This window comes from Nocardia sp. NPDC127579, from assembly GCF_042672005.1.
Lineage (GTDB): Bacteria > Actinomycetota > Actinomycetes > Mycobacteriales > Mycobacteriaceae > Nocardia.
Genome location: NZ_JBHXVZ010000008.1, coordinates 42,815 through 158,157, shown reverse-complemented (window position 1 = coordinate 158,157; position 115,343 = coordinate 42,815). Strand labels below are relative to the sequence as shown.

At 68.6% G+C, this 115,343-nt stretch carries 97 protein-coding genes and 1 pseudogene (1 of these 98 cut by a window edge); 39 read left to right on the top strand and 59 right to left on the bottom strand.

Features of this window, described 5'->3' with window-relative positions; translation table 11 throughout:
• On the bottom strand, positions 1-551 hold the 5' portion of the coding sequence (locus ACFVMC_RS25825) for an SAM-dependent methyltransferase (protein ID WP_379214342.1). The gene continues 289 nt to the left of window position 1, outside the view; the window shows 551 of its 840 coding nt (coding positions 1-551); it begins with the start codon at positions 549-551; its stop codon lies off the left edge, out of view.
• Between the two features lie 245 nt (positions 552-796).
• On the opposite strand from ACFVMC_RS25825, the gene ACFVMC_RS25820 reads away from it, so the two are divergent.
• The 4 genes from ACFVMC_RS25820 to ACFVMC_RS25805 all read left to right on the top strand — a co-directional run bounded on the left by ACFVMC_RS25820 (position 797) and on the right by ACFVMC_RS25805 (position 4,028).
• Positions 797-1,081, top strand: coding sequence for a hypothetical protein (locus ACFVMC_RS25820; protein ID WP_379214340.1), 285 nt, complete (start codon positions 797-799; stop codon positions 1,079-1,081).
• 353 nt (positions 1,082-1,434) lie between these two features.
• A complete protein-coding gene (locus ACFVMC_RS25815; RefSeq protein WP_379214338.1) occupies positions 1,435-1,836 on the top strand; it encodes a hypothetical protein in 402 nt (133 codons plus the stop codon).
• Entirely contained in the window at positions 1,836-2,990 is a 1,155-nt protein-coding gene (locus tag ACFVMC_RS25810; RefSeq protein ID WP_379214336.1) for a thiolase family protein, read from the top strand. Before ACFVMC_RS25815 ends, ACFVMC_RS25810 begins: the two co-directional genes overlap by 1 nt.
• Before the next feature lie 21 nt (positions 2,991-3,011).
• A complete protein-coding gene (locus ACFVMC_RS25805; protein ID WP_379214334.1) occupies positions 3,012-4,028 on the top strand; it encodes a zinc-binding dehydrogenase in 1,017 nt (338 codons plus the stop codon).
• Positions 4,029-4,117: 89 nt separating this feature from the next.
• Here ACFVMC_RS25805 and ACFVMC_RS25800 read toward each other — a convergent pair whose 3' ends face one another.
• Genes ACFVMC_RS25800 through ACFVMC_RS25790 form a run of 3 tightly spaced genes read right to left on the bottom strand, consistent with a single transcriptional unit; the run spans position 4,118 to position 7,359 of the window.
• Positions 4,118-5,035: an SDR family NAD(P)-dependent oxidoreductase gene (locus tag ACFVMC_RS25800; protein ID WP_379214332.1), complete on the bottom strand. Its 918-nt coding sequence runs from the start codon at positions 5,033-5,035 to the stop codon at positions 4,118-4,120.
• Position 5,036: 1 nt separating this feature from the next.
• A complete protein-coding gene (locus ACFVMC_RS25795; RefSeq protein WP_379214330.1) occupies positions 5,037-5,828 on the bottom strand; it encodes a crotonase/enoyl-CoA hydratase family protein in 792 nt (263 codons plus the stop codon).
• A complete protein-coding gene (locus tag ACFVMC_RS25790) occupies positions 5,821-7,359 on the bottom strand; it encodes a class I adenylate-forming enzyme family protein (RefSeq protein WP_379214328.1) in 1,539 nt (512 codons plus the stop codon). Before ACFVMC_RS25790 ends, ACFVMC_RS25795 begins: the two co-directional genes overlap by 8 nt.
• 196 nt (positions 7,360-7,555) lie before the next feature.
• On the opposite strand from ACFVMC_RS25790, the gene ACFVMC_RS25785 reads away from it, so the two are divergent.
• The 4 genes from ACFVMC_RS25785 (at position 7,556) to ACFVMC_RS25770 (ending at position 13,096) form a co-directional block, all read left to right on the top strand.
• The gene (locus ACFVMC_RS25785) at positions 7,556-8,875 is read left to right on the top strand and encodes a DUF2236 domain-containing protein (RefSeq protein ID WP_379214326.1); all 1,320 of its coding nucleotides are present in this window, start codon (positions 7,556-7,558) and stop codon (positions 8,873-8,875) included.
• A 105-nt stretch (positions 8,876-8,980) separates the two neighbouring features.
• Positions 8,981-9,793, top strand: coding sequence for an SDR family NAD(P)-dependent oxidoreductase (locus ACFVMC_RS25780; RefSeq protein ID WP_379214324.1), 813 nt, complete (start codon positions 8,981-8,983; stop codon positions 9,791-9,793).
• A 40-nt stretch (positions 9,794-9,833) separates the two neighbouring features.
• Positions 9,834-10,808 (top strand): DUF3068 domain-containing protein, encoded by a 975-nt coding sequence (locus ACFVMC_RS25775; RefSeq protein WP_379214322.1) that lies wholly within the window; start codon positions 9,834-9,836, stop codon positions 10,806-10,808.
• Positions 10,809-11,029: 221 nt separating this feature from the next.
• On the top strand, positions 11,030-13,096 hold the full coding sequence (locus ACFVMC_RS25770; RefSeq protein ID WP_379214320.1) for a neutral/alkaline ceramidase: 2,067 nt from the start codon (positions 11,030-11,032) through the stop codon (positions 13,094-13,096).
• A gap of 36 nt (positions 13,097-13,132) precedes the next feature.
• On the opposite strand, the gene ACFVMC_RS25765 is transcribed toward ACFVMC_RS25770, so the two are convergent.
• Positions 13,133-14,902 carry an FAD-binding dehydrogenase gene (locus ACFVMC_RS25765; RefSeq protein ID WP_379214318.1) on the bottom strand — a complete coding sequence of 590 codons (1,770 nt, stop codon included), beginning with the start codon at positions 14,900-14,902 and terminating at the stop codon, positions 13,133-13,135.
• 179 nt (positions 14,903-15,081) lie between these two features.
• On the opposite strand from ACFVMC_RS25765, the gene ACFVMC_RS25760 reads away from it, so the two are divergent.
• Entirely contained in the window at positions 15,082-16,422 is a 1,341-nt protein-coding gene (locus ACFVMC_RS25760; protein ID WP_379214316.1) for a flavin-containing monooxygenase, read from the top strand.
• Positions 16,419-17,402, top strand: a complete 984-nt coding sequence (locus ACFVMC_RS25755; protein ID WP_379214314.1) for an NAD-dependent epimerase/dehydratase family protein — start codon at positions 16,419-16,421, stop codon at positions 17,400-17,402. Before ACFVMC_RS25760 ends, ACFVMC_RS25755 begins: the two co-directional genes overlap by 4 nt.
• 3 nt (positions 17,403-17,405) lie before the next feature.
• Here the strand turns inward: ACFVMC_RS25755 and ACFVMC_RS25750 are convergent, their stop codons facing one another.
• The 3 genes from ACFVMC_RS25750 to ACFVMC_RS25740 form a co-directional block, all read right to left on the bottom strand.
• Positions 17,406-18,422 carry an AraC family transcriptional regulator gene (locus ACFVMC_RS25750; RefSeq protein ID WP_379214312.1) on the bottom strand — a complete coding sequence of 339 codons (1,017 nt, stop codon included), beginning with the start codon at positions 18,420-18,422 and terminating at the stop codon, positions 17,406-17,408.
• A complete protein-coding gene (locus tag ACFVMC_RS25745) occupies positions 18,419-18,988 on the bottom strand; it encodes a TetR/AcrR family transcriptional regulator (protein WP_379214726.1) in 570 nt (189 codons plus the stop codon). The genes ACFVMC_RS25750 and ACFVMC_RS25745 overlap by 4 nt, the downstream gene beginning before the upstream one ends.
• A 128-nt stretch (positions 18,989-19,116) precedes the next feature.
• Positions 19,117-20,532: an amidase gene (locus ACFVMC_RS25740; protein WP_379214310.1), complete on the bottom strand. Its 1,416-nt coding sequence runs from the start codon at positions 20,530-20,532 to the stop codon at positions 19,117-19,119.
• A 101-nt stretch (positions 20,533-20,633) separates the two neighbouring features.
• Between ACFVMC_RS25740 and ACFVMC_RS25735 the strand changes: the two genes are divergently transcribed.
• The 4 genes from ACFVMC_RS25735 (at position 20,634) to ACFVMC_RS25720 (ending at position 25,327) form a co-directional block, all read left to right on the top strand.
• Entirely contained in the window at positions 20,634-21,281 is a 648-nt protein-coding gene (locus tag ACFVMC_RS25735; protein ID WP_379214308.1) for a TetR/AcrR family transcriptional regulator, read from the top strand.
• A gap of 211 nt (positions 21,282-21,492) precedes the next feature.
• Positions 21,493-23,469: a YhgE/Pip family protein gene (locus ACFVMC_RS25730; RefSeq protein WP_379214306.1), complete on the top strand. Its 1,977-nt coding sequence runs from the start codon at positions 21,493-21,495 to the stop codon at positions 23,467-23,469.
• Positions 23,466-24,632 (top strand): MFS transporter, encoded by a 1,167-nt coding sequence (locus ACFVMC_RS25725; protein WP_379214304.1) that lies wholly within the window; start codon positions 23,466-23,468, stop codon positions 24,630-24,632. The genes ACFVMC_RS25730 and ACFVMC_RS25725 overlap by 4 nt, the downstream gene beginning before the upstream one ends.
• 32 nt (positions 24,633-24,664) lie before the next feature.
• Entirely contained in the window at positions 24,665-25,327 is a 663-nt protein-coding gene (locus ACFVMC_RS25720) for a TetR/AcrR family transcriptional regulator (protein ID WP_379214303.1), read from the top strand.
• A gap of 78 nt (positions 25,328-25,405) precedes the next feature.
• On the opposite strand, the gene ACFVMC_RS25715 is transcribed toward ACFVMC_RS25720, so the two are convergent.
• Complete coding sequence (locus ACFVMC_RS25715; RefSeq protein WP_379214301.1) at positions 25,406-25,837, bottom strand: hypothetical protein; 432 nt, start codon at positions 25,835-25,837, stop codon at positions 25,406-25,408.
• A 196-nt stretch (positions 25,838-26,033) separates the two neighbouring features.
• Between ACFVMC_RS25715 and ACFVMC_RS25710 the strand changes: the two genes are divergently transcribed.
• Complete coding sequence (locus ACFVMC_RS25710) at positions 26,034-26,828, top strand: hypothetical protein (RefSeq protein ID WP_379214299.1); 795 nt, start codon at positions 26,034-26,036, stop codon at positions 26,826-26,828.
• A 10-nt stretch (positions 26,829-26,838) separates the two neighbouring features.
• Here the strand turns inward: ACFVMC_RS25710 and ACFVMC_RS25705 are convergent, their stop codons facing one another.
• On the bottom strand, positions 26,839-28,527 hold the full coding sequence (locus ACFVMC_RS25705; protein ID WP_379214297.1) for a serine/threonine-protein kinase: 1,689 nt from the start codon (positions 28,525-28,527) through the stop codon (positions 26,839-26,841).
• Between ACFVMC_RS25705 and ACFVMC_RS25700 the strand changes: the two genes are divergently transcribed.
• The 10 genes from ACFVMC_RS25700 (at position 28,521) to ACFVMC_RS25655 (ending at position 42,467) form a co-directional block, all read left to right on the top strand.
• On the top strand, positions 28,521-30,443 hold the full coding sequence (locus ACFVMC_RS25700) for an ABC transporter ATP-binding protein (protein ID WP_379214295.1): 1,923 nt from the start codon (positions 28,521-28,523) through the stop codon (positions 30,441-30,443). The two genes, ACFVMC_RS25705 and ACFVMC_RS25700, sit on opposite strands and share 7 nt — an antisense overlap.
• Positions 30,440-32,179: an ABC transporter ATP-binding protein gene (locus ACFVMC_RS25695; RefSeq protein WP_379214293.1), complete on the top strand. Its 1,740-nt coding sequence runs from the start codon at positions 30,440-30,442 to the stop codon at positions 32,177-32,179. The genes ACFVMC_RS25700 and ACFVMC_RS25695 overlap by 4 nt, the downstream gene beginning before the upstream one ends.
• Positions 32,180-32,469: 290 nt before the next feature.
• A complete protein-coding gene (locus ACFVMC_RS25690; RefSeq protein WP_379214292.1) occupies positions 32,470-33,903 on the top strand; it encodes a condensation domain-containing protein in 1,434 nt (477 codons plus the stop codon).
• Positions 33,904-33,908: 5 nt separating this feature from the next.
• Positions 33,909-35,351, top strand: a complete 1,443-nt coding sequence (locus ACFVMC_RS25685; protein ID WP_379214290.1) for a condensation domain-containing protein — start codon at positions 33,909-33,911, stop codon at positions 35,349-35,351.
• On the top strand, positions 35,348-36,766 hold the full coding sequence (locus ACFVMC_RS25680; RefSeq protein WP_379214289.1) for a condensation domain-containing protein: 1,419 nt from the start codon (positions 35,348-35,350) through the stop codon (positions 36,764-36,766). Before ACFVMC_RS25685 ends, ACFVMC_RS25680 begins: the two co-directional genes overlap by 4 nt.
• Positions 36,766-38,403: an MDR family MFS transporter gene (locus ACFVMC_RS25675; RefSeq protein ID WP_379214287.1), complete on the top strand. Its 1,638-nt coding sequence runs from the start codon at positions 36,766-36,768 to the stop codon at positions 38,401-38,403. Before ACFVMC_RS25680 ends, ACFVMC_RS25675 begins: the two co-directional genes overlap by 1 nt.
• Positions 38,404-38,942: 539 nt before the next feature.
• Positions 38,943-40,328, top strand: a complete 1,386-nt coding sequence (locus ACFVMC_RS25670; protein WP_379214724.1) for an ABC1 kinase family protein — start codon at positions 38,943-38,945, stop codon at positions 40,326-40,328.
• Between the two features lie 148 nt (positions 40,329-40,476).
• The gene (locus tag ACFVMC_RS25665; protein ID WP_379214285.1) at positions 40,477-42,027 is read left to right on the top strand and encodes an LVIVD repeat-containing protein; all 1,551 of its coding nucleotides are present in this window, start codon (positions 40,477-40,479) and stop codon (positions 42,025-42,027) included.
• The gene (locus tag ACFVMC_RS25660) at positions 42,024-42,284 is read left to right on the top strand and encodes a hypothetical protein (protein ID WP_379214283.1); all 261 of its coding nucleotides are present in this window, start codon (positions 42,024-42,026) and stop codon (positions 42,282-42,284) included. The genes ACFVMC_RS25665 and ACFVMC_RS25660 overlap by 4 nt, the downstream gene beginning before the upstream one ends.
• A gap of 45 nt (positions 42,285-42,329) precedes the next feature.
• The gene (locus tag ACFVMC_RS25655; protein WP_379214281.1) at positions 42,330-42,467 is read left to right on the top strand and encodes a hypothetical protein; all 138 of its coding nucleotides are present in this window, start codon (positions 42,330-42,332) and stop codon (positions 42,465-42,467) included.
• Positions 42,468-42,649: 182 nt separating this feature from the next.
• Here the strand turns inward: ACFVMC_RS25655 and ACFVMC_RS25650 are convergent, their stop codons facing one another.
• From ACFVMC_RS25650 to ACFVMC_RS25635, 4 genes are all read right to left on the bottom strand, one after another.
• A complete protein-coding gene (locus tag ACFVMC_RS25650; protein ID WP_379214280.1) occupies positions 42,650-43,435 on the bottom strand; it encodes a DUF899 domain-containing protein in 786 nt (261 codons plus the stop codon).
• Between the two features lie 29 nt (positions 43,436-43,464).
• Positions 43,465-43,797, bottom strand: a complete 333-nt coding sequence (locus ACFVMC_RS25645) for an ArsR/SmtB family transcription factor (RefSeq protein WP_379214278.1) — start codon at positions 43,795-43,797, stop codon at positions 43,465-43,467.
• Entirely contained in the window at positions 43,787-44,221 is a 435-nt protein-coding gene (locus tag ACFVMC_RS25640; protein ID WP_379214276.1) for an SRPBCC domain-containing protein, read from the bottom strand. Before ACFVMC_RS25640 ends, ACFVMC_RS25645 begins: the two co-directional genes overlap by 11 nt.
• 70 nt (positions 44,222-44,291) lie before the next feature.
• A complete protein-coding gene (locus tag ACFVMC_RS25635) occupies positions 44,292-45,065 on the bottom strand; it encodes a carbonic anhydrase (RefSeq protein WP_379214274.1) in 774 nt (257 codons plus the stop codon).
• A gap of 299 nt (positions 45,066-45,364) precedes the next feature.
• Between ACFVMC_RS25635 and ACFVMC_RS25630 the strand changes: the two genes are divergently transcribed.
• Complete coding sequence (locus ACFVMC_RS25630; protein ID WP_379214272.1) at positions 45,365-46,354, top strand: LLM class F420-dependent oxidoreductase; 990 nt, start codon at positions 45,365-45,367, stop codon at positions 46,352-46,354.
• 2 nt (positions 46,355-46,356) lie between these two features.
• On the opposite strand, the gene ACFVMC_RS25625 is transcribed toward ACFVMC_RS25630, so the two are convergent.
• From ACFVMC_RS25625 to secY, 15 genes are all read right to left on the bottom strand, one after another.
• Positions 46,357-47,004 (bottom strand): hypothetical protein, encoded by a 648-nt coding sequence (locus ACFVMC_RS25625; protein ID WP_379214270.1) that lies wholly within the window; start codon positions 47,002-47,004, stop codon positions 46,357-46,359.
• A gap of 8 nt (positions 47,005-47,012) precedes the next feature.
• The gene (locus ACFVMC_RS25620) at positions 47,013-48,188 is read right to left on the bottom strand and encodes an MCE family protein (RefSeq protein ID WP_379214268.1); all 1,176 of its coding nucleotides are present in this window, start codon (positions 48,186-48,188) and stop codon (positions 47,013-47,015) included.
• Complete coding sequence (locus tag ACFVMC_RS25615) at positions 48,185-49,312, bottom strand: MCE family protein (protein ID WP_379214266.1); 1,128 nt, start codon at positions 49,310-49,312, stop codon at positions 48,185-48,187. The genes ACFVMC_RS25620 and ACFVMC_RS25615 overlap by 4 nt, the downstream gene beginning before the upstream one ends.
• Entirely contained in the window at positions 49,309-50,403 is a 1,095-nt protein-coding gene (locus tag ACFVMC_RS25610) for an MCE family protein (protein ID WP_379214264.1), read from the bottom strand. The genes ACFVMC_RS25615 and ACFVMC_RS25610 overlap by 4 nt, the downstream gene beginning before the upstream one ends.
• Positions 50,403-51,422: an MlaD family protein gene (locus ACFVMC_RS25605; RefSeq protein ID WP_379214262.1), complete on the bottom strand. Its 1,020-nt coding sequence runs from the start codon at positions 51,420-51,422 to the stop codon at positions 50,403-50,405. The genes ACFVMC_RS25610 and ACFVMC_RS25605 overlap by 1 nt, the downstream gene beginning before the upstream one ends.
• Positions 51,419-52,441 (bottom strand): MlaD family protein, encoded by a 1,023-nt coding sequence (locus ACFVMC_RS25600; RefSeq protein WP_379214260.1) that lies wholly within the window; start codon positions 52,439-52,441, stop codon positions 51,419-51,421. Before ACFVMC_RS25600 ends, ACFVMC_RS25605 begins: the two co-directional genes overlap by 4 nt.
• Positions 52,442-52,444: 3 nt before the next feature.
• Complete coding sequence (locus ACFVMC_RS25595; protein WP_379214258.1) at positions 52,445-53,869, bottom strand: MCE family protein; 1,425 nt, start codon at positions 53,867-53,869, stop codon at positions 52,445-52,447.
• An 8-nt stretch (positions 53,870-53,877) separates the two neighbouring features.
• On the bottom strand, positions 53,878-54,741 hold the full coding sequence (locus ACFVMC_RS25590; RefSeq protein ID WP_379214256.1) for an ABC transporter permease: 864 nt from the start codon (positions 54,739-54,741) through the stop codon (positions 53,878-53,880).
• A gap of 1 nt (position 54,742) precedes the next feature.
• Entirely contained in the window at positions 54,743-55,594 is an 852-nt protein-coding gene (locus ACFVMC_RS25585; RefSeq protein WP_379214254.1) for an MlaE family ABC transporter permease, read from the bottom strand.
• Positions 55,591-55,779 (bottom strand): hypothetical protein, encoded by a 189-nt coding sequence (locus tag ACFVMC_RS25580; RefSeq protein ID WP_379214252.1) that lies wholly within the window; start codon positions 55,777-55,779, stop codon positions 55,591-55,593. The genes ACFVMC_RS25585 and ACFVMC_RS25580 overlap by 4 nt, the downstream gene beginning before the upstream one ends.
• The gene (locus ACFVMC_RS25575) at positions 55,779-56,003 is read right to left on the bottom strand and encodes a hypothetical protein (RefSeq protein WP_379214250.1); all 225 of its coding nucleotides are present in this window, start codon (positions 56,001-56,003) and stop codon (positions 55,779-55,781) included. The genes ACFVMC_RS25580 and ACFVMC_RS25575 overlap by 1 nt, the downstream gene beginning before the upstream one ends.
• A gap of 116 nt (positions 56,004-56,119) precedes the next feature.
• Positions 56,120-57,010, bottom strand: coding sequence for an oxygenase MpaB family protein (locus ACFVMC_RS25570; RefSeq protein WP_379214248.1), 891 nt, complete (start codon positions 57,008-57,010; stop codon positions 56,120-56,122).
• A 142-nt stretch (positions 57,011-57,152) separates the two neighbouring features.
• Positions 57,153-58,040, bottom strand: a complete 888-nt coding sequence (locus tag ACFVMC_RS25565; RefSeq protein ID WP_379214246.1) for an LLM class flavin-dependent oxidoreductase — start codon at positions 58,038-58,040, stop codon at positions 57,153-57,155.
• 27 nt (positions 58,041-58,067) lie between these two features.
• A complete protein-coding gene (locus ACFVMC_RS25560) occupies positions 58,068-58,838 on the bottom strand; it encodes a LuxR C-terminal-related transcriptional regulator (protein ID WP_379214244.1) in 771 nt (256 codons plus the stop codon).
• A gap of 47 nt (positions 58,839-58,885) precedes the next feature.
• Complete coding sequence (gene secY / locus ACFVMC_RS25555) at positions 58,886-60,193, bottom strand: preprotein translocase subunit SecY (protein WP_379214243.1); 1,308 nt, start codon at positions 60,191-60,193, stop codon at positions 58,886-58,888.
• A gap of 209 nt (positions 60,194-60,402) precedes the next feature.
• On the opposite strand from secY, the gene ACFVMC_RS25550 reads away from it, so the two are divergent.
• Positions 60,403-61,521 (top strand): metallophosphoesterase, encoded by a 1,119-nt coding sequence (locus ACFVMC_RS25550; protein WP_379214241.1) that lies wholly within the window; start codon positions 60,403-60,405, stop codon positions 61,519-61,521.
• Positions 61,522-61,533: 12 nt separating this feature from the next.
• Here ACFVMC_RS25550 and ACFVMC_RS25545 read toward each other — a convergent pair whose 3' ends face one another.
• The 7 genes from ACFVMC_RS25545 to ACFVMC_RS25515 form a co-directional block, all read right to left on the bottom strand.
• A complete protein-coding gene (locus ACFVMC_RS25545; protein ID WP_379214239.1) occupies positions 61,534-67,515 on the bottom strand; it encodes a type I polyketide synthase in 5,982 nt (1,993 codons plus the stop codon).
• Complete coding sequence (locus ACFVMC_RS25540; protein WP_379214237.1) at positions 67,508-68,548, bottom strand: serine hydrolase domain-containing protein; 1,041 nt, start codon at positions 68,546-68,548, stop codon at positions 67,508-67,510. Before ACFVMC_RS25540 ends, ACFVMC_RS25545 begins: the two co-directional genes overlap by 8 nt.
• A gap of 29 nt (positions 68,549-68,577) precedes the next feature.
• Positions 68,578-69,366 carry an ESX secretion-associated protein EspG gene (locus ACFVMC_RS25535; RefSeq protein WP_379214235.1) on the bottom strand — a complete coding sequence of 263 codons (789 nt, stop codon included), beginning with the start codon at positions 69,364-69,366 and terminating at the stop codon, positions 68,578-68,580.
• Between the two features lie 23 nt (positions 69,367-69,389).
• Complete coding sequence (locus ACFVMC_RS25530; RefSeq protein ID WP_379214233.1) at positions 69,390-70,799, bottom strand: cell envelope integrity protein TolA; 1,410 nt, start codon at positions 70,797-70,799, stop codon at positions 69,390-69,392.
• Between the two features lie 31 nt (positions 70,800-70,830).
• Positions 70,831-71,226 (bottom strand): hypothetical protein, encoded by a 396-nt coding sequence (locus ACFVMC_RS25525; RefSeq protein ID WP_379214232.1) that lies wholly within the window; start codon positions 71,224-71,226, stop codon positions 70,831-70,833.
• 128 nt (positions 71,227-71,354) lie between these two features.
• Complete coding sequence (locus ACFVMC_RS25520; RefSeq protein ID WP_379214231.1) at positions 71,355-72,506, bottom strand: DUF5925 domain-containing protein; 1,152 nt, start codon at positions 72,504-72,506, stop codon at positions 71,355-71,357.
• Between the two features lie 76 nt (positions 72,507-72,582).
• A complete protein-coding gene (locus ACFVMC_RS25515; protein ID WP_379214230.1) occupies positions 72,583-74,058 on the bottom strand; it encodes a DUF4419 domain-containing protein in 1,476 nt (491 codons plus the stop codon).
• A 141-nt stretch (positions 74,059-74,199) separates the two neighbouring features.
• On the opposite strand from ACFVMC_RS25515, the gene ACFVMC_RS25510 reads away from it, so the two are divergent.
• On the top strand, positions 74,200-74,670 hold the full coding sequence (locus ACFVMC_RS25510; protein ID WP_379214228.1) for a MarR family winged helix-turn-helix transcriptional regulator: 471 nt from the start codon (positions 74,200-74,202) through the stop codon (positions 74,668-74,670).
• A 131-nt stretch (positions 74,671-74,801) separates the two neighbouring features.
• Positions 74,802-75,251, top strand: a complete 450-nt coding sequence (locus tag ACFVMC_RS25505) for a hypothetical protein (RefSeq protein WP_379214226.1) — start codon at positions 74,802-74,804, stop codon at positions 75,249-75,251.
• Here ACFVMC_RS25505 and ACFVMC_RS25500 read toward each other — a convergent pair.
• The 10 genes from ACFVMC_RS25500 to ACFVMC_RS25455 all read right to left on the bottom strand — a co-directional run bounded on the left by ACFVMC_RS25500 (position 75,210) and on the right by ACFVMC_RS25455 (position 88,700).
• Entirely contained in the window at positions 75,210-77,957 is a 2,748-nt protein-coding gene (locus ACFVMC_RS25500; RefSeq protein WP_379214224.1) for a fumarate reductase/succinate dehydrogenase flavoprotein subunit, read from the bottom strand. The genes ACFVMC_RS25505 and ACFVMC_RS25500 overlap by 42 nt on opposite strands.
• A 19-nt stretch (positions 77,958-77,976) precedes the next feature.
• Positions 77,977-78,765 (bottom strand): ABC transporter ATP-binding protein, encoded by a 789-nt coding sequence (locus ACFVMC_RS25495; protein ID WP_379214223.1) that lies wholly within the window; start codon positions 78,763-78,765, stop codon positions 77,977-77,979.
• Positions 78,762-79,625 (bottom strand): ABC transporter permease, encoded by an 864-nt coding sequence (locus ACFVMC_RS25490; protein WP_379214221.1) that lies wholly within the window; start codon positions 79,623-79,625, stop codon positions 78,762-78,764. Before ACFVMC_RS25490 ends, ACFVMC_RS25495 begins: the two co-directional genes overlap by 4 nt.
• A gap of 61 nt (positions 79,626-79,686) precedes the next feature.
• The gene (locus tag ACFVMC_RS25485; RefSeq protein WP_379214219.1) at positions 79,687-81,102 is read right to left on the bottom strand and encodes an ABC transporter substrate-binding protein; all 1,416 of its coding nucleotides are present in this window, start codon (positions 81,100-81,102) and stop codon (positions 79,687-79,689) included.
• 16 nt (positions 81,103-81,118) lie between these two features.
• Complete coding sequence (locus tag ACFVMC_RS25480; RefSeq protein WP_379214218.1) at positions 81,119-81,346, bottom strand: ferredoxin family protein; 228 nt, start codon at positions 81,344-81,346, stop codon at positions 81,119-81,121.
• On the bottom strand, positions 81,346-82,125 hold the full coding sequence (locus ACFVMC_RS25475; RefSeq protein ID WP_379214216.1) for a GntR family transcriptional regulator: 780 nt from the start codon (positions 82,123-82,125) through the stop codon (positions 81,346-81,348). The genes ACFVMC_RS25480 and ACFVMC_RS25475 overlap by 1 nt, the downstream gene beginning before the upstream one ends.
• Before the next feature lie 201 nt (positions 82,126-82,326).
• Complete coding sequence (locus ACFVMC_RS25470; protein WP_379214214.1) at positions 82,327-84,111, bottom strand: acyl-CoA dehydrogenase; 1,785 nt, start codon at positions 84,109-84,111, stop codon at positions 82,327-82,329.
• Between the two features lie 79 nt (positions 84,112-84,190).
• Entirely contained in the window at positions 84,191-85,180 is a 990-nt protein-coding gene (locus ACFVMC_RS25465; protein WP_379214212.1) for a 1-aminocyclopropane-1-carboxylate deaminase/D-cysteine desulfhydrase, read from the bottom strand.
• A 235-nt stretch (positions 85,181-85,415) separates the two neighbouring features.
• A complete protein-coding gene (locus ACFVMC_RS25460; protein ID WP_379214210.1) occupies positions 85,416-85,751 on the bottom strand; it encodes a hypothetical protein in 336 nt (111 codons plus the stop codon).
• Between the two features lie 57 nt (positions 85,752-85,808).
• Complete coding sequence (locus ACFVMC_RS25455; protein WP_379214208.1) at positions 85,809-88,700, bottom strand: AAA family ATPase; 2,892 nt, start codon at positions 88,698-88,700, stop codon at positions 85,809-85,811.
• A 56-nt stretch (positions 88,701-88,756) separates the two neighbouring features.
• Here ACFVMC_RS25455 and ACFVMC_RS25450 point away from each other — a divergent pair, with 56 nt between their 5' ends.
• Entirely contained in the window at positions 88,757-89,899 is a 1,143-nt protein-coding gene (locus tag ACFVMC_RS25450; RefSeq protein WP_379214206.1) for an epoxide hydrolase family protein, read from the top strand.
• A 42-nt stretch (positions 89,900-89,941) separates the two neighbouring features.
• On the opposite strand, the gene cysC is transcribed toward ACFVMC_RS25450, so the two are convergent.
• From cysC to ACFVMC_RS25435, 3 genes are read right to left on the bottom strand one after another with little or no spacing between them, the layout of a single operon-like run.
• Positions 89,942-91,774, bottom strand: coding sequence for an adenylyl-sulfate kinase (gene cysC, locus ACFVMC_RS25445; protein ID WP_379214204.1), 1,833 nt, complete (start codon positions 91,772-91,774; stop codon positions 89,942-89,944).
• Positions 91,774-92,706: a sulfate adenylyltransferase subunit CysD gene (gene cysD / locus ACFVMC_RS25440; RefSeq protein ID WP_379214202.1), complete on the bottom strand. Its 933-nt coding sequence runs from the start codon at positions 92,704-92,706 to the stop codon at positions 91,774-91,776. Before cysD ends, cysC begins: the two co-directional genes overlap by 1 nt.
• 32 nt (positions 92,707-92,738) lie before the next feature.
• A complete protein-coding gene (locus ACFVMC_RS25435) occupies positions 92,739-93,620 on the bottom strand; it encodes a helix-turn-helix domain-containing protein (protein ID WP_379214200.1) in 882 nt (293 codons plus the stop codon).
• An 82-nt stretch (positions 93,621-93,702) separates the two neighbouring features.
• Here ACFVMC_RS25435 and ACFVMC_RS25430 point away from each other — a divergent pair, with 82 nt between their 5' ends.
• Genes ACFVMC_RS25430 through ACFVMC_RS25420 form a run of 3 tightly spaced genes read left to right on the top strand, consistent with a single transcriptional unit; the run spans position 93,703 to position 96,841 of the window.
• Positions 93,703-94,881, top strand: a complete 1,179-nt coding sequence (locus ACFVMC_RS25430; RefSeq protein WP_379214198.1) for a hypothetical protein — start codon at positions 93,703-93,705, stop codon at positions 94,879-94,881.
• The gene (locus tag ACFVMC_RS25425) at positions 94,881-95,657 is read left to right on the top strand and encodes an SDR family oxidoreductase (protein ID WP_379214196.1); all 777 of its coding nucleotides are present in this window, start codon (positions 94,881-94,883) and stop codon (positions 95,655-95,657) included. The genes ACFVMC_RS25430 and ACFVMC_RS25425 overlap by 1 nt, the downstream gene beginning before the upstream one ends.
• A 20-nt stretch (positions 95,658-95,677) precedes the next feature.
• The gene (locus tag ACFVMC_RS25420) at positions 95,678-96,841 is read left to right on the top strand and encodes a sulfotransferase family protein (RefSeq protein ID WP_379214194.1); all 1,164 of its coding nucleotides are present in this window, start codon (positions 95,678-95,680) and stop codon (positions 96,839-96,841) included.
• Positions 96,842-96,870: 29 nt separating this feature from the next.
• Here the strand turns inward: ACFVMC_RS25420 and ACFVMC_RS25415 are convergent, their stop codons facing one another.
• Positions 96,871-97,563 (bottom strand): PaaI family thioesterase, encoded by a 693-nt coding sequence (locus tag ACFVMC_RS25415; RefSeq protein ID WP_379214193.1) that lies wholly within the window; start codon positions 97,561-97,563, stop codon positions 96,871-96,873.
• 196 nt (positions 97,564-97,759) lie between these two features.
• Between ACFVMC_RS25415 and ACFVMC_RS25410 the strand changes: the two genes are divergently transcribed.
• Complete coding sequence (locus ACFVMC_RS25410) at positions 97,760-98,416, top strand: HAD family hydrolase (protein ID WP_379214191.1); 657 nt, start codon at positions 97,760-97,762, stop codon at positions 98,414-98,416.
• 7 nt (positions 98,417-98,423) lie between these two features.
• Here ACFVMC_RS25410 and ACFVMC_RS25405 read toward each other — a convergent pair whose 3' ends face one another.
• Entirely contained in the window at positions 98,424-99,017 is a 594-nt protein-coding gene (locus tag ACFVMC_RS25405; protein WP_379214189.1) for a TetR/AcrR family transcriptional regulator, read from the bottom strand.
• A gap of 64 nt (positions 99,018-99,081) precedes the next feature.
• Here ACFVMC_RS25405 and ACFVMC_RS25400 point away from each other — a divergent pair, with 64 nt between their 5' ends.
• Positions 99,082-99,576, top strand: a complete 495-nt coding sequence (locus tag ACFVMC_RS25400) for a hypothetical protein (protein WP_379214187.1) — start codon at positions 99,082-99,084, stop codon at positions 99,574-99,576.
• 4 nt (positions 99,577-99,580) lie between these two features.
• Here the strand turns inward: ACFVMC_RS25400 and ACFVMC_RS25395 are convergent, their stop codons facing one another.
• Both ACFVMC_RS25395 and ACFVMC_RS25390 read right to left on the bottom strand, forming a co-directional pair.
• Positions 99,581-100,378 (bottom strand): ABC transporter ATP-binding protein, encoded by a 798-nt coding sequence (locus ACFVMC_RS25395; RefSeq protein ID WP_379214186.1) that lies wholly within the window; start codon positions 100,376-100,378, stop codon positions 99,581-99,583.
• Positions 100,375-101,043: a FadR/GntR family transcriptional regulator gene (locus ACFVMC_RS25390; RefSeq protein WP_379214184.1), complete on the bottom strand. Its 669-nt coding sequence runs from the start codon at positions 101,041-101,043 to the stop codon at positions 100,375-100,377. Before ACFVMC_RS25390 ends, ACFVMC_RS25395 begins: the two co-directional genes overlap by 4 nt.
• A 190-nt stretch (positions 101,044-101,233) precedes the next feature.
• Here ACFVMC_RS25390 and ACFVMC_RS25385 point away from each other — a divergent pair.
• Positions 101,234-102,562, top strand: a pseudogene (locus ACFVMC_RS25385) (2-isopropylmalate synthase); the annotation flags it as partial.
• A 67-nt stretch (positions 102,563-102,629) separates the two neighbouring features.
• On the top strand, positions 102,630-104,960 hold the full coding sequence (locus tag ACFVMC_RS25380; protein WP_379214183.1) for an ATP-binding protein: 2,331 nt from the start codon (positions 102,630-102,632) through the stop codon (positions 104,958-104,960).
• Between the two features lies 1 nt (position 104,961).
• On the opposite strand, the gene ACFVMC_RS25375 is transcribed toward ACFVMC_RS25380, so the two are convergent.
• From ACFVMC_RS25375 to ACFVMC_RS25360, 4 genes are all read right to left on the bottom strand, one after another.
• Positions 104,962-105,489: a DinB family protein gene (locus ACFVMC_RS25375; RefSeq protein WP_379214181.1), complete on the bottom strand. Its 528-nt coding sequence runs from the start codon at positions 105,487-105,489 to the stop codon at positions 104,962-104,964.
• A gap of 27 nt (positions 105,490-105,516) precedes the next feature.
• Positions 105,517-106,371 (bottom strand): alpha/beta fold hydrolase, encoded by an 855-nt coding sequence (locus tag ACFVMC_RS25370; protein ID WP_379214180.1) that lies wholly within the window; start codon positions 106,369-106,371, stop codon positions 105,517-105,519.
• Positions 106,371-107,537 (bottom strand): 3-hydroxy-9,10-secoandrosta-1,3,5(10)-triene-9,17-dione monooxygenase oxygenase subunit, encoded by a 1,167-nt coding sequence (gene hsaA / locus ACFVMC_RS25365; RefSeq protein ID WP_379214178.1) that lies wholly within the window; start codon positions 107,535-107,537, stop codon positions 106,371-106,373. The genes ACFVMC_RS25370 and hsaA overlap by 1 nt, the downstream gene beginning before the upstream one ends.
• A 92-nt stretch (positions 107,538-107,629) precedes the next feature.
• Positions 107,630-109,129, bottom strand: a complete 1,500-nt coding sequence (locus tag ACFVMC_RS25360; RefSeq protein WP_379214176.1) for an FAD-dependent oxidoreductase — start codon at positions 109,127-109,129, stop codon at positions 107,630-107,632.
• Between the two features lie 165 nt (positions 109,130-109,294).
• On the opposite strand from ACFVMC_RS25360, the gene ACFVMC_RS25355 reads away from it, so the two are divergent.
• Together ACFVMC_RS25355 and ACFVMC_RS25350 are read left to right on the top strand one after the other, a co-directional pair.
• The gene (locus ACFVMC_RS25355) at positions 109,295-111,733 is read left to right on the top strand and encodes a PEP-utilizing enzyme (RefSeq protein WP_379214174.1); all 2,439 of its coding nucleotides are present in this window, start codon (positions 109,295-109,297) and stop codon (positions 111,731-111,733) included.
• A gap of 45 nt (positions 111,734-111,778) precedes the next feature.
• A complete protein-coding gene (locus ACFVMC_RS25350; RefSeq protein ID WP_379214172.1) occupies positions 111,779-112,699 on the top strand; it encodes a tyrosine-protein phosphatase in 921 nt (306 codons plus the stop codon).
• A 33-nt stretch (positions 112,700-112,732) separates the two neighbouring features.
• On the opposite strand, the gene ACFVMC_RS25345 is transcribed toward ACFVMC_RS25350, so the two are convergent.
• Together ACFVMC_RS25345 and xylB are read right to left on the bottom strand one after the other, a co-directional pair.
• The gene (locus ACFVMC_RS25345) at positions 112,733-113,356 is read right to left on the bottom strand and encodes a maleylpyruvate isomerase family mycothiol-dependent enzyme (protein ID WP_379214170.1); all 624 of its coding nucleotides are present in this window, start codon (positions 113,354-113,356) and stop codon (positions 112,733-112,735) included.
• A 361-nt stretch (positions 113,357-113,717) separates the two neighbouring features.
• Entirely contained in the window at positions 113,718-115,124 is a 1,407-nt protein-coding gene (gene xylB / locus ACFVMC_RS25340; RefSeq protein WP_379214722.1) for a xylulokinase, read from the bottom strand.
• Positions 115,125-115,343 lie beyond the last annotated feature (219 nt).

Here is a 115,343-nt window from a genome sequence, read left to right as displayed (position 1 = left end):
GTCCGGACGATGCCGTGCGGGTCGTTCTCATCGTCGAAGTACATCAGCACCGCGACCAGCATGATGGCGACCGGGCGCTCCAGGTCCAGGGTGGCAGCGATCGACGGGTCGTCCAGGATGCTGCGCGGATCGTGTAAGTCGGCGTGGATGAACGTCGTTCTGCCCTGCGGCGAACTCGACATCAATGCCCGGGCGTGGGCCAACACGATCGGGTCGTTGTCGACGTAGACGACCCGCGCGCTGGGTTCGGCCCGCTGTGCCACCTCGTGGGTGTTGCCCGCGGTCGGAATGCCGGTGCCGATATCGAGGAACTGGGTGATTCCGGCCTCGCGGGCCAGATAACGCACCGAGCGCCCGAGGAAGGCCCGGTTCGCCTGGGCCATGGTCCGGATAGCGGGGATGTGCCCCGCGATCGCGTCGCCGAGCGCGCGATCGGCCGGGTAATTGTCCTTTCCGCCGAGCCAGTAGTCGTAGACGCGGGCTTCGTGCGCGACGGACGTATCGATTCTGGCCGACAATCCGGGGGTGGGGTCAACCTGGGGCTGCGCCATCGAGATTCCTTCCTTGGGCGTGCGCTCAGGATAGGTTCAGCGAACCCTCAGCGGGGCAGGAATTCCCAAGCATGAGCACCGGATCTACGGCAGACTGGAGGCGATGCGCAAACTCGGTGACAAGGGGGCAGGACAGGTGCGGTGTGTCGGCCCTGTCCGCCCTTTTTCGTGTTGTTGAATGGGCCTGAACAAGACCGCACGGTCGGCGAATTCTTCACCTCGGCATCCGATAAAGGAGCATGACAGTGAGCCTGATCCTCTGCGCGTTACAAGACACCGTCGTCGCCCAGGTTGTCGGCAACCCCGCCCCGGAGGCGCCGCCCCTGGCCGACAAGCTGATGCAGATGGGCCGCTACTTCACCTGGCTGGTCCAGCTGTCCGGCATCACCGCCATCACCTACGGCGGCGGCCGCTTCGCCTGGGAGAAATGGAACGGCGGCGGCCTGCAATCGCCCAAGATGATCGCCAGCGCCATGGCCGGCGGCGCCGTCGCCACCAGCGCGGGCACCATTATGAACTCCGTGATCTGATAAATCGGTAAAAGTACCTGGTCGGAGGCGGGATCGCGCGTCAGCCCACCGCCTCCGTCCCGTATGTGTCCGTCGTGGTCTGGAACGAGAGTGTTCAGAAATCTCACGACGTCGGAAGTCGATAGCGCGCACCCGCATCCCGGCTACTTCGCTGGGCGGCGGGCCGTTCTGCGCCGATACCGGCACATGGGGCAGCCTTCGGCCGTCGACCGCACCGCCACTTGACACCATAACTAACACTGCGTGAGTATTGCTGACGCAGTGTTAGTTATGGTGCCCAGCGCGGCATCGACTGCATAACCGTCCGCCGATCACGCGTGGACAACTCACTCGGAGAATTCGAAAAGGCTTCCATGACACCGACTTCCGCCGAACCGGAGCTGTACGAGGTACTTCCCGACGGTACCCCGCTATTGCGCGGAGTGCGTGACAGCAGCGGCTTCGTATCCTTTCCCTACCAGGACGCCGGATCCCTGCTGACCGGCGAACACGGCGCGGACCTGACGCCGGTGGCCCTGAGTGGACTCGGGCGCGTTCAGGCGCTGGTGACCGTGGGGCACCATCCCGATGGTGACGGGGAGGCGCCGTGCACCATCGCTTCCATCGCCCTCGCCGAAGGTCCGATGGTGCGCGGTGTCTTGATTCACGCCGACCAAGCTCGACCTGGGTGCCTGGTGCGGGCGACGACAGTTGCCGCGCCCGGCGGTGCCGGCACACGTGACCTGCGGTTCGCCCCGATCCCCGAGGAGCTGTGATGGGTAAGCATCTGGGGCAGCTGCGCCCGGTCTACGTCGCCGGGATCGGCCTGCACCCCTTCGGGTCACCGAGTGCGCTGCCCTATATCCGGCTCGGGCTGGCCGCGGTTCGCGCCGCACTCGGCGACGCCGGCGTCGAATGGCCCTCGGTCGAGGCGACCTATACCGGCACCGCCATGCTGGGCATGGCCGCGTCCCGCCCGATGCTGCGGCATCTGGGGCGCAGTGGCGCGGCCGTGACCCAGGTGGAAAACGCTTCGGCGTCAGGCTCTTCGGCGTTCCGGTTGGCGTGTCTGGAGGTTGCGAGCGGAATCAGTGATGTTGCACTGGCTCTGGGCGTCGACAAACCGGCGCCCAGGCCGGTTGCCCAGCGTCACACCGGGATTGCGGAGCTCGCGGCCGCGCAGGTCACGCCCGCCGCCCACTTCGCGCTGCTCGCCGACGAGTTCATGCGTACTTACGGCATCGGCCCCGAACAACTCGCCGCCGTCGCGGTGAAGAACTACGGCAACGCCGCCCTCAATCCGAATGCGCAGCGGCGCAAGGCATACAGCCTCGAGGAAGTGCTCGCTGGACCACCCGTCGCCGGTGCGCTCACACGTTTGCAGTGCTGTCCGATCGGCGAGGGCGCCGCCGCCGCGATCGTCGTCTCCGAGGACGCGATCGACCGCCTCGGGATCGAGCCCCGGCGCTGCGTGCGCGTGCTGTCGTCGGTGCAGCGCAGTGAGCAGCTGTACGGCGCGAAGAGTTTCGACGCCGAACTCACCCGTGAGACCTCGGATCTGGCCCTGGAACAGGCTGGAATCGGCCCTGGCGAGATCGATCTCGTCGAACTGCACGACGCGTTCACCGTCGAGGAATTGCAGTATCTCGAGGCGATGGGCTTCAGCGCGGAAGGCCACGCCGCGGCCGACCTGGCGGCGGGGGAGTTCGACCGGGGCGGTCGGGTCGCGGTCAGCACTTCCGGCGGACTGCTCGGCGCCGGACATCCGCTCGGGCCCACAGGCTTGGCGCAGATCGCGGAGATCACCACCCAGATCCGTGGTGAGGCAGGGGTGCGACAGCATCCCGGGGCGCGAACCGGTTTGGCGCACATGGTGGGGCTCGGTGCGGTCTGCGCGGTCCATGTGCTCGCCGCCGCCACGGCCGCCTGAGCATCCGAGACGGGAGACACAGTGCGCGCCACAATTATTCACGCACCTGGTGATATCCGGGTCGAAGAAGTTCCTGACCCCGAAATCCGGCATCCCACCGACGCGATCATCCGGACCGAGGCGACCTGTGTATGCGGTACGGATCTGTGGTCGTATCGGGGCATCCATCCCGTTGCCGCACCGCAGCCGATCGGCCACGAGTACATCGGTGTGGTCGAGGAAGTCGGTAGCGAGGTCGCTACGCTGCGGCCTGGTCAGTTCGTCATCGGATCGTTCGTCGCCTCCGACAACGAATGCGAGCATTGCCGCGGCGGCTACCATTCCGCTTGCCGCAGAAGGGAACTCGTGACCGGTTGCCAGGCGGAGCTGGTTCGGATCCCGTTGGCCGACGGCACCCTCGTGGCGCTGCCGGAACAGCCCGGCCGCGAGCTCTATCCCGGCCTGCTCGCCGTGTCGGATGTCATGGGTACCGGCTGGTACGCGGCGGTCGCCGCGGAGGTGCGTCCTGGTGCGGTCGTCGCCGTGGTCGGTGACGGTGCGGTCGGCCTGTGTGGGGTCATCGCGGCGAAAGAGCTGGGCGCGCAGCGGATCATCGTGATGAGCCGGAATCCGGAACGCCAGCGCCTCGCGCTGGGGTTCGGGGCCACCGATCTGGTCGCCGAGCGGGGTGCGGCGGGCATCGCCGCGGTCAGGGAGCTGACGGCCGGTTCGGGCGCCGGCTCGGTGCTCGAATGCGTGGGTACCGGCGAATCCCTCCAGCAGGCTCTGGGGATCGTCCGCCCGGGCGGCAACATCGGGTTCGTCGGACTTCCCGCCGGCGTGGACATTTCGGGTCGGCAGCTTTTCCACTCGCACGCGGGGGTGCGCGGCGGCATGGCGCCGGTACGCCGGTTCCTCCCCGATCTGATCGATCGAGTGCTCGGCGGCATCATCGATCCCGGCCTGGTCTTCGACCTGGTCACCCCGTTGGACAACGTGGCCGAGGCCTATCGCGCGATGGACGCGCGGCAGGCCACCAAGGTCTATCTACAGCCCTGAGAGGAGGTTCCCCGCAGATCGGAGGTGGGTGGAATCGACATCCGAGATCGCGGGGAAACCTCAGTTCGGGGCGGGGGCGCGGTGGTCGATCACATTGAGCGTGTTCCCCCGTTTACCGGGATTACCTGGCCGGTCACATAGTTCGACAGCGGTGAGCACAGCCAGAAGATCGCGTCGGCGGCTTCAGTGATCGTGCCTGTCCGGCCCAGCGACACCAACGGCATCGGTCGCGACGCGTAGACCTCGTCGTCGGTGGGCGGAATGTCGGTGGCGTCGGCTATGCCCAGTCGCTGTGCCTGCTTGGCCGACATGCCGACCCGGATCTCGCGACCACCCGTGTGCAGGACTTCGCGATCGGATTGGGGCTGCCCGAAGCGGGTTTGGATGATTCCGAAAGCGACCGCGTTCACCGTGACATTCATCGAGCCCCATTCCTGGGCGAGACTACGCATCAATCCGAGCACGCCGGCCTTGGCCGAAGCGTAGTTGGCTGCACCGTCGAGTCCGATGAGCCCCGCCATCGACGACACCATCACTGTCTTACGATGGCGCACGACTCCTTTCGCGGCATCAGCCTGTGCCGCCGCGCGGAATACGGGGGCACACGCGCGGGCGAGCCGGAACGGGACGATGAGGTGGATATCGAGCATGGCTTGGAACTGGTCGTCGGTCATGGCGTGCACTCGGCCGTCCCAGGCGTATCCGGCATTGTTCACCACGATGTCCAGGCCGCCGAAGTGCGTGCACGCATAGGCGACGAGTTCGTCGCAGACACCGGGGGCGACGAGGTCGGCGACGAATGCCGCGGCCGTGTCGGGTCCGTAGACGTCGTTGATCGCGCTGACCATTTCGTCGGCCTTGTCTTTGTCGACGTCGGCGACGACAACCTTGGCGCCGTTGGCGGCCAGCACCGTGGCGGTGGCACCGCCGATCCCGCGTGAGCCGCCGGTCACGACCGCGACCTGTCCGGCGAGCAGGCTGCTTTCGACACTGGGCTTTCGCGCCATCTCAGCGTCCTTTCCATATCGGTGCCCGCTTCTCGGCGAAGGCCCGTAAGCCCTCACGCAGATCCTCCGACTGCTGGACCGGGGCGACATACTTCATTTGGTTGGTCCAGGACTCGGCGTCGGTCCAAGCCTGGGAGTTGACCACGATCTGCTTGCTCGCCCGCACGGCCAGCGGCCCGGCGGCGCAGATATCACGGGCCAGCTCGAGCGCCCCGTCGACGGCACCGCCCGGCTCGGTGAGCCGGTTGATCAATCCGAATTCAGCGAACTGCGTTGCCGACACCGGCTTTCCGGTCAGGATGAGTTCCATGGCCAGGTGATAGGGAATGCGTTTGGGCAGCCGGAAGCACCCACCGCCGATGGCCACCAGCGACCGCGCGGTCTCGGGCAACCCCATGCCGGCCGTGCGCGAGGACACGATGAGGTCGCAGGCAAGGCACAACTCCAGGCCGCCCGCCAGCGCATGCCCCTCGACGGCGGCGATGAGGGGTTTGATCGGAGGCCGGGCCATCACGCCGAACGCGCCGCGGCGTTCGGTGACTCCCATGTCACCGGTCGCGGCGGCGATGAGGTCCTGCCCTGCGGAGAACACCGTGTCCGAGCCGGTCAGGATCGCGCAGCGCAGCGTGTCGTCGGCCTCGTAGTGGTCGATCGCCGCTTCCAGTGCGCGAGCTGTCGCTCCGTCGAAGGCGTTGCGACGGTCGGGGCGGTCGATTCGGATGAGCAGGATCTGCTCGTCGATCACCGTCGTCGTGACAGCGGGCCTGTCGGCGCTGTCCAACCGGTCAGACATTGCGTTGCCGTCCTTCCCAATATGGTTGGCGTAGTTCGGTTTTGACGACTTTCCCGGTCGGGTTGCGCGGCAGGTCGTCGACGAAGGCGAATCGGCGTGGCCGTTTGTAGCCGGCGAGGCGGGGTTCGAGGTGGGCCAGTAGATCCGCTTCGGTGAGTTCGGCGCCGGTGGCCGCAACGACGAAAGCCATGGGCTTCTCACCGAATTCGTCGTCGGGGATGCCGATGACTGCGGCATCGACCACCCGTGGGTGAGTCACCAGCGCCTTCTCGACCTCGGCCGGATAGATGTTCACCCCGCCCGCCACGATCATGTCCTTGATCCGGTCGGTGATGAACAGGAATCCGTCGTCGTCGAGATGGCCGACGTCGCCCGTGCGGTAGAAACCGTCCTTGATCACGTCTTCGCCGAGCATCGCGCCACCAAGGTAGTTGCGCAGCAGGGTCGGGGTGCTGACCGCGATCTCACCCAGCAGCCCGGGCGGCAGCCGGTTCCAGTCCTGATCGACGATCGCGATTTCCACCCCGTCGTAGGGACGGCCGCTGGTGCCCGGTTTGCTCAGTTGGTATCGGGGTTCGGTGTAGCTGATCATGCCGGCCTCGCTGGCGCCGTACTGCTCCCACAAGACGCCCTCGCCAAAGGTATCGATCACCCACTCTTTGAGGTCGTGCGGTACGGCGGCCGCGCCCAAGCCGAGACTTCGCAGTGACGAGGTGTCGAAACGCCCACGAACATCGTCGGACAGCCTGCGAATACGCAGCATCATCGTGGGCACGGCGCCCCAGGACTGGATCTTGTGCTCCTCGATCAGCCGCAGCGCCTCCTCGGGTACGAAGGGATCGAGAGCGACAACAGTCCCGCCGCGCGCGTGGGCCTGCGCCGCGAGCATCGGCCCGGCGCCGTGATGAACCGGCATCGTGAGCAGGATCCGGACGCCGTCGGGCTGCGGCGGGATCGACTCCACCGACTTCGCGTAGCGGGCGAGGCGATCTTGATCCGCGCCGAGCCCGCGCTCCGGCGGCACGCCTCTCGGTCGGCCGGTCGTGCCCGAGGTGTAGAGCACCATCGCGGGGCGGGCAGCGCCGAAGCGTGGGAGAGCGTCGTAGGTTTCGGCGAGGTCCTCGTAGGCGACCCCTGGGCCGGGGTCGTCCTGGCCCACGGTCACCAGCAGGCCCACGTTCTCCGCTTCCCAGTCACCGACGTCGATATCGTTGCACGCCAGCCCTTTCGCGGCGCTGTCGCGCAGGATGTAGACGGCCTCGCGCGGTGTCAGTCGCCAGTTCACTGCGACCTGTACGACTCCGAGTTTCTGCAGGGCGCGCTGGAGCACGAACCATTCCGGAGACAGCCGAAACCGCATTCCGAGTCGATCGCCGCTGCGGAGCCCACATCGGGCGAGGCCCTCGGCGACACGGTCGGCGGTGTCGTTCCACTGCCTGTAGGTCATGACGGTGTTTCCGCAAACGATCGCAGGCCGATCAGGGCGATGTCTGGCCCAGAACTCCGGAGATCCCTCTTCGGGCTCGGTCATCGTTGTCCTACCTTTCGCGCGTCGGTGTTCGACGAGCGCCGGGCGGGGCTGTCCCTGTGCCGGCGTACCGAAATGACCGTAAGTTATTTGCTGGACGAACAGCAAGTAAATCTCACATCTCGGCGGACCGTGCTTGACAACATAACTAACACCGCGTGAGTATTACTCACGCAGCGTTAGTTATCTGGAGGGTGCTATGACGAGGTACTACCCGGGCCTGGCGGAGATCGTCCGCGGCCAGCGGGACCTACAACCGGATCTCTACGGTGATATCGACTTCGACCGGCAACCGGAACGGCTGGCGACACTGCCGGGGGAACCGGCGGCGCTGCCTACCTGGGTCGCCGACCGGGAACCTCTGCTGCGCGACGACCGAATGGTCGAACTCATCCGCACGGCGACCATGCTGGGTGACACGGTGGGTGATCCACTGGCCGCACTGTCCGCGAGATACAGCCTGACCAGCTTGATCGGCATGGTGCATCGAGCCTGTCGGGAGGGCGTCGATGCCGTGCCCGACGCGCCGCCGGAACTGGTGGCGTTCATCGCGTCGATGGAAGCCGTCCCCGATTGGATCGACATGAGCCTGGTCGGCGAAGGAGCCAGGCAGGCCCGCTTCTCGGCCGGATTGCTGTCGCCCTTCCTGACGCGGGGCGCGTTCATCGCCACCTTCACCAACACTTACGCGGCGCTGCCCATGGCCTTGACCGGCGCACTGTCCGGCCGCCGCGCCGCGCGCCGGGTCAACGAAACGGCCAACTTCTTCGCGGTCACCACGCTGCCCGGCGCGCTCGACCGGCACGGGCCGGGTTTCGAGGCGGCGGCGATGGTGCGGCTCATGCACTCGATGGTTCGCTACAACGCGCTCGCTCGGTCCGATCGCTGGGATCCCGCTGTCTACGGCGTGCCGGTGCCACAGGTCGATCAGATGCCCGCCGGGATGATCAACCTGTATATCGTCGCCCAGCGTGCGTTGCGCAAGGGGCGCACCGAATTCACCCCCGAGGAACGTGCCCTGGCCGAGTTCGGCCGGTACCGCGGCTTCTTGCTCGGGCTGCCCGAGGAGTTGCTGCCGAGTTCACCCGAGGCGATTGTGCGCGCTTTCCATACGCGTGCCGCGCTGTTGCGGGCGGGATTCGACGACGCCACCTGCGGCGAATTGGTCAGATCGACCATGGCGGCCTATCTGCGCGCCGGCAACACTCGATTCGACCGGATCGCCGACGCGGTCGAAAAGAGTTACAGCAAGGCGGGTTTCGTCGCCGCCTTCTGCCGTGGTGATCGCCATGCCGCCCGCGCCATGGGCGTCGACCTCGGCCAGGCTGATCTTGCCCGGATCGCCGTGACGGCTCCCTTCATAGTCGGGCGGTTCCTGCTGGCGCGGTTCGCCGCGCGCTTCGCCCGGCTGGCGCCCGCCGTCGACCGCTATGTCGTCCGCACGGTCGAGCGCCGCCTGGTGGCCTACGGCAATCCCGAATTCGTCACCGACGCACGAAAATACACACCGACCATCTGAAACCCACCGTTCGAGAGCCGCGTGACGCCGGGTCGCGCGGCTGATTCGGCATGCCCACCAGGAGTTCGATGTGACCGAAGCATTCGTGAAATCTGTTCTGCTCCAGTGGATCGGCAAGGGATGGTGAGCGCCGCGAAACTTCTGGATCTGACCGGCGGTGTCGCGGTCGTCACCGGCGCCGGACAGGGGGTCGGGCAGCGAATCGCCTTGCGGCTGGCGGAATTCGGTGCCGCGGTCGCGGTCAACGATATCGACGGCGAGCGCGCCGAGCGGGTGGCCGCGCAGATCATCGATCTCGGCGGCCGGGCGCGCGGATTCCCGGCCGACGTAGGCGATTTCGATGAGGTCGGGGCGATGTTCGCCGCTGTGGCCGAATCGTTCGGGCCGGTAGGCATTCTGGTCAACAACGCCGGCAATCACGGTGCCGGACCCGTGCCCGACGCGGGCGTGCCGTTCTGGATGCAGCAGCCCAGCGACTGGTTCGGGTACCTGCACGTCAACCTGGATGGTGTCCTGAATGCGACCCGGCACGCCATGGCCCATATGACGGCCGCTGGCCGCGGCCGCGTCATCACGATGATCTCGGACGCGGCTCGAGTCGGTGAAACCCATGGGCTGGAGGTGTACTCCGCGGCCAAGGCCGGCGCCGCCGGGTTCACGCGGGCGATGGCGCGGTTGGGCGGAAAGTACGGCATCACCGCCAACGCGATCGCGCTGGGCGCGACCCGCACGCCGGCAATCGAGCATCTGATCGCCGACGAGCGCTTCGCCCGTCAGGTGCTGTCCAACTATGTGCTGCGGCGTTTCGGCGAGCCCGAGGACGCGGCCGATCTGACGTTGTTCCTGGCTTCGGGAGCCGCGAGTTGGATCACGGGCCAGACCATTCCGGTCAATGGCGGATACGCGATGGCGTTGTGAACCCTCTGGACCAAACCAACTACAGCGAAGTAGGCAGAACATGTCCACATCACGATCACACCCTCGTGCCGCGCTCGCGGCGATCGGCCTCGGCGTAGCTCTGGGAGTCATCGCGATAGCGTTTCCGGTTTATGTGGAGCCCCACGCATTGAAGGTGCCGTTGACTATTCAGGCGTCCTCTACAGCGACCGGAACCGCCACCATTGTCGATGCGGCGGCGGTGATTCGGGAAAAGAAGGTGGTCTCGCGTCGAGTCCCGGTGCGTGCCACGCAGCGAGTGAGCGTAATCGAGCCCAGCGACGACGACATCATGACGATTCAGACCGCACATCGAATCAGCCGAGACGACATCGGCGATCCGCAGGGCGCGACGCTGACTGCCGCCGTCACGCAGATCACGGTGGATCGCCGGACCGGCTATCCGAAACCAGGTACGGCCGCAAAGATCTTTACGAAGGCCGACGCCGAGGCCGAAAGCCTCGTGGTCGACGGCTTGCATTTCAAGTTCCCGTTCGAGACCAAGGCCGGCCCCTACCGGTTCTTCGACCATACCGCTCACAACAGCTACACCATGGAATTTCAGTCGGCCGAGGAGGTCGACGGGTTGGAGGTCTATCACTTCAAATCCGAAACGCCAGTTGTGACAATCGGCGGCGGTGTGTCGTTGCCCGCAGAGCATTTCGGCGGGAACGTCGGAGACCGGCTGACCGCGAATCGGTATTACCACGCGGTGCGCGATCTGTGGGTGGAGCCGAGAACAGGACTGATCGTCGATGCCCGCCAATCCGCGCGCCAGTACGTCGCTCCGGACCCGAACAGCCGGCACCGGGTGACCTTGATCGAGGTCGACGCGGGTTGGGACGAGGCAACGCGCACAGAGCAGTTCGCCAGCGCTACCGAGGCCAAGGCGCTGATCCAATGGGGATTGCGACGGGCGCCCTGGTTGGCGGGCCTCGCGGCGGCGGCGAGCCTTGCGCTGGGCGTGATCGGTCTGCGGCGCCGCCGCGCATCATGAGGGTGGCCGAGCGCGCAGGAGCTCGAAATCGCGTGAGGTCACCCAGCCGGCGTGGGGAGTCCGGCATACGGCACGGTCCATTCGTACCAGAACCGGTCATGTGCGGCGAAGCGGAGCAAGCCGGGTGTCCGGTTATGCCCTGTCGGCGGCCGGAAGCGCCCTCCCGCTGAGGTTCCTGGAGGGCTTGAATACCCGAAATCGGTTGAGCGGAGGAGATTTTGATGTGCGTCACACCTGGGGGCCGGGAATTCTCGCGGCGGTCGTTGCTGGCGGGGACAGTGGCTGCGGGGGCCGCGGTGGGTTTGCGGGGTGCCGGGGTGGCGCGGGCGGACGGGGAGGACTATCTGATCGGGTGTGGGATCGCGGACGCGACCGGCGCGGTCGCAGGGCAGGGCACGATGGGGTATTCGGATGTCGAGATCGTCGCCGAGGGCCTGCTGATGCGGACCTGGGCGCGCGCGTTCGTGATCGAGGACCGAGCGACCAACGAACGGGTCGCCTACGTAACGGTAGACATCGCCTGTGTGTTCCAGTCGGTGCATCTGGAGGTGATGCGGCGCCTGGCTCAGCGCTTCGGTGACCGTTACACCGAACGCAACGTGAATATCAACGCCACGCACAACCACAGCTCGTGCGGCGGCACGGCGCGCGAGTACGCGTATTCGCTCGCGGCCTACGGGTTCCAGCAGAATTCGCACGAGGCCGAAGTCGAGGGCATCGTCGCCGCGATCGCCGCGGCGGACGCGCGGATGGCGCCGGGTTCGGTGTGGCTGGGGCGCGGCGAACTGCACGACGCCAGCGCCAATCGCGCCCGCGTCGCCTTCGAACTCAATCCCCCTGAGGACAAGGCGGTCTTCCCGAATGCCATCGATCCGGCGGTCACCGTGCTGCGCCTGCGCCAGGGCGGCGTCGATGTGGGTGCGATCGCGTGGTTCGCCACCCACGGCACGTCGCTGTCGGACCGCTACCGGTTGATCGCGGGCGAGAACAAGGGCTACGCCAGCTACCGCTGGGAACACGACGAACGCGGTGTGCGCTACCACGACGACCGGCCCCGCTTCGTGGCCGCGTTCCCGCAGACCAACGCTGGTGACATGTCGCCGAATCTCAATCTGACGCCGTGGCGCCCGTCCGGGCCGACCGATGACAATCACCTCAATTGCGCCCTGATCGGTGAGCGCCAATATCAGGCCGCGCGTGCGGCTTTCGACAGCGCGCGCCCCATGCGCCGGGTCGGCGTGGATGCGATGACCCGCTACGTCGACATGGGAAACATCGAGATCGACGGCGCCTACACGCCGGACGGAAAAGCGGCGCGCACGACACCGGCGATGATGGGAATCACGTTGGCGGCCAACAAGTCGACCGACAACTACCACCACATCATCCCGATCCTCGAAGAGGGCATGACCAACCCGCTCGTGGCCGCTCTCGGCGGTGTCGACGGACCGATCGAGCAGTGGGTGCGCGATGCTCAAGCGCCGAAACTCGTCCTGGTGCCGCTGGGTACGCTGCCACCGCGGCCCTGGGTGCCGAATGTGGTTGCGATTCAACTGATCCGGCTGGGTGAGCTGGTGCTGGCCGCGGGCCCGGCGGAGTTCACCGTCGTCGCGGGACTGCGGATCCGCCGTGTTGTCGCCCGCGCACTGGGTGTGCCGGTCGAAGATGTGCTGGTGCAGGGCTACTCCAACGGCTACACCGGTTACTCGGTCACGCCGGAAGAGTACGTCTCCCAACAGTACGAGGGTGGTCACACCGTCTACGGGCGCTGGACCCTCTCGGCGTACATGCAGGAGTTCGACCGGCTCGCGCGGGCGCTCGCGACGCGATCCGATCCGGGCCGGGGCCCGGCTCCGCTGGACTGGACGTCGGGGCTGCAGCCCAGTCTGCTGCCCGACGTCCCGGCGGACGTACCAGTGGACAATGGACGATTCGGCGACGTCCTGGTCGCCCCCGAGCCCACGGTTCAGCGTGGGCAGACGGTGACGGTGGAATTCGCCGGAGCTCACCCGGCGAACGATTTCCATACCGGCCGAACGTATTTCGAGATCGAGCAGGCCGAAGGTTCGCGGTGGCGCCGGGTATTCGACGATAACGACTGGTGTACCGAGTTCCGGTGGTCGCGCCCGGAGGGGCAACCGGCCGCCTCGCGGATCCGGATCCAATGGAGTGTCCCGCCGACCGCGGACATCGGCCGATACCGGATCAGCTATCACGGCGACGCAAAGGACCAGGACGGCGGGCTCACGCCGTTCACCGGCATCTCGCCGGACTTCACCGTCGGCTGAGAAGCGGGCCCGGTCCGAGGGGGACCGGGCCCGGTATCACGCGCTGTCCCGAGCCGCCGCCCGTCCGGTCTCGCGCCCCGTGAACAGACAGCCGCCGAGGAAGGTTCCTTCCAGCGCGCGGTAGCCGTGCACGCCGCCACCGCCGAATCCGGCGACCTCACCGGCCGCGTACAGGCCGCGAATCGGTTCGCCCCGGGCGTCGAGAACGCGTCCCGACAGATCGGTTTGCAGCCCGCCGAGCGTCTTGCGCGTGACGATATTCATGCGAATGGCGATGAGCGGTCCGGCCTCGGGGGCCAGGATCGGGTGCGGTTCGGTGGTACGCACCAGGCTGTCCCCGATGTAGGCACGGGATCGCCGAACAGCGAGCACGCCCGGATCGGTGCTGGCAGGATTCTGAATCTCGGTGTCGCGCAGCATGATCTGGTCCCGCAACCGATCCACCGCGATCAGGTCACGTCCGGCGAGCCGGTTCATTCCGGCGACCAGCCGGGGTAGATCGTCCGCGATGACGAAGTCCTCGCCTCGATCCAGGAATGCCTGCACCGGAGGCGGGACATCGGTGAGTGCCTGCATCGCAAGATATCCGGCGAGATCCTTGCCGGTGAGCTCGGGATTCTGCTCGGATCCCGACAGGACGAATTCCTTCTCGGCGATTCGCTTGTTCAGCACGAACCATGAGTAGTCGTATCCGGTCCGCATGATCAGTTCGAGCGTGCCGAGGGTGTCCACGCTGGGGATGCCGGGTTGCGGGAAGCGCTCGCCTGCGGCGTCGAACCACATGGCCGACGGTGCGGCGAGTACCCGGATGCCGTGGCCGGGCCAGATGGGGGAGTGGTTGGCGATGCCTTCGGTGTAGTGCCACATGCGATCTCGGTTCACCAGCCGGGCGCCCGCGGCCGCGCTGATTCCGAGCATGCGGCCATCCACGTGCTCGGGAACGCCGGTGATCATACGCGCGGGTGGATTACCGAGCCGGGCGGGCCAATTCCGGCGCACGAGTTCATGATTGCCGCCGATTCCGCCGGTGGTGACGATCACCTGGGCCGCGCGGAACTCGAAATCGCCCGCCACCGTGCGGGAACTCGGGGTGCCGCGCACCGCGTCGCTGGGTTCCAGCACAGCGCCGCGTACACCGATGACGGCGCCGTCGCTGACCACGAGTTCGTCGACCCGGTGCCGGAATCGCAAGGTCACCGCCCCGCCGGCGGCCGCGCGCACCATCCGGTCGAACGGTTCGACCACGCCGGGCCCCGTGCCCAGCGTGACATGGAAGCGGGGCACCGAGTTACCGATGCCGTTGTCGGCCTGGCCACGCTCGGCCCAGCCCACGACCGGCACCCAATTCAGCCCGAGCGATCGTAGCCAGGACTGCTTCTCGCCGGCGGCGAACTGCAGATAGGCCTCGGCCCACCGCTTTCCCCAGTAGTCCTCGCCATGCACGTCGTCGGGTCCGCGATCCCAGCCCGCTGTGCGGAACCAGTCGCCGCGGGCCAGGTCGAGCGAGTCCTTGATCCCGGCCAGTCGCTGTTCGGCGGAGTCGATCAGAAACAGTCCGCCCAGCGACCAGTGCGCTTGGCCGCCGAAGCCGCTTTCGGGCTCCTGATCGAGCAGCAGCACCCGGCGCCCGGCGGCTACGAGTTCGGTGGTGGCGACCAGACCGGCCAGGCCCGCGCCGACCACGATGACGTCGGCGGCGGCGTCGGCGCGGGCCGGGAGCGCGCCCCGGATGGTCCAGGCGGCAGCCGCGGTAGCGCCGCTGAGCGCGAACAGTCCGCGGCGAGTGAGGGGCGAATCGAAAGTCATAGCGCAGGTCCTTGTGTGGCCGAGGGACAGAATCCTCATTCCAGCGACGAAAAGCCGGTGCTGGGAGGGCTTTTCCAGCCCGGCAGGGGGCAGAACCGGACACCGGGGGCACGAGCTCTTCTGGCCCGCGCGTCGATCCGGGTTTGATTCCGATGTTCTCGAATTCGAACGGAGGATTCATGTCGGAAAAGACCGTCTGTGTGATCGGCGCGGGGCCCGCGGGGCTGTCCGCGGCGCGGGCGCTGAAACGGCTGGGAATCGATTACGACCACTACGAACGGCATTCCGACGTCGGCGGAATCTGGGATCTGGACAACCCGGGAACGCCGATGTACGAGTCCGCGCATTTCATCTCGTCGCGAAAGACCTCGGGCTTCTTCGATTTCCCGATGCCGGAGAGCTTTCCCGATTATCCGGGCAACCGGCAGATCCTGGCCTACACTCGCTCGTTCGCCGCGGCCTACGGTCTGCGGGCGGCGATCCGGTTCGGCACAGCGGTCACCGACGTCGAGCAGGACGGCCGCGCGTGGCTGGTCACCCTCGACGACAGCACCGTGCACCGCTACGGTGCGGTCATCTGCGCGACCGGCGTGACCTGGTCGCCGCGGACCCCGCAGCATCCGGGCGAATTCGCGGGCGAGATCCGGCATTCGTCGACCTATCGCAGCCCCCTCGAATTCCGCGGGCGGCGCGTACTGATCGTCGGGCTGGGCAATTCCGGCGCGGATATCGCCTGCGACGCGGCCGCGAATGCCCAGGCCGCGTTGGTCAGTATTCGGCGCGGATACCATCTGATCCCCAAACATATCTTCGGTATTCCCTCCGATGAACTCGCCAACGGCGGACCGCAGATTCCACTCTGGCTGGAACGCCCGTTCTTCCGCGGCATACTGCGCCTGATACAGGGCGACCTGACGAAATACGGTCTGCCGAAACCGGATCACAAGCTGTTCGAATCGCATCCGCTGCTCAACAGTCAGCTGATCCACTATCTCCAGCACGGCGACGTCGCCATTCGTCCCGATATCGCGGCTCTGGAGGGCTCACGGGTGCGATTCACCGACGGCAGCACCGAGGAGGTCGACCTGATCCTCTACGCCACCGGTTACGACTGGTCGATCCCCTACGCGCAGCGGTACTTCCACTGGGACGAGGGCCGTCCCGACCTCTACCTCTCGGTGTTCAATCGTGAGCACCACAACCTGTTCGGACTCGGCTACATCGAGATCAACTCCAGCGCGTACACACTGTTCGATCACATCAGCAATATCGTCGCCCAGTATCTGCACGACCAACGGCACAATCGGTCGCGCGCCGCCGAATTCGACCGGCTGATCGCGACCGATCGGCCGCGGCTCGACGGCGGCATCGACTTCCTGGCCTCGGCGCGGCACCGCGCCTACGTCGACGCCCGCGCCTACCACCGCTATCTGGGCACACTGCGCAAGCGGATGGACTGGGACGACCTGACCCCCGGCCGATTCGACGCGATCCGCTCGTCCGGCGAGGTCCGGGCATGAGGTGTCTGGTCACCGGCGCAACGGGATTCGTCGGCGCGAACCTGGTGCGGGAACTGCTCGACGCCGGGCACGAGGTCACCGCCTCCGGGATGCCGGGGTCGCCGACCCGCTGGCTCGAGCAGCTGCCGATCAGTATTCGGCTCGCCGACCTCACCGCACCGGGCGCGGCCCGTGACCTGGTCGACGGCCACGAGTGGGTCTTCCACGTCGCGGGGGACACCTCCACGTGGTCGGGACTGGCCGAACAACGACGGCTGGTCAACGCCGTCGTTCCGGCTCTGCTCGCCGACGCCGCGCTCGAAACCGGTGTCACCCGGTTCCTGCACACCAGTACCACCGACGTGCTCGGCTATTTCCGGGACGGCCGTCCGGTCGACGAGAACGGCGGTGATCACCTGTTCACCGGGATCGGCTACCACTACGCCGACACCAAGCTGGCGGGAGAGCTGGCGGTGCGGCATCGGGTCGAACGGGGCCTGGACGCGGTGGTCGTCTATCCGGGGTTCATGATCGGCCCCTATGATTACACCCTCCAGATCGGGCGGGTCATCCGCGCGTTGCAGGAGGGCCGCCGCTATCCGTGCCCGCCGGGGACGACCTCCTGGTGCGATGTGCGGGCGGTGGCGCGCGGGATGATCGCCGCGCTCGAACGCGGCGCCACGGGCGGCAGCTACATTCTCGCCGGTCCGAATCGCAGCTACCAGGATGTGTTCTCACGCATGGCCGAATTGGTCGGGGCCGCGAAAAGACCGCTGGCGGTGCCGCGCCCGCTGCTGGGCGTGGTCGGTGCGCTGAGTGACCTCGGCGCACTGGTCACCAGATCCGCACCGGAACTCGATTCCGGTCTGGCCCGGTATCTTTCGCTGCCCCAGGCGACCAGCAGTGCCCGTGCCATCGCCGAATTGGGTTACCACCCGGGCGATATCGACACCGCGATTCTCGACGCGGCCTGGTGGTACGAGAAGCACATGCCCCGGTGAGGGTCAGCGGGCGCGGCGGGTGGCGCTGGGCGGCTGCCCGGTCCAGCGGACATAGGCCCGGCGGAACTCCCGGATATCGCCGTAGCCGACCTGGTGGGCGACCGCCGCGACCGGCAGCGTCGACTCGCGCAGCAGCGCGGTGGCACGACGCTGCCGTACCCGGTCGCGGACGCCGCTGAAACTGACACCGGCGGCCGTGAGTCGCCTGCGCAGGGTGCGTTCGGTGATGTGCAGCCGGGCGGCCACCTCGCTCATGCTCAGGGGATACCGCAGGTTCTGCTCTAACAGGGCTTCGACGATGGCCACCACGTCCGGCTCTCCGCGGCCGACGTCGAGTAGGCGGCGGCACGCGTCCACCGCGATCGCCCGGGTCGGCTCGTTGCGCGTGGCGAACGGCAATTCCAGTGTGCTGAAGGGAAATACGGATCGATTGGCCTGGGCGCCGAACTCGACCGGGCAGCGGAAGAACCGCTCGTAGCGGTGCGCGTAGGGCGGCGGCGGGTAGCTGAGCTCCACCCGCGTCGGCGCCCAGTCCGGGCCGACCACCGAGCGCACGAAGACGGTGGTGCTGCACAGTGCTTCCTCGCAGAGAAAGCTGATCAGCTCCGGTTCCGGGCGCCGTTCGTGCAGTCGCAGGGCCGTTGCCCCGTCGTGGGCCTCGAGTTCGAGATCCATCAGGCTGCCCGACGCCTGGTGCAGTTCCAGGCCGATCGCCAGCGCCTCGCCGACGGTAGCGGCCGAACGCATGGCCACGCCGAGCATGCCCAGGGACAGCAGGAGGTCGCGGCCGCCGATCTGCATGCCCAGTGGGCGTCCGGGCATATCGCCGACGGCCCGGCGCAGCACCGTGATCGCTTGCCGGAACGACACTTTGATCGAATCCGCGTTCAGCACCTCGGCCGCGGTCAGGTCGGTGCCGGTGAACCACCGGTCGACCGCGCGGTCTTCGCGCAGGCCGATTTCTACCAGCCCGCTCAGCACGGCGGGCGGGATGGTGGGCAGGTCCAGTCTCGCGGTCATGATCGCGCTCTGGGTAGCAGTTCGGAGCCGAGCCTGCGGGCCATGGCGCGCAGCCGCTCCCGGGTGGCGGTCTCGGGCTCGGTCAGCCGCAATTGCAGGAGTTCGCGGCTGGCCGCCTGTAGGACGCGGGCGGTGTACTCCGGATCCTGCATCTCCGGATCGAACTGCAGCAGTTTCGTGACGAAATACTCGCGGACCACCGCCTGAGCGTGCGCGAGGCGTTCGTAGAGCTCCGGCGGCGCGCCCTGCGGCGGGAACAGGAACAGGCGCCAGGTCGCGGGATGGGCGTCGACGGCCTCGAGAACGGTGTCGAAGGCACGCAGGGCGGGATTCTCGTCGACTGCGCCGCCCACAGCCTGCGCGAACTGTGCGGCCGCGCGAGCGGCCTCGCGATCTATCAGAGCGATGAACAGCCCCGCCGGATCGCCGAACTGCTGGTAGAGCAGCGATCGGTTGATGCCCGCGGCGTCGGCGATCCGGTTCGGAGTGGCGGCATGGAAGCCCTCGGCGGTGATGATCGCATGCGCTGTATCGAGGATCTGTTGCCGTCTCGCATCGGCGGTCATTCGGCGTCGCGGCGTCGGGGTCATGCTCAACAGGATAACTAACAATGAGTGAGTAGTGTTGCCGGCCTGGGTCGATCTCGGGGAAAACGCGTCGGATGAGCTCCGGCCGCACGGTCCGCGGGGCGGTTTCAGGCGGTCGCCGACGGTGGCAGATCCTGAATCCTGGGGAACGGTCGCGCGAGTTCGAGGGTGTAGGCGAGTTCGAGCAGTGTGCGTTCGTCACCGTGTGCGGCCGAGAGTTGCACTCCGATCGGAAGCCCTTCGGCCGATAGTCCGGCGGGAAGTGAAATCGCCGGTGCGCCTGCGACATTGTGCAGCGGCGTGAACGACACATAGTTGATCAGGCGTTCGATCAGTTCATCGAATGGCACCGATGGCGACAGGTAGCCCAGCGATGGGGGAAGCTGCGCGAGCACGGGTGACAACACGATGTCGTGCGTGCCGAACCAGGCCGAGTAGGCATGCTGAACGCCGCGCAGCCGGAACAAGGTCGCGGGCATCCGGTGCAGCGACCGTCGGTGATGGTCGCGCAGACCGAGGGTGAAGGCCTCGGCACGGGCGGTGCTCCACGATCGATCCAGTGCCAGCTTGGCCGTGCTCGTCGCCAGGTCGGCCAGTAGTCCGTAATATCGGACGAAATCCCCGACGAAGCCGGAAGTGACCGGCGCGCAGGCCGATTCGACGAAATGCCCGGCCTGCTCGAGCACGGTGGCCGTCCGCTCGACGGCGTCACGGACCTGATCGTCGAGCGCGGCGCCGGTAGGCGAGTCGAGTAGGACGCCGACGCGAAGCCGGCGCTGCGCGGGTCCGAGAACCTGCCCGATCGGCGCGAGCCGCGGGTTGCGGCGGTGCTGCTCGGCGGCGGCGAGGAAGGCGGCGGTATCCCGGACCGTCCTGGTGACCACGCCCTCACCGACCAGATTGATCGGCATGAACCGTGTCGCCTCGCTGTCGATCAGGCGACCGCGGGACGGCTTGAGGCCGACCAGTCCGGCGCAGGCGGCGGGAATGCGGATCGAACCGCCACCGTCATTGGCGTGCGCGAGCGGTACTACGCCCGCGGCGACCAGCGCGGCGGCGCCGCCCGAGGAGGCGCCGACCGAACGCTCGAGGTGCCACGGATTGCGGCACGGTTCGGCGTCGACGAATTCGGTACTGGCATTGAGCCCGAACTCCGGAAGCCGCGACTTGCCCAGTGCGGTGACTCCGGTGGCGAGGAACTGGCGAGTGAAAGTGCCGTCCTTGGTCGCGGACCGCGCCGTGTACGCCGAACTCCCGTTCTGTGTCGGCAAACCGGCGAGTTCGACATTGTCTTTGATGTAGGCCGGTACACCGGCGAGCGCGGCGGAACCGTCGGTGCCGTAGCGCGGTCGGTCGTATGTCGTTGCGATGGCCCGCAATCGGCCGTCGACCCGGTCGGCGCGCGCTGTCGCGGCGGCGGCGAGTTCGGCGGCGTGCACCTCCCGGGCGGTGATTCGCGCCGCGAGTCCGACTGCGTCGTCATCGCCCAACGCGTCATCGGCGAAGGCGTGGACTCGGATCATCGGCACTCCTGGCAGGTCTGGAAGATTTCCAGAAAGGCTAGAAGATCTTCCAGATATTGTCTAGAAGGTCTTCCAGAGATCCTGCTCTAGGATGAGAACCCATGACTTCCCGTCGTCACGGTCCCAGCGCCCAGGCGCGTCGCGACGCCCTGCTCCGGGCGACAGTGGAGATCGTGGCGGAACGCGGGGTCGCCGCTGTCACCCATCGCGCCGTCACCGAGCGCGCGGGTCTACCGTTGGCGACCGTCAGCTACTTCTTCTCCTCGATCAGCGAACTCGAGACCGAGGCGCTGCGCGTCTTCGTCGCCGAGGAGCGCGCGACCCAGGTAGCGGCGGCCGAATGCCTGGCCGCCGAGCAGTTGACCGCCGACGCTGTGGGCCGCGCGCTCACCGCGGCGACGGCGCCGCGCTATCCCGACAGCTTGGCATTCTTCGAATCCCTGTTGCACGCGGCGCGATCCGAGGACTTCCGCGACGCAGTACGCGAGGCGCTGGACGCGTCGCGCGCGGTCGCGAACGCCGCGCTGCAGGCGGTGGGCGCGCCGGATCCGGAGACCGTCGCTCCGGCGCTCACCGCGCTCGCGCACGGCATGGCCCTACATCAGTTGGCTGTTCCAGGCAGCATCGATGAGTCCGGATCGTTCCAGGCGTTCCGTGCGCTCGTGCTCGGCTATCTGCTCCAGTCGGGCCACACCGACTTGGCGCTGGCTCTGGCCCAGGATGCGAGCAAGGCGGACGCCGCGCGCTGACCCGCCGGGTGGGCTGACATTTCGAGGCGACCTGTATCCGGCTCGGGGTATTTCCGGCCGCGCGGGGGGCTTTCGCGGACACGGGCTGGACTGGGGATGCCGCTGTGCTGCCGACCGCCCTACGTTCGTGCGATACCGCCGGACCCTTGTCGACACGGGCGTCCTGGCTGCTCCGCGCCGGTTCCGGCGCAGCCGAGAGAGGACCATCCCTATGTCGCCCACTGCCTGTTCGCCGTCGCTCTTCGACTGGTTGCGCCGGCGAAACGTGGTGCGGCGATCGCGCCTGACCGTTCCGCTCGTGGTGCTCGTCCTGATCGTGCCCACCCTGATCTCCGCGGTGTACATGTGGGTCCTGTGGGACCCGTCGAACTATCTCCGGCGGATCCCGGTCGCGGTGGCCAACGAGGACACCGGAATCGTGGTCGACGGAGCCCACCAGAACATCGGCGCAGAGATCGTCGACGACCTGACTGCCGGCGGTGACCTGGCGTTCCATCGCGTCAGCGGTGCCGAAGCGATCGAGGGGCTGCGGCAGAATCGCTTCACCTTCTCGGTGGTGATTCCCGCCGGATTCACCGCCGATGTTCGCTCGGTGACCGATGCGCGCCCGGCTCAGGCGCGAATCATGGTGTACTACAACGACTTCAATGGCACCTATGGGAGCACCGTCGCCGAGATGGTGCTTGCCCAGGCGCGTCAGCAGATCGCCGGCTCGATCGGCAAGGAGTACGCGACGGAGGCGCTGGTCGGCCTGAACAATCTCGCTGACGGGCTGGGAGCGGCTCGAACGGGTGCCGCGCAGCTCGCCGCGGGGACCAGCGAACTCGCCACCGGTACGAGGCAATTGACCGACGGCCTGGATGCTGCCGGAACCGGAGTCGCGCAGCTGAGCGCCGGAACAGGACAGCTGCGAGCCGGTACGGGGGAAATCGCCGCGGGTGCCGCCGCCCTGCGCAGCGGCACCGACGAACTCGGGGTGGGCGCCACCCAACTCCGGGACGGGATCGACCAGGCCCTCGGCCCGGTCCTCGCCGCCCTGAGCATCGCGGACGGCCTCACCACCGATCTGACTCCTGTGCTGGACCGCCTGGCCGCCAGTGACGATCGCGTCCTCGTCGACGCGGCGGGGCGGCTGCGGCTACTCCTGGATCAGGTCGGGGGCATCGACCCCGACAGACTGGCCGGTCAGTTGCGGGCGCTGAGCGACGGTACTCGCGAACTGGCCCGGCAGCTGACCGACCCGAACGCCGAGTACCGCGCGGGCGTGTCGGCGCTGGCCGACGGTAGCGGGCAGCTGAGTCGCGGGGCCGTCGAACTCGACAACGGTATGTCCCAATTGTCGACGGGGCTGGCCGAATTGGCCGATGGGGGGCGGCAACTGCACGCGGGTGTCGGTCAGCTCGACGCCGGTGCGCGAGAACTCGAGTCGGGCCTGGGTGCGGGCGCGGCGCGGGCTCCGCACATCGCCGATGTCGAGGCCTCCGCCGCTATCTTCGGCGAGCCGGTCCGGCTCGACGCACACAATCAGCAACCCGCGCAGGTCGTGGTCGACGGTGATCTGGCGAACAAGGAACTCGCGCAGGGCAGCGGCCCGCTCGTAGTGCTCCTGGCGGTGTTCCTGACCGTCATCGTGGCATGGATGCTGTTCGCCCCGGTCGCCCGGAACGTGACCGGGACGGGGTGGCCGGCATCGGCGCTGGCACTGCTGCGCAGAACCTGGATCGTGGTCGGCGCGGGTATCGCCGCCGCCTTGCTCGCCGCCGCGCACGGTGCGTCGGTGGGCTGGTCACCGCAGAACTGGCCGACGATGCTGGTACTGGTGGCGTTCATCGGCACGGTCGCGGGCATCATCGCCCAGCTCTTCGTGACCGTCCTCGGCCGGTTCGCCGGGAGTCTCGCCGCGTTCGCCTTCTTCATGTTCCAGCTCTTCGCATTCGGCGGTGTCTACCCGGCCGGCACGACTCCGACGCTGTTCCGGCCCATCGGCGATATCGCTCCCATGACCTACGCGCGCCGCGCGATGCTGCGCTGCGATCTCGGCCTGTACGACCAGATGTTCTGGACATCGGTGGCAGTGCTGGCGGTGATGGCCGCGCTGGGCTTCGGCGCGGCGGTGTGCACGCATCGACTCGTCGTGTCCGCGAACGGACTGGCCGGCGCGCAGTCGGGCTCGGATGGCCGGGCATGAGGGCGGCGCGCTGCTCGGCCGCGGCCGCCTTTGCGATCCAGGGCTTCTTCCTGGCGGTCATTCTGACCGAATTACCCCAGCAGAAGTCCGAGTTCGGTTTGTCCGACGGACTTCTCGCGGGCTCGGTAGCGGCCATCTCGCTGATCGCCGGGCTCGGCAGCGTGCTCGCCGAACGGATCGCGATGCGCTGGTCCAGTGCGCTCGCCCTGCGGATCGGGCTGTTCGCGATAGCGATCACCGGGGCCGGTCTCGCGCTGGCGCCGGACGCGACTTGGCTGATCGCGTTGCTGTGTGTCTACGGCCTGGGTATAGGCATGGTGGACGCGGGTGCGAACATGCAGGCCGTTCTGGTGCAGCGGGAGTACGGCCGGTTCATCCTGTCATCGTTCTATGCGGCGTGGAGTGCCGGCTCGATTCTCGGCGCGCTCTTCGTATCTGTCTGTGCGGCGGTGGATGTCGCGCTGTCCACGGTGATCCTGGTGGCGTCGGCGGTCGTCGCGGCGAGTGCGCTCGTGGCGAGTCGGCGGCTGCTGGATGCCGCGGGGCGGGATCGGCCGCCATCCAGCGTTCACTTGCCCACACCGATTCCAGGGCGGGTCCTGCTGGGGCTCGGCGCTGTGCTGGGCCTGGCCTTCGGCATCGATCTCGCGGTGGGGAACTGGTCGGCGCTGTATCTGACCGATGAGCTGCTGTCGTCGCCGGCCACTGCCGCGCTGGCCCTGGCCGCGTATCAGTGCGCCGCACTCTTCAGCCGGCTCACCGGCGACCCATGGGTTCGACGGTTCGGTCCACGCGCGGTTGCCCGGGCCGCGGCCACCATGGGTGCGGCCGGTCTGGCCACCGTGGTCTTCGCGGCCCAGCCCGCTGTCGCTATTGCCGGGTTCGTCCTCGCCGGTGTCGGCTCGGCCTTGCTCGCGCCGCTGTGTTTCGGTGAAATCGGGTCTCCCGCCGCGGGACCCGATCTGGAAGCCGCTGTGGCGCGGCTGAATATCTTCAACTACGCCGGAACCCTGCTCGGCGGCGGTGTCGTGGGTGTGGTCGCGGCGGTGGCGGGGATGCGCGCAGGATTCGTGGTCCCCTTCGTCTTCGCGCTCACGCTGTTCGGTCTGGCTCGGACCTTCCCGGCGCGGATCCTGCCGGAGTCGACGAACCTCCCTTGCTAGAGGTTCAGCAAGTCGAGTGCTACTTTTTTTTCATGACCGGCGGCCAGGAGGCGAACAATACGAAGCCACGGCGCCGTACGCAGCAGGAACGTACCGCGCAAGCCGAACGGGCGCTGCTCGACGCGGCCGCGACGCTGTTCGCGCGTCGCGGCGTCGAGCGGACCTCACTGGCCGACGTCGGAGTGCACGCCGGATACAGCCGGGGCCTGGTCAATCACCACTTCGGCAGCAAGGCAGCCCTGGTCGAGCGATTGGCTCGTGACATCCAGGAAGAGTTCGTTCGCGAAATCATCAGCCGGATCGACGAATCCGACGACGATGCCGTGGAGATCATCGCGGGCATGGTCGGCGACTATCTGAACGGACTGGTCGAGCATGAGGAAACAGCCCGGGCATTCTTCGTCATGTGGTCGGCCGCGATCCCGCGTGAGGCAGCCCTGCGCCCGGTGATGGCTCCCGACGATGCGCGGTTCCGTCTGGGCGTGGAGGGCGTATTACGCAATGGACAAAAGCAGGGGTCGGTCGATCCAGCCCTCGATCCAGCAGCGACGGCACTGACCATCGTCGGGCTACTGCGCGGGGTCGTCGCGCAGTATCTCGTAACCCCCGCGACCTACGACCTCGCGGCCGCGATCGAATCCAGTCGGCGGTTCGTCCGCCGCGGTTTGTCGCCTGAACGCCAGGGGCGAGAATAGCGACTTGCCGCGGCGAACGGCTCATAGCGGTCGCGGCCGAGATCGGTAGACCTACCTGGTCGGAGGCGGGATCTCCGCTCAGGGGAGCTGTTCCCAGTTCTCCGTGTGGGCACAGCTGTCGAATCCGAACTGCTGCGCCGGGGCCATGAGCGCATCACTCGCCTGCTTCTGGATTCCGAACTGCATCATGATGACCAAGTCCTTGCCCATGCGGGCATCGGCCTTGAGGTTCATCAGTTCGGTCATCGCCTCGATGTACTTGCCGAGCTGGTCCAGCCACATATTCAGCTCGGCCTGCCCGGATTCCGGTGCCGGCATGGCTTTCACGCTGTCGCGAAGATCGGTGACGAGCGCTTGCCGTTCCCGGATCCGGTTCGTCGACTGATCCGTCAGGCCGAGGTCTCCGCTCAGCTGGAATCGTTCAGTGATGGTCTGGCACTTGGCATCCGCCTTCTCGACCAGGTCTTCCTTGGCTGAGGACGAGCAAGCGGCGAGTACGATGACCGACACCAGTCCGAGGACACCTATCCTCGAGGCCGTCGCCGTTCTGCGCCCACCCGTCGATCCCGGAATCACTTGCGCTTGCCGTTGTATTCGCATGAATCGCCACGGTAGGTGTCCCGCTCGGGACCGGTCCCGGCGATCGCTGTCAGGATCGAGACGTCGGCAGCTCGCAGAGGGCAGGGTGAGTATCAGGATGTGCCGCATGTTGGAACCTGTGGGTGGGCAGTCGCTGCCCGCATCGCACGACAGTCTCGCCCGTGGGGTGTCGGCACCGTCGGCGGGGTCGGTGTCGGCACTGTCGCTCGTGGGCGGGGTCAGCTTCGGCCCCAAGGAGGGGCGGACGGTCGTCTTCGGCCGCAACCGGCCGCTGGTTCATGTGTGCGTCGGCGAGAACGACCTCCGGATCAGCCGGCACCAGGGCTCTCTGGTCTGCGGCGGCGGTCGATGGTGGGTACACAATCTCGGTACGCAGCCGATCCGGATCGCGGAGTCGGGCCTGCTGTTCCGCGACGAGAACCCGTTTCCGCTGGAGTGCGGATATACGCCGCTGTTCATCCGGGGATCGCAGCGGCGCGAACATCTCCTGGAGATCTTCGTCAGCGATGCCGGCGGCGGCGAGCCAGGACCGCGCCACCGGAACGTGACCAATGCGGCTGTGTCCTACTCGCTGACCGGGAGCGAGCGCCTGGCCCTGGTCGTGCTCGGTCAGCGTTACCTGCGCCGCGAACCGAGCCCGCAGCCGTGGACGTGGGAGGCCAGCGCGCGCCTTCTCGCCGACATCGAACCGGACACCGGATGGAAGCGCCGCCGGGTCGAAGAACTCGTGGCCGGGGTTCGTCAGCGCTTGAGTCGGCTGGGCGTTGCCGGACTGACGGCCGCGGAGGTGCCGCAGCCGATCGGAAACATGTTGAACCACAACTTGATCCGTGAGCTGCTGCTCACCGGGACGTTGGTCCCGCGCGATCTCGCCCTGATCGATTTCTGCGGCGAGGACTGAGCGGCGCGGGTCAGCGAGTGAGGTTGTCCGCGACGGTGTCCGCCAGTTCTGTGACGACGGCACAGTGATGCTCCGGCGACCCCGGCGATCCGGAGTATCTGATGACGACGACTTCGGCGCGCTCGCCGCCGGTCGGTCCCTGGAATCGGCGGTACTCGAGTTGCACTGTGCAGTCGTTGGTGTCGGATCGCCGGAAGGCGGGTAGACCCGCGAGCAGCAGTGGCTGCCCCGCCGCCGCAGTCTTGGGCGCATCGCGGTCGTAGCGCAGGGTGACGTGTCCGTCGATCGTGCTGTTCCAGCGACACGACCAGCCGCCGAATCCGGCGGCCGGATGGACGGCGTCGATGCCGGGAACCCGGCCCAGCACGGTGCCGTCCACCAACGCACAGGCGTCGTGCCGCGCCAGCGAATCCGCCTGGAAGGGCCCCGGCCTGCGTGGCACCGGGCCACGCAGGAGGATGTCTCGCACGCCGACGACCACGGCGTCGGCCAGCGCGCAGGGGTCCGGCCCACTGTCGATCTTGCGTTCGCCGACGATCTCGACGCTGCCGCCACGCGAAAGGATCAGTGTTCGAATACATCTCGTGCCACTCGGTGGTTCGGCGGCGATCGTCAGGTTCCCGGTGCGCGTGAAGGTGATCTGCGAGGTCTGCTCCGGGGCGTTGGCCGAGAGTGTCAGCCGGACGCGGCCGGTATCCGGATGGAAATCCTCGCCCCACTGCCGTACCCGCAGATCGCAGGTGTCGAAGTTGGCCTCGTCGGTCGTCAGATCGATTCGCCCGTACGCGGCCAGTGTCGCCGGGTCGAGCAAGGCGCAGGGATCAGCGGTGCTAGCTCGGCCCATCGGATTGTCCGCCGCGGCGACCGGCAGTACCGCGCCGGCCGCGACGATCGAGGCCACGGCGACAACTTCGGCAGCCCCCACCCCCGCGCGCCGCAGTAGCAGGCGATTCCAGTCGCGCGTCGGCCGCTGCATCCGTGCGAACTGGGACGCCGCGGTCGCGGCGGTGGGCCGGTGGCTCGGGCTCGGCTGCATCTGCTGGTCCAGCGCCGCTTCCAAACGGCCCGGATGTCGCCGCTGTGCGCTGACGGCTCGCAGCGACGCGGCGAGCGCGAAAACGTCCGCCTTGGGGCTCGCAAGCGCACCGCGCTCGATCTCGGGCGCGAGATACTGCCGTTTCGCTCGTGCCGCATCGAATGTCGGGCTCTCGCCGGTGGCTGCGCCGTGCAGGTCCAGCGAACTGCCGAAGTCGGTCAGCATGGCATCGCCGGTGGCCGTGACGATGATGTTCTCCGGGGAGACGTCGCCGTGCAGTATGCCGTGCTCATGGCAGTGGGCCAGCGCGCCGGCGATCTGCGCGCCGATGGCGGCAGCCCACGGTGCGTCGAGTTTGCGTTCCCGGCGGGCGATCTCGGCCAGCGATTGCCCTGGAACGTACTCCATGACCAGCCAGCAGACACCCTCGGTCACGAGGATGTCGTGCACGGATACCACGTGGGGATGCCGCAGCTGTGCGGCGTTGCGGGCGGCGGTCCGCAGGCGTTCGGCACCACGGATGTCCTCCGGGCGCGGGCATTTGAGCACGACGTCGCGGTGCAGGACTTCGTCCGACGCCCGCCACACCATGCCCTCGCCGCCGAGCAGGAAAAGTTCCCGCAGAGTGTATCGGCCAGAGATGATGTCCCCAACGCTTGCCATGCGCCTGCCCTGTCGTCGGCCCCGATCCCAGCGAGGGGCAGTGTAGAGCTTTGCGACGCCGGGATTCGGCCGATCGATGCGTCTCGTCGTGCGCCGGCTCGAAATCTGTGCTCCGCGAGGGAATCTCGCAGAGCCCGGCTGCCGCGCAGCAAGATCACAGGATTGCGCGGTGGACCCCGGTCGATGCCTACAGTGAAGAGGTGGCTGACTCTTTTCTCGCACCCGGGTCGCGAAATGTAGCCGGTCCGGGGTGGTTTCTGTGGTGGTTGATCATCAGCCAGAAATGGCGGATCGCACTGGGGGCGGCCTTGGGCACTATGTGGATGGTGTCGCTCGCGGTTCCGCCCTATGTGTTGTCCCGTGCGATCGACGATGGACTGGTGGCCGGGGATCCGGTCATGCTCACGCGTTGGACGGCTGTGGGTTTCGCTGTCGCTCTCGCGATCGCCGTTTCCGGCATCGCCCGGCATCGGACCATGACGAAGGTCCGGATGGACGCCGCCGATCGTGTCGTCCGGGCGACGGTGCATCGCAGCGTGTATCTCGGCAACTCGCTGGCGCGCACGCTGAGCGAGGGCGAGGTCACCACCATCGGCACGGCCGATATGCAGGTCATCGCTCAGTCGCTGACGATCACCGGGCCCGGTGTCGGCGCGGTGGTCGCTTATCTCGTGGTCGCCGTTGTGCTGCTGTCCATCTCGCCGCTGCTCGCGCTGGTCGTGCTGGCCGGGGTGCCATTGATCATCGGTGCCGTTGTGCCGCTGTTGCGCCGGATCCAGCAGCGCGGCATGGGATATCGGGAGCATCAGGGCGTTCTGACCGAGCGGCTCGCCGATGTGCTCAGCGGGCTGCGGGTTCTCAACGGACTGGGCGGTAAGGGACGGTACGCGGCTCGTTTCCGTCAGGAGTCGCAGGCGCTTATTGCCAAGGGCGAGCGCGTAGGCGCCGTGGCCAGCTGGGTCGACGCCCTCGCCACCGGCTTGCCGATGGTGTTTCTGGCGGTCGTCACCTGGCTGGCGGCCCGGATGACGGCCACCGAGCAGATCAGCGTCGGTGATCTGGTCGCGATATACGGTTACACCGCCATGCTGATCGTGCCGGTCGGATTCCTCATCGAAGGTGGAAGCGGTATCGCCCGCGCGAGGGTCGCGGCCGACCGGGTGGTCCGGCTGCTGCGACTGAGTAACGAACACGACAATGAGGAGATTGCCGACGCAGCACCGGAATCTCCTGCGACGCTGCGAGATCCGGACTCCGGCGTCGCGGTGCGACCAGGACTGTTCACCGCACTCGCCTGCGCCGTACCGGCGGACGGCGTCGAAATCGTCGACCGGCTCGGCCGGTTCGAACTCTCGAATACGACCTGGGGCTGTGCTCGGATCGACGCGATCGCGCTCGACTCGGTCCGATCGCGAATCCTCGTCGCCGACAACGACGCTCACCTGTTCACCGGATCGGTTCGCGAAATCGTCGCGGGTGCTCACGACTCGGACGACGAGCGTGTTCGTGCGGCGATCCATACCGCTGCCGCCGACGATCTCGTCGACGCGCTGCCGCAGGGGCTGGCCACCATCGTCGGCCCCAAGGGCTACAACCTTTCCGGTGGGCAGCGGCAACGACTTCGGCTCGCCCGCGCGCTGTACGCCACGCCCGAGGTGCTGCTCGCGGTCGAGCCCACCTCCGCGGTGGACGCACACACCGAGGCGCGGATGACGGCCAGGCTGGTCACTGCCCGCCACGGCACCACAACGGTACTCGCCACCACCTCGCCGATCGTGCTGCACCGCGCCGACCTGGTGTGCTACGTGGTCGACGGCCGGGTCGCCGCCACCGGCACACATCGGCAATTGCTCGAAACCGAACCGGGCTACCACCGCCTGGTTACCCGCGGTGCCGATGCGCAGGTGCCGCGATGACCACCGTGCTGCCGATCGCAGCCGCGGCGCGCGTCCGGCGGGCCGCCTGGCAGGAAATACGCTCTGACCGAGCGCTTTTCAGTGCCGCCATGGTCGCGAACATTCTCGCTGCCGGGGCCGGCCTGCTGATCCCGCTGCTACTCGGGCGGATTGTCGACGCAGTTACCGGCACGCCGGGGCGCGCAGTGCTCGCCGCAGTGGATCGGCTCGCGGTGGCGATCCTGGTCGTGGCGGTGGTCCAGATCGTCGTGCTGCGTTTCGCGCAGCTGCTCTGTTATCGCTTCGGTGAGCGCACGGCCGCCCGAATCCGCGAGCGGTTTCTCGACCGCACGCTCGCGTTGCCCGGAGCCTTGGTCGAGCACGCGACCACCGGAGATCTGATCACCCGTGGTACCGCGGACGTGAACGCCGTCGCCATCATGTTGCGCGGCATGGCGCCACAGCTGTTCCTGGCGGCCATTCAGCTGGTGTTCCTCATGGTGGCGGTGTTGCTGCTCGATCCGATGCTCGGCGGTTTCGGATTGGGCGCGTTGGTCGTCGCCGTGTTCGCACTGCGTTCTTATCTGCGCCGGGCCGGGGTCGCCTACCTGCGGCAGGCCACGGCCGTCGGGCAGGTCAACGAGGTGGTGACGACCACCGCGCAGGGAGCGCGGACCGTCGAGGCGTTCGGGATGGCGCGACCACGCATTCAGGCGGCGGACTTCACGATCGCGGAGAGCCGATATGCGCGGTTGTCGACTCTGTGGCTGCGCACCCGGCTGTTCCCAGTGGTGGAGATCGCTTGTGCGCTACCGGTGGTCGGTGTGCTGCTGCTCGGCGGCTGGTTGCACCGCAGTGACATGATCTCCCTGGGCACCGTCGTCGCAGCAGTGCTGTACCTACAGCGGCTGATCGATCCGCTGAACTTGTTCATGATGTGGCTCGACCAGATCCAAAGTGCCATGGCGGCATTCGCCAGAATCGAGGGCATCGCGGAAGCGCGAGGGCCGCTGGCCGAGCCGGTCGCCGAGCCTGTCGATGATCGAATCGTCTGCACCGACGTGTATTTCGCCTACGAGAACGGCCGCAATGTCCTGGACGGGGTCGATCTCGATATCCGGCCTGGCGAGCGGCTCGCCATCGTCGGGCCTTCCGGTGCGGGCAAATCCACCCTCGGCCGACTGCTTGCCGGGATCGAGGCGCCCGACCGGGGTTCGATCACTGTCGGCGGCGTGCCGATCGCCGGGCTTGCTCCGGATCGGCTGCGCCGTCAGGTCATCCTGATCACTCAGGAACACCATGTCTTCAGCGATACCCTCCGCGAGAACCTGCGCTTGGCTGCCCCAACCGCCACCGACGCCGAGCTGGCCGTGGCGCTCGCGGCCGTCGGCGCGAGCTGGGCCGCGGACCTGCCGGACGGTCCCGATACGGTGCTGGACGGTCGGCATCGGCTCGGTGATGCTCAGGCGCAGCAACTTTCGCTGGCCCGGGTGGTAGTGGCCGATCCGCACACACTGATCCTGGACGAGGCCACCGCGATGCTCGATCCGACCACCGCCCGCGATACCGAACGTAGCCTGGCAGCCATCCTGTCCGGCCGGACAGTCATCGCCATCGCCCACCGCCTGCAGACCGCGCACGACGCCGACCGCATCGCGGTGATGGAGAACGGCCGCATTGCCGAACTGGGTACCCACGCCGAACTGCTCGCCCGGGACGGTATCTACGCCGCACTCTGGTGCACCTGGCACGGCTGACTACGGGAACGGCTCCTTCTGCCACCGACCGTAGTTAGCGCATTCATAGCTGATCGCTAAGGTATGGACATTTCTACAACAGGTTCCTGTGAACGCATTCGCGGAATCAAAAATTCGTGCCGGGGGCAGCCGGTCGGCGGGGTGTCGTGATCTGATCGAGATGTTCCCGATCTCGGGATGGATCACATTCGCAGCCAAGGATATTCGTATGCAATCGACGACCCCTCGCCCTGGGCGTGAAACCTGCTGCCTCGCGGGCATGAATTCTGCGGGCAGTTGACAGGTACTTCATGGAATTCATCGAATTGGCCGACTATCCCTTGCCGACCGGCTGGATCACCGAATGGCAGCCGATCTCGCGGACCTATTGGGCGGATTGGCCCCGCGACTCGCGCGCGGTCTCCTACAACCACCTGGGCCACCTACGAGATGCGTTGGACCACAGTCGAATCCGTACTCCGCGGCACAGCTGGCTCGGGCACGTGTTCCGGATCGAGGAACGACTCGACGCGGATGCCTGGCGCGCGGCGCTGGACTCGTGGGTCGACGGGCACGATGCCCTGCGCAGCCACGTCACCATCGAGGGCGGGCAGCCTGTGCGCTATACCGCGCCACCAGGCAACATTCGGATGCGAGCGGTCGACATCGGCCGCACGAAATCCATGATGCGGACCTACCGGCTGGTCCACCGATTGCTGGACGAGAGCACCTCGCCGCTGCGCTGGCCCGCCCATCTCTGTATCACCATCGCCGAGCCGGAGGCGTTCACCGTCGTCTTGGCGGCCGACCATTCGATCATCGACGGCTATTCGACCGTCGCTGTCGGTGACCAACTTCGCGCCCACTACGCCGCCCAGCGGACCGGCGCGTCGGCGAAGGTCACGAATTCCGGTAGCTATCTGGACTTTTCCCAGATAGAGCGGGAGCGTGCGGCCGCCACGACCGCCGACCATCCCGGAGTTCGTGCCTGGCGCGACTTCCTCACCGCCGATCATGGCGACGCCGAATCGGTGGGCGGGCCGTTGAATCAGGTGATCACCCGGCCCTGCGTGCTGTCCGGTCCTGGCGGCACGCCGTCCCCCGGACCGCAGCGCGGGCTGGCCATCGAGGTCCTCGACGCGGCGGGCTGCGCCGCGGCGGAGGCTGCCGCACGCGCCCAGGGGCAGCCGTTCGCCGCGGTATTGCTGGCCGCATTCGCCGCTGCGGCAACCGAATTCGGTGCGGAGCAAAACTTCCGAACCGTGATCCCGATGCACACCCGCGATGAGCCGCGCTGGCAGGACAGTCTCGGCTGGTATGTGGGGCTCGCGCCGTTCCGCCTCGCGTGCGCGGGAGTGGGCGCGATGGCCGAGCTCGTCACCGCGGCGGGCGCGGAGCTGCGGCGGGTACGGGGGAGTGCGGCTGTCCCCTTCGGGCGCGTCTGCGAGCTGACCGGGCTGCGACCGCGGATCTCGTTCATGGTGTCCTACATGGATTTACGTGCCCTGACCGCACACAACTGGGCCGATTCCGGCACGCGCTGGCTCCGCAGCCGCAATTCCTCGCCGGAGGAGTTCTACTTCTGGTTCGTGCGCATGCCGACGGGAGTGACGCTGAGCATGCGCTATCCGGCAACCGCTGCCGCCACACACGACACTCACCGGCATGTTCTGCGCCTGCGCGACATTCTCGCCGAGTACGCCCGCACCGGCGACGTAGCCCTGCGAACGATCGAAAGAGTTTAGCCGTCATGGACATCATTCTCGCCGAGGACTGGACCCCGAAACCCGGTGTGCTCCTGGAGTTCACGCCCGATCCCGACACACTGGCCAGGGTCCGGACCGCGGGCCCGTCCACCGTGCCGGCCACCTACATGCAGGAATCCCACATCCGGCGCTGGGCCGAGCAACGACACACCGACAATCCACTCTCCTCCGAGCTGGCCATGTGTTTCACGGTGGCGAGTCCGCTGAACCCGGAAGCGCTCCGCGACGCGTTCACGGCGTTCCTGCGTCGCCACGAGACTCTTCGTACGTGGTTTTCCATCGACGACACACCGTGGTTGACGCGCTATCTCCTCGCCGCCGGCGAGGTGGAACTGATGACCACCTCCGCAGCGGGCATCGCCTCGAGTACTCAGCTGCGTGACCGCCTGGCGCCGAGATTTCGGGCGGCTGCCGATCCGACCCGTTGGCCCGCGTTCGTCTGTGCCGCGATCGACCACGGCAGTGACGGATTCACCGTGGTGTACAGCATCGATCACGCCTTCAGCGACGGAACATCGTTGGTGGCAGCGCTTTTCGAGTTGTACGCGCTCTATGGGGCCTACGCGGCCGACCAGGAACCGGTCGGGTTCCCCGTCGGCAGCTATGTCGAATTCGCCGCCGACGAGCGTGCCGCGGTGGCGAGCGGCTCCCCGGAACTGGACCGGCTCGCCCGGCTGCTCGCCGATAACGCGGACCGGGCGCGCCCGCTGCGGTGGGACCTCGGGCTGGCGCCGGGCGAACTGGCCGACAGTGCGAGCACGCAGGCCGATCTACTCGAACGCGCCGACGTCGATGCCTTCGCCGAGGCGTGCGCGGCCGCGGGTGCCACCTTCTCCGCGGGGCTGTTCGCCGCGCTCGCCCGAACCGAACTCGAGCTCTACGGACAGACCCATTATCTCGCCCTGAACGTCTTGGGTACGCGTAACGAGCCGCGATACCAGTTCGCCCAGGGCTGGTTCGTCAATCTGACGCCGATCTCGTTCGACGTGAGCCCGCACGAGCCGTTCGACGGGTTGGCCACCCGGGTGAAGGCGGCCCAGGACGCCGTCAAACCCCTTGCCGCCGTACCGATTCACGCTGGACTCGAGCGCGCGGCCGAGCTGACCGGTTCGGCACAGCCACGCACCACCGACTGGCCGTGGGTGTCCTACATGGATATGCGGGCGATTTCCGATGCCGCGCTGCGCGACGCGCTGCCCCAGGTTGGCAACCTGTTCGGTCTGGCCTCGCGGAGCCGCGTCGGACGTCTCTCGCCGCTGTGGTTCAACCGGGAAACCGATCGGCTGCGCGTGGCAATGGTCTATCCCGACACACTCGCCGCGCGCTCCTCGGCCGAGGAGTACTTCGACCGTCTGCGCGACGTCTTGGCCGCGGTCGCCAGATCCGGTGAGTTCACCGCCGACGAGCTGTCCACCCAGGGGTCATGATGCGATTGCTGTTTCTGGATCAGCTCGCCCCGGCGCCGGGAACGCTGCTGGAATGGACGGCGGTGCCCGCCCGCGCCCTGGTGGCCGATCCCACGCCCCCGACCTCGAATCAGCGCATCCACCTCGCGGCAGGTGGTGAAACCACCTGGCTCGCCGGGGCATTCGACGTCGTCGGCCCGATCGACGAGCAAGCGCTCGCGGCTGCTTTCGCCACCTGGATCCTCCGCCACGACGCCTTGCATCTGTGCTTCAGCGCGCCTGGTCCAGGCCGGTCCGCCGCGGTGCGCGTGGTAGCCGACGCCGATATCCGCTTGCTGGCACGAGCGCCCGAAACCGTTGCCACGACCGACGAAGCCCGTGCGGCGCTGCGTGACCGGCTCGACGAGGCATGCCGGCCGTTCAGCTTTCCGCCGTACTTCCTCGGCGCCATCACCAGAAGCGGAACCTCCACGGTGATCGTGGGTTTCGACCATGCCATCTGCGACGCGTGGTCGATCACGATCGCGGTGGCCGAACTCGATGAACTGTATCGGGGTATCCGCGAGCAGCGGCAACCCGGATCGGTGACGCAGACCCTGCCCGAGCCGGGCAGCTTCCTGTCCTACCTGGCCCGGGAAGCGGCGATACCGTCGTCGGCGACCGCCTCGATGATCCCGGCCTGGCAGGAGTTCCTGCGCGAGGCGGGCGACGATCTTCCCCGTTTTCCGCTCGACCTCGGTGTGCCTGTCGGCGCGCTCGCGCCGTTCGGCAGCGATGTGCGCACGCTGCTGGGCCCGGCCGATACCGACGCCTTGCACAGCCGCGCCAAGGCCGCCGGATACGCGATGTTCGCCGCGTTGCTGGCGGCAACGGCGTCGAGTACCTCCGAACTGGGCGGTCCCTCGGTCATGAACCTGCTGGTCCCGGTGCACGCCCGCCGAGAACCCCGCAACCACGACACCTTCGGCTGGCTGGTCGGCAACGGCCCCGTTCGCGTCGCGGTGGAGAAGGACTTCGCCACCACCGCAGCGGCCGCCGATGCGGCAATCCGATCGGGCCGCAACCTGTCCCAGGTTCCGGCCACCCACGTACTCGACGACCCGGGCACCTGGCTGCGCCCGACCCGCCGCGATCTTTTCAGCGTCTCCTATGTCGACTACCGCTTCCTCCCGGGCGGCTCCCGCTCCGAGACGTCGCGGTCGCGTCCGCGCAACCCGGTCCAGTTCAGCCGCAGCGCACCGCTGGACGACGTGCAACTGTGGTTCACCCGCACCGACGACGGCCTGTCGGTACGGACGCGCTTCCCGGACACGCCCGCCGGCCGCCTCCTGATCGCCGATCTGCTCGATCGGCTCGCCAAAACCCTGATCGCCGAGATCCAGGAGCGCCCGATCCTCGTCGGCTGGGATCATCGGCAGTACCGAGCAACGCTCTGATGGCGACCACAACACCTGCGCCGGAATCGATCGTGCTCACCCGGAAGCGGATCCGGCTCATCTTCTCCGCGTTGCTCGCGGGAATGTTCCTCGCCAGCCTGGATCAGATGATCGTCGCCACGGCGATGCCCACCATCGTCGCGGACCTCGGCGGCGTCTCCCATATGGGTTGGACCGTCACGGCATACCTGATGGCCACCACGATCGTCATGCCGATCTACGGCAAGTTCGGTGATCTGTTCGGCAGACGCCGACTGTTCCTGTTCGCGATCACCGTTTTCACCGCGGCATCGATCGGCGCGGCCATGTCGGCCGAATTCTGGACCTTCGTGGCGTTGCGCGGACTTCAGGGTGTCGGTGGCGGCGGCTTGATGATCCTGGCGCAAGCGGTGCTCGCCGATGTGGTGCCGGCCAGGGAGCGCGGCAGGTACATGACCGCGATCGGAGCGGTCTTCGCGACCACCTCGATCGCCGGGCCGCTGCTCGGTGGTGTGTTCGCCGACCACCTCTCCTGGCGCTGGTGTTTCTGGATCAATGTGCCGATCGGCCTGGCTGCGCTCGTCATCGCGTTGCGGTACCTGACCATCCCCGGCCGTCGGCCCAGCACTCGGCCCGACTACGCCGGCGCCGTGCTGATGTCCTCGGCCACCGTCCTGCTCATGCTCATCACCGACTGGGGCGGCGACGAGCATGCTTGGGACTCGACGATGATCGTGTCGATGATCGGCGCGCTGGTCGTCGTCGTCGGACTGTTCATCGCAGTGCAGGATCGGGCCCAGGAGCCCATGCTGCCGCTGTGGCTGTTTCGCAATCGGGCCTTCGTCACCACCTCCGCGGTGGGCTTCCTCGTCATTCTGGTGACGTTCGCGGCGCTGGCCTTCATTCCCACCTACCTTCAAATGGCCACCGGGACCTCCGCGTCGGTGTCGGGATTGCTGCTGATACCGATGGCGTTCGCCTTGATGGCGGCGGTGATGGGCTCGTTCCTGGTGATCTCCAGGACCGGACGGTACCGAGTCTTTCCGCCGCTCGGGGTGCTGATTCTGACGGCGGGACTGCTGTGCCTGACACAGCTGGACGCGCGGACCCCGATATGGGTTGTCTCGCTGATGCTTTCGGTTCTGGGCGCCGGGCTCGGGATGATCATCCAGATCATCGTCCTGGTCGCGCAGAACGCGGTGCCCGCGACCCAGCTCGGTACCGTCACGAGTGCGAACAACTATTTCCGAGAGCTGGGCGGCACGATCGGGGTGGGAATCCTCGGCTCGTTCTTCACCGCCAGGCTCGCCACCGGCCTCACCGAAGTCGTGCAGTCGCATCTGTCGCAGGTCCTCGCGACGGGTCTGCGTCCCTCGGACGTGGGGCCGTCGACGATCGAGAATCTGCCCGAGGATCTGCGCGCGGCGGTCGTCACCGCCTACGCCGACGCCTTGGTTCCCGGCTTCTGGTATCTGATCCCGGTTGCCGCACTGGCCTTCCTGGCCGCACTGTACCTCCCGCACATCACATTGTCCGATACGGCGGGAATGGTCACGCGCGGCGAAGCGGCGTCGACGGGCGCGACACGGAGCTACGATTCGCCGGCCGTGGTGGCTGAGGTTGCTCGTGCTTGCCCGGCGGAATGTCCCCGGGAGTAGCCGGATCGATAGTCATCGGCACGGGCACCGGTCAACGTCGGCAGTTCGACGTGCGCGGGCGGCAGATCGGAATACCCGTCTTTGAACCCCTCCCGGTATCCGTCCCGGTAGTCACGCGAATGGACACGATCGCCTGTGTTCATCTCTGCCTCCTCCTCGAGAACCGTCACTACTGTCGGCCGGGCCCGGCCGGACAATCCTGCTGTCCTCGAATCCGCCCATGTCCAACGGCACTGGGATGCCGAACCCAGGCGACGTCGGGGCTGCCGATCCAGAAGATTTGGGGACGAGGTGAATTGGGTCCGAGCGGATCGGACCTGCAACGCGCGTCGGCGAGTGCGCCATCCCGCTCCAGGTGCCGGGTTCGCGCCGAAAACATGGATTCTCTGGACGCGGCCGCGGCTGGGCGTTACTTTCGGTAACACTCATCGATGGCGCTGATTGTTAGGAGATGGCATGGCATCGACGGCTGCTGCTGTGCGCACCGTGAAGGCGGGGGATCCGGCGTGCGAGAGGCAGCGGCGGTGACCGAGCCGCGGGTGGATGACCCGTTTCCGCAGAGCCGGGTGGTGCGCGGTGGCCGGATCGGGCGGTTGGTCGCGGGTCAGGCGCTCCGCGGAGTGGGCACCCGGCTGTCGATGGTCGGGCGGTCCGAGGATGCCCGTCGGGTGCTGTCGCAACGGTCCACGATGCAGGCCGCGCAGCAGATCGTCACCGTGCTCGGCGGGATGAAGGGCGCGGCGATGAAGCTGGGCCAGATGCTGTCGGTGCTCGATCTGGATCTGCTGCCCGAACAACAGCGCGAGTTGTTCCGCGCCAAACTGGCGGAACTGCGTGACCGGGCGCCGGTGCTCGAATTCCCCGCGATGCGCGCCGTGATCGAGGCCGACCTGGGCCCGATGACGCGGGTGTTCGCCGACTTCGATCCCGAACCGATCGCGGCGGCATCCATCGGTCAGGTCTACCGGGCCACGCTCCGCGACGGCCGAGAGGTCGCGGTGAAGGTCAAATACCCCGGTGTCGACCAGGCCGTCGAGGCCGATATGCGCAACCTCGTCATGATCAGCCGCCTGTGGAAGTCGTTGCTGCCCAGCGCCGCCGACCAGGATGTGCTCGACGAGGTCGCCCGCAATATCGGCAACGAGCTGGACTACGAAACCGAGGCGGCCACCCAGGGGCGGGTCGCGCGCCGTTACCGCGGCCACCCCTATATCACCGTGCCGGACAGCATCGGCGCGTACTGCGGCCACCACGTGCTGGTCACCGAATACGTCCACAGCAGACCATTCGAATACCTGCGGACGCTGTCCGAGCGTGACCGTTCCGATCTCGGCGAGCTGATCTACCGCTTCTACATCACGACCCTGTACAGCGACTTCGAATTCTGCGGTGACCCGCATCCCGGCAATATTCTGCTCGCCGAGGACGGGCGATTGGCGTTCGTGGATTTCGGTCTCTACACCACGATGAATCCGGTCGATGTCGAACTCGAGCGCACCGTCATCCGCGCCGCCGGTGAATATCGCGGCCAGCAGATCCACGACCTGTGGACCGCGCGCGGCATCATCGACCCCGGCGCGGGTGTCGATCCGGCGGAATGCCTGGATTATGTGTGGGCCGCCACCGGCTGGCACCTGATCGATCAGGACACGACCCTGACCCCGGAGGTCGCGACCAGCGCCGTCGTCCTCGCCGTCGACCCGAGGGCCGCGGAATTCCGCGGCATGCGTCATCAGCGCCTACCGCCCGAACACGTCTTCTCCCGCCGCGCCGACCTGTTCACCTGCGCCGCGCTCGGCCAGCTCCACGTCACCAACAATTGGCACCGCATCGCCCGTGAATGGCTCTACCAGGAGCGGCCAACCACGAGCATCGGGCGCGAGATCGCGCGCTGGCGGGACAGTCTCGGATGGCTGCGCGGTTAGCGTTCTTCGGACAGCGCTTGTGTCGAATCATCGGTCGGCGCCGTCGCTTTCGTGAGGCGTCGGCAACGGTCTGCCACGTAGTCGAAAGCGCGTGGCCGGTCACCTAGTGTTCAGGTGTCCGATCCGATGGCGTGACGACGGGGTGGGTATGCGAGCGTCCAGGTGCATCCGGCTGATCTCACTGATCGCGCTGCTCGTCGCGGTCACGAATCCGGCCATGTCCGCGGCCGATCTGAGCGGGGTGCCCGCGGTCCGGGAATTACCCGGGATCGGCGATGTCGCGGTGCCCCGCGCCGAGTGCGGTCCCGGATCCCGACCGGAAACGGGTTTGCAGGGCGACGTTCCGGCGCTGGACCGCGACACGTTGCGGAGCATGGGTGGCTACACCTGCAATATGTCGCTCGTCGGCCAGTACGCCGGGCGCGGCGCGGCGGCGGTGTCCGCCGCCCATGACCACTGCGCGTATGTGGGCTCGTTCTTCCTCGGGAACACGCTCGCGGAGGGTAAGGGCGTTCAGGTTCTCGACCTGTCGGATCCGGCGCACCCACGGCCGACCGCCGATCTCACCGAACCCGCCATGATCGCGGGCACGTGGGAGAGCCTGAAGGTGCATCCGGGCCGGAAACTGTTGGTGGGCACCGGGGTTCCGTTCCTGTGGGGCGCGGGTCTGCTCTCGGTGTACGACCTGTCCGATTGCGCGCATCCACGGTTGTTGAACCCCGGTGCAGGCACGAATCTCGCACTGCCGCTTCCGATGATGACCCATGAGGGCGGCTTCTCGCCGGACGGGCTGACGTACTGGGTTTCGGGGCTCGCGCCCGGGCAGCTCACCGCGGTCGATCTCGCCGATCCGGCGAATCCGCGCATCGTCTGGCAGGGCATCACCGGTGTCGAGCAGCACGGAATGGGCTTCAGCCGGGACGGCGATCGGATGTATATCGCGGCGCTGTCCGGGTTCTCGATTCTCGATATCGGTTCCGTGCGGCGCCGCGACGCCACTCCCGTGGTTCGCGATATCAGTCGCACCTACTGGACCGACGGGTTTCTCACTCAGCACACGATCCCGGTGACGTATCACGGCGTTCGGCATCTGTTCGTCACCGACGAGGCCGGATCCGGTGGGGTGAAACTCTTCGATATCGCCGAGGAGACCGCGCCTGAACTGGTCGCGCGTATCAAACTGGAGATCAATCTGCCGGAGAACATCGATCGTCACGTGCAGTCGGCGCTGGGTGGCGCGGGTATGAGTTACGACCCGCACTATTGTGCTGTCGACCGGCCCGACGACCCGACCGCCCTGGCATGCGGTTGGATTTCCTCCGGTATCCGCGTATTCGATATCCGCGATCCGGAGAACTTCCGTGAGATCGCCTATTTCAATCCGCCCGCCCGCACCGGGCAGCTGCTCGAGCTGTGGAATTCGTTGCACGCCTGGAGTTCTTTCGTCGGGATCCCGGTCACCGCGCTGCCTGCGGCGTTGCGGGAGGCGATGGCCGGCCGATTCGATCCGGCGCAGGCGGCGACACCTCGGGCCGGTCTGCTGACCACCGCGGACATGTCCTCCGATTGGTGCCTGTCCCCGCCGGAATGGCGGGGCAGCCAGCTGTGGGTGTCGTGTAGTGACAACGGTTATCTGGTCTTGAGCCTGGACAACGGCAGCTACGTTCCACCGCCGAATCAGCTGTCGACGTTCTGGTGATCGACGACTTCCAAGCCACCCGGGACGGAAAGATCTACGCGGCAATCAACTTCGAAGGCACCGTGGATCGGCTGGACCCGGCCACCGGCGCACGCTGTTCGCTCGTGAACGGCATGCTCACCCCGAACTATCCGCCCGGCCCCACTTCCGTGCGCGTCGCCCCGGACGGCGAGGGCCTCGCCCTGTATGTGAGCGCGTCCGACGGTGTGCTCTATCGCCTGCGACCACCGGCCGACGTGGACCTGACACCCGCGTGAGTTCACCGCCCCCACGAACGCCGGTGCGGGTGGGATAGTCGTGGGATGGAGCCGATGTCGCCACCTCCGCCGCAGCCCGAGAAGTCGAAGGTCGGGTTGATCGTCGGGATTGTGCTGGGCATCGCCGCGCTGCTGTTCGTCATACCGCTTCTCGTCGGCGCGCTTCTTCTCCTCCTCGAATAGCGTTGTGCAGCCGGACCTCCGGCGCTACGGCGGCCGGACTGTCGTCGCGGCGCGCAACGGTTTCATGGAGGCCCAGCCACGTCGCGGGGCGCAATTGGCGCCACCACCTGCCGAAGACGGTGTCGTGGCTCGCCGCCAAGCTGAACTGCGCGACCGGGGCCGCCGCGCGATAGCGGGGACCGTTACTGCTCCGGGTGCGCGCAGCAATCCTGCGGTACCGGCTTTCGCCGACCTCCGGCTTCGCCCCGCTCGATGGCGCCCGCGACCCGGCCCAGCCATTCCCCGCCGGTTTCGTCGACCGCGGCGGTGTACTCGTCGTTCCAGTTCCACCATTCGTACGGCGGTGTCCGAGGGTATCCCTCGGGCGAATCCTCCCAGGTCTCCTGCCGGCCGAGTGCTGTCAAGTCCAGGTAGCTCCAGGTGTTGCCGAAGTACTCGTCGCCACGCCGGTTGATGAAATATGTGCGGTACACCTGGTCGCCGTCGCGGATGAAAGCGTTGGTGCCGTGCCATTCGTCGACGCCGAAATCGACGTCGAACTCGCCGGTCAGGGTGTACCAGGGAATCTGCGACCAGCCCATCCGGGTTTTCACCTTCGCGATCTCGGGTTGTGGTGCGCGCGAGGCGAATACGAGGGTGGTGTCGCGGGCGTTGAGGTGGGCGAGATTGCCGACGTGATCGGCGATCATGGAGCAGCCACGGCAGGCGTGATCGGGCCAGCCGAGGACGCCGGGTTCGAAGAATGCGCGGTAGACGATCAGCTGACGGCGGCCGGCGAACAAGTCGCGCAGACTCGCGGGACCGTCGGGTCCGTCGAATGTGTACTGCTGGTCGACGGCCACCCAGGGCATGCGCCGGCGGCGGGCGGCGAGTGCGTCGTGGGCGCGCATGACCTCCTTCTCTTGCACCAGCAGTTCCTGACGTGCTGTCTCCCACTCGTGCTGCGAAACGATCGGTGGTGTCTTCATGGTGGTGTACCTGTTCGGTTTCGGGTCGATCAGTCTCGATCGAGGATGTTCTGCAACGCGTCGAGCGGCCCGTCCCAGTCCCGCGCCAGCGCGGCGAGGAACTGTTGGGCCACTTGCATCGGTGCGGAACACAATCGGTATCGCACCCGTCGGCGTTCTCCGGGCTCGGCGGTGACCAGACCGGCGTCGGACAGCAGCGTCAGGTGTTTGGCGATCGCCTGCCGGGTGATCGGCAGCCGAGCCGCCAGGTCGGTCGCGGTGGTGGGTCCGGCCGCGGCCAGCGCGGCGAGGATTGCGCGGCGGCTGGGGTCGGCCAAGGCGACGAAGACCTGTTCGGCTATCGCCTCCTGGTCACGCCGCATCGAGGTAGCCGGCCAGCTCGTCGAGCTCGTTGTGCCAGCCGCGGACGTTGCCGTCGAACGCCGTCTTGTAGGCGTCCTCGGCGAGCTGAGCGAAACCGGTCTCGACCACGGTCAGCCGGGTGCCGGCGGGCACCGGCTCGAGCGTGAACTCGACATAGGTGCGGCGCGGATCCTGCTCGGGCAGCCCGAAAATATGCCAGGTGAACCCGAATACGCGAGGCTCCTCCACGCGCTCGATCCGCATATCCGCGCTGTGTCCGCCCTCGTTCCAGCGCATCCACGCCTTGCCGCCCGGGCGTAGCTCGATACCCGCCTCGTTGCCGAACCAGGTGCCCAGCCCCTCGGCCGTGGTGAGCGCCGCCCACACCTTCGCCGGCGGGTGCGCCAGCTCGATCGTCCGCTCGATGCGATCGGGAAATCCCATGACAACCTCCATTGATAGCAACTCAGTGGTTGCAACAGTATTGCAACCACTGAGTTGCGTCAAGCTGGACTCAGTTGCCGACGAGGATGATCGGGCGGTCGTGGCGGGGCTGCGTGGGGCGGTTGCTGTGCGGGAACAGGGTGCGGTAGCGCTCGACGTCCGCGGTCGAGACCGCGCCTGGCTGCCGCAGGACGATCCATGCGACCCCTTCGGTGCACGGTGGCGTGGTCAGGGAACCCTCGTAGCGGAATTGGGCGAGGTCGTCCGGGAGTAGGGCGCGAGGGTCGATGGTGCCGACGGTCCGAGTCGTGCCGGGCTTCGCCGGAGCGTTCGCGAGCACCGCGCTCAGCGCGGTCGGTGCGTCCTGGGCGCGGAGCAGGACCGCGAGGACGGCGAAGCGGCCGGTGTGATCGGTGTGCACGAGGTGCAGTTCCATGGCGGTACCGGAGCCGGCGACGGTGTGCTCGCTGGGTAGGTGGAAATGGTATTGGGTCAGCGCGAACGACGCTCCGTCCACGATGATCCGATTGCCGGAGTTCGCGGGGACGTTCACCTGGACGGCATGACCGTTGTTGATGAGCGTGGCCGCGGAGACGGGGCGGTAGTCGATGTCGATGTGGTCGGCGGGCTGCGTTTCGGCCGTCTCGGGCAGGTCGATGGGGGACTGGGCGTGCCCGGCACGGCAGGTCGCGAAGTCGGTGTCGAGGTCGGCCCAGTGCTCGGGGCCTTCGTTGTCGTAATTCCAGTGTGGCGCACCGTCGGAGGAGCCGCCGCAGCCCGCGATGGCGAGCATGGCCAGGGCGGTCAGCGCTCCGCGGCGATTGCATACGGCTGGACGGCTCATCGGCGCGACTCCTTCATCAGGGTGCGCGTCGACCCGAGTTCCGGCGCGGACCGGACGGTCGGGTCTCGATGCGCACCGGATCAGCAATGCACAACCAGCTCCAGCGTCCGGATCGTCCTGAATGTCCTTCTGGTGCAGGGGATCTCGAGCGCGTGCTGATCACGCTAGGCCGGTGCGAGTGCCGAATCCAGAGGTTCTGGTGGCGACAAACATCACAGTCCGCCGCCGGGGCCGGTCGGACACGCCGCCGCCGATCGGTCGTTGACTTGGAGTGCACTCCAGGTCATAGCCTGGGCCGCATGAGCATTCGCCTCGGGTATCAGATGCCGAATTTCAGTCACGCGACCTCCGCACGCGAGCTTTTCCCGTCGGTGATCGCGCAAGCGCGAGCCGCGGAGGCGGCGGGATTCGACGCCGCCTTCGTCATGGACCACTTCTATCAGCTGCCGGTGCTCGGCACGCCCGATGAGCCGATGCTCGAGGCCTACACCGCGCTCGGCGCGCTGGCCACGGCTACCGATCGAATCCAGCTGTCCACCTTGGTCACCGGGAACACCTACCGCAACCCGGCGATGCTGGCCAAGACGGTGTCGACACTGGATGTGGTCAGCGGCGGGCGTGCGGTGCTCGGTATCGGTGCCGGATGGTTCGAACTCGAACACCTCGGCTACGGCTACGAATTCGGCTCCTTCACCGAACGGTTCCAGCGCCTCGAGGAAGCGTTGCAGATCATTCAGCCGATGCTGCGCGGGCAGCGGCCCACCTTCGACGGGCGGTGGTACCGGACCCGCGAGGCACTCAACGAGCCCCGCATCCGCGACGACCTGCCGATCATGCTCGGTGGCGGCGGCGAGAAGAAGACCTTCGCCCTGGCCGCGCGGTTCGCCGACCATCTCAACATCATCTGCAACGCGTCCGAACTGCCCGCCAAGGTCGACGCACTGCACCGCCGCTGCGAGGAGGTGGGCCGCGACCCGCGCACCCTCGAAACCAGCTTCCTGGCCTTCGTGATCGTCGACGAAGACGGTGACCGCGCCCGCGCACTCCAGGACGAACTGCTGCGCAAACAGGCCGCGCAGGACTCCTCCGGCCTGCCCGTGCAGTCCCTGCGAGACGGCCAGGCCGACCGCCAATTCGTCGGCACCCCCGACGATGTCGCCGAGCAGATCCAGCGGCGCGTCCTCGACCACGGTATCGACGGGGTGATCGTCAATATGGTCGCCAACGGTCACGAACCGGGCATCCTGGACCTCGCGGGCAAGGCGCTGCGGCCCTTGGTGACCGCGTAGCGCTACGACCGCGGCAGCTGTGCCATCGGCGAATTGAGCTGGTTGACCAGCCAGCGGTCACCGGAGCGTTCCAGGCGCATCACCATGGAGAGCTGTCCGGGGGCGGGTTTGCCCTGGGTGCCGAGGCTGGTGATGGTCTGGCCGATCACCACGATGGCCTCCGCCGAGTTCTCGTCCGCCGTGCGGATCGCGCACTGCACGTCGCTGGCTTTGGCCACCACCTCGCCTTGGACGAGCACCTCGCGCAGGTCCTTGCTGGTGGCGTCGAATTGTTCGCGCCAGTCGCCGGTGGCGCCGGCCAGTACGGCGGCGAAGTACTCGTCGAGTTTCTTGGCGTCGTAGTCGACCAGGACCGGGGCGTAGGCGCAGGCCGCGGCCCGGGCCTCGGCGTGGGCGGCGAGCAGGTTCTTGTGGTGCTCGTTGCGCTGGAACAGGAAGACGCCGGCCGCGATCGAGGCCGCCAGCACGAGGACGACCGCACCGCGCACCGCGAGCTTCCCGGCCCGCGAGAAGGCGGGCAGCCGAACCGTCACGGTTCGTGTATTCGCTGCGGCCGCAGCCGGTTTCGCTGCTGCTTCGGTGTCGGGCGCGGCATCCGGTTCCTCGGAAACGGTGTCGGCCTTCGTCGGTTCGATCTCGGTGCTGCTCACAGGTTCTCCTATCGGGGTACAGGCTGGGACAACTCGTCGCCGGTCACGTTCGGCGGTGCGGTCGCCCCGTTGTCGGGCACATTCGGCCGGGGTGCGTTGGCCGAACCACGCACCTGGATCGCCGGATCATTGGTGACGCAGTAGTTGTAGAGCCGCACCCGGGTATCCACCTGCGCCGAGGTGGGTACCACGGGTACGGTCTCGTAGTCGCAGCTCGGCCGCGGCCACGGATCGACCAGCGTGTGGTAGGCGCCGTCGTGCGCGGGAACGCCGATCGCCGCGGTGAAGTCCCGCAGCGAGGGAAACAGTACGGCGATCGCGGGTGCGCGTAGCTTCGCCGCCTTGGTGATGGCGACGAAGTTGGTGACGAGATTGGTGATCGGGTCCGCGGTCTCCTGGACGAAACCCCCGACGGTCGCGAGCTGACCGGGGCCCAGGGACAGGAACGCGCGCACCTCGGCGTCGGCGGCGGTGAGCTGCTCGAACAGCGTGGTGCCGGCCGCGGTGACGGTGCTCAGGTCCGGTTGGGCGTGGGAGGTGGTCTCGGCGATCACCGAGAGGTTCTCCAGCAGCTGCTTGGTCTGCGGCAGCAGGTCGGTGAGCCCGGCCATCGCCCGGCTGATCCCGGAGATCATATTGCGCAGCCGATCCGGGCCGTCGGCCAGTGCCCGGTCGAGTTCGTCCACGATGACGCTGAGCCGTTCGGGATTCATGCCGCCGACGAAGTCGGCGAGATTCGCCAGCACCGACCGTACCGGCACCGGTGTGCTGGTGGCGGACCGTTCCACCACGTCGCCGTCGGAAAGATAAGGGCCGGAATCGGTTTCGGGGCGGAAGTCGAGGTACTGCTCGCCTGCCGCCGAGAGCCGCCCGATGGCGACCGTGCCACCGACGGGAATGCGTGCGCTGTCCTCGATCTCGGCGACCGCGGCCACACCGTCGCCGGCGATCCGCAGTTCCGCGACCTGCCCCACCCGGGTGCCGCGGAAGGTCACGTCATTGCCCTCGAGCAGGCCGCCGGAGGAGGCCAGCAGCACCGTCACGGTGTAGGTGTGCGGAATCGGGTTGAACCGCAGCACATTCGTGGCGATATAGCCGCAGCCCACGATCAGGACCACGATCAGTCCGATATTCGCCACGCCGATCCGGTGGCGCACCACCCACTGCCACAGCGGTGGATTCATCGGGGGGCCTCCTCGGCGGGCTGCGGTTCCGGCGCGGGCCGGGGTGGACTGGTGACGCGGCCGAACACCTTCTCCAGCACCTGGGCGAAGCTGCCGATGAAGGCGGGCACGTCACCCAGTTCGGGCAGGCGGCTGCCGGACGGATCGCTGAACGCGCCCACGCTCAGGTAGCCCAGCGTGGCGGCGATGGCGAGATTGGGGCCTTCGAGGCTGGCCATCAGGTTCGGATACAGCTGGTGGAAGGACTCCAGCGCGGCGGTCAGCTCGGTGGATCGGGCGAAGCCGGACATGAGCTGCTGGATGCTGTCGAACAGGCCGACGAAGTCGTCGCCGGTGGTTTCGCTGAAATCCTGCAGCGCGGCCATGGTGGTGGAGGTCTTGGTGAGCAAGTCCACGATGCGCTGATTGTTCTCGGTGAACAGGCCGATCAGACCGGGGAAGGTGTCGGCGGCCTGGCCGAGTTCGGCCTTGCGCCTGGCCAATTCGCCCGCCAGCACGTTCAGGCCACCCAGCACATTGTCGAGATCGCCGGTGCGCTGATTCAGGGCCGAGATCACCGCGGTCATCTCGGTGATCAGGTGCGCGAGCTGCGGGCCCCGCCCGCCGAACATCGAGTTCATCTCGGCGGTGATCTTGGCGGCCTGATTGATGCCGCCGCCGTTGACCAGCAGCGATACCGACATCATGAGCTGTTCGACCGAGGCGGCGGTCGCGGTCTGTTCGAGGCCGATCGCAGCGCCGTCGCGCAGCGGCGGACCGGCCTCGGCCGCGGCGGGCAGCGTCATGGCCACGAACATGTCGCCCAGCGGTGTGCCCTGGCGCAGCTCGACCGTGGTGCCGCTGGGCAGTTGAATGTCCTCGCGGATCAGCATTTCCACTTCCGCGACGAAATCCCTGGACTTGATGTCGGTGACCACGCCGATATCGCTGCCGCCGATCTTGACGTGGGCGCGGTCGGGCAGGTTGAGCGCGTCCCGGAAGGACGCGCGAATGGTGTAACCCGGTGCGCCGATTCCGGGTTCGGGCATCGGCACGTTCTGGACGGTCACCCCGCAGCCGGTCGTCCCGGCCAGAATCGTGGCCGTGGTGAACGCCGCCGCGGCGACGTTGATTCGTCTGCTCATTTCGGCTCCGTGATTCCCAGCAGTGCGGCGGTGAGCCCGAAGTCCGGGCCGAAGTCGGCGATCTTGCCGGTCCGGCAGCCGTCGTGGCGCATCAGTACCCGATCGCAGAACAGTGCCAGTGCCTCGCTGTCCAGGACGACCTTTTCGAACAGCCCGTGCAGGCGCAGCGCCTGGTGCTCGTGGCTGGTGGCGTTGGCGACGTTCTGGAACAGCAGCGGGCCGACGTCGACGATCTCGGTCAGCTGCCGGGCATTGGCGCGCATCTGGGTGGCGATCTCCACGAAGCGGGTCAGCGCGCCCGCCAGCTGCTCCCTGTTGTCGCCCACCAGCGCGGCGGTGTTGTTCAGGAAGTCGTTGAGCTGGGTGATCACCGCCTGCAGACCGGGGGCCTGCTGCCCCATCAGATCCACCAGTTCGGTGAGCCGGCCGCTGAAATCCCGTACGGTCTGGTCGTTCTGGGCGATGATCTGGGTGATCTCGTTGAGCTTGACGATGGTGTTGGCGATCTGGTCCTTGTTGGCGAAGGTCACCTCGAAGGCCGCGGACAGCGCGTCCAGTGTTTCCCGCAGGCGGTCGCCATTGCCGTTCAACAGCGGGAACAGCACCCGGCTGGCCATCGGGCCGGTCTCGCTGTCACCTTTGAGCGCGGCGCCGAGCTGGTCGAAATTCTGCAGGATCCGATCCAGCTCGACCGGAGTCCTGGTGCGCTGCAACGGAATATGCATGCCGTCGGTGAGCACGGGCCCGTTGCCGGTGTAGGCCGGGGCGAGCTCGACGTGCCGGTTGGTGATCAGCTGCGGATTCACCAGTGCCGCAATGGCCTCCGCGGGCAGCTGAACACCGGCATCGATACTCATCACCACCTCGACATAGCTGCCCCGGGCCGTGATCGTCTCGACCGTGCCCACCGGAACGCCGAGCACCGCGACCTCGTTACCCGCGTAGAGCCCGGCCACATTCTCGAAGTCGGCGCTGATCTGCATACGCTGACCCAGCACCTGGTCCGGCAGGGTGCTCAGGCTGTCGGGCACCAGCCCGCAGCCGGTCGCGAGCAGCGCGCTCGCGGTGAGCGCGGCGAGTTTCGATCTCATCACTTGCACCCCTGAGTCACCTGCGCGAAGCACAGCCAGTTGTCCGGGAACAGCCACGGTGCGTACACATTTCCGTAGGGGCCGTCGCCGAGCACGTTGTTGAACTGCCGCAGCGCGACCGGCGTGATCTCGTAGAGGCGGCCCAGGTTGTCCCGGTTCTTGGTCAACCCTTCGGACATGGTGTTCAAATCGGCGATGAGCGGGCCTATCTGGTTGTTGTTCTCCACGCCCATCTCCTGGAGCAGCCCGGAGAGCGCGGCCACATTGTCGAGCAGCTGGCGCAGGACCTCCTGCCGCCGCTGCACCGCCGCGCCGATCTGCTCGCCCTGGGTCAGGAGCAGCAGCACGCTGTTCTGATTGTCCGAGACGAGCTGGGAGACCGAGTCCATGCTCTTCAACAGGGTGTCCACCGCGTCGCGGCGATCGTTGATCACCTTGGCCAGCGAGCCGATGCTGTCCAGTGCCTGCACGGCCAGTTCGGGGGAGTCACCCATCTGCTTGCTCACCACGTCCAGGGCCGAGCGCAGCTTCGCGGGATCGATCCGTTCGATCCGCTCGAAGGAGTTCTTGTACTGCGGATCCTGGATCACCTTGCTGAGGTTGTAGGGCACCTTGGTGTTGTCGATCCGAATCCGATTGCCGGGCAAGCCGGTTCCGTCACCGGGCGTCAGATCGATGTGCAGGCGGCCGAGAATGGTGGACATCTCGACGGTCAGCCGCGCGTCCGGGCCCAGCCGCAGATCCCGGCGCACCTTCATATCGATGAGCACCTTGTCGCCGCTCAGCCGCACGGCGCTGACCTGGCCGACCTCGATGCCCGAGACATCCACCGTGGCGCCGGGCCGCAGCCCGGCCGCCTGGGCGAGCTCGGCCTGAATCATCGTGTCGCCGAGCCGAACCCGAGCGAGCACCGTGGAGCCGACCACCAGCAGCGCCACCGCCGTCGCGGCCAGCAGCCCCAGTCGCAGCTGCCGGTTCGACCAGGCCCCCGACAGCAGTCCGCGCAGTGTCGCGATCATCGGCACACCTCCGATTGGGCCGGTCCGCCGACCTGGGAGAACAAGCCCGGCGGGAGCAGCACGCCCCACAGCGAGACATCCAGCCGGCAGATGTAGGCATTGCCGTAGGTGCCGTAGCTGGAGAACCGGGCGATGGCATTGAGGAAGGCCGGGAACTCGACCGCCGCCCGGTCCAGCGCGGCGCCGTTGAGCAGCAGCAGCGCGACACCGGCGGAGGCGTCGTCCTGCGCCCGCGCCAGTCCCGGTTTCACGGTCCCGATGATCCTCGTCAGCGAGTCGGTGGCGCCGGCGATCCGGTCGACCGACCCCTTGAGCGCCTCGCCCTGCGAGTAGAGGCCCTCCATGAGCGAACGCGTCTGGGTGATCAGGGTTTCCAGCTCCCCGCTGCGGTGGGCCAGGCCCTCGAGCACACTGCTGAGATTGGTCATCACATCGCCGAGGATCTGATCGCGCTGGCCGAAGGTTCCGGCCAGCTCCGCCGCCTGCACGATCAGCGAGCTGAGCGAGACGCCGTTGCCCTGCAGGGCCTGCACGAGCGTCTCCGACAGCGAATTGACCTGGTCCGGTTGTAGCACGCTGAACAGCGGCTCGAAGCCGGACAGCAGCGCCGAGACATCGAAGGACGGCTCGGTGCGTTCGAGCGGGATCTGGTCACCGGCCCGCAGCGGGGTGCCGCGCTGCTCGCCCGGCAGCAGCGCGACATAGCGCTGGCCGATCAGATTCTGGTACCGCACCAGGGCTTTGGTGGTGTCGGTCGGGTGCTGTTCGTCCTCCAGTCGGAAGTCGACGCGGGCCTTGTACCCATCGGTGAAGTCGATCTTGTCGACGCGGCCGACCCGCACACCGGCCATCCGGACGTCGTCGCCGACCCGCAGGCCGAGGACGTCGGTGAACACCGCCGAGTAATCGTTCGTCGGCCCGCTGACCGACCGCTGCAGGGTCGACCACATGGTGTAGGTCAGCGCCACCGCGACCACGGCGAACGCACTGAACCCGATCAGTGCTTTTCCTGACTTCATCGCTCACGCACCGCCTTTCGGCATAGTCGAGATCTCGAGGTAGCCGCCGTGCAGCACCGGCCCGAGCAGCAGCAGCTGGGCGATGCTCGGCTCGCCGCCGACCAGGGCCGCGACCGCCGCGTTGCCGCGCAGCGCGATCGGCCCGGCGGCGGTCCCGTCCGGTGCGGGCGTGGTCTGGGCCGCGGGCGCGGTGATGCCGGGAATGGACGGCAGACCTGGGATCACCGGTAGCGTCGGCAGGCCGGGCACGGTGGGCGCGCCCGGAATGCCGAAGACTCCGGTGGTGGGCGCGGGCGCCGGTCCGGCCGACTCGAGATGCCGCGGCAACTGCTGTGCTGGAAACTGTTGCTCGGGCGCGACTTCCGGCACGGTGGGGCCGCCGCAGCGGGGCCCGGCGAGCTCGCCGTAACGCGGGCAGTCCGCGGCGGTGTACTGCTGGAACGGTGTGAAGCTGAGATCCATCTTCCACACCATCTGCCGGCTCGGTCCGAAGGTGAACACGCCGGACAGGCGTTGCAGCGCCGTATTCAGGTTCGAGATCGCGACCGGAATGGCCTCGGGGTCCTTGGCCAGACTCCCGAACAGCTCGTTCAGGCCCGACACCAGGAACTTGCCCGAATCCGGGTTCGCCGCGAACAGCGCGTTGACCGTGTCGATCGCGGTGCCGCCGTTGGTCAGCAGCGCGATCAGCGAGGCGCGCTGCTCGGTCAAGGTCCGGGCCGTGGTCACCGACTCCGACAGCACGCCGACCAATTCCGGCGCCGATTGGCTCAGCGCGGTGGCCGCGTGCCCCAGATCGCCGAGCAGGTTCGGCATTCCGGGCAGTGCGCGCACCTCGGTCATCCAGGTGTCCAGGCGCTCGATGGTCGACCCCGGGGCCCGGGAGCCGGGGTCCAGCGCGGCCGAGAGCGTGGCCAGCACCCGGCCCAGTTTCTCGGGCTGGATGTTGTTCAAGACGGTGCGCAGCACGTTCAAGGTGGTCTGCAACTGCACCGTGGTTGCGGTGGTGTCCTCGGCGATCGTGGCGCCGGCTCGCAGCGTCGACGTGGTCGGCTCGGTGTCCACGAGTTCGATCGCGGTCACGCCGAACAGGTTGTTCGGGATGACCCGGGCCGTGACATTGGCCGGTATCGCCTCGGCGATACCGGGTTTGAGCCAGAGGGAGGCGCGTTGCCGATCGCCCTTGGCGACGATGTCGACAGCGGCGACCCGGCCGACGACCATGCCGCGGAACTTCACGTCCGCGTTCTCCGGCAGGCCGTCGCCGGTACTGGTGAGCACCGCGGTGACCGGAACCTTCTCCTCGAAGCGGCCGTCGTAGCGTAGGACGAGCAGATAGAGGCTCGTGGCGATGGCGGACAGCATTGCCAGCCCGGCCAGGGTCAGGTGGCGCGCGGTGGGCCCGCGGCCACTGGGATCGAGAAGCACCGTTGCTCCTATCCGGAGATCCGGAATCCGGGATCGATACCCCAGATCGCGAGAGTCATGAACAGATCGGCGAAGACCACGACGACGATCACCGACTTCAGCGCGCGTCCCGCCGCGACGCCGACGCCCTCGGGCCCGCCGCTGGCGGTGAAGCCGTGGTAGCACTGGATGAAGGTGGAAAGTAATACGAACACAACGACTTTGAGCAGCGACCAGAACACGTCCGGTCCGAGCAGGAACTGATAGAAGTAGTGGTCGTAGGTGCCCGCGGTGGTACCGCCGAGGATCAGCACCGACAGCTTGGTGGCGAGATAGGCGACCGCCAGCCCGACGCTGTAGAGCGGGATGAGCGTCAGCGTCGAGGCGATCATGCGGGTGCTGATCAGATACGGAAGTGGCCGGATGGCAAGGGATTCCAGCGCGTCGATCTCCTCGGAGATACGCATGGCCCCGAGCTGGGCGGTGAACCGGCACCCCGCCTGAATCGCGAAGGCGAGGGTGGCGATGATCGGGGCGAGTTCGCGGGTGATCGCGAACCCGGAGATCGCGCCGGTGAGCGGGCTCATGGTGAGCAGGTTCAGGGCCGAGAAGGACTCCATGCCGACCGTGACGCCCGCGAATCCACACAGCATGATCACGACGCCGATGGTGCCGCCGCCGACCACCAGCGAGCCGTTGCCCCAGCCGACATCGGCGGTCAGGCGCAGGAATTCCTTGCGATAGTGCCGAATCGCGTACGGCATCGCGCCGACCGCCTGGAAGAAGGTGATGGCCTGGTGCCCGAGCCGCTGGTTGGCCTGCACCGGCACCGCCACCGCGTCGCCCACCAGGCGTACCGGTTTGAGCGCCGGGGGAGTGTAGCTACTGCCCACGTCAGATCACCTTCGTCGGGAACAGCGTGTTGTACAGCTGCGTGAGAATGATGTTGGTGGCGAACAACATCAGGGCCGAGCTCACCACCGCGGAGTTCACCGCATCGGCGACGCCGCCCGGCCCGCCCTTGGCGTGCAGGCCGATATCGCAGGCGATGACGGCGGTCAGCGCGCCGAAGATGGCCGCCTTCACCAGCGCCACGACCAGGTCGCCTGCGACCGCGAACGAGGCGAACGAGGAAATGAACGAGCCCGGCGTGCCGGACTGGGCGTACACGTTGAACATGTAGGCCGTCGCGAAACCGACGAAAACGATGAAGCCGCACAGCAACATGCTGACCAGCACCGCTGCCGCCAACCGGGGCGCGACCAGCCGCCGCACGGGATCCACGCCCATCACCATCATGGCGTCGATCTCCTCGCGAATGGTGCGCGAGCCCAGGTCGGCGCAGATGGCCGAACCGACCGCGCCCGCGATCATGAGCGAGGTGACCAGCGGCGCGCCCTGCCGGATGATGCCGAGCCCGGCCACCGCGCCGATGAACGTGGTCGCGCCGACCTGATTGACCAGCGCGCCGATCTGAATCGATACCACGACCGCGATCGGGATCGCGACGAGCACGGTCGGCGCCGCGGAGACGCTGGCCATGAAGGCGCACTGCTTGATGAATTCCTGGTACGGGAATCGCCTGCGCGCCAGGGAGACAACCAGTTGCCGCACCGCCTCCCGGCCCAGCTGTACCTGGCGGCCGAGCGTTTCCAGCGACCGCTGTGGGTGCCGCCGCCACAGATCGCCGAGGCTGTCGGTGATTCGCGTCAGCTCACCGGATTCGGTGACCGGCTTCGTGCTCATGCCAGGCCGTCCAGGTGGCGCTGGAGCAGGACGCCGAGGACGCCGAGGACGGTCACTCCACCGACCAGGGCGCAGAGCACGGCTACCCAGAGTCCGTAGCGCAGTACAGGATTGACTTTCGTTCGCCCACCGAGGATCTTGACGCCGATCACCAGGATGTCGATGAGCCAGACCAGCGCCATCATCAGGTCATGTACACATTCGCGAAGGTGAGGACCGGCCAGCACACGATGGATCCGAGGAACGAGATGATCACGTCGAGTCCGTCGAGCTGTTTCAGATGTGACGTGTGGGTGAGGGTCCAGATTAGCCCGATCCCGCCGTACGGGATGCCGAGAATGATCAGGGTGCCGAGGAACTCCGACACCTTCATCTCGTAGCTGAGTATCCGGTCCAACCGTTTGAGCATTGCGGGTCCGTTCTTTCAAGGCGGAGAATGGTGAGCCACTTCTATGGAAGTAGCATGCAGGTCATGTCTTCACGCCTTGTTCACAAGGGCGGAATGAACATTAACATAACGGACGGCTAGATCAGAGCCCTCTGCTTGCGGATCTTGCGCTGGACATCGCGCATCATCGACTTGGTGCCCGCGAAGCGGATGAACTTCGGAATGAACCGGTTGACGAAGCCGACGAACAGGAAGAGGTGCTCGAACCGGCGCTGGTCCGACGTGGACCACGCCACGCCCATCTGATCGCGGAAGTGCTGCGGCAGGAAGCCGACGGTCAGGAAGTGCAACAGATTCGCGAAGATCAGGCGCAACGGAAAGGCGATCATCCGCAGATCGATCAGATCGCTGACGTAGGCGCGGAAGTCGTCGTCGATGACGACATGGCGGCACGCCTCGAGCCAGTACGTGTCGAAGTCGGCCCGGGTCTTGGGCCACATGTCCGGATGCACCTGGAGAGTGGTGCCGAAGGTGTCGGCGCCCTGATAGAACGCCTCCAGTTCCTCCGCCGACATCTTGCCGTGGATCAACTGGTGCGAATCCTCGAATCCGATGTAGATCGAGGCCGCCACGTACAGCTGGAGGTCGCGGTCGAAGGCGTTGTACTTGACCTTCGAGTTCGGTCCGGACCGCACCTGCCGGTGCGCCACATCGACAGCCTTGCGGAACTCCGCCTTCTCCTCGGGCGTGCCGAGAATCGCGACCGCCAGGTAGGAAGACGTGGTGCGCAACCGCTTCCATGGATGCACCATCAGTGCTCCGGACTCGACGGTGCTCTCCATGACGCCGGCCGCGACCCCGGGATGTGAGAACTGCATGGCCACATTGGCCGCCGCGCCCGCGAACATCCAGAAGTCGAGCGAATCGGCGAGCTTCGCGGGCCGCCTGCGCGGCGACCGATAGGTGTCGGGGATCGGGATCCGAACCTGGTCCAGGGTCAGTGGCGGCAGAATCTCCGGCATCGTCATGTGCGTCCTTCTCTCTCGACCGATCCGGCGCAGGCGCCGTCCATCGCGCCATATGTTACTGATGATTCCTCATCGGCACATAGGGTTTTGCCTGATGGAATTCGGGAAGAGTGAGCTGGACTTCTCTGAGACTATGAGGTTTTCAGTGACACAGCTCCCGGGTTGCGGGTACGACGTCGCCGATCCAGCGGCGAAGTTGGTCCTCGTCCTGGGTTTCGGGCCAGTACACGAAGGTGTCGAAGCCGGTCCCGGCAGCGAGATCGGCGAGGATACGAGCCCAGCCCGCGGCATCGGTACGAATCGGTTCCTCGCCACGCAGGGTGACCGGGCCGGGGGTATCGGTGATCGTTCCGACGAGCTGGGCCATCCGGGTGATGGCGGCGGGATCGCGTCCGGCGTCGAGGGCGGCGGCGGAGATGATGTCCTGGGCCGCTTGCCATTTCTCGTAGGGCAGGTAGTGGGGGATGGGTGCGGCCCACCCGTCGGCGATCTGTCCCGTCAGGGCGTTGGCCTTGGGGCCGACGCTGCCGAACCAGATCCCGACCGGATGGGCGGGCGCGGGGCCGGACTGCACGCCGGTCACGGAGTAGTACGCACCTTCGACTTTCGCCTTGGTGCCGGGACGCCACATGGCGCGGATGATCTCGGTGGCCTCCGCCAGCGCCCGCAGCGCCTCGGGATTCGAGCGCACCGGGCCGCCCATGGCGCCGATCGCGGGCCAGAACGCGCCCGCGCCCAGGGCGAGTTCGAATCGGCCGCCGCTGAGCAGGTCCAGGGTCGCGGCCTGCTTGCCGAGCATGGCGGGCCCGCGCAGCGGCAGGCTCGCCACATCCGGAAACACCCGCAGCCGTTCGGTTTCCGCGAGCACGGTGGCGATCACCGCGAAGGTGTCGGCGAGTCCACCGGAGTACGGGTGATCCTGGATGCCGAGCAGGTCCAGGCCCTCCCGGTCGGCCCGACGCGCCAGCGCACGCACCCGGGGGAGCTCGGACACGGTGGGGGCCAACTGAATACCGAATCGTAGATGCACAGGGCGATCATGCCAGTCCGGGCCTGCCTACCCGATGTGCCGGCGATGCGCGTAGACCGCGGCATGGACGCGGTCTCGGACACCGAGTTTGGTGAGCACATGCGAGACGTGTGTCTTGACGGTCTGCGCGCCGATCCCGAGCGCGCGGCCGATCTCGGGATTGGTGTAGCCCTGCGCGAGCAACCCGAGCACGTCGTGCTCACGGGGAGTGAGGGTTTCGGCCTGCGGCGGTGCGGGGAACGGTTCGCCGCCTGCGGACAGCCGGGTGACCAGCTGCCGGGTCAGCACCGGGTCGATCAGGGCGGTGCCGTGGACGGCCGCCCGGACGGCGGCGAGCAGGTCGTTGACCGGCCGGGGCCGGGCGAAGAACCCGGTCGCGCCGAGCCGCAGTGCGCGATAGAGGTTCTCGTCGGTGTGCTCGGCGCCGAGCGCGAGCACACGGGTGACGCCGGCCTCGAACGGCGTCGCCGCCAGGCCGGGCAGATCGAGATCGACCAGCGCGACGTCCGGGCGCAGCCGCTGGATCTCACGGACCGCGGCCGGACCGTCGCCCACCTCGGCGACGCAGCTCAGGTCGGCCTGCCCGGCGATCGCGGCGCGCATGCCCGTTCGGAAGAACAGTTGACCGTCCGCCAGCAACACCGAGATCATCTGTCGCGCACGAGGAGCCGAGTCCGCGGCGGGCGCCGGTCGCGAACTCGCGTGCGCGGCAGGTATTCCGAGCGTCATCGCGGTGAGTGCGAGGACAACGGTGGACACCACGCGCAGCAGCGCACGATGCGAGGAATTCGCGACCATGCTTCCCGACAGTAGGCGTGTCGGCCTGGTCGCGCCCCCGTGACCGCTCAATTCAGGAACCCCTCGTAGTTCCGGTTCAGCACTTGGCTTTCCAGCTGTTTGACGGTGTCCAGGGCGACGCTCACCATGATCAGCGCGGAGGTGCCGCCGAGCGCGAGCGCGGTCGTCGATCCGGACGCGCCGCCCAGCAGCAGACTCGGCAGCACCACGACGGCACCGAGATACAGCGATCCGGGCAGCGTGATCCGATTCAGGACATAGCCCAGGTAGGCGGCGGTCGGCCGGCCCGGCCGATGGCCGGGGATGAAGCCGCCGAACTTCTTCATCTCCGCCGCGCGCTCGCGGGGATCGACGGTGATCGAGACATAGAAGTAGCTGAAGAAGACGATGAGCGCGAAATATCCGGCGATGTGCACGGGATGGTTCGGATTACCCACATACCGCTGTATCACCTGTTGGAACAGTCCGGACCTGTCCTGGGTGAACTCCGTGAGCATCCGCGGAAGTGACAGCAGCGAGGAGGCGAAGATGACCGGGATCACCCCCGCCTGGTTGACCTTGAACGGCAGGTAGGTCGACGTGCCGCCGTACTGCTTGCGCCCGACCACCCGTTTGGCGTACTGCACCGGAATCCGGCGCTGGGCTTGCTCGATGAAGATCACGCCGACCACCATCGCGCCCATCGCGCAGCACACCGCGGCGAACACGATGCTGCCCTGGTTCTCCAGCAGCGACCGTCCCTGGCCCACGAGCTGGGAGACTATGCCCGCCAGAATGAGCAACGACATGCCGTTGCCGGCGCCGCGTTCGGTGATCAGCTCACCGAACCACATGACCAGCGCCGCGCCCCCGGTCATCACCAGCACGGCGGTGATCATGCCGAACAGCGAACGGTCGGCGAAGATCCCCTCCGGGCACCCGCGTAGCAGCTGCCCGCGAGCGGCCAATGCGACCAGCGTGGCCGATTGCAGCAGGGCCAGTGCCATGGCCAGGTAGCGCGTGTACTGCGTGAGCTTCGCCTGGCCCGAAAGCCCCTCGCGCCGTAGCTCTTCGAAGCGGGGGATGACGACCGTCAGCAGTTGGGTGACGATGCTCGCGGTGATGTAAGGCATGATCCCGACCGCGAACACCGACAGCTGCAACATCGATCCGCCGGAGAAGAGATCGATGAGCTGGTAGATCCCGGCCGAGTCGCCGCCGGAGTTCAGCTCGTTGCAGGTGCGCACCGCTGCGAAATCCACACCGGGAGCGGGCAGTGTCGCGCCGAAGCGGAACAGCGTGAGCAGCCCGAGCGTCACGAGCACCTTGCGTCGCAGATCCGGGGTTCGGGCGGCCGAGCGGAAAGCGCCGAGCACGGTAACTCCTGAGGTGGGGGCCCGCGGGGCCGAAACGGATGAGAGCTTCGACGCTAGAAAAAGCCGGTGATCATCCGCGTCGCCCACGAGATCGATGTGCGGCTCCCCCGATCGGGGGAGCGGTGGTGTGCCGGACGACGCCCGATCCGGCGAACTACGCTGACCGGGCGACCGCAGAGCGGATCGCGGAGATACCGAGAGGGCGGCCTGTGCTGCGAATAGTCATCGGCGGCAGCGTGCTCGCCCTGGTTCACTGGCTGCTCTATCGCCGATTGGTGCGCGCCACGGGCATGACCGGATACCCGAGGATCGCGGGCGCGGTCACGCTGGGCGCGCTGTGGCTCACCGTCGTCGTCGCGCTCGGCGCGGGCGGATTCTATTCCCCGGAACCGATCCGGCCGATCGTCTGGTTCGGTCTCACCTGGGCCGCGGTGATGTTCTACCTGCTGCTCGGGCTGCTGCTGGTCGGCATCGTGCTGCTGCTCGCCCGCTGGGCGAAGTTTTCCGGACGCCTGCGGCTGACCCGGGCGCTCTCGGCCGGGCTGGTCGTGGCGTCGGTGGGCGCGGTGGCCTACGGGGTGTACGAGGCGAATACGCCGCGGGTGGTACAGGTGCAGGTGCGCTCGTCGAAGCTGCCCGCCGAGCTCGACGGTCTGCGGGTCGCCGTGGTGTCCGATATCCATGTCGGCGCGGCGCGCGGCGCGGCCTTCACCCGGCGGGTGGTCGACCTGGTCAACGAGCAGCGGCCGGACCTGATCGTGCTGCCCGGCGATCTGATCGACGGTTCGGTCGAACTCGTCGGGCCCGATATCGCGCCGGTGGCGGAATTACGCTCGAGATACGGCATGTTCGCGGTCGCGGGTAATCACGAGGGTTATGTCGACGGCGTCGGGGACTGGATGGACTACTGGGAGAGCCTGGGGCTGCGGACCTTACGCAACCAGCGCGCCGAGATCGAGGTCGGCGCGGCCACGGTGGAGATCGCGGGCGTCTACGACTTCGATGCCCCGGACCCGTGGGGACCCGACCTGGACTCGGCGCTGACCGGGCATCGCCCCGACCGGTTCCTCATCCTGCTCGCCCATCAGCCGCGTCAGGCGCCGGACGCGGCCGACCGCGGGGTCGACCTCCAGATCTCCGGTCACACCCACGGCGGCCAGATGTGGCCGCTGAATTACGTCGTGGGCTGGGTCAACGGCACGGTCTTCGGCCTCGACCGCGTCGGCGCCATGCAGCGCTACACCACCCGCGGTGTCGGCGCGTGGGGTCCACCGGTACGTGTCGCCGCACCGCCGGACATCTCGATACTCACCCTCCGGCGCGGCTGACGTTCCGCACCCTCAAGTGCCGGCGCGCTGGTCCCAGATCGCGCAGAGGTGGGCGGTCAGGGCGGCTGCCGTGGGGTGGTCGAAGACGACCGTGGTCGGCAGGGGAATGTCGAGGGCGGTCTGGAGGCGGTTGCGGAATTCGACGGCGCTGAGCGAGTCGAAGCCGAGTTCCTTGAACGGCTGGTCGGCTCCGATGGCGGCCGGGCCGTCGTAACCGAGCACCGCGGCCGCGGTCGACCGCACGAGCGCGTGCAGCCGCTCTTGTCGCTGGGCCGGGGTCAGGTCGGCGAGGTGGCCGAGAGCGGGCGCGAGCGGCGTGACACCGGCCTTCGGCGTCGCGCGCAGCAGGCCGCGCACCAAGGCCGGCGGTGCCGGCTCCAATTGCAGGCCGGGGATATTGAGCCGGGCGGGCAGGACATACGGGCGACCGAGCTCGATCGCCTCGTCGAACAGTTCCAGCGCCTCGGCCGAGGACATCGCGATGGATCCGGCCCGCTCCAACCGGGAGCGGTCCTGCCTGCGCAGATGCCCGGTCATGCCGGTCGCCGAGGCCCAGAAGCCCCAGCCCAGCGCCACCGCGGGCAGACCGCGCTGGTGGCGGTGCGCGGCGAGCGCGTCGACAAAGGCGTTGGCCGCGGCGTAGTTGGCTTGACCGGCCGGCCCGAAGACGCCCGCGATCGAGGAGAACAGGACGAACATCGACAGCTCCAGCCCGGCGGTCGCCTCGTGCAGATTCCAGGCGGCGTCGACCTTCGGCCGCAGCACGGTCTCCAGCTGCGCCGGGGTCATCGTGTCGATCACCGCGTCGTCGAGCACGCCCGCGGCGTGGATCACGCCGGTCAACGGCGGGTCGATCCGCGCGATCACCTCCCGCAGCGAATCACGCTGCGCGGCATCGCATGCCACGATGTCGACGGTCGCGCCGAGCGCGGCGAGCTCGGTGCGCAGCTGTGCCGCACCGGGCGCGTCCGCGCCGCTGCGGCTGAGCAGGACCAGGTTCCGGATGCCGTGGCGGCCCGCCAGGTGCCGGGCCAGCATCGCGCCGATGACACCGGTGCCGCCGGTGATCAGGACCGAGCCCGTCGGCTGCGGCTGATCCGGGATCGTCAGCGCCAGCTTGCCGACGTGGCGCGCCTGACCGAGGTAGCGCAGGGCTTCCGGCGCGCGGCGAATATCCCAGCGGCTGACCGGGATCGGGCGCAGCACACCGGATTCGAACAGTGCGGCGATCTCGGTCAGTCGCTGCTGGATCCGATCCGGGCCGATCTCGACCAGGATGAACGCCTGGTACGCCACCCCGGGATACGCGGCCGCGACGGCCGCCGGATCGCGGACATCGGTTTTGCCCAGCTCGATGAACCGGCCGCCGGGGGCCGTGAGACGAAGCGAGGCGTCGACGAATTCGCCTGCGAGCGAGTCGAGTACGACGTCGACCCCGGTGCCGCCGGTGGTCGCGCGGAAGGTCCGCTCGAATTCGACCGTGCGCGAGTCGCCGATATGGTCCTCGTCGAGGCCGAGTTCCCGGAGTACATGCTGCTTACCCGGGCCGGCCGTGCCGAACAGTTCGGCGCCCCAGTGTCGCGCCAGTGCGATGGCCGCCCAGCCGACCCCGCCGGTCGCAGCGTGCACCAGCAGCCGCTCGCCCGGCGCCAGCCGCGCGAGATCGCGCAGTGCGACATAGGCGGTGAGGAACACCGCCGGGATCGTCGCGGCCTCCGCGAAGGACAATCCGGCCGGAATCGGCACCACCAGCCGGTGATCGACGGTGACGGTGGACGCGATCGGCCCCAGCAGACCCATCACCCGATCACCCGGCGCGACCGCGGCGACATCGGGGGCGACCTCGAGCACGACCCCGGCGCCGTCGGCGCCCGGCTCCGCGTGGCCCGCGTCGTACATACCGAGCGCGATCAGGACGTCGCGGAAGTTGAGGCCGGCCGCGCGCACCGCGACCCGGATCTCGCCGTCCCGCAACGCCGCTCGTGGTTCCGGCAGCGCAGCCAGGCGCAGGTTGGCCGACTGGAGCGTGCCGCGGCCGGCGGTCCGCAAGCGCCATGATCGCGTCTCGACCAGCTCGGAATTGCCGACGAGATCGGTGCGGGCGGGAAAGAGCCTGGGCGCGTAGGTGATTCCGCGCCGGTAGGCGAGCTGCGGTTCGACGCCGACCAGGGCCAGCGCCGCCGCGATCGCCGCGCGCCGCTGGGACCAGTCCTCGACATCCACCAGCGCGATCCGCCCCGGGTGCTCGTTCTGCGCGGCGCGCAGCAGCCCCCATACCGGCGCGTGCACGAGATCCTCGACATCCTCGCCGCTGGTCACCGCGACCGCCCGCCGGGTGACGACCACCAGCGGGCTGTCGTCGTCGCGTTCGAGCCACCGCTGGATCTGTGCGAGGACCGCGGCCGCGCGGGCGTGGACCGCCCCGGGCAGGTCGCCGTCGGGCACGGGAATCGCCTGGCAGCGTAGAATATTGGGCGTCTTGCCGCTGCGATCCCACCGCGATGCCGCGGCGGCGACCGGGACCCAGTCCAGTCCGTACACCGGCCCGCCCAGCTGCCGCCGGTCGATCGGCCGCGAGGCGAGCGCATCGATCGTGGCGACCACCGTGCCGGTGGTGTCGAACAGCGTCACCGTGGCGCGGTCCTCGGCCTGCCGCACCGCGTGCACCCGCAGCGCCGTCGCGCCGGCTGCACACAGCTCGACCCCCTCCCAGGCGAAGGGCAGACGCACCGTGCTGGATTCGGGTCCGGCGAAGGGTTCGATCAGCACGTGCAGCGCGGCGTCCAGCAGTGCCGGGTGCACGCCGAATCCCGCCGTGCCGGATGGCAGCGGCGCGCGGACCTCGGCGAAGAACTCGCGGTCGCGCACCCACGCGGCGCGCAGCCCGCGAAAGGCCGGGCCGTACTCGTAGCCGCGGCTCGCGCAGCGTTCGTAGAAGTCGGTGACATCGACCGGCGTCGCGTCCACCGGCGGCCACACCGCGGCGGCCGGCGGTGGATCACCGTGCTCGCTCGTGACAGCGCCCACGGCGTGCAGCGTCCACTGCGCCGACTCGTCGGTGCGGGTATAGCACCGGACCGGTCGCCGGCCCGCCGCATCGGGTGTCTCGAGGACCGTATGGAGTTGCACCGCTTCGGATTCGGTGACCAGGACCGGCGCGTGCAGGACGAGTTCGGCCAGCCGCGGGCAACCGGCGCGCGCGCCGATCGACAGCACGAGTTCGACGGTCGCGGCGCCCGGCAGCAGGACCGTCGCCGCGACGGCGTGGTCGGCCAGCCAGGGCTGCCGGTCCAGGGACACCTCACCGGCGAAGGTCAGCTCCCCGGATTCGGGATGCTCGACGATCGCGTCGATGAACGGATGCACGGCGCCGGGCCCGCCGTCGTCGGGTGCGAGCCAGAATCTGCTGTGCTGGAACGGATATACCGGTAGCTCCACCCGCCGCGGTCGCAGCGGCCGCAGATAGGGCTGCCACGCGGCGCCCAGTTGCGCGGCCGAGAGCAGGAAGCGGCGCAGGCCGCCCTGGTCGCGGCGCACGGTCTCGGTGACCGTCACCTCGGCGGTGTCGAGGGTCTCCTGGATGCCGATGGTCAGCACCGGATGCGGGCTGACCTCGACGAACTTGCGGTAACCCCGGTCGTGGGCGGCGCGGATCGCCGAGTCGAATCGCACCGGCTGCCTGAGGTTGCGGAACCAGTATCCGGCGTCCATGGTCGCCGGGTCGAGCCGGTCGCCGGTGACCGTCGAGATGACCGGGATCGCGCTCACCGCGGGCGCGATTCCGGTCAGCGCCGATCGCAGCTCGGCGTCGAGCGCGTCCACCTGGGCCGAATGCGCGGCGTAGTTCACCGGAATCCGTTTGGCGCGCAGGTCGTTGGCGGCGCAGTGGGCGATCAGTTCGGCGACGGCCGCCGCCTCGCCGGACACCACGGTCGAGCGCGGGCCGTTGATCGCCGCGACGCCGAGCCGGCCGGGCCATTTGTCGAGTAGCGTGCCGACCTCCTCGACCGGTAGCGGTAGCGCGACCATGCCGCCCTGCTCCGCCAGCCCGACCAGCGCGCGTGCGCGGGCGATGACGACCCGGGCGGCATCGGCCAGCGACAGCACCCCGGCGATATGGGCGGCCGCGATCTCACCCTGCGAGTGACCGATGACCGCGGCCGGTTCGACACCGATGGACTGCCAGAGCCGGGCCAGCGCGGTCATCACGGCGAACAGCACGGGCTGCACCACATCGACCCGATCCAATCCGGGTGCGCCCGGCTCGTGCCGCAGCACATCCAGCAGCGACCAGTCCACCAGCTCCGCGAACACGGCCGCGCACTCGCCGATGTGCGCGGCGAATACCGGTGCGGTGTCGAGCAGTTCGGTCGCCATGCCGATCCACTGCGAGCCCTGCCCGGGAAAGACGAACACGGTGCCGTGCCCGCCCGCCGGGCCGCCGGTCAGGACGACGTGCTCGGCGGCTCGCCCCTCGGCGACCGCGGTCAGGCCCGCCCGCAGCTCGTCTCCGCTCGCTGCGACGACGACGGCTCGACGGGGCAGGCGCGCGCGGCCGCTCGCCAGCGACCAGGCAAGATCCACCGGATCGTGGTCCAGCGCGGTCAGCAGCCGGGAAGCCTGCTGCGCCAAGGCCGGTCCCGTTTTCGCCGAGAGCTCGAGCGCGACCGGAACCGGCGGCCGGTGTCGCGGTGCGGTCGTGGTCTCGGCCGGTGCCTGCTCCAGGATCACATGGGCGTTGGTGCCGCTGATCCCGAACGCCGACACGCCCGCGCGGCGCACGGTGGACTCCGGCGGCCACGCGGTCGGCTCGGCGACCACCCGCACGGCACCGGCCGACCAGTCGACCGCGGTGGTGAGCCGATCGGCGTACAGCGTCGGCGGCACCATCGCGTGCCGGATCGCCTCCACCATCTTGATCACCCCGGCGACGCCCGCCGCCGCCTGCGCGTGCCCGATATTCGACTTGACCGACCCGACCAGCAACGGTGTCGCGGCCGAGCGGTCGCGGCCGTAGGTCGCGAGCAGGGCGGTCGCCTCGATCGGATCGCCGACCGTCGTTCCGGTGCCGTGCGCCTCCACCACGTCGATGTCGTCCGGGCTCAGCCCGGCATCGGCGAGTGCCTTGCGGATGACCCGCTCCTGCGCGCGGCCGTTGGGCACCGTCAGCCCGCTGGAGGCGCCGTCCTGCGCGGTGGCCGACCCGCGCAGCACCGCGAGTACCGGATGGTCGTTGCGGCGGGCGTCGGAAAGGCGTTCCAGGACAAGTACTCCCACGCCCTCGCCGACCCCGAAGCCGTCGGCGGCGGCCGAGAACGGTTTGCACCGCCCGTCTTCGGCGAGCGCTCCCAGTTCGGCCAATCCGACGATGGCGCTCGGGGAGCTGAGCACCGTCGCACCGCCCGCCAGCGCGAGCGTGCAGTCACCGGTGCGCAGGCCCTGCGCCGCGAGGTGGATCGCGACCAGCGACGACGAGCACGCCGTATCCACGCTGATCGCCGGGCCCGACAGGCCGAGCGAATACGCGACCCGTCCCGATGCGACCGCCGGGGCGGTGCCGGTGGCGAGGTGCCCCGCCATGCCCGCGCCCTCGGCGGCCCTTCGGCCGCCGTAGTCCATCGCGACCACGCCGAAATAGACGCCGGTCTCGGATTCGGCGAGCGAGAGCGGATCGATGCCGCTGCGCTCCAAGGCTTCCCACGAGGTTTCCAGCAGCAGTCGCTGCTGCGGATCCATGGCCAGCGCCTCGCGCGGGCTGATACCGAAGAACGCCGGGTCGAAAGCGTCGGCCGCGTCGAGGAAATTGCCGCGCCGGGCGGTGACCGAGGCCGGCAGCCGACGCCGATCCCAGCCCCGCTCGATCGGGAATGCCGAAGTGGCACTGTGTCCTTCGGCGGCGAAGCGCCACAGATCATCGGAGGAGGCGATGCCGCCCGGATACCGGCATCCGATGCCGACGATGACGATCGGGTCGGACCCGGCGAGCTCACTCATCGGCGAACCCCGGGAACAGCGCCCGCACCAGTCCGAGTGCGATCTCCATGCTGATGGCATCGACATCGGAGGACACATTGGTCGCCACCGCGACCGACATGTCCTCGGCGGGATAGCGATACACCGCGCACGAGGAGCCGGGCATGACGGCATTGTGGCCGACCAGCGCGCCGAGCCGCTGCACGCCGAGCCCGTAGCGGTGGAAGGCGCGCCGCCGGTCCAGATGCGTGGCCGTCAACCGCGCGCGCTGGAGCTCGGCCGAGAGCAGTGTGCCGTCGGCGAGCTCGCGCACCCAGATCAGCAGGTCGTCGATCGTGGCGATCATGGCGCCGGTCGTCCACAGCACCTGCGGGTTCATATCGCCCAGCGCGCGCAGGGTGCGCCCGTCCGGCAGCACGGTGTAGATCGTCGGATGCGGGTCGGGAAGCGCCGCGACCGAGGGGAATTCGGTGTTCGTCAAGCCTGGCACAGCCGCGACCACGTCCTCGTTGATCACCTCGGCGGCGGGTCGGCCGGTCACCTGCTCGAGCACCAGGCCGAGCAGGATGTAGTTGCTGTCGCAGTAGGCGGCCTTGGCGCCCGGCGCGAAATCCGGTGGGCCGGCGCGCATCACATCGATCTTGCGCTGCTGCGGCCAGTCCGCGTCCGCGGTGGCGAAGGACAGGCTCTCGTGCGCGGGCAGCCAGTCCGGCGCGGTGGCGAAATTGGCGACACCGGAGGTCATGTTCAGCAGGTGTTCGACCGTGATGTCCCCGCCGTTCGGGATGCCGGGCACGAACGATTCGAGCGTATCCGCGAAACGCAGGCGGCCGCGGTCGATCTGCTGGAGCACGGCCGTCGCGGTGAACGACTTGGTGACACATCCGATGCGGTGGTGATCACCGAGCCGGAAGGGCGCGCCGGTGGTCACGTCCGCGACACCGAGCGCGAACTCCCAGCGCTCAGCGCCCACCTCGACCACCGCGCCGAGACCGGGCAGGCGCTGCTCGTACAGGTGCGTCTCCAGCAGGAATTCGAGCGTATCCCGCGTCATCTCATCGAAGACCACCGGTGCCGGCACGCTCAATGGACGCGGAAGTCGCGGATCGCGGGCCGGTTCTCCCGGATCCGCCGCACCAGCTCGGCGACGTACTGGTTGACGATGCGCTCGAATGCCCTGTCGTCCACGGGGATCGCGATCGGGTTGGGTCTGGGCTCGATCAGGTAGCGGCCGTCGTCGGCCAGGTCACGCCAGCGCATCAGATAACCGCGGCGATCCTGGATCCAGTGCGCGCCGCCACCCGGCTCGACCTTCAGCTCACCGATCTGGGTCGCTTTCGCGCCGCGCCAGGCATCCGAACGCTGGTGCGTCGTCGACTGACTGGGCGCGAGCACGCGTGAGGAGCCGTACCCGTACTCCATCCGATCGGCCCGCTTGGACACGATCGGCACCTCGCCCTGGGTGCCGCGCCCCACCTTCGGCAGGTGTTCGATCACGGCTCGCGCCAGGCCGGGGATATCGGTCTCGTAGACATCGATGTCACCGCCGCGCTCGATACTCTCCCCGGGCTCCTGCACCAGCACCACCGCGTAGCCCTCGCGGCGCAATCCGACCACGCGCGTCACCGCGGACATATCCGTCTCATCGTCGGGGGATTCGCCCGCCGCCCAGATGACGATGTCCGGATTGACCGCGGCCTCCCACAGCTGTTCCGCGTCCTCGGGGAGATAGGCCAGCAGCCGCTCCGCCGTCTCCTTCTTCGCGCGGATGTAGTCGTCCTCGTACTGGTGGGTGGGCCAGTGCGCCAGCGGGAAGGGGAGCTTGTCGTTGGACATGAGTTCCCACAGCACCGCCAGCTCGAGCGATGTCAATCGTCCCCGATGTACCGCCGCCATCAGTCGGCGACCGGCTTCGACGCCACCGGCGCGTCACCGAACGCCTCGTCGAGGTGCTCGGTGGAGTCGAGGTAGGACGGACGCTTGTGCTTGTCGTTCTGGCCGCCCTGCTGCCCGCCCGCGCCGCTGGCGCCCGTCGCGCCGGGCATACCGGGCGTGCCCGCGGCGGCCGCCAGACCGCGACCGGCCATCGCGGCGGTCGCCGCCGTGGTACCGACCGTGGCGCGCGGGAACAGCTTCGAGGCAGCGTCTTTCGCCAGTGCCGCGCCCGAACTCAGCGCGCCGGTCTTGGGAGCCGGACCCGGGCCCGCGCCCTTGGCCAGGCCCTTGCCCAGCTCTTGGCCCAGCCCGGCCAGCGACGCGGGCATGCCGGCCATGCTCGCCGCCTGCAACCCCTCCTGCGCGGCCTGTTGCGCGGCCGACAGACCTTGCTCCGCCGCCTGCTGCGCGGCCTGCAAGGCTTGCTGCACGCCCTCCTGGGCGGCCTGCTGCGCCTGTTGTGCCTGCTGCTGGGCAGCGCGCTGGGCCGCCTGTCGTTCGGCCTCGGCGGTCTGCTTGGCGATCTCGGCCGCGCGCTTCTTGGCCTCCTCCTCGGCGCGCTTCTGCGCCTCCTCGATCGCCTTGCGCTGGGCGGCGAGGGCTTCCTGCTGCTGTTTGAGCGCGGGGTTGGTGGACGGGGAGGCCGGGCCCGGGCCACCGAGCTTCGGCCCGCCGGTCGGGGTCTGCTGCTTGGTCGGGTCCTTCGTCGGGTCGGGCAGATCTCCGGTCACCGCCGCCGGGAGCGTGAAGACCGGCATGGTCGCGTCCGCGGATTTCCCGCCGGGCACGAACACCTGATTCATGACATCGTTGGCTCGATCGGTGAGCAAGCGCTTCAGATGCGCCTGGGTCTCCGGGGTGTCGTAATCGCCGTCGCTCTCCACGATCGACTTGCCGTCGGTCAGTTTGCCGTTCGCGTCGGGGATGTTCTTCTTCGTGGTCTCGAGGTAGCCGGCCGAGTAATTCAGGCTGTTCGCGACCGCCTTGACCACGTTGGACATGCTCACCAACTGATCGGCGTAGCGTTGTACCGCGGGTGAGGCCGCGAGGCGGCCGCCGTCGGAGTCCCAGGAGTCGATGATCTTCGTTTTCACCTGGTTCGAGAATTCGGCGGCCAGTGAGGACAGCTTCTTGCCGTGATCACCCCAATTGCGCGCCATGGTGCGCACCGATTCGGGATCGATCGTATCACGGTATCGCACAAGGGTTTCCAGGTCTTTACCGTACGTTTCCCATGGGATAACGCCGAGTTCGGTCCCGACCATGCCGCCCTCTTGGCCGAGCACCGCGGTCTTGCCGCCCTCCGCGCTCTGCGGCTTGAACTCGTTGAGTTTGTACGACTTTTTATCCTGCTGGGGTGTGTCACCCATTGTTCACCTCCATCGGCGGTATAGACGCGGACTATTTCGGCTTCGGTCGATAACTGTCCACCGCGGTGTTGTAGGTGGCCAGCGCGTCAGCGGAGGCTTGTTCGTGCAGCAGATACGCGCGGCCGGCCACGATGAAGGTCTCCATCATGTCGTTCACGACCTCGCGATGCTTGGTCAGCGAGTACTTGAGTGAGGAGTCACCCGTGGTCGCGCGGTCGTTGTAGCGCTTGGTGAGTGCGTCCGCGTCCGCGATGGTGCCGAATCCCTTGACATCGGCGAGCTTGGTGGCCTCGGTGATTGCGCTGTCGAGTTCGGTGAGCATGGCCCCGCACAGCCTCGCGCATTCTTTCGCGGCATCCGGCTTCAGCCGAATGAATTTCCCCTCGGCGGCCTTGGTGAGACGATCGAATTCACTGTCTTCAGCCATCGGTAGATCCTTTGTCCCTCTACGAAATCACCAGCACGATCGCGCACCCATCGTTCATCGTATCGGATACAGCCGCAACTCATCCCGCGGAGGCGCAAAGCCCGGCACGCGAAATCACCTGGGGATACTCACAGGTAGCCGCCGTCGGTGAGCGGTGGCGGCTCGGCGGCGTGGATGCGGTGGCGGTCTTCGCGGGCCTCGATGAGCTCGGCCAGGGACATGCCATCGGGGCCGACCGGGGGACGGGCGCGGTCGATGAGTTCGCGGTCGAGCCAGGCGGTGGCCTCGGCGCTGGAGAGGCGGCCGACCTCCAGTTGGGCCAGGCAGCGGCCCGGGCGGATCACGGCGGGGTGCAGACGCGACAGATTCTCGTTGGTGGTGATCGCGACCAGGACGTCGCGGCCCTGACCGAGCATGCCGTCGGTGAGGTTGAGCAGGCGCGAGAGTCCCTGGCCGGTGGACTCTTTCGCGGAGCCGCGGATCAGTTCGTCGCAATCCTCCAGGACCAGCAGCCGCCAGCGGCGCTTGTGCTCGTCGTAGGTGTCGACGCCCATCGCTACCTCCATGAGGTAGCCGGGATTGGCGAACAGCAGTTCCGGATCGAGCACACAGTCGACCTGACACCACGGCGACCATTCGCGGGCCAGCGCGCGCAGCGCCGAGGTCTTGCCGGTGCCGGGCGGACCGTGCAACAGCAGCAGCCGCCCGTTGACGTCCGCGGCGCGCACCCGCATCAGCCGGTGCATGGCCGCGCCGACCTCCGAGCCGTAGTTGCCCTCGATCTCCGACCACGCCGGTGCACCGATGACGCGTTCGCGGCGCTGCGGGCCGTGCGCACCGTAATGCCAGAAACCCATGCTCACCTGACTCGCATCGGTTTCGGGCTCGACCGTCGCGTCGGTGGTGCACACCTCGAGCACCGTGCGGGCCAGGTCCTTGGTCACGGCACAGACATCGAGTTGCGCGGTGCCGCTGGCGCGCAGGACGACGCGCAGCGTCCAGCCCTCACCGACCGCGAGGAGCGCCTTGGTGTTCTCGTCGTCGCTGGTTCGCAGGATGCGGGCGTCGTCGGGCAGCAGGGAGGCTTCGGGCTTCACGCCGTCGAGTTCGGTCGAGAGGGCATGCGGCTGTTCGCCGTTCACGTAGGGCGCGAGGGCGAGTGCGTCGATGATGTCGCGTGGTGAGTCGGAGTCGTCGAGGTTCATCACCCACGAGAGCGCGGCGGCGGACGGCTCCTCGCGGCCGACGAGCCGAAGGCGTTCTGGTGGTACCGAGGTCATTTCGATGATCATCCGGGCATCCGCCCGCGCGGTCCACCCAATTTCCGGCGGACCGCGTGATCCACGCCGCTCTCGCTTATCCGGGGAGGCCGGTCCCGGGGTCGGGCGCGGTGCGCGGTGCGCGGCCGTCGTGGTCGAGCGCGTCCAGGAGCAGGTGCGGCAGCGAGGTGCCGCAGGCGCGCGTCTCGGTGGAACCGTCGAGCCGGCACCGGAACCAGGTGGTGGTCATGGAATTCGAGGCGAGATGGATTTCGTCGAGTGCGCCGAGGCCGGTCCCGTCGGCGAGCTCGATCATTACCCGGATCGAGCGGTAGGTGCCGGGGACGGGAATCGTGCGATGCTCGGTGAGAGGCAGGATGCGCCAGGCGCCGTCGAACAGCGACGCCGAGCCGATCCGGCGGTAGAGCGCCAGCACGTCGGCGGCGGCGCTGTCGCGCAAGCGTGTGCCCGGGACCGGCTCGGTGACGGTGTGCTCGTCGATGATCCGGTCGATCACCTCGTCGATGTCGGGCGGCGCGAGCTCCAGGTACCAGCCCGGCAGTGGTCGCAGTGCCCCGTCCGCGTCCTGGGCCACGCCGACCAGCCCCGCCCGCAGCGCGACATCGCAGGTGGATTCGGCGCTGTCGGCGACGGTGATGACGGCGCGGGAGAGGGTGGCGGGGACAGTGACGCTGGCAAGCCCGGGCCCGTCGTAGAAGCCGCGGCGCTCGACGGTGATGTCGCGCGGTTCGCCCACCGGCAGCTCGAGCATCGGGTTCGGGAAATCGTAGGTGCCGTCGCTGCCGCCCTGGAGATAGGGGAACAGTCGTGTGATCCAGCCGGTGATCGCGTGCCCGCCGTAGGCGTCGACCGGGTTGTAGATCCGCTGCCAGAACTCGATGTCGGGTTTTCCGGCCGCCGCCTGGACGAACTGATCGGCGATGGGCCACAGGGAACGGCACCAGGTTTCGAGTCCGAAGCCGGCGATCCGGTCGATCCGGTCACGAATTCGCTGCCAGTCCTCGACTGTGCCGGTCAGCGTGATCGAGGGGATACCGCAGATGCACAGCAGCCACATCGCGAAGTACTCGGAGTAGGCGTCCAGCGCGACGACGCGCCCCGCGACCTGCTCCACGGTCGTGCTGGTGGAGAAGTCGCATTCGAACAGGTCGCTGTGCCGCGCCGCGGCGGCCAGCGCCTGATCGAACAGCGTGACCACCTCGGCCCACGCCACCTGATCGGTGGGCATAGGCCCGTCGATCGCGACCGCGAGCACGGCCCGGCCGGTGTGGTCGACCAGTCGTGGCCGCAGTTCCTCGGCGTGCAGCCGGATATGGCGGGCCACGCCCTCGGCGATGGTGAGCCACACCGCATCCGGCGACAGCACCAGCGGCCGATGGTCGGCGAAGGCCCGGCCCACCGCGCTCAGGAGCGGATGCACCCCGTCCTGTTCCAGCACCGCGGTCATCGGATCGCCGCCCAGCACCAGCGCGTCCGGATAGTGCGTACCCAGCGGACGGGTGGGCAGCGGCTCGGCCGCCGGTGTCACCGCGTCGACGCGGAATGTCGTCATGATCTGTCCCCGTTTCCGTCTGTTCGGACCCCGCCGCCATTGTGCCGCCGCCGCGCGCGCTCGGCCATCGAATTCACGACCCCCGAATCGGGGGCCGAGTATTGCCTTTCGGGCCGACTCGAGCGGTCGTACAGTGCAGATATGCCTGAGGAAGCGAACGACGTCGATCCGCTCGCGCTCACCGCACAGCTCTGCTTCGCCCTCTACTCCGCCTCACGGTCGATGACAGCGGTCTACCGCCCGTACCTGGACGCGATGACGATCACCTATCCGCAGTACCTGACGCTGCTGGCGCTGTGGCAGCGGCCGGGTATGACGATGAAGGAGCTGGGCGAACAGCTGCGCCTGGACTACGGCACGGTCTCGCCGCTGATCCAGCGTCTGACCGAGCACGGGCTGGTGGAGAGCACGCGGAATCCGAACGATCGGCGGGCCGTGCAATTGCGGTGCACGCCAGCGGGTCTGGCGCTGCGCTCGCGCGCGCAGGACATGATCGGCCATGTGCTGGCCGATATCGAGTGGTCGCCGGAGCGCCTGATCTCGCTGCGTGACCAGGTGAACGCGCTGGGTACGCGCCTGGACACGGTCCTCGCGGTGCGCGCCGAGACCTGACCCGCGGTGCGGGTGCGCAGATTCACCGATTTCTGTGAGTTAGCCGAGCCCATCGGTGGTACTCCGGGGGTGTGGATACCCGGCGCCGAGTTGAAGGGAGCGGTCCTCGAATGACCCCGAGGCCGGTTCCCGTGCCAGAGCCGTTGCCATCCAAGGACCAGCTGCTGGCGGCGTTACGCGGTCACTATCTGCTGGGCCCGCTGTGCGCGCAGGCCTTCGAGCTGGCCGAGTTGCACCGGCAGCGCCGGGACCGGCCGGAGCAGTCGGCCCGGCTCGAGCCCCGTCGCCGTGAGTTGACCGAGCAGATCGACGCCTGGACCGCGACCGCGCTGCCCGAGCCGCGCCCGGGTGCGCGCCTCACCCCGGAGCGCCTGAGCGTGGTGATCGACCGAATGGCCGATGCCTCGGAGTTGGCGTTCCGCTTGCTCATGACCATCGATCCGGGCAGCGACGAGATGCATCACGCGTGGACCCGGCTGGCCGAACTCGAAATCGCCTACGGCGAACTGTCCGCCGACCTGCTGTCCGGGCACCGGCGACTACCCGATGACCGCGCGCCGGTCTCCGGCCTGCCCGGCTGATCCGTCGAGCGCGCCGGGCGGTCGTCCGGGGCCGGGCTGGACCAGGGCGCGCCGGGCGTAGGCGCGCACGTCGGCGTCGGTGTCCTCGACTGCCCGGCGTAGCGCGTCCTGCGCGGCGGTCAGGTCCGACCAGCCGGACAGGGCGAGCACCGCGGCCTTGCGTACGTCCAGGTGCGGATCGTCCAGTGTGTCGCCGAGCGCGGGGACGGCGGCGCCGGGCGCGGCGCCCGCGAGCCCGCGGGCCGCGCCGACCCGGACCTGCCAGGCCGAATCACGGAGGGCGGCAGTCAATCCCGTGAGATCGGAGTCCGCGGTGCCGAGTGCGCCGAATGCCGCGAGGGCCGCCGCGCGCACCAGCGGGTCCCGGTCGGCGACCAGCACGCGGACCACCTCGTGTCCGCCGTCGCCGATCGTGGCCAGGCCCTGGGCAACCGCGATCCGCACCTCCCGGTTCACGTCCGCCGCGGCCGCAGCGACCGTGTCCCGCTCGTTCAGCGACACCAGCGCGCGCACCGCATCGATGCGCACTCGGTGATCCGAATCCGCCAGTGCCGCTGCGAATATCGGCGCATCACCGGCTTTCAGGGCGCGGAGCAGGTCGATCACGGTCGCCCGGACCAGCGGATCGGGGGAGTGGAGGTGTTCGCGCAGACCGGCTGCCGAGGGCAGTACCTCGACCAGTTCACGCAATCCCGCGGCGGCGGCGCGCCGCACCGACGGTGCGGGATCGCGCAGTGCCCCGACCAGGATCGGCGCGAAGTCCTCGGGTGTGTTCTCGGTCAGTACCGCGAGCGCGGCCACCCGGACCTGCGCGTCCACGTCACCCAGGTACTCCGAAAGATCCTGCACCGTCGGGGAATCCAGCGACAGCAGGCCGACCAGGCGCGGGGACGGCGGTGTCGCGGGTTCGGGCCGGGGCGCGACGGAGGTCTGCGGCGGCCGCTGCCCGACCAGTGCGGGCTGCTCGACCGCGAGCGCGGTGTCGTCGGCTCCGGGCAGGTCGTCCAGCCCCGGCACCGGCACCAGGTAGGGCGCGATCGGACGCTTCAGGAATTCCATCGCACCGGAGGCGTTCTTACGCAGATTCAGGTGATACCGCCACTGCTGATCGTCGCGTTCGGGCAGGTCGGCGCGATCGTGGTAGAGCCCCCAGCGGGATTCGGTGCGGGTCAGCGAGCTGCGCGCGGCCATCTCGGCGCAGTCCCGGATGAAGGAGACCTCGGCGGCGCGCATCAGCTCGTGCGGGGTGCGCGCGCCGATTCCGGCCACATCGCCGCGCATCCGCTCGAAGGTCTCGACCGCGATCGAGAGCTTGGCGGCCGTCTTGGGCGGTGCGACATAGTCGTTCACGAAGCGGCGCAGTTTGTACTCGACCTGCGGTTGCGGCGGGCCGTCCGGCTGCCGCAGCGGCCGGTAGACGAGCTCGTGGGCGGCGGCGAGCTGATCGGCGGGCAGCTCGGCGGGGGCTGGGAGCTCGGCGAGCGTGCTCGCGGCGTGGGCACCCGCGAGATCGCCGAAGACGAACGCGCCGATCATGTAGTTGTGCGGCACGCAGGCCAGGTCCCCGGCCGCGTAGAGGCCGGGCACCGTGGTGCGGGCGTGCTCGTCGACCCACACGCCGGACGCGGAATGACCACCGCACAAACCGATCTCGGAGATGTGCATCTCGATATCGTGGGTGCGGTAGTCGTGACCGCGATTGGCATGGAAGGTGCCGCGGGTGGGTCGCTCGGTGGTGTGCAGGATGCCCTCGAGCGTGTCCAGGGTCTCCTCGGGCAGGTGCGAGACCTTCAGATAGATGGGGCCGCGCGCGGATTCGATCTCCCGCTTCACCTCGGCCATCATCTGCCCGGACCAGTAGTCGGAGTCCACGAAGCGCTCGCCGCGCGCGTTGACCTGGTAGCCGCCGAACGGATTGGCGACATACGCGCAGGCGGGTCCGTTGTAATCCTTGATCAGCGGATTGATCTGGAAGCACTCGATACCGGAGAGCTCCGCGCCCGCGTGGTAGGCCATGGCGTAGCCGTCGCCCGCGTTGGTCGGATTCTCGTAGGTGCCGTACAGATAGCCCGAGGCGGGCAGGCCGAGCCGCCCGCAGGGCCCGGTCGCGAGGATCACCGCTTTCGCGCCGACGGCCACGAATTCACCGGTGCGCGTGTGCAGGGCGGCGGCACCGACGGCGCGGCCGTCCTCGGTGAGTACCCGCACCGGCATGAGCCGGTTCTCGATCCGGATCCGCTCGCGCATGCTGCGCTGGCGCAGTACGCGATACAGCGCCTTCTTCACGTCCTTGCCCTCCGGCATGGGCAGGACGTAGGACCCGGAGCGATGCACCCGGCGTACCGCGTACTCGCCGTATTCGTCCTTCTCGAATTTCACTCCGTAACGCTCCAGCCGCTGCACCATGGCGAAACCGCGGGTGGCGGTCTGGTAGACGGTGCGCTGGTCGACGATGCCGTCGTTGGCTCGGGTGATCTCGGCGACGTAATCCTCGGGCTCGGCCTTGCCCGGGATGACGGCGTTGTTCACGCCGTCCATGCCCATGGCCAGCGCGCCGGAGTGCCGCACGTGCGCCTTCTCCAGGAGTAGCACCGACGCGCCCGCCTCGGCCGCGGTCAGGGCGGCCATCGTGCCCGCGGTGCCGCCGCCGATCACCAGGACATCGCAGTCCAGACGGGCAGTATCGGCAAGATCGGGAATTTCCATGGGGGAGAACACCATTCGGTCAGAGGGCGGCGAGCTCGGACTCACCGAGCGCGGCGATGATCTCGGCGCGCGCGGCGGTCCGGTCGACGCCGGGGGTACGGGGATTCGGCACCTCGAGCAGAGCGCGCAGCGGTCGGCCGGCGCGGCCGAGCACCGCCACCCGGTCGCCGAGCAGCAGGGCCTCGTCGACGTCGTGGGTGACGAAGACGACCGTGGTCGGATGGGTCCGCCAGGTGTCGATGAGCAAACGCTGCATCGTGTTCCGGGTCTGCGTGTCCAGCGCGCCGAAGGGTTCGTCCATCATGACCGCGCGTGGCGCACCGGCCAGGCCGCGCGCCAGCTGCACCCGCTGCCGCATGCCGCCGGAGAGGTTCTTCGGCAGGTAATCGGCGAACCCGGTGAGGCCGATCTCCTCGATCCACCGCTCGGCGAGCGCTCGGCGTCCCGGTTTCGGTTCGCCTCGAAGTCGCAGTGCCAGCTCGATATTGGCACGCACCGTCTTCCACGGCAGCAGTGCGTTGTCCTGGAAGACGACGGCGCGATCACGATCGGTCCCGGTCACCTCGCCGCCGTCGGCCAGGACCCGGCCCGCATCGGGCCGCAGCAGTCCGGCGATCGCGCGCAGCACGGTGGATTTGCCGCAGCCGGACGGTCCGGTGAGCACCAGGATCTCGCCCGGTCGCACCTCGAGCGACAGCTCGGCGATGATCGGGGCTCCGCCGTAGGACAGGCGGAGCCGATCCAGCCGCAGGCTCAGCCCGGTGGTAGCCGGACCGGCGATGTCGAGTTCGTCAGCGGCGCTGCTCATTTCGCGATCTCCTGGACCCGCGGCAGCCAGTGCGTGACCCGGCGGCCGATCAGTTCGACGGCGGCGGAGGTGGTGTAGCCCAGCCCGCCGATGGTGATGATCCCGACGAAGACGCCCGGATAGTCGACGATGGTGTAGGCCTGCCAGGTCCGATAGCCGACACCGAGCCGGCCGGAGATCATCTCGGCCGACACCACACAGATCCAGGCCACGCCGATCCCGACCGACAGCCCGCTGAACACGCCGGGCAGGCTGCCGGGCACGACCACCCGCCACAGCACGTCCCAGCGGTTGCCGCCCAGTGTGCGCACCGAGTCCTCCCAGAGGGTGGGCAGGGCGCGCACCGCGTGCCGGGTGGACACCATGACCGGGAAGTACGCGGCGACGAAGGTGATGAACACGATCCCGGCCTCGTCGTCCGGGAACATCAGGATCGCCACGGGCACGATCGCGATGGCGGGAATGGGCCGGGCCAGTTCGGTCAGCGGGCCGAGGATATCGGCGAACCAAGCCGAACGGCCCAGCGCGACACCGGTTGCCACGCCGAGCACGGCGGCCAGACCGAAGCCGGTCAGGATGCGGATCAGGGACTGCCCGAGATCCAGGAAGAACACCTCCGTCCCGAGCTGGTGCCGGAACGCCCGCAGGATCTCGATGACGGTGGGCAGGGTGTCGAAGCGCACCCAGAGCCGAATGTCGTTGCCGGTCAAGAACTGCCAGGCCGCGAGCGCTGCGAGCACCGAGCCCGGTCGCACTATCCGGGACCGCCAGGTCGATCGATTCGCCCGTGAACCGCGCGCGACGGCCGCCTGACGGTTCGGCTCCGCCGCGATCTCCAGCGGCGCGGTGGTGGTACTCATCGCCCGGTCCCGGTGCGCGTCAACGATGCACGGGCCACTCCGGCGGCCGGTCGGTGGGCGGTCATGATCGCACCTCGTTCACGGCCTGGTCGTAGCCGACGGACACGCCGGTCGGGTGGGCGGCCAGGTAGCGTGCTGCCGCGGCGGAGGTCGTGAAGGGCAGGTAGTTGTCGCCGTCGCGGACCCACAGGGCCTTGTCGGCGAACCAGCGGGTGCCCAGTTCGGCATCCGGCACGTAGGCGGCGCGCACCGTTCTGCCCTGGGCACGAGCCTGTCCGATCGCACGCAGCAGGCTGGTCGGATCGGCGGCCACCTGGGTGCCCGGCTGGTCGGCGAACCAGATCTCACCGGCCAGCGCCGGTTCGGTGACCGGGGAGTTCAGCAGTGGATCGGTGCCCCGGACCGGCGCCGGGTTGGCGGTCGCCGCCAGCGCGCTGTCGTAGTTCAGCCCGCGCTCGGCGAAAGCCTTGCGCAACGCGGTGTCGTCGACGAACTCGTCGATATCGAGCTCGGCGAAGTCGCCGATCGACTTCAGATAGGCGACATCGTCTTTCAGCGTCGCCACCAGTCGCGATTTGATCGTGGTGTCGAAGGAGGTGCCACCGGGGCCGTTGTAGAGGTACACGACCTCGGCTGGGAGGCCCGAATTGTCGGCCACGATCTGGGCTGCCTCGAGGGGATTTTCGTTGAGGAACTGGGTGGCGTCCAGTTGCGCCTGCAGGAAGGCATCGAGCACCTCCGGGTGCTGGGCCGAGTAGTCGCGGCGTGCCACTACCGCGTGGAAGGTCGGCACGTTCAATTCCGCGCCGTCGTAGAGCAGCTTGGCCTTGTTCTGGAAGACCAGCAGCCCGGGCCAAGCCACGAATTGCGAAAGAGCTTGCACCTGACCGGATTCCAGTGCGGAGGCCCCGATCTGTGGTTGCTGATTGAGCACCTCGACGCCGGACCTCGGATCCACCCCGGCCCGGGTCAGCGCCTGCACCAGCGTGCCGTGCCCGGCCGAGCCGACGCTGGCGGAGAACTTCTGGCCGGCCAGATCGGTAAGGCTGCGCGCCGTCGAATTCAGCGGGACCACAACCATATTGAGCGCGCCACGGGGGTTGTAGCCGGTCACCGAGACGAGCGCGGTCTTCGCGCGCTCGCTGGCCTGGGTGCGGGAACCGTTGATCAGCACCGGATAGTCGCCCATGGAGCCGATATCGATTTTCTCCGCCACCATCTGGGCGGTGATCGGCGCGCCGGTGTCGTAGTCCTGCCACTGCACCCGGTACTTCTTGCCGCCCGGTCGATTCAGCCGCTGCTCCAGGAATCCCTTGGCGCGCAGCAGCGTTCCGGCCGTGACGGTATTGATGGTCTTGGACTGGTAGCCGATGACCACCTCGACGGTGTCACCGTCGGCGGTGGCCTGCTCCAGCGAGCAGCCGGTCAGCGCGAGGGCCGCGGCGAGCAGGACAGGGGCGAAACGTGGTCTCTTCATGGGGCTTTCCGGTTCTTCAACGCAGCAGGTACGGCATATTGACGGTGACGGCGCCGGTGGGGCAGCGGGCCGCGCAGGGCCCGCAGTACCAGCACTCGTCGACATGCATGAATGCCTTGCCGTTCTCGGGATCGATGGCCAGGGAATCGAGCGGGCAGATCTCGACGCAGAGGGTGCAGCCCTGGATACACAGGGATTCGTCGATCGTGACCGGGATATCGGCACGCTGGTCGGCGAGCGCCATCAGATGACCTTCCATTCGGGTGTGGCGCGGGTCAGGTTGCCGCGCATAGTGATTCGGTCGCCGCGCATGCGGATGAACTCCAGGTCCACGGGCGTGCCGTCGTCGAGGTGGGTGAGCCGCTCGAGCATCAGCAGTGGTGCGCTCGCGGGCACGTCCAGGGTGGCGGCGGTGTGCGGGTCGGCGGCCACGGCCTCCAGGGACAGATCGGCCGAGCCGAGGCGCTGTCCGCTGATCTGTTCGAGCAGCACGAAGATGTCGGTGGTCGCCAGATCGTGCTCGAGCACCTGTGCGCCGATCTCGGGGGTGAGATAGGTCAGGTCCAGGCTCAGCGGGAGGTCGGCGAGGTAGCGCAGGCGCTCCAGGTAGACCACGCGCGCACCGGGTTCCAGGCCGAGGCGGCGGGCGACCGTGGGTGGTGCGCTGATCCGCAGGGCGGCGCGCACCTCGTTGCGGACGGTGCCGTGGCCCTGGAATGTCTCCTGGAGACCGAGCAGCGCGTCGAGGCCGTGATCGTATTTCCGGGTGGCGATCCGGGTACCGACCTTGGGCAGGCGTTCGATCAGGCCCTCGTCCTTGAGCAGGGTGAGTGCCTCACGGACGGTGTTGCGCGAGGCGTCGTGCTCGGCGGCCAGGTGCTGCTCGCTGGGGAGCACGTCGCCGAAGGTGCCCGCGTGGATCTCCTGGCGCACCAGATCGGCTACCCGGCGTGCCTGATCGGCGCGCAGCCGACGCACCGGCGCGGGTGCTCTCTCATCGCCCTGTGGGTCCCTGACCTGCATGAACAGTGACGATAGTGGGGTTCGCGGCGGGCACCGCCCGTCCTCGGAGCCGAATTCGTCCCAGCACTTGCATTGCGCCGGTCGGGTCCGGGCGTCACCTGGGCAAACAGCGGTCCCCGCCGGGTTTACGCCACCTCGTCGGGCACACCGGTAGTTCGGATCACGGGGATTCCAATGCGGGAATCCCCGTGCCCGGTGGAGTCAGAACCAGGTGTCGCGCATCTGCAGCGTGGTGCGATCGCCTGCGGCGAGCAGGTCCAGCTGCGGCCCGGTCCGGGGCAGCTCGTAGGTGAAGAAGTAGCGGGCGGCGGCGCGTTTGCCGTCGTAGAAGTCGCCGTCGCGTCCGGCGGCGGCGAGCAGTTGTTCCAGCCAGATCCAGGCGAGGACATGATGGCCGAAGGCTTCCAGGTAGACGGTGGCCTGCGCCAGCGCCGCGGCGGGATCGGCGAACATCGCGGCGGTGACGGCGAGCAGCCGCTGCCACGAGGTCTCCAGCTGTGCGCCGAATTCCGCCGCCGCGCCACCGGTTTCGGCCGCGCGGCGCACCGTGCCGGTGAGCTGCTCGGTGAGTAGGCGCAGGCTCGCACCCTCGTGCTGGATCACCTTGCGGCCCAGCAGATCCAGGCCCTGGATACCGTGCGTGCCCTCGTGGATCGGGTTCAGCCGGTTGTCGCGGTAGTGCTGTTCGACGTCGTATTCGCGGGTGTAGCCGTAGCCGCCGTGCACCTGGATGGCCAAGCTGTTGGCCTCCAGGCACCACTGTGCCGGCCAGCTCTTGGCGACACCGGTGAGGATCTCGAGCAGCAGCGTGTGTTCGCGTGCTCGCTCGGGGTCGGTGCGGGCCAGATCGACCAGGCGGTTGCAGTACAGCAGCAGCGCCAGCGCACCTTCGACGTAGGACTTCTGGGCCAGCAGCATCCGCTTGACATCGGCGTGCTCGATGATCGGAATCTGCGGTGTGGCCGGGTCTTTCGCGGTGATCGCACGGCCCTGGTGGCGCTGGCGGGCGTAGTCGAGCGACTTCAGGTAGCCGGTGTAGCCGAGCGCGGTCGCGCCCAGGCCGACGCCGAGGCGGGCCTCGTTCATCATGTGGAACATGTAGGACAGACCGCGATGCGGTTCGCCGACCAGGTAGCCGACCGCGCCGGGCGCGCCGTCGGGCGTGTGCTTGCCCTCGCCGAAGTTGAGCACGGTATTGGTGGTGCCGCGATAGCCCATCTTGTGATTCAGTCCGGCCAGCACCACATCGTTGCGCGACCCGAGCGAACCGTCCTCGCCGACCAGATATTTCGGCACGACGAACAGCGAAATTCCCTTGGTGCCGGCCGGCCCGCCGGGGATCTTGGCCAGCACCAGATGCACGATGTTCTCGGTGAGCTCGTGATCGCCGCCGGAGATCCACATCTTCGAGCCGAACAGGCGGTAGGTGCCGTCCTCTCGCGGTTCGGCCCGGGTGACGATATCGGCCAGCGAGGATCCGGCCTGCGGCTCGGACAGGCACATGGTGCCGGTGAACCGGCCCTGGACCATCGGCCGGACGAAGCGATCGATCTGTTCGGGCGTGCCGTGCGCGGCGAGTAGATTCGCGTTGCCGACGGTGAGGAACAGGTAGCCGGTGGTGCCGACGTTGGCGGCCTGGAAGTAGCCGAACCCGGCGGCCTCCACCGTCGCCGGCAGTTGCATACCGCCGATCGCGGTGTCCATCGCCGCACCGATCAGATCGGCCTTGGTGAAGGCCTCGACCGCCGCCTTCACCTCCGGAATCAGGGTGACGCGCTCGCCGTCGAAGCTGGGTTCGCTGGCATCGGCCAGCTTGTTGTGCGGGGCGAAGTACTGGGTCGCCAGGTCCTCGCACAGTTCGAGGAAGCCGTCGAAGGTTTCCCGGGAATGCTCCTCGAATCGGGGGAGCGCGGTCAGTTCCTGAACGCGCAGCCATTCGTAGAGCAGGAACTCGAGGTCCCTGCGGGAGAGCAACGTCGAACGCACGGGCAATCCTCTCGCACATGATCCAAGGGTTAATTTGATACGTTACTACGTACGTGTCGCCTTTGGATCCCCAGTCGGGTCAGCGGGGGCCGTAGGTGTTGAGGAAGACGGTCGGGCCGTCCAGCTCACCGCGCGCAGAGAGATCGGTGATGGCGGCGAAAGCCTTCGCGGTATAGACGGTTTCGAGGTGCAGGCCGACCATGCCGGCCCGGTCGCGGGCCGCGATGGCCGACAGCGTCTCGTGGCCGTAGCCCGGGCCGAGCCAATCGCGCAGCATGGTGACATCCGCGGGCGTCAGCCCGCTGGGCTCGAGCTGGGCGCCGCGCTCGCGCAGCACGTCCTCGGCGCGCAGGGCCAGGCCGACGATGTGCTTGGCCGACAGCGGCAGCGTGTCGTTGACGACGACGCCGAGTACCCGGGTGCGCAACCCGGCCAGGCGCAGGCCCAGGGCCAGACCCGCCGCGGTGCCGCCGGAGCCGACCGCGGTGACCAGGTGCGCGGGCTCGGGCAGCTCGCCCGCCCGGATCTGGGCGGCCAGCTCCAGTGCCGCCTCCACGTAACCGAGCGTGCCGATCGGGGACGACCCGCCGACCGGCAGGACGTAGGGGAGCTTGCGGCCGTTGGCATGTCGCAGCAGCAACCACGGCGCGGACAGGGTGGTGCGGAGCTTGGAGTGGGTGCGGTGCAGGGTCGCGCCGGAGGCCTCGAGCCGGGCCAGCTGCGCGCGGACGTGATCGTCGAGCGGCTGGTCGACCAGGGCCAGGGCCACCTCGAGTCCCTGTTCACGGCCGTAGAGCGCGGCCGCCAAACCCCAGTTGGTGCCCGTCGCGCCGGCGGTGACGATGCTGCGTGCGCCGCGCCGCTGCGCGTCGGGCAGCAGCCACTCCAGCTTGCGGACCTTGTTGCCGCCCCAGCCGCCGGATCCGTACCCGCTCTCGTCCTTGCACCACACCGGAGTCCGGATACCCAGCGGCAATTCGCGCACCGGCGTGGGGGTGTCGCCGAGGCGGAGGAAGGGTAGCTCCGCCGCTACTTCGGGAAAGCGCTGGTGCAGTAGGGAATCCGTCACTGTTCCTCCTCGGGCCGCGTCGTTGGTCGAATCTATACGACGCGGCCGGACGAATCCGAGACCGCCGACCTGGTTTTCGACCTGCTGGTCTCCCGCGCACTGGTCCGCGGCCTCGTGCACGGTACGACGACCTCGACGCCTTCTGTATCCGCACTGCCGATGCGCTGACCATCCTGATCAACGTCGCCGTCCAGCTCCCGTGGCGTCTACGCCGTAGCCCTGGGTGGCGGGTGATTCAAGGCAGGACTCGCTGGGTCAGCGCTTGCCGCAGTGGAATGCCACGACGCTGCGCGTACTGCCTGCGCCGCCGGACATCACCCGGTGTGCGCGGGCGGAAACCCGGTCCGCCGCAACAGGACTTGTGGAATCCGACGCCCGCGCCCAGCAACTCCGACAGGACGCGCCAGGCGCGGGAGTCGTTGCGTCGAGGCGCGGCGAAGGCAGAACCGACATGGATCAGTTCCGCGCCGCAGCGCGGGCAGATCCGCGCGTGCGCACAAGCCCCGGGGTAGGACTGCTTGTAGGACCGCCGACACGGCAAGCACACATACGACGTTCGCGCCAGACCCATGCGGCAAGGTTAGGGCGTGGGCCCCGGCGCGGGCGAGGGAATTACCGGCCGCTCGGCTCAGGTGAGGAGGTTGTGGTGGTGGGCGAGGGTGGCGGCTTCGGTGCGGGTGGTGGCGGAGAGTTTGGTGAGGATGCGGGAGACGTGGACGCCCGCGGTGTTGGGGCTGATGAACAGTTCGGTGGCGAGTTGGCGGTTGCTGAGGCCCTGGGCGACGAGGCGCAGGACCTCGAGTTCCCGGGCGGTGAGGCCGAAAGTGCGGGGCGTGGGGGCAGCGGGCGCGGGGGTGTCGTCGAGGGACAGGCCCGCGCGGTCGGCGACGTCGCGCAGCGTGCCGCCGAGTGGGTGAGCGCCCAGGCCGGCGGCGAGAGTGGCTGCGGTGCGCAAGGATTCGTGCGCGGCGGCGCGATCACCGGCCGACAGTGCGGAGCGGGCGTGGGCGAGGAGGGTGTGGGCGCGGTCGAACGGCTGGGGGATATCGGCCCAGGCGGCGAGGGCCGCCCGCCAGGAATCGGGGGTGGTGGCGGTGCAGGTCGCGTGGTGGGCGGCGTCCAATGGGGTGGTCACCGGCAGTTTCGCGATGTAGGGCGCGAGATCGACCGGCAGACCGGCGATTCGGGTACTGCGGGCGAGCAGCGTCCAGACCTCGTGCGGGTATTCGGCGATCGCGTCGCCGTCCAGCGCGCTGGTCATGAGCCGCGCGGCGAGCGGCGGGTCGGCCTGTGCGAGTTCGACACGGAGACCGGACAGTTCGAGCCGGTACTGCCCGACCCAGCCGGAATCTCCGAGCAGATCCGCGGCGGCAGCGGTCGACTCACCCGCGAGTTCGAACTCGCCGCGCGACACCGCGATGCGCGCCCGGCACAGCTGTAACGCGGCGGCCGCCAGCGACGGCAGCGGTTCGCCCAGCGTCTCGGTGATCAACTCCTCGGCCTGCTCCCATTCCCCGAGCGCCGCCAACGCCTGCGCCCATTTCACCAGGAGAATCGGCCCACGCGCGGCCCGCTGGAACCCGGCGTCCGCCGCCCGCAACCCATCCCGGATGCTCTGGATCGCCGCGTGATGCGCACCGGCATTGACCTGTGCGGCCGCCTGCCAGGTCAGCACCGACACCACCGTCTGCCCGTCGCGCGCGACCTCCGCGGCGGCACGCGCCCGCGCGAAGTAGGTCATCGAGGTGGTCGAATCCTCCTCGGCCAGACCGAGATACGCGAGGGCGCGCGCAGTGAGCATTCCTCGGCGCGTTGTGCCTCGGTGATCCGATGCCGGTGCCTCGGCGATCGCGAGTACGGCTTCGGCGTGCGCGCGGGCCGGTGCGGGATTGCCCGCGAAGACCTCGGTGGCGGCGAGTTCGGCGTGGATCTCACCGCGGAGCATGGACGGCGGGTCGGCGGGCAGGAGGGACAGTGCGTGCTGGAGATCGTCGCGGCCGCCGGTGCCGTCCTGGTTGCGGAGTTGGGCGCGCAACCGATGCAGGCTCGCGGCGCGCAGCGGGTCGGCGGCCGAATCCACCTGGGCCAGAGCCTCGTTCGCGGCTTCGATGCCGCGCGGTATCGACCCGATCCGGCAGCAGGATTCGACCAGATGCTCCAGGACGGTGCGGCGGTCGACCGTCGCCGACCAGTAGTCGATGACATTCGCCGGGGCGGAGTCGAGACGGATCGCCGCCCCGTCGGCGGCCTGATCCCACACGCGCAGCACGGTTTCCAGATGGTGCAGCCGCTCGGGGTGCGCGCCGCTGCCGTCGGCCAGCGCGGCCGCCGCCAGCGCGGATTCCAGCGCGGTCCGGAATTCGCCCGCGGCACAGGCATGCCGGGACAGCACAGCGTGCACGCGCTCGCCGTCGAGTAACGACGGACGCTCGCGCAACACCTCGGTCACCCGGGCGTGCAGCCGGGTGCGCTCGACCGGCAGCAGATCCTGGTACACGGCCTCGCGAATGAGCACGTGCCGGAACTCGTAGCCGGTATCGGTGGCCGTCAGGATGTGGTGATCGATCAACTGCCGCAGGGAGTTTCGCAGTGCACCGCCGGATCGATCGGTGGCCGCGGCCAGCAGGTCGTGGTCGACGGGGGAGTCGAGGACCGCCGCGAGGCGCAGCACCGCGCGCGAGTCGTCCGCGAGGTCGGCCTGGGCCGCCAGCAGTAGTTCGCTCAGCTCGGCGGGCGTGTCCTCGGGCGAGCCGCTCAGCGCCTCCACGAACAGCGGGTTGCCGCCGCTACGGGCGAAGACCCGCGCGATCAGCGCCGGATCGGGTTCGCGCCCGAGTAGCGCGGCCAACTGCCGGCCGACCTCGTGTCTGGTCAATGGTTCGGGCGTGATGATCCGCACCGCGGGGGTGCGGCCGAGTTCGGCGACGAGCCTGCGCAATACCGGCGAGCCCGCCGGGCGATAGGTGCCCAGGATCAGCGCCCGCGGTTCGGCGAGGTTCGCGGCCAGGAACGCGAGCAGCTCGAGGCTGGACTCGTCGGCCCAGTGCAGGTCCTCCAGCACCAGCACCGCCGGAAGCTGTTCGAGCAGGGCGAGCAGTTCACCGAAGAGCCGCAGCGGATCGGATGCGCCGGCGGCCGATTCCTCGGCCAGTTCCGGCAGCCAGGCGGCCAGCGCGGGCCGCGACGGCAGCAGCGCACGCAGGCTCGCTACGCCGAGTTCGCGCACCAGTGCCCGCGACACCGCGAGGAACGGCGCGAACGGCACACCGGCATTGCCGAATTCGGGGCACCGCCCACTCAGCACCAGGGTGCCCGAGGGCCGCCGCGCGACGAACTCCGCCACCAGCCGCGACTTCCCGATCCCCGCCGCACCCGCCACCAGCACGGCCCGCACCCGCGCATCCGCCGCTGCCCGCAGCAGCTCCGCCAACTCGTTGCCGCGGCCCACGAACACACCGCTGGCCGAAACACGCACCACCCCGTCGATCATGCTCGACTTCGGCCCGCTCGCCAACCGCACGAAATAACGAATCCTCGTGATGTGCGATGCCCCTCTTTACCCGAAGTATTACTCCCATGAGCGACAACGACATCCGCCCCTTCCGCATCGACATTCCGCAAGCCGACCTCGACGATCTGCGCGAGCGCCTCGCCCGTACCCGCTGGATCGACGAGGTGCCGGGCGCGGGCTGGGAGCGCGGCGTGCCCACCGCGTATCTGAGGGAGCTGGCGGGCCACTGGGCCGAGAAATTCGACTGGCGTGCGGTGGAGGCCGAGCTCAACGCCCACCCGCAGTTCACCACCACGATCGCCGGTCAGAACCTTCACTTCCTGCATGTGCGGTCACCGCACGCGGACGCGATCCCGCTGCTGCTGATCCACGGCTGGCCCAGTTCGGTCGTGGACTTCCTGGATCTGATCGGCCCGCTGACCGATCCGAGTGAGCCCGGGATGCCCGCCTTCCACCTGGTGATTCCCTCGCTGCCGGGCTATGGCTTCTCCGGTCCGCTCACCGAACTCGGGTGGAACGACGGGAAGGTCGCGAGCGCGTTCGCCGAACTCATGGCTCGCCTTGGCTACGACCGCTACGGCGTGCAGGGCGGCGACCACGGCGCGTTCATCGCCCCGGTGCTGGCCCGCGTGGACGCCGAGCATGTACTGGGCGTGCACGTGAACGCCCTGGTCACCTTCCCGACCGGTGATCCGGCGGACTTCGCCGCGCTCACCGAGGCCGAGCAGGGGCGCTTGGCCGCGATGAAGCGCTTCCAGGACGACGGGGCCGCCTACATGAACCTGAAGGGTTCGCGGCCCGGCACCATCGCGCAGGCGCTGGCGGATTCCCCGACGGGGCAGCTGGGCTGGATCGTGGAGAAGTACCGGGAGTGGAGCGATCAGAGCCGGCCGCTCGAGGACGCGGTCGACCGGGATCGGATGCTGGCGAATGTGAGCATCTACTGGTTCACCGAGACCGCGCGCAGTGTCGCCAACTATTACTACGAGCGTTTCCACGACGCGAGCATGTTCGCGCCGAAGGCCAAGGGCACGGTGCCGACCGGTGTCGCGGTGTTCAAGGACGGCGACTACGCCATCCGGCGGTTCGCGGAGCAGGCGCACACCGTGACGCATTGGTCGGAGTTCTTCTCCGGCGGGCATTTCCCCGCGCTCGAGGTGCCTGAGCTGCTGGCCGGGGACATCCGGGAGTTCTTCGGCTCCCGGTGACCCGGGCGGCGAGGCGGCGGGCGATCACCCGCCGCCTCGCGGTCAGTCCAGGTCGGTGAGCCGGGCGATGATCGCCTCCGCCATGGCGGCGGGATCACCGTCGGCGGGCCGCAGGATCAGATCGGGATGGGCGGGCGCTTCGTAGGGCGCGTCGATTCCGGTGAAACCTCGAATCTCCCCGGCCCGGGCCTTGGCGTACATGCCCTTGGGGTCCCGGGATTCGCAGATCTCCAGGGGCGTGTCGACGAACACCTCGACGAACCCGATGCCCGCGGCCTCGTGCACCGCCCGTGCCCGCTCGCGATCGGCCGCGAACGGGCTGATCAGCGAAACGACCGCTACCGCACCGGATTCCGCGAACAGCCGGGCGACTTCGCCGACGCGCCTGATGTTCTCGACCCGGTCCGCGTCGGAGAACCCGAGATCGGCATTGAGTCCGTGGCGCAGATTGTCACCGTCGAGCAGGAACGCGGGGCGACCGGCAGCCACCAGTCGCCGCTCCAATTCGACGGCGACCGTGGACTTTCCGGACCCGGACAGCCCGGTCAGCCACACCGTGAGCCCGCGGGTGGCGCGCTCGTCGCGGCCCACCGCGGTGGAATGCCACACCACCCGGGCCGAGGGCAGGGTGGGCCCGGTGATCATGCCGGCGGCCACGGTGTTCCCGGTGGACTCGTCGACGAGAATGAAACTGCCCGTACCCCGATTGCGCCGGTAGGGATCGAACAGCAGCGGTTGCCGGGTGCGCAGCTGGATGCGGCCGATCTCGTTGAGCGAGAGCGCGTCCGCGTGCTCGTCGCGGTGCAGGGTGTTCACATCGAGGCGATAGTCCAGGCTGCGCACCTCGGCGGTGACCGCGCGCGTGGTATGGCGCACTGTGTAATTCGCGCCAGGGGTGAGCTGGGAGTCCTCGGCGAACCAGCACACCATGGCGTCGATATCGCGCCCCACCAGCGGGCGGTTCGCGGGGCGGCAGATCAGGTCGCCGCGGGAGATGTCGATCTCGTCGGCCAGTTGCAACGTCACCGCCTGTGGCGGAAAGGCTTCCGCGACCGGCGCGCCACCGGGACCCCAGATGGCCGTGACGGTCGTGGTGCGGCCGGAGGGCAGTACCGCGACCTCGTCACCGGCCTTGAACACCCCGCCCGCGACGGTGCCGGCGTAACCGCGGAAATCCTGTGCGTGACTGCGGGTCACGTACTGCACCGGGAAGCGGGCGTCGATCAGGTTCCGGTCCGAGGCGATGTGCACCTCTTCGAGATGGTGCAGCAGGGGAGTGCCTTCGTACCAGGGCATGCTGGTCCCGCGATGCACGATATTGTCCCCGTGCAGCGCCGACATGGGGACGAAGCTCAGATCGGAGACGTCGAGTTTCATGGCGAAACCGGCGAATTCCTCGCGAATCTCCTCGAATCGCTGTTGCGACCAGTCGACCAGGTCCATCTTGTTCACACACAGCACCAGGTGCGGGGTACCGAGCAGTCCGGCCAGGAAGGCATGGCGGCGAGTCTGCTCCACCACACCCTTGCGCGCGTCGACCAGGATCAGCGCCAGATCCGCGGTGGACGCGCCGGTCACCATATTGCGGGTGTACTGGATGTGCCCGGGGGTGTCGGCAATGATGAATTTGCGTCTGGGCGTGGCGAAATAGCGGTGTGCGACATCGATCGTGATGCCCTGTTCGCGTTCGGCGCGCAGTCCGTCGGTGAGCAGCGCCAGATTCGGGTAGGCATCGCCGCGGTCGCGGCTGGTGCGCTCGACCGCCGCGAGCTGATCGGTGAAGATGGTCTTGGAGTCGTAGAGCAGGCGGCCGATCAGTGTGGACTTCCCGTCGTCCACACTGCCCGCCGTGGCCAATCGCAGCAGCGTCGTCATCAGAAGTAGCCCTCTCGCTTGCGATCTTCCATGCCGGCCTCGGAGATCCGGTCGTCGGCGCGGGTGGCCCCGCGTTCGGTGATCCGGGTGGCGGCGACCTCGGTGACCACGGCTTGCGGTGTAGCAGCGGCGGATTCGACGCAGCCGGTGCAGGTGGCATCGCCCACGGTGCGAAACCGCACGGTCGCCTCGAAGGGCTCCTCGCCGTCGAGCAGCTGAAGAAAACGGGTGTGCGCCAACAGCATTCCGTCGCGTTGCACCACCGGGCGGCGATGCGCGTAGTACAGCGGCGGCAGGTCGATGCCCTCGGCCGCGATGTAGTGCCAGATGTCGAGTTCGGTCCAGTTCGACAGCGGGAACACCCGAATGTGTTCGCCTCGACGGTGTCTGCCGTTGTAGAGGTTCCACAGTTCGGGCCGCTGGTTACGCGGATCCCACTGCCCGTATTCGTCGCGGAAACTGAAAACCCGCTCCTTGGCGCGGGCCTTCTCCTCGTCGCGGCGCGCGCCGCCGAAGACCGCGTCGAACTCGCCCTCGCGGATGGCGCGCAGCAGCGTGGCGGTCTGTAGGCGATTGCGTGAGGCGCGCGGCCCGGTCTCCTCGGTGACGCGTCCGGCGTCGATATCGTCCTGCACACTGCCGACCACCAGCCGCAGCCCGTACTTCGCGACCGTGCGATCGCGGTAGTCGATCACCTCGTCGAAATTGTGCCCGGTGTCGATGTGCAGCACCGGGAACGGTAGCGGCGCGGGCCAGAACGCCTTCGCGGCCAGGTGCAGCATGACCACCGAGTCCTTGCCGCCGGAGAACAACAGCGCTGGGCGTTCGAAAGTCGCGGCGACTTCCCGGAAAATGTGTGCCGACTCGGCCTCGAGCGCGTCTAGATGGGGTAGCTCGTAGGTGCTCGCCGTCGACTTCGCGTACTGGCTCACGGATCAAAACTAGAACACGTTTCGGGCAGCGGTCAATGGGCAGGCCGCCGCCCGCCGGACGCCTCGGTCACCGCGTCGGCCGCCGCCGCGAGCACCTTTCCGCGCCGGTCGATCTCGGCTCCGGTGATCGCCGCGCCGACATGCATGGTCAGCACCATGTTCTGGCGTCCGTCCCCGCCGTAGGTGGGCGCCGCCAGCAGGCTCACCCCGTGCTCCTTGCGCGGGCGCAGATCGGTGCCGAGGTAGACCCGCTCACCCAGGCTCGTCACCAGCTCAGCCACCAATTCGCGCAGCTCGTCGGGCAATTCGCGGGCGGCGGCGCCGGCCAGCAGCGAATAGAGTTTGCCGCCCGCGGCGGTCAGGCTCTCGACCAGATAGCCCCGCTCGCGGCACTCCGCGACCACCTGCCGCAGCCGGGTCTCGTCCTGGCGGACGGGCACGGTGGGCGGCTTGGCCAGCCATGCGTCGAACGCGGCGGGGGTATCCCAGAGCACGTACATCAGGCCCACCGGCGGCGCGAAATGATAGGACGCCCCGACCTTCACCATGCCCGGCCCGGTGCTCTCCAGCACCATGATCTGGTCGCCGACCACGGCCGACGCGGTGCAGGTCGTGCGGTATCGAGCGCTGAGTTCGGCCAGTTCGGCGCGGGCGATGGCGGAGATGGCGAAGCTGTCCTGGGCGACTCGACCGGCGGCGATGAGTGCCGGGCCGAGCCCGTAGGTGAGCGTGCCCGGGTCGCGCACCAGGTATCCGGCCGCCGCGAGTTCGGTGAGTATGCCCAGGCAGGTGGGCTTGGCGAGGTCGAGTTCGCGGGCGAGTTCGGAGAGCCCGAAGCGCTTGCCGCGCTGTTCGACGAGGAAATCCAGCACCTGCACCACCCGGGTGGTCGGTGCGGATCGGCGGGCAACCATGGACAACTCCTAGAACAGGTTCTAATCTTTCTGGTATCGAAATGTACCAGAGCGGTACATTATTGGAACACTGGAGATGCCCTTGACCGAGCCTGCCTCGCTGACCCAGCCGTTTGCCGCCGCGATCGCCGCGGCCGAGCAGATCATCACCAGCGCACCACACATCCGCACCGAGCAGGACCTGATCGAGGGCTTCGACTACCTCGCGGGCAGTATCCGCGCTTCGCTCCAGATGGCCTGGGCCTACGAGCGCGACTTCCCGTTCTTCGTCCAGTCCACCGGGCCGTACACGAAGATGGGCCTGGACAATCCGGACACCCTGTACTTCCACGCCTACCTGCGCCCGGACGCGGAATACGTGGTCACCGGCAGTCGAGGCACGACCCGCGACCTGAGCTTCCAGGTGCTCAACGGCGACTACTCGCCGGTCGACGTGCCCGACAGCCTCACCGCGTTCGACGATCGCGACCTCGACATCGCCGCCGACGGCAGCTACGAGATCCGCTTCGGTCCGGGCGTGCCGCGCCCCGGCTACGTCCAGCTGGGCGCGGACGCGGCCATGCTGGTGGTGCGGGAGGTCTTCAGCGACTGGGCCACCGAGCGGCCGGGCACCATCCGGATCCAGCGGGTCGACAAGATCGGCGACGCGCCGCCGCCGCTGACCAAGGATCTGCTGACCAAGCGCTACGGCGTGGCCGGCAAGATGCTGGTGTCCCGGCTCAATACCTTCCTGGCCTTCCCGAAGTGGTTCTATCTGAACCTGCCGGTCAATACGATGACCGAACCCCGGCTCACCCCGGGCGGGCTGTCCACCCAGTACTCCTCGGCCGGGCACTACGAGCTCGACGACGATCAGGCGCTGATCATCACCGTGCCGAAATCCGACGCGCCCTACCAGGGGTTCCAGCTCGGCAGCATGTGGTACCTGTCGCTGGACTACATCAACCACCAGACCAGCCTCACCGCAGATCAGGCGCACGTCGACCCGGACGGCAAGATCCGGCTGGTGGTCAGCGAACGGAATCCCGGTCTGGCCAACTGGATCGAGCGCACCGGGCACGATCGCGGGTATGTGCAGTTCCGCTGGCAGCGAGTCGCACGGGAGATGAAGCCCGAGGACGGACCGACCGTGGAGGTGGTCTCGGTCGAGGAGATCGCGCAGCGGCTGCCGTTCTACGAGGAGGCCCGGATCACGCCCGAGCAGTGGCGCGCGCGGATCGCGGCACGGCAGGTGGCGGTCGCGGAGAGGATGCAGGGCTGATGTTGTTGCAGGACAAGGTGGTTGTGGTCTCGGGCATCGGCCCGGGGCTGGGCCGGGCGATCGCGGTGCAATGCGCGCGGGCGGGCGCGGACGTGGTCGTGGCATCCCGCACCGAATCCCGGTTGCTCGAGGTGGCCGAGGAGATCAAGGGCCTGGGCCGCCGGGCGCTGCCGGTGCCGACCGATATCGACGACGAGGCGGCCGTAGCGAATCTGGTGGCGGCGGCGCAGGCGGAGTTCGGCCGGGTCGACGCGCTGGTCAACAACGCCTTCGCCATGCCGCCGATGGCCGACCTCGCCCAGGTGGACCTGGACCAGCTGCGCGCCGCCTTCGAAACCAATGTACTTGCGGCCCTGCGAATGACGCGCTCCTTCGCCCCCGCTCTGGCGGAATCGAATGGCTCGGTCGTGATGATCAACTCGGCGGTGCTGCGGCACTCGCGCCGCCCGTTCGGCCCGTACAAGATGGCCAAGACGAGCCTGCTGGCGATGGCGCAGAGCCTGGCCACCGAACTCGGGCCGCAGGGCATCCGAGTGAATTCGGTTGCGCCCGGGTATATCTGGGCCGAGAACCTGAAGATGTACTTCGACTACCTGGCGCAGAAGCGCGGCATCACCCCGGAGGAGGTGTACGCCGACACCGCCAAAACGCTCGATCTGCGCAAACTGCCCGAGCCCGACGAGATCGCGGACGCCGTCGTCTTCCTGGCCTCGCCCATGGCACGGGCGATCACCGGGCAGTGCCTGGACGTCAACTGCGGCGAATACCACCACTAGAAGTTCTGAGGAGAACCCAGATGATCGGTCGACCCGATGTCGGCACCCTGGATGACCTGCACGCCTCGGCGACCAAGGTCGTCGGCCTGGACGATTTCGGCGATCCCGGCTACCGCGAGGGTTTGGGGGTGCTGCTGAAGTCCCTGACCGAGGACGCCGAGCTGACCCCCTTCGGCAACAAGGTGAATCGGGCGTTCCTGCGCGGCGCGCTGATCGCCCGACTGCTCAGCGAGTCCGCCTGGCAACGCTTTCCGGAGCACGAGCAGGTCGCGATCGAACGCCCGATCTTCGTCACCGGCCTGCCGCGCTCGGGCACGACGGCGGTGCACCGGCTGCTCAACGCCGACCCGGCGCATCAGGGGCTGGAGATGTGGCTGACCGAATTCCCGCAGCCGCGCCCGCCGCGCGAGACCTGGGCGCAGAACCCGGTGTATCAGCGGCTGGCCGCCGCCTACGAGCAGCATCATGTCGAGCATCCGGAATTCATGGGCGTGCACCATATTTCGGCGGATCAGGTGGAGGAGTGCTGGCAGCTGCTGCGGCAGTCGGCGCTGTCGGTGTCCTACGAGTGCCTGGCCTATCTGCCGAGCTATTCGCAGTGGCTGGCCGAGCAGGACTGGACCGACGCCTACCGGCGGCACCGGCGCAATCTCCAGCTGATCGGCCTGCCGGACGCGAATCGCCGCTGGGTGCTGAAGAATCCGAGCCATCTGTTCGCGCTGGACGCGATCATGGCGGTGTACCCGGACGCGCTGATCATCCAGATGCACCGCGACCCGCGCACTATCATCGCCTCGGTGTGCAGCCTCAACGAGCAGGCCACCGACGGCTGGTCGGAGAAGTTCCGCGGCCCGGTCGTGGGCGCCACCCAGCTGGACCTGTGGGCGCGCGGCGCCGACCGTTTCCTCGTCGATCGCAAGCGTTACAACCCGGCGCAGTTCTGCGATGTCTACTACGAGGACTTCGTCGCCGATCCGATCGGCATGGTCGGCTCGATCTACCATCACTTCGGCCTGGATCTGAGCGAGCGGGCCGGCGCGGCCATGACCGCGCTGCATGCCGAAAGTACTTCGGGCGCAGCACGTCCGGTCCACAAGTACACCCTCGACGACTTCGGCCTCACCGCCGAGCAGGTCGACGCGCGGTTCGCGCGGTATCGGGAGGCGCACTACCCGGGCCGGTGAGCGAGCGTCCGGCCCGATGCGGGCGGACGTTACTGCTGACCCGGCTTCAGGACGATGAACAGGCCGTGCGCTTCGGCGCACAGGCGGTCGCCGTCGTGCAGGGTGGCGCGCAGGTAGACCTTGCGGCCGTCCTGGCGTTCGGCCCAGGCGTGCAGGCGCAGCTCGGTGTTCAGCGGGGTGACCGAGCGGTAGTCGACGGTCAGTGACGCCGTTCGGGTCACCGAGCCGGTGTGTACGGCGGCGGCCATACCCATGAGGTCGTCGAAGCCGAGGGAGATGTGGCCGCCGTGTGCCGCATTGTTGCCACCGAGGTGGAAGGTGCGGAAGGTGATGCGCGCGTGCACGCCGTCGCGATCGGCGGACTCGATCCGGAACGGCGGCAGCGTGATGTTGCCGCGGCCGGGCAGATCGTGCCGGGTCCAGGTGGGCGAGGACCATTCGGTGACCGTCGCGGCGGCGAGCCGGTCGTTGAGTTTGGTCAGTGTGTCGATTGCCTCGAGGGCAAGGTCGTCGGTGGGGCTGAGCAGGCGAGCCCGGTCCATTACGGTGCGCACCTGTTCGATCAACTCGCCGTAGTGCGGTCCGCCGCGCGGGGCGCCGCCGCTGGCCAGTTCCGCGTCGATCGCCTCCACCATCGGCCGGAACCCGCCCTCGTGGTGCTCCTCGCTGGGCAGCGCGGGGCCGGGGCCGGTCGGGTCGGTGCCCGGGCGCAGTTCACTCATATAGAACATGTTATTGGTTGCTCGCTGGACGCTCGCGCCCGGAGGAGGGTTGCGCCCGAGGCCGCGGGCGGCCCCTCGGGCGCTGCCGCAGGCCCGGCCCTTAGTCTTGGTAGCCGATTGTTCCGCAGGTCTCGGCGCGAAAACCCACGCGAGCACCGTTCCCGCGTGCTCATGGCAGGCGAAAGGCTTTGTCCCGATGCGTATTACGGCGGTCGTCTTCGACATGGACGGCATCCTGATCGACTCCGAACCCGTGTGGGAACGGGTGCGGCGCGACTACGTCGCCGAGAAGGGCGGGCAGTGGCTACCGGATACGCAGAAGCGGCTGATGGGCATGAGCACCGGCGAATGGTCGGCCTACCTCAGCGGTGAACTCGGCGTCGGCGGGACCCCGGACAGCGTCGCCGACGAGGTGATCGAGCGCATGGCCGCCCACTACGACCAGGCCGTGCCGCTGCTGCCCGGCGCCGTCGCGGCGGTCCAGCGCATGAGCGAGAACTGGCCGCTCGGGGTCGCCAGCTCCTCGCCGCGCACTCTGATCAATACCGTCCTCGGCCGCACCGGCCTGATCGAGTTCTTCGACGTGACCTTCTCCACCGAGGAGGTGGACCGGGGCAAACCGGCGCCCGATGTGTATGTCGCGGTCGCGGCCTTCCTGCGTAAGAAGTCGACCGACTGTGCGGCCGTGGAGGATTCGAGCAACGGCATCCGCGCCGCACATGCGGCGGGCATGCGGGTGATCGCCGCGCCCCGGCCGGAGTATCCGCTCGACCCGGATGCCGCCGCCCTGGCCGCCCACGTCATCGACAATCTGGACGAACTGCGCCCCGCGCTGGTCGATGAAGGGGCCTGACGCGCGATCAGCGACGGCAGGACCCGAGCAGGGTGCGCGCGGCCTCGGCGATGTCCTCGTCCAGCCAGTCGGGCAGCCTCGCCGCGTGGGCGTGCCGGCGCAGGGCGGCATAGGGCAGGTCGACCACGGCGCGGCCGACCGCGTCGATCTCGCGGTCGCCGTCGCGGCCGGTGAGTTCGCGGGCGATACGGCGCAGCTGCTCGATCAGTGGTGCGTTCATCGTGGCCAGCCGGGCCTGGAAGGCGTCGTCGGGGCCGCCGTCGAGCAGATCGCTGGGACGCAGGCTGAGCAGCAGCCTGGCGTCCTCGGGTAATTCGCGGCCGAAGCGGATCGACGCGCGCACCATGGCGACGCCCGCCTCGACCGGATCCGGTGTGCCTGCGGCGGCGAGCGCGCCCGCCTGGAACCGGCCGAGTGCGCGCAACCAGGCCGCGGTCAGTACGCCGTTGCGATTGCCGAAGCGGTGATACAGCGTGCCGACGGGCGCGCCGCTGGCCGCCGCGATGGCGGCGACGCTCGCCGCCCGCGGGCCCTCGCTCAATACGAGAGTGCGCGCGGCGTCGAGGATCACATCCGAATCATGCTTGCGGGGTGGTGCCACTACTAGTACGTTCCTTCTATATGGAGCGGTTGCCCTATATCGACGAACACACCAGAGTAGCGGCATGATCCCGGGGGTGGTGTGGGGCGCCGCCGAGGCCGAGCGGGAATTGTCCCTGCCCTGCGACGAACTGCAACCGCTCGGGCAGCAGGCGGATCGTGCGATCAGTATCGACGCCCCGCTCGGCGTGGTGTTCGGCTGGCTCTGCCAGCTTCGCGTCGCGCCCTACAGCTACGACCTGATCGACAACCTCGGACGCCGCAGCCCCACCCGCCGCGATCCGGAGCTCACCGAACTCGAAGCGGGACAACGCTTCATGTTCGCCTTCCGGCTGCACTCGTTCGTGCCCGACGGCCACCTCACCATGACCTCGGGCAATCTCGCCGTCACCTATGCCATCCGCTCGGAGGAGGCCGGTACCCGGCTGCACGTGCGCTTGCGCTGGCGGGTGCCTCGAATCGCGTTCCACGCCTTGTCGTTCGGGGATCTGCTGATGATGCGCAAGCAGTTGCGCACACTGAAGGAGCTGGCCGAAGCCGAGGCGCGGTCCGCGCGCTGAACGGTCAGCGCAGCGCCGCGAGCGGTTCGGTGTGCGCCCGGGCCGACCAGCGGCCCCGGTCGTAGCGGACCTCGACGGGGTGATCGAAAGCGGCGCTGACGGTTTCGGTGGTGATCACCTCGCGGGCCGGGCCCGCGGCGACCGTGCGGCCGTCGGCGATGAGCAGCGCGTGGGTCGTGCTGGTCGGAAGTTCCTCGAGGTGGTGGGTCACCAGGATCGAGGCGACGGGGGAATCGGCCAGGCGGTCCAGGGTGTGCAGCAGTTGCTCGCGGGCGGCCAGGTCCAGACCGGTGGCCGGTTCGTCGAACAGCAGCAGCCGCGGTTCGGCGATGAGCGCGCGGGCGATCAGGGTGCGGCCGCGTTCTCCCTGGGAGAGGGTGGGCCAGGTGCCGGCGGCCTTGGCGGCCAGGCCGATGGTGTCGATCATGGCGTCGGCGCGGGCCAGGTCGTCGGCGGTGGGAGTCCAGCGCATCGGGGTGTCGATGGTGGCGGTGAGCCCGGTGAGCACGACCTCGCGGACGGTGAGCGGATAGCGCAGGGGGTGGCGCGGATTGACGTGCCCGATACTGCGGCGCAGGCGCGCGAGTTCGACCTTGCCCATCTGTTCGCCGAGCACGTGCACGGTGCCGGAGCTGGGAAAGGTGACCGCGCCGCAGAAGCCGAGCAGGGTGCTCTTGCCCGCGCCGTTGGGGCCGAGCAGCGCCCACCGCTCGCCGGGCCGCACGGTCAGCGAAATGCCGTGCAGGATCTGGTTTCCGTCGCGGCGGAAGGTCACGGTGTCGAGTTCGAGCACGGGTGTCACGAGAAGGCCGCCTTCAGTTCGGTCAGGTGCGCGCGGCTCGATTCCGCGGCGCCGGAAGGGTTTCGGTGCGCGATGGCGTCGGCCAGGCGAATGTGGGCATCGTGATCGGTGGCGTCGGCGACGGGCTGCAGTCTCAGCATGTCGATCATGGCGATCCGCAGCCGGGGGAGGAAGCTGTCGAAGAGCTGGGTCAGCACATCGTTGTGCGCGGCGACGATGACCGCGCGGTGGAAGGCCATATCGGCGTCCACGTGCGCGTCGACCGGCTCGCCGTGCGCCTCGCGGGCGGCCAGGGTGCGTCGGATGGCGCGCAGATCGGCGGGTGTGCGGCGCTGAGCGGCCAGGGCGGCGGCTTCGGCCTCGATGGCGATCCGCGCCTCGATCACCGAGGCGATGGTGGCCCGGCGCAGCACCGCGTCCCACTCCTCGGCCACATCGAGTGCGATGACGTAGACGCCCGCGCCCTGACGGCTGTCGAGCACGCCCTTGCCGGCGAGCTCGCGGATGGCCTCGCGCAAGGTCGAGCGGCCGACGCCGAGTTGCGCGGCGAGTGTCGTCTCGCCTGGTAGGCGGTGTCCGAGTGCCCACTCGCCACGCTGAATCCGGCCGAGCAGCAACTCGGACGTCTGTGCCGCCAGTGGGTGGCGGCGAACCTGGGCGACCATCTCCACCTCTCTACTTGTCTGAGGAGTTGTGTAGAGTCTAGCAATCATGCGCACCATGCTTCTGCTTAGCCGCCACGGCGGGGCCTGACCGACCGGCCGCCCGCCGTGGGGCAGCGTCGTGGCCGGTCACCCTTCTTGTGACAGGAAGCAGATGAGCGACTTTCCCTGGTACCGCCAGCGTCCCTCGCGGATGCCCTCGCACCGTTACCGCAATGTCTTCGACCGCGTGGATGTACCACTCACCCAGCGGAATTGGCCCGACGCCCGAATAACCCAGGCGCCGCTGTGGGTGCCCGTCGACCTGCGCGACGGTAACCAGGCATTGGCCGAGCCGATGGACCCGCTCCGCAAGCGCCGATTCTTCGAACTCCTGGTGGCCATGGGCTACAAGGAGATCGAGGTCGGCTATCCCTCGGCCTCCCGGACCGATTTCGATTTCGTCCGCCTGCTCGCCGAAACCGAACTGGCCCCACCGGACGTCACCATCGTGGTCTTCACCCCGGCCCGGCGGGATCTGATCGAGCGCACCGTGGAATCGGTGCGCGGGATCGGCAACGACGTCGTCATCCATCTGTACACCGCCACCGCGCCGGAGTGGCGGAACACGGTGCTGGGCAAGGATATCGACGCGGTGGCCGAGTTGATCCGGGCGGGCGCGCGCGACATTCTCGAACTGGCCGGGCACCTGCCCACCGTGCGCTTCCAGTTCTCGCCCGAGGTGTTCAACCTGACCGAACCGGACTATGTGCTCGAGATCTGCGACGGCGTGACCGCGCTGTGGGACGCCACGCCGGATCGCCCGGTCACCCTCAATCTGCCCGCGACAGTGGAGGTGGCCACGCCCAACGTGTACGCCGATCAGATCGAGTACATGCACCGGAACCTGGCCCGTCGCGACGGTGTCGTCCTGTCGGTGCACCCGCACAACGACCGCGGTACCGGGATCGCCTGCGCCGAACTGGCCGTGCTCGCCGGCGCGCAGCGTGTGGAGGGCTGTGTCTTCGGCAACGGCGAGCGCACCGGCAATGTCGATATCGCGACCCTGGCGCTGAACCTGCACGCGCAGGGCGTGGACCCGATGATCGATTTCTCCGATATCGACGAGATCCGCCGCACCGTGGAGTACTGCACCCGGCTGCCGATCCCGCCGCGGCACCCGTACGTGGGCGAAATGGTGCACACCGCGTTCTCGGGGACGCACCAGGACGCCATTCGCAAGGGCCTCGCCGAGCATCGGGCCCGCGCCGCCGCCACCGGCGTCGCGGAGCGCGAGCTCGAGTGGCGGGTGCCGTATCTGCCGATCGATCCGGCCGATATCGGGCGCACCTACGAGGCGGTCATCCGGGTGAATTCGCAATCCGGCAAGGGCGGCATCGCCTACCTGCTGGAAACCGAATACGGGCTGGACCTGCCGCGCGAGGTGCAGGTCGACTTCGCCCGCCGGGTGCAGGAGCACACCGACGCGACCGGTCGCGAGGTCACCGCCGCGGAACTGCGTGAGCTGTTCGCGGCGGCGTATCCGGAGACGGCCACTGGTCGTTAGGTCGGGTAATTTCCGGCCGGCATCTTCGGGCAAAATGCCCGAGATGTCGGCCGGGCGTGCGAAGGTAATCGGCGTGGTGCGGCACGTGCGAGGAAACCTTCCGGCGGAGGTGACGAGCTTCGTCGGGCGTGGCGGCGAGGTGGCCGCGGCCAAGGCGCTGCTGTCGAGCACCCGCCTGCTGACTCTCACCGGTCCGGGCGGCGTCGGGAAGACGCGGCTGTCGCGGCAGGTCGGCGCGGCCGTGCGCCGGGCTTTCCCGAACGGTGTGTGGCTGGTCGAGGTCGCGCACGTGCACGACGGGGAACTGGTCGCGTCGAGTGTCGCGAGCACGCTCGGGCTGCGCGACGACACCAGCGCCCCGCTGGCCGGGCTCACCGACTTTCTGGCCGACAAGCACCTGCTGCTTATCCTGGACAACTGCGAACACCTGATCGATGCCTGCGCCGAGCTGGCCAGTCGGATCATCCCCGCCACCAGCGAGATTCGAATCCTGGCGACCAGCCGCGAACCGCTCGGGGTGGACGGTGAGCAGATCCTGCCGGTGCCGCCGCTGGCCGTCCCCGCCGACGACGACACGGTCGGCGAACACGGAACCGGCGCCAGTGACGCACTGCGGCTGCTGATCGAACGCGCGACGGCCGCCAATTCCGAATTCCGGGTCACCGACGCCAATCGGGGTGCGCTGGCCGCCATCTGCCGCCGCCTGGACGGGATTCCGCTGGCGCTGGAACTGGCCGCGTTGCGCCTGCGGATATTCACGCCCGAGCAGGTCCTGGCCCGCCTCGACGACGCGATGAAACTGCTGACCACCGGGCTGCGCACCGCACCGCGCCGCCAGCAGACGCTGGAGGCGGCCATTCGCTGGAGCTATGACCTGTGCACGCCCGACGAGCAGCGGCTCTGGGAACAACTGTCGGTGTTCGCCGGCGGGTTCGACCTGGACGCGGCCGAGGCCGTCTGTCACCTGCCGCTGCCCGCGGTCCTGGTGGATTCGCTGACCGGGCTGGTGGAGAAGTCGGTGCTGACCTACCGGCCCGAGGGCGACGGCACCGGCCGCTACACCATGTTGGAGCCGCTGCGGCAGTTCGCGCTGGCCGAGCTGGCGGCGCACGGCGGCGAGCGCGCGGTGCGGCTCCGCCATCGCGAGCACTACTATCTGCTGGCTCATCGCGGGCGCACCGACTACTGGGGCAGCCGTGACGCCGACTGGTTCCGCGAGGTCACCCGCGAGCATCCGAATCTGCGTGCGGCGCTGCAATTCTCGCTCGCCGACCCGGAGGGCGCGCATCGCGCGCTGGAGATCGCGAACGAACTGCGGCCGTTCTGGGAGCACTATCGATTCCTGCTCGAAGGTTATCGCTGGCTCGGCGAGGCACTGGCCAAGGATCGAGGGCGCAGCGTCGCCCGCGCCCGGGCTCTGGCCGCCGCCTCGGTGATCGCCGCCATGCTGTCCGACATCGCCGAGGCGAACCGGTTCGCGGACGAATGTTTGGCGCTGGCAACGGAATTGGACGCGACGGAGGTGCTCGTCGAGCACCGGTTGCTGTCCGCGCTGCTGACCTTCGCCACCGGCGACCCGTCCGGCGCGCTCGATATCGCGGTCGTCGGCGCGGCCGAAGGCGCGGCGTGCGCGCACCACGGCGTGGAGATGGAGAGCCTGGCCTTCGGCTACGTGTGCGCGCTGGTGCTGGCGGATGCGCGTGCCACCGAGATCGCGCGGCGATTCCGGACGCGGGCCGCCGAGCACGGTTCGCATCTACTCGGCGGACTTGCCCTCTGGGCCACGGGTACCGACCACTGGCGAAACGGCGATCTGGACAGCGCGACCGCGGATCTGCGCCGGGCGCTCGAGCAGTTCCGCCTGTTCGACCGCTGCGTGTGGACCGCCTCGGGTTTCGACGGCCTGGCCTGGGTCGCCGCGGCACAGGGCGACCATGCGCGCGCGGCTCGCCTGATGGGCGCGGCGGTCGCGGTCCGGCAGGGGAGTACCCAGCGCCTCGCGCACGCCATGACCGAGGCGGTCGGCGACACGGTCCGTGTCCGGGTGGCACAGGCCCTGGGGGAGCGGGAGTTCCAGGCGGCCTTCGACGGAGGCGCCGCCTTGCCGCTGGACGAGGCCATGCGTTTCGCGCTCGAACTCGAACCCGAGCCCGCCGCGGTCATGGCGCCCGAAGCCGTTGCGGCGGATGTGCTTACGCGCCGGGAGAAGGATGTCGCCCGCCTGGTCGCCGCCGGGCACAGCAACAAGCGGATCGCGACCGATCTGGTCATCTCGGTGCGCACCGCCGAAAGCCACATCGACCACATCCTGACCAAGCTCGGGTTCACCTCGCGAACCCAGATCGCGGGCTGGGCGATCGCGAACCTGCGCTGAGCTACTCCCCGGTCACGCCGTCGATCGCCTCGCGCAGCAGATCGGCATGCCCGTTGTGGCGCGCGTACTCCTCGAGCATGTGCAGATACACCCAGCGCAAGGTGTACATATCCGGCCGATCCGGGCGCGGATGCGGGAATTCGGCATCCAGCGCGATCTCCGCGACCGCCGCGTCGCACTTGGCGAGCTCGTCCCGGTAGCGGGCGTAATCGCGTGCGGCGTCGGCGGTTTCGATCGCGTTGAAGTCGGCGTCGGGGTCCGTGCTGTAGTCGTACACCGGACTCAGGCTCTTGCCCGCGGCGGTGACCCGGAACCATCCCCGTTCCACGTCGGCCATGTGCCGCAGCAAGCCCAGCAGGGTGATGTTGGAGGTGGGTACGGCCCGGGTGCGAAGTTGCTCGCCGGTGAGCCCAGCGCATTTCCAGAGCAGGGTATCGCGGTGGTAGTCCAGGAATGCTTGTAGCTGGGTGCGCTCGTCACCGGCGAACGGTGGTTCGCGGCGATCGATCTCGGGGGCCGTCCACGTCATCGGCCGACCCTAACCCGAGCGAGTACCTCAGCGCAGCCCGTGGCCGAGGAAGTCGATCACCGTGCGTTCGAAGGCCGCTTTGCGTTCCACCTGCACCCAGTGTCCGCAGCGGCCGAAGAGCCGCAGATCCGCGTTCGGCAGCTGCCGCGACGGCAGCAGCGCGCCTTCCACCGGTGTGACGCGGTCGTCGCGGCCCCACAGCATCAGCACCTCGTGCCGCAGTCCGCGCAGCCGGGCCCACAGCGGAATCGGTTCGGCCAGTGCGGGATCGGCGAAGGTGGCGTAGGCGTCGCGCAGGGCGGCGATGGCGGCCGGATCGGCGGCGGTGCGCAACCGGGTATCCACCAGTTCGTCGGTGAGCACCTCCGGGTCGAACACCATGGTGCGCAGCCAGTCCAGGACCCGGTCCCGGGTCGGGTCGGCGGTGAAGTCGAGCAGCCGCCGGATCCCCTCGGACGGTTCGGGTCCCAGGACGTTGACGCCCACGCCGCCGGGCGCCATGAGCACCAGCCGATCCACCCGACCCGGATGCTCGAGCGCCACCAGGGTCGCGACCGCGCCGCCCATCGAATTGCCGAGCAGGTGCGCGCTGGGCAGCTCCAGCTCGTCCAGCAGGCCGACTACGGCGTCCGCGGCGATTCGTAAATAGTTGCGCTCGTAGACATCCGGGCGCTCGCTGGCGCCGAATCCCGGCTGATCCAGGATCAGGCACCGGAAGTGCCGCGCCAGCTCGGGCAGGTTCGCGCCGAAGTTGGCCCAGCCCGAGACCCCCGGCCCCGACCCGTGCAGCAGCACCAGCGGCGGGCCCGAACCGGCCTCGTGGAAGCGCAGTTTCAGCCCGTCGACGGTGACCGAGCGGGAGGTCGACTCCGCGGTCGGCATCAGATCATCCGGTCTTCGACGGTGATCCCGAACTCGCCGCGGCCGAACATGGCCAGCGCCCGCTCGACATCGTTGATGACGTGCACGCTCCCGGCGTGCGCGTCGCGCCAGTGCCGTTCGATCGGATTGGGTTTGCGAATGGAGTGCCCACCGGAGTTGTCGAAGAGCAACTCGATCGCCTGGATGCAACGTTCGGTGCCGCGCACCTGGTCGCGGCGGGTGCGCAGGCGCAGCCGGGCCGGAATCTCCTCGCCCGCTTCGGCATAGCGCAGCAGATCGGCGATATTGCGTTCCATCTGCAGGATCGCGGCGTCGATCTCGGACGCGGCGCGCGCCACCCGGACCTGCGCGAAACCGTCGTCGGCCACCTTCTGCCCGCCGTAGGACAGGCGCACCCGGTCCCGCATGCGTTCGATATGGGCCGCGTAGGCGCCCTCGGCGGCCCCGATGATGGGTGCGACGATGGTGTTGGAGAAGACCGACGCGAACGGAATCCGGTACAGCGCCGCGGGATTGGCTTCCTGGCCGGGGCCGCGCAGCTGCGACTGCTCGGCGGCGCTGTAGGCGCGGTGGTGCGGGACGAAGGCCTTGTCGATGACGATGTCGTTGCTGCCGGTACCCGAGAGGCCGACCACATGCCACACGTCGTCGATCTCGTAGTCGGCGCGCGGGACCAGGATCGTCAGGTAGACACCGGGATTGCCGTTCTCGTCCGGCGCGAGCGCGCCGAGGAAGACCCATTCGGCATGCGCGCAGCCGGAGGAGAAGCTCCAGCGGCCGCTGACCTCGTATCCACCCTCGACCGGCGTCAGCTTGCCGGTGGGCGCGTAGGAGGAGGAGACGAGCGTGTCGGGGTCGGTGCCCCACACGTCTTCCTGCGCCCGGAGCGGGAACAGCGCCAGCTGCCACGGATGCACACCCAGGACCGACGACACCCACCCGGTCGACGGGCAGGCCGCCGCGATCGCCCGGATGACCTCGTAGAACGCCACCGGCGAGGCCTCGTCGCCGCCGAAGCGCGACGGCTGGAGCATGCGGAACACACCCGCCTCGCGCAGTTCCCGGATGCTCTGCACGGGCACCTGCCGCTGCTGGTCGGTCTCGGCGGCCCGCTCCCGGATCGCCGGCAGCAGATCCCGCACCCGATCGAGCACCTTGTTGGTCATGGCGGGCGTCCTCCTGCGTAGGTCCGGGAATGAGAAGTCGGCACTCTCAGAATCGCGCACCCGAGGCGCGGTACCGTGCCGATTCACCGACGCTATGCCGAATCGTCGTCTGCGGTGGCCGGCAGTCCCGATGATCGGAACCGGTGGGCGGCGCGAGTTCCGGCGAGACGGCCGAAATAGGTGCCGTCGCCGAGCGAGGTGCCGCTGATGTAACCCTCGCCGTGCAGGCCGGACGCGGCGCGACCGGCGGCGTAGAGGCCCGGGATGGGATCGCCGCCGAGGTCGAGGACCTCGCCGTCCGGCGTGGTGTGCAGGCCGCCCAGGGTGAAGACCGATGCTCCGGTGCCGCGCCGGGCGGCGGCCTGGCCGGGTGGCCGGACGCCGGCCCGGATATCGATGGCGGCCAGCGGCGGTGTGAGCGGGCGCAACCAGCGCGCGGCCTTGTGGAAGTCGGGATCGGTTCCGGCCGAGGCGAATTCGTTGTAGCGCGCCAGCGTGGCAGCCAGCGAACCCGGCGGGAGGCCGAGCAGATCGCCGAGCTCCTCGGCGGTCTCGGCGACGTGCGTGGGCCGCACGCCCCAGCGCTGCGGCTCGGGGACCTCCTCGTAGCCCTGTTCGTCGAGAATCACCCAGACCTCGAGGTCCTGGCGGAACAGGGCAGCCTGGCCGATCCGGCCGGGATAGGTGTCCTCGGTGACGAAGCGCTGGCCGCGCCCGTTGACCACCATGCCGCGCGCGGCGAAACCCGGAATCAGCGAGATGCCGACCTGACCGGTGGCCATATGCCGGACCGCGGCCCCGATCGCCTGTGCCATCCGGATGCCGCTGCCGTCGTCCCCGCCGCCGCTGACCTTGGTGTGCCCGAGCAGGCGGGGCGCGTGCGCCGCCAGCATGGCGTCGTTGTCGACGAAGCCGCCGGTGGTGAGCACGACACCGCGCCGGGCGCGGATCGCGAACTCCGTTCCGTAGCGGCGGGCCCGCACGCCGATGACCGAACCGTCCTCGGCGAGGACGAGACTCGTCACGGAGGTGTCGAACTGTGCTGCGGCACCGGCGGATTCGGCGGCCGCGACCAGCAGCTCCATCAGCATACGGCCGCCGAAATCCGCTGCGGCGGGCCGATGTCCGCGTGGCGCCGGGGTGGCGAGTCCGGTGAACGGCCAGCTGTTCTCACCCAGCCACATGAGACCGTCGTCGGTGGGCGGCACCCAGGTCGGCGCGTCCCACAGCGTGGGCTGGAACGGCACGCCGCGCGCGCGGAGCCAGTGGAAATGATCGACGCTGTCCGCGCAGTAACGCTGGAGCTTCGCCTCGTCGGAGCCCGGCCCGAGTGCGGCGCGCAGAAAGGCCGCCATCTGTTCGGGGTCGTCCTCGAAGCCGCACGCCCGCTGGATCGGGGTGCCGCCGCCCAGGTAGATCTCGCCGCCGGACAGCGCCGAGGAGCCGCCCGCCCCGCCCGCCTTCTCGAGCACCAGGACCTCGGCCCCGGCCGTCGCGGCTTCGAATGCCGCCGCGGCTCCGGCACATCCGTACCCGACCACCAGGACCTCGGTCTCGAGGTCGAACCGGTCCGGGGCATGGTGCTCGCTCATACGTCCCAGATTCGCTGTGCGCGTCCGGCCGACGCCGACCCCATCTCGCTGGCCAGAGACGTCCGACCGCTGAGTGGGACTGGAGTCGGTCACCGCGGGGCGCACTCGCGACAGTGTGTGAACGGCGTCACTTTCGTCAGCGTGCGCCAGTGAGGAGACAGATTCATGGGTGCGGCGGGTCGGCTGCGGATCCTGATCACCGGAGTCACCGAGCCCAGCGGTCGGGCCGTGGCGCGCATGCTGCTGGCCGCCGGGCACGAGGTGGTAGGCCTGGACCGGCGGTGGCATCGCTTCGTGGACCCGCGGGTGCGGTTCACGGCGGGCGACCCGGCCGATCCGGCGGTCTGCGCCACGGTCGTGGCGGGCTGCGACACGGTGATCCACCTGGCCGGACCCGCGGTGTCCGCGCCGGCCGCGGCAGCTCGCGCCGCGGGTGCGCAGCTGATCGTCCCCGTGGTCGCGGGCGCGCGATCGGCGGGTGTCCCCGAGACGGAGATCGTGCGCGCGCTCGAGGCCTCGGGTGCGCGGCATCTGCTGGTGCGCACCGCGCCGCTCGCGGGGCGGCGGATCGGGCACCAGACCCGGCGTGCCCTGGAACCGCTGCTCGGCGCACGCGCGGCCGACGGCTGCCAGCTGCTGCACACCGACGATCTGGAACGCTTCCTGGTGCTGGCCGCGACCGCACCGCGTTCCGGCGTGGTCGAATTGGCCGCACCGGGCGTGGTCACCACGGCGCAGTTGCGAGAACTCATGCGGGACAAGGGCGTCCGGTACTCGGCTTGGGTGCCGGCCTGGTCGAAACCGGGGCTGCTGCTGAATCCCGGGGTGGCCCAGCGTGAATGGGGCTTCCGCTGCGGATGGACCGCGCACGAGGTCGCTGCCGATCTGGTGCGCGGCCTGGTCGGCCGCGCGCCGGCGGGTGGCGGCTTCCGCACCCGGCGCGGCGCGATTCCGTTGCCCGGCCACGTGATTCCCGCCCGCGCCCAGACCTCCGACCAGCACGAGCTGATCGATGTCGCGCCCGAGGGGCTGGAAGGCGAATTCGACGACCGGGTCGACCCGCGCTATCCGGTGCACACCGCCACCAACACCTCCGAAGCGCTGCCGGGACCGCTCACCCCACTCACCATCGATCTACACGCGGGCGCCATCCGCCTGGCCAACGAGGCCATGGGCGCCATGATCGCCCTGGAGGGAATCGCGCTGGAGCACTGGACGAGTCGCGTCACCACCGTGCTCGGTCACCACATCTACATCAACGCCTCGATCGGCGTGCTGGCCGCGGAGAACATGCCGGGCTGGGACGAGGAGAGCATCCGGCGCGACGCCTACGGCAATATCCCGGACGAGATCCCGCTCACCCCGCACGGCAAACCGCCCATGCCGACCGGGCTGGGCAGCGTCGCGGGGACCTGGCGCGCCACCTCCCGGGTGATCGCGACGGCACGGCGCTTCGCCGCTACCGCGGAACTGATCAACGCGGCCGCGAAAGCGGAAGCCCTGACCGCCGAGGCGATTCGCGAACTCGACGACGAGCGGCTGCACGTGCGCGCCCTGCTGTGGCGGGATCGGCTGTACCAGGCCTGGCAGGCGGCCTCGATCGGCGTCATGATGACCGGCGCCGCCACCGCGATCCACGCGCGCGGCAAGAACGCGGGTGAGGTACCGATCGACCTGCACCGGCTGGAATCGGCCAAACCGATGCTCGCGGTGGAGCGGCTGGCCGAGTTCTGTCGCGCCGATCCGGCGCTGCGGGAGCTGGCCCGCGCCGGCGACCTGGACGCGGCCCGCGCGCACTCGGCGGCCTTCGCCGCCGCCCTGGACTCGGAGCTGTCCGCGATCGCGCACCGTGGGCCCGGCGAGTGCGAACTGATCAACCCGACCTTCGGCGACAAGCCCGCCCTGCTGGTCACCGCCGCCGCCCGCGCCGCCGAATTGCCCGCGCCCAAACGGGAACCCGTCGACGCCGCGCCCGGGCGCACCGCGCGGATGGCCGCGGGCGCCACCGTCGCGCGGGAGCGCGCCCGCGACGCCGTGGTGCGGATCAACCACTGCCTGCGCCTGGCGGTGCGCGAGCGCGGCGCCCGCCTGGTCGACGCGGGCGTCCTGCGCGCGACCGAGGATGTCTGCTTCCTCACCCTGGACGAGATCTTCGGCCCACCCGCCGAGGTGGCCGATGTCGTCGCACGCCGCCGCGCCGAACGCGACCGCCTGAAGGGCGTCCGGATGCCCGATGTCGTTGCCGGACACTGGGAACCGGTTCCCGACGCGGGCGCGCTCGCCGACGGGGAGACACTCACCGGTATCGGCGTGTGCCCCGGCGTGGTCGAGGGCCGGGTGAAACTCGTGCTCGGCCTGGACGACGACATCGAGCCCGGCGACATCCTGGTCGCCGCGGTCACCGATACCGGCCACACCGCCATGTTCGCCTACGCGGCCGCCGTGATCACCGATATCGGCGGGTCGGCCTCGCATGCCGCGATCGTCGCCCGGGAATTCGGCATTCCCTGCGTCGTCGACACCAAGACCGCGACCACCGGTCTCGCCGACGGGCAGCGCGTCCGGGTGGACGGCGCCGCCGGCACGGTGACCCGACTGGCCTAGTGCTTGGGTCCGCGTCAGCGGCTCATGATGGAAAGGAACCCGCTCGTGAAATACTCGCGCGCACTGCGCGGCACCGTCGCCGCGTCCGCTGTCCTGCTCGTCGGCCTGCTACCGCTGAATACGCCTGCGGCGCTGGCGGATTCGGCCGCCGTACCGGTGCTTCGGGCACCCGGCGGTGCCGATCGGCCGCTGGGGCTGGCGCACGCGCCCAACGCCCGCGATATCGGCGGCTATCCCGTCACCGGCGGCGGCAAACTGAAGTTCGGCCAGGTCTTCCGGGCCGACGCGCTGGACACCATCGACGCCGGCGAGCAGGCCGCGCTGGCCGGTCTGAAGATCACCGAGGCCATCGACCTGCGCAGCCCGGCCGAGGTGTCGGCCGCGCCGGACAAGCTACCCGCCTCGATCAAACGCACCGAACTGCCGATCTACGATCCCGCCGATGACTTCTACCTGATGGTCACCGGCCTGATCGGCGCCGGACCGGACAGGCAGCAGGAGGCGCTCGGCGACGGCAAGGCCGCCGAGATCATGCGCACCTACTACCGCTGGTTCGTCACCGACGCGACCGCGCGCAACCAATTCGCCACGGCGCTGCGCGGTATCGCCACCGCGCCGGCGCCGATCCTCTACCACTGCACCGCCGGCAAGGACCGCACCGGCGTGCTGACCGGCATCGTCATGGAAGCGCTCGGTGTCGCGAAAGGCCAGATCTACCAGGATTTCCTGGACTCCAACGACAATCTGGCCGCCAAGAACGAGGCGCTGCTGACCGGATTGGAGTCGCGTGGGCTGATCAAGGACCGCGAGCTGTTCGTGCCCCTGGTCGGAGTGCAGCGGGATTACCTGGAGGCGTTCTTCGACCAGACCCGGCAGTCCTACGGATCGTTCGAGAAGTACCTGAGCGACGGGCTCGGGGTCGATTCGGCCACGATCGACGCGCTGCGCGCCAAACTGGTGGGCTGAGCCACGGCGGGTGCCGGTGACGGCACCCGCCGTTCAGGCCGTGAACCGGTGCGCCGCCGCGCCCTGGAGGCGACCGGGCGGAAGCTTGCGACCGCACTGCACCAGCAGCAGGTCCTGGGCGTGGCCGGTGAGCGGCTCGCCCGAGCCGTAGCCGAAGTCCATATCGTCGGCGCGCAGTTCGATGCCCTCCAGGTCGACGCCGAAATACGCGATGCTCCTGGGGGATTGGTCGGCGAGCACGATCCGCAGGTGCTCGTGTGGCACCTGGCGATCCAAGCCCAGGCCCACCGTGATGTCCAGGCCGTGGATGATGTCGTGCGCCAGCGCGCCCGCGTAGCCGCCGCCCGGCGGCTTCCACGGATGGGTGACGTTGTCGCGGACGCACCGCAGGAATTCCGCCGCCGAGATCTCCGCCGCCTCCCGGCGCGCCACCCGGTCGGCCATCCGATCGAAATTACCGCGTGCCTTGACCATCTCCAGGGCGAACCGCGGCAGCGACATCCGATACGCCATGGTGATGTGGGCGACGGTTTCGCGCACCCGCCACCCCGCGCACAGCGTCGGCCGGTCCCAGTCGGCCTCCCTCAGTCCGGCCAGCACGTCGCCCAGATCACTGCGCTCCGCCTCGATCGCCGCCCGTATCCCGGTCTCACTCACCTGCACTCCTCCCAGTCGATGACACCTCGTCCCGAGTTCTGACGACCCGCCCGCGCCAAACTCATCGGCGCCGGCCGCTCCCGGAAGCCTCACCTGGCCCCCACCCCCGCGATCGTGGGGTGAAGTGGGACATCGCTGTGGGGGCTTCTCGCGAAATGCCACCGTCATGTCCCACTTTCCAGCTCCGCCGATTGTGGATGGCGAGGTTTTTGGGGATGGGCGGTTCGAGGGTGGTTTCGCGGGGGACGATCGGTGGGGTGAGTTGCGGACCGATTCCGGGGAGCTGGGCTTTGGGTGGGGGTGGGGGTGGGGGGGTACCGGCGGCGTGGGGCGTCTCCCGTCGGCGCGGGTCGTGCGGGGCTCACTCGTCGGCTCGGCCGTATTGTCGGGTCCGGGCGTCGGCGTACTGGGCGCGTATGCGTAGGCCGGTTGAATTGTCGTGGGGGCGGGGGAGTTCTGTGGCTGCGGTGCGTGGCCAGGCGGGGGGATTCGGGGTGCTGGTCAGGGACCAGGCGGCCTGACGGGCAGCGCCGAGGGCGACATACTCGGCGGGTTCGGGAACCGTGACGGCAGTGTCGAAGATCTGGGGGGCCAGGGTGCGGACCAGCTGGGAGCGGGCAGCGCCGCCGATCAGCAGGACCCGCTGGATCGGGGCGCCGGTGGCGCGCAGGTGGTCGAGCGCGTCGGCCAGGTTGCAGAGCATACCCTCGTAGGCGGCACGGGCGAGATGGGTGGGGCGCATGGTGTCCGGTCGCAGGCCGTGCAGTGTGCCGGTGGCGTGCGGGAGGTTCGGGGTGCGCTCGCCGGTCAGGTAGGGCAGCAGGGTCAATCCCGCCGCGCCCGGTTCGCTACGCTCCGCCAGGGTCTCGAGTTCGCTGCGCGCGACACCGAGCAGATCGGCGCTCGAGCCGAGCACCCGGGCCGCGTTCAAGGTGCACACCAGGGGTAGGAAATCGCCTGTCGCACTGGCGAATCCGGCTACAGCGCCGAAGGGGTCGGCGCTCGGCGTCCCGGTTCGCGCGAACACGGTGCCGCTGGTGCCGAGCGAGACGACCACCTCGCCGGGCCCGATCCCGAGCCCCAGCGCCGCACCGGCGTTGTCGCCGGTGCCCGCGGCGACCGGAACACCCTGCGGCGTGTGGCCCGCCACGGCGTTCGGCTCCAGCACCCGCGGCAGTCGCGGCGTCCTGCCCCGAAATGCCAGTGCCAGTAGGTCTTCGCGATACTCGGCGGTCGACGGCGACCAGTATCCGGTCCCGGAGGCGTCACCGCGATCGGTCGTGGGTTCGGCCCGCGCACCGCACAACCGCCAGGTCAGGTAGTCGTGCGGCAACAGGACGAGGTGGGTGCGATCGGCCCGCGCGGGTTCGTGGTCGGCCAGCCAGCGCAGCTTCGCGACGGTGAGGGCGGCGACCGGGACGCTGCCCACCGCGTCCGCCCACGCGCGCGGCCCCCCGAACTCGGCGATCAGGTCGGCGGCGGCCCCGGCGGAGCGGGTGTCGTTCCACAACAGGGCATCTCGGACCGGCTGCCCCTCCTCGTCCAACGCGACCAGTCCGTGCTGCTGGCCCGCGACGGCAATGGCCTCGACCCGGTCGAGCAGCCCGTCACTCGCGGACCGCAGTGCTTCCCACCACGCCTCGGCGCGCACTTCGGTCCCCTCGGGATGCGACGCCCGCCCCTGCGCCACCACGACTCCCGAATCCGCCTCGCACACCACGACTTTGCAGGCCTGAGTCGAGCTGTCCACCCCGGCCACCCAGGTCACCGCCCACCTCCGCAGCCGCGCGTCACGCACAGGCACCGGTTCCTACGGGTCACGACCGGCCTCCGCGATCTCGGGTGTTGTGGCTGTTGGCGGTGGGCTTGGTGTGGTCTCGGGTGTTGTGGTTGTTGGCGGTGGGCTTGGTGTGGTCTCGGGTGTTGTGGTTGTTGGCGGTGGGCTTGGTGTGGTCTCGGGTGTTGTGGTTGTTGGCGGTGGGCTTGG

What these genes read in the sequence shown, in the direction of transcription:
- ACFVMC_RS25675 (WP_379214287.1), top strand. Translation starts at nt 36,766, where the DNA reads ATGGCGACCACAACACCTGCGCCGGAATCGATCGTGCTCACCCGGAAG.
- ACFVMC_RS25655 (WP_379214281.1), top strand. Translation starts at nt 42,330, where the DNA reads ATGGAGCCGATGTCGCCACCTCCGCCGCAGCCCGAGAAGTCGAAGGTC.
- ACFVMC_RS25735 (WP_379214308.1), top strand. Translation starts at nt 20,634, where the DNA reads ATGACTTCCCGTCGTCACGGTCCCAGCGCCCAGGCGCGTCGCGACGCC.
- ACFVMC_RS25685 (WP_379214290.1), top strand. Translation starts at nt 33,909, where the DNA reads ATGGACATCATTCTCGCCGAGGACTGGACCCCGAAACCCGGTGTGCTC.
- ACFVMC_RS25510 (WP_379214228.1), top strand. Translation starts at nt 74,200, where the DNA reads ATGCCTGAGGAAGCGAACGACGTCGATCCGCTCGCGCTCACCGCACAG.
- ACFVMC_RS25795 (WP_379214330.1), bottom strand. Translation starts at nt 5,828, where the DNA reads ATGTCTGACCGGTTGGACAGCGCCGACAGGCCCGCTGTCACGACGACG.
- ACFVMC_RS25630 (WP_379214272.1), top strand. Translation starts at nt 45,365, where the DNA reads ATGAGCATTCGCCTCGGGTATCAGATGCCGAATTTCAGTCACGCGACC.
- ACFVMC_RS25695 (WP_379214293.1), top strand. Translation starts at nt 30,440, where the DNA reads ATGACCACCGTGCTGCCGATCGCAGCCGCGGCGCGCGTCCGGCGGGCC.
- ACFVMC_RS25485 (WP_379214219.1), bottom strand. Translation starts at nt 81,102, where the DNA reads ATGAAGAGACCACGTTTCGCCCCTGTCCTGCTCGCCGCGGCCCTCGCG.
- ACFVMC_RS25355 (WP_379214174.1), top strand. Translation starts at nt 109,295, where the DNA reads ATGGGTGCGGCGGGTCGGCTGCGGATCCTGATCACCGGAGTCACCGAG.
- ACFVMC_RS25750 (WP_379214312.1), bottom strand. Translation starts at nt 18,422, where the DNA reads ATGACCGCGAGACTGGACCTGCCCACCATCCCGCCCGCCGTGCTGAGC.
- ACFVMC_RS25810 (WP_379214336.1), top strand. Translation starts at nt 1,836, where the DNA reads ATGGGTAAGCATCTGGGGCAGCTGCGCCCGGTCTACGTCGCCGGGATC.
- ACFVMC_RS25360 (WP_379214176.1), bottom strand. Translation starts at nt 109,129, where the DNA reads ATGAGCGAGCACCATGCCCCGGACCGGTTCGACCTCGAGACCGAGGTC.
- ACFVMC_RS25545 (WP_379214239.1), bottom strand. Translation starts at nt 67,515, where the DNA reads ATGAGTGAGCTCGCCGGGTCCGACCCGATCGTCATCGTCGGCATCGGA.
- ACFVMC_RS25730 (WP_379214306.1), top strand. Translation starts at nt 21,493, where the DNA reads ATGTCGCCCACTGCCTGTTCGCCGTCGCTCTTCGACTGGTTGCGCCGG.
- ACFVMC_RS25815 (WP_379214338.1), top strand. Translation starts at nt 1,435, where the DNA reads ATGACACCGACTTCCGCCGAACCGGAGCTGTACGAGGTACTTCCCGAC.
- ACFVMC_RS25690 (WP_379214292.1), top strand. Translation starts at nt 32,470, where the DNA reads ATGGAATTCATCGAATTGGCCGACTATCCCTTGCCGACCGGCTGGATC.
- ACFVMC_RS25400 (WP_379214187.1), top strand. Translation starts at nt 99,082, where the DNA reads ATGATCCCGGGGGTGGTGTGGGGCGCCGCCGAGGCCGAGCGGGAATTG.
- ACFVMC_RS25580 (WP_379214252.1), bottom strand. Translation starts at nt 55,779, where the DNA reads ATGATGGCGCTGGTCTGGCTCATCGACATCCTGGTGATCGGCGTCAAG.
- ACFVMC_RS25720 (WP_379214303.1), top strand. Translation starts at nt 24,665, where the DNA reads ATGACCGGCGGCCAGGAGGCGAACAATACGAAGCCACGGCGCCGTACG.
- ACFVMC_RS25740 (WP_379214310.1), bottom strand. Translation starts at nt 20,532, where the DNA reads ATGATCCGAGTCCACGCCTTCGCCGATGACGCGTTGGGCGATGACGAC.
- ACFVMC_RS25640 (WP_379214276.1), bottom strand. Translation starts at nt 44,221, where the DNA reads ATGGGATTTCCCGATCGCATCGAGCGGACGATCGAGCTGGCGCACCCG.
- ACFVMC_RS25610 (WP_379214264.1), bottom strand. Translation starts at nt 50,403, where the DNA reads ATGAGATCGAAACTCGCCGCGCTCACCGCGAGCGCGCTGCTCGCGACC.
- ACFVMC_RS25520 (WP_379214231.1), bottom strand. Translation starts at nt 72,506, where the DNA reads ATGACCTCGGTACCACCAGAACGCCTTCGGCTCGTCGGCCGCGAGGAG.
- ACFVMC_RS25650 (WP_379214280.1), bottom strand. Translation starts at nt 43,435, where the DNA reads ATGAAGACACCACCGATCGTTTCGCAGCACGAGTGGGAGACAGCACGT.
- ACFVMC_RS25725 (WP_379214304.1), top strand. Translation starts at nt 23,466, where the DNA reads ATGAGGGCGGCGCGCTGCTCGGCCGCGGCCGCCTTTGCGATCCAGGGC.
- ACFVMC_RS25600 (WP_379214260.1), bottom strand. Translation starts at nt 52,441, where the DNA reads ATGAAGTCAGGAAAAGCACTGATCGGGTTCAGTGCGTTCGCCGTGGTC.
- ACFVMC_RS25665 (WP_379214285.1), top strand. Translation starts at nt 40,477, where the DNA reads ATGCGAGCGTCCAGGTGCATCCGGCTGATCTCACTGATCGCGCTGCTC.
- ACFVMC_RS25475 (WP_379214216.1), bottom strand. Translation starts at nt 82,125, where the DNA reads ATGCAGGTCAGGGACCCACAGGGCGATGAGAGAGCACCCGCGCCGGTG.
- ACFVMC_RS25705 (WP_379214297.1), bottom strand. Translation starts at nt 28,527, where the DNA reads ATGGCAAGCGTTGGGGACATCATCTCTGGCCGATACACTCTGCGGGAA.
- ACFVMC_RS25490 (WP_379214221.1), bottom strand. Translation starts at nt 79,625, where the DNA reads ATGAGTACCACCACCGCGCCGCTGGAGATCGCGGCGGAGCCGAACCGT.
- ACFVMC_RS25380 (WP_379214183.1), top strand. Translation starts at nt 102,630, where the DNA reads ATGTCGGCCGGGCGTGCGAAGGTAATCGGCGTGGTGCGGCACGTGCGA.
- ACFVMC_RS25790 (WP_379214328.1), bottom strand. Translation starts at nt 7,359, where the DNA reads ATGACCGAGCCCGAAGAGGGATCTCCGGAGTTCTGGGCCAGACATCGC.
- ACFVMC_RS25415 (WP_379214193.1), bottom strand. Translation starts at nt 97,563, where the DNA reads ATGAGTGAACTGCGCCCGGGCACCGACCCGACCGGCCCCGGCCCCGCG.
- ACFVMC_RS25615 (WP_379214266.1), bottom strand. Translation starts at nt 49,312, where the DNA reads ATGAGCAGACGAATCAACGTCGCCGCGGCGGCGTTCACCACGGCCACG.
- ACFVMC_RS25620 (WP_379214268.1), bottom strand. Translation starts at nt 48,188, where the DNA reads ATGAATCCACCGCTGTGGCAGTGGGTGGTGCGCCACCGGATCGGCGTG.
- ACFVMC_RS25635 (WP_379214274.1), bottom strand. Translation starts at nt 45,065, where the DNA reads ATGAGCCGTCCAGCCGTATGCAATCGCCGCGGAGCGCTGACCGCCCTG.
- ACFVMC_RS25450 (WP_379214206.1), top strand. Translation starts at nt 88,757, where the DNA reads ATGAGCGACAACGACATCCGCCCCTTCCGCATCGACATTCCGCAAGCC.
- ACFVMC_RS25560 (WP_379214244.1), bottom strand. Translation starts at nt 58,838, where the DNA reads ATGGTCGCGAATTCCTCGCATCGTGCGCTGCTGCGCGTGGTGTCCACC.
- ACFVMC_RS25680 (WP_379214289.1), top strand. Translation starts at nt 35,348, where the DNA reads ATGATGCGATTGCTGTTTCTGGATCAGCTCGCCCCGGCGCCGGGAACG.
- ACFVMC_RS25755 (WP_379214314.1), top strand. Translation starts at nt 16,419, where the DNA reads ATGAGGTGTCTGGTCACCGGCGCAACGGGATTCGTCGGCGCGAACCTG.
- ACFVMC_RS25410 (WP_379214191.1), top strand. Translation starts at nt 97,760, where the DNA reads ATGCGTATTACGGCGGTCGTCTTCGACATGGACGGCATCCTGATCGAC.
- ACFVMC_RS25375 (WP_379214181.1), bottom strand. Translation starts at nt 105,489, where the DNA reads ATGACGTGGACGGCCCCCGAGATCGATCGCCGCGAACCACCGTTCGCC.
- ACFVMC_RS25530 (WP_379214233.1), bottom strand. Translation starts at nt 70,799, where the DNA reads ATGGGTGACACACCCCAGCAGGATAAAAAGTCGTACAAACTCAACGAG.
- ACFVMC_RS25765 (WP_379214318.1), bottom strand. Translation starts at nt 14,902, where the DNA reads ATGACTTTCGATTCGCCCCTCACTCGCCGCGGACTGTTCGCGCTCAGC.
- ACFVMC_RS25760 (WP_379214316.1), top strand. Translation starts at nt 15,082, where the DNA reads ATGTCGGAAAAGACCGTCTGTGTGATCGGCGCGGGGCCCGCGGGGCTG.
- ACFVMC_RS25420 (WP_379214194.1), top strand. Translation starts at nt 95,678, where the DNA reads ATGATCGGTCGACCCGATGTCGGCACCCTGGATGACCTGCACGCCTCG.
- ACFVMC_RS25570 (WP_379214248.1), bottom strand. Translation starts at nt 57,010, where the DNA reads ATGACGATGCCGGAGATTCTGCCGCCACTGACCCTGGACCAGGTTCGG.
- ACFVMC_RS25435 (WP_379214200.1), bottom strand. Translation starts at nt 93,620, where the DNA reads ATGGTTGCCCGCCGATCCGCACCGACCACCCGGGTGGTGCAGGTGCTG.
- ACFVMC_RS25745 (WP_379214726.1), bottom strand. Translation starts at nt 18,988, where the DNA reads ATGACCGCCGATGCGAGACGGCAACAGATCCTCGATACAGCGCATGCG.
- ACFVMC_RS25575 (WP_379214250.1), bottom strand. Translation starts at nt 56,003, where the DNA reads ATGCTCAAACGGTTGGACCGGATACTCAGCTACGAGATGAAGGTGTCG.
- ACFVMC_RS25500 (WP_379214224.1), bottom strand. Translation starts at nt 77,957, where the DNA reads ATGGAAATTCCCGATCTTGCCGATACTGCCCGTCTGGACTGCGATGTC.
- ACFVMC_RS25460 (WP_379214210.1), bottom strand. Translation starts at nt 85,751, where the DNA reads ATGGGTCTGGCGCGAACGTCGTATGTGTGCTTGCCGTGTCGGCGGTCC.
- ACFVMC_RS25390 (WP_379214184.1), bottom strand. Translation starts at nt 101,043, where the DNA reads ATGGTCGCCCAGGTTCGCCGCCACCCACTGGCGGCACAGACGTCCGAG.
- ACFVMC_RS25770 (WP_379214320.1), top strand. Translation starts at nt 11,030, where the DNA reads ATGTGCGTCACACCTGGGGGCCGGGAATTCTCGCGGCGGTCGTTGCTG.
- ACFVMC_RS25605 (WP_379214262.1), bottom strand. Translation starts at nt 51,422, where the DNA reads ATGATCGCGACACTGCGCGGACTGCTGTCGGGGGCCTGGTCGAACCGG.
- ACFVMC_RS25785 (WP_379214326.1), top strand. Translation starts at nt 7,556, where the DNA reads ATGACGAGGTACTACCCGGGCCTGGCGGAGATCGTCCGCGGCCAGCGG.
- cysC (WP_379214204.1), bottom strand. Translation starts at nt 91,774, where the DNA reads ATGACGACGCTGCTGCGATTGGCCACGGCGGGCAGTGTGGACGACGGG.
- ACFVMC_RS25585 (WP_379214254.1), bottom strand. Translation starts at nt 55,594, where the DNA reads ATGAGCACGAAGCCGGTCACCGAATCCGGTGAGCTGACGCGAATCACC.
- ACFVMC_RS25480 (WP_379214218.1), bottom strand. Translation starts at nt 81,346, where the DNA reads ATGGCGCTCGCCGACCAGCGTGCCGATATCCCGGTCACGATCGACGAA.
- ACFVMC_RS25495 (WP_379214223.1), bottom strand. Translation starts at nt 78,765, where the DNA reads ATGAGCAGCGCCGCTGACGAACTCGACATCGCCGGTCCGGCTACCACC.
- ACFVMC_RS25425 (WP_379214196.1), top strand. Translation starts at nt 94,881, where the DNA reads ATGTTGTTGCAGGACAAGGTGGTTGTGGTCTCGGGCATCGGCCCGGGG.
- ACFVMC_RS25645 (WP_379214278.1), bottom strand. Translation starts at nt 43,797, where the DNA reads ATGCGGCGTGACCAGGAGGCGATAGCCGAACAGGTCTTCGTCGCCTTG.
- ACFVMC_RS25515 (WP_379214230.1), bottom strand. Translation starts at nt 74,058, where the DNA reads ATGACGACATTCCGCGTCGACGCGGTGACACCGGCGGCCGAGCCGCTG.
- ACFVMC_RS25775 (WP_379214322.1), top strand. Translation starts at nt 9,834, where the DNA reads ATGTCCACATCACGATCACACCCTCGTGCCGCGCTCGCGGCGATCGGC.
- hsaA (WP_379214178.1), bottom strand. Translation starts at nt 107,537, where the DNA reads ATGACCAACAAGGTGCTCGATCGGGTGCGGGATCTGCTGCCGGCGATC.
- ACFVMC_RS25540 (WP_379214237.1), bottom strand. Translation starts at nt 68,548, where the DNA reads ATGACGCGGGATACGCTCGAATTCCTGCTGGAGACGCACCTGTACGAG.
- ACFVMC_RS25370 (WP_379214180.1), bottom strand. Translation starts at nt 106,371, where the DNA reads ATGCCGACCGCGGAGTCGACCTCCCGCTCGGTCACCGTCGACGGGCTG.
- ACFVMC_RS25800 (WP_379214332.1), bottom strand. Translation starts at nt 5,035, where the DNA reads ATGGCGCGAAAGCCCAGTGTCGAAAGCAGCCTGCTCGCCGGACAGGTC.
- ACFVMC_RS25525 (WP_379214232.1), bottom strand. Translation starts at nt 71,226, where the DNA reads ATGGCTGAAGACAGTGAATTCGATCGTCTCACCAAGGCCGCCGAGGGG.
- ACFVMC_RS25710 (WP_379214299.1), top strand. Translation starts at nt 26,034, where the DNA reads ATGTTGGAACCTGTGGGTGGGCAGTCGCTGCCCGCATCGCACGACAGT.